The sequence below is a fragment of the Rhizobium leguminosarum genome (assembly GCF_002953715.1).
Lineage (GTDB): Bacteria > Pseudomonadota > Alphaproteobacteria > Rhizobiales > Rhizobiaceae > Rhizobium > Rhizobium leguminosarum_V.
Window position 1 is genome coordinate 3,670,172 of record NZ_CP025012.1, and the last position, 111,928, is coordinate 3,782,099.

At 61.8% G+C, this 111,928-nt stretch carries 110 protein-coding genes, 1 other RNA gene and 1 pseudogene (2 of these 112 cut by a window edge); 65 read left to right on the plus strand and 47 right to left on the minus strand.

What is annotated here, in order from left to right; translation table 11 throughout:
• The 10 genes from ftsH to ybgC all read right to left on the minus strand — a co-directional run.
• Positions 1–1,554, minus strand: the 5' portion of a protein-coding gene (gene ftsH / locus CUJ84_RS18375; protein ID WP_041935570.1) for an ATP-dependent zinc metalloprotease FtsH. It extends 378 nt beyond the left edge of the window; 1,554 of the gene's 1,932 nt are visible here — the first part of the coding sequence; it begins with the start codon at positions 1,552–1,554; its stop codon lies beyond the left edge, outside the window.
• A 96-nt stretch (positions 1,555–1,650) separates the two neighbouring features.
• A complete protein-coding gene (tilS, locus tag CUJ84_RS18380) occupies positions 1,651–3,054 on the minus strand; it encodes a tRNA lysidine(34) synthetase TilS (RefSeq protein WP_105007268.1) in 1,404 nt (467 codons plus the stop codon).
• 11 nt (positions 3,055–3,065) lie between these two features.
• Positions 3,066–4,052 carry a tol-pal system protein YbgF gene (gene ybgF / locus CUJ84_RS18385; protein ID WP_105007269.1) on the minus strand — a complete coding sequence of 329 codons (987 nt, stop codon included), beginning with the start codon at positions 4,050–4,052 and terminating at the stop codon, positions 3,066–3,068.
• A gap of 163 nt (positions 4,053–4,215) precedes the next feature.
• Positions 4,216–4,749, minus strand: coding sequence for a peptidoglycan-associated lipoprotein Pal (gene pal / locus CUJ84_RS18390; RefSeq protein ID WP_024323075.1), 534 nt, complete (start codon positions 4,747–4,749; stop codon positions 4,216–4,218).
• Between the two features lie 152 nt (positions 4,750–4,901).
• Complete coding sequence (gene tolB, locus CUJ84_RS18395) at positions 4,902–6,212, minus strand: Tol-Pal system beta propeller repeat protein TolB (RefSeq protein ID WP_105008234.1); 1,311 nt, start codon at positions 6,210–6,212, stop codon at positions 4,902–4,904.
• Between the two features lie 22 nt (positions 6,213–6,234).
• Positions 6,235–6,681 (minus strand): cell envelope integrity protein TolA, encoded by a 447-nt coding sequence (locus CUJ84_RS18400; protein ID WP_105007270.1) that lies wholly within the window; start codon positions 6,679–6,681, stop codon positions 6,235–6,237.
• The gene (locus CUJ84_RS18405) at positions 6,682–7,827 is read right to left on the minus strand and encodes a hypothetical protein (RefSeq protein WP_105007271.1); all 1,146 of its coding nucleotides are present in this window, start codon (positions 7,825–7,827) and stop codon (positions 6,682–6,684) included.
• Positions 7,828–7,835: 8 nt separating this feature from the next.
• Positions 7,836–8,291 (minus strand): protein TolR, encoded by a 456-nt coding sequence (gene tolR / locus CUJ84_RS18410; protein ID WP_003542730.1) that lies wholly within the window; start codon positions 8,289–8,291, stop codon positions 7,836–7,838.
• Between the two features lie 18 nt (positions 8,292–8,309).
• Entirely contained in the window at positions 8,310–9,029 is a 720-nt protein-coding gene (gene tolQ, locus CUJ84_RS18415; protein ID WP_003552507.1) for a protein TolQ, read from the minus strand.
• A gap of 376 nt (positions 9,030–9,405) precedes the next feature.
• Positions 9,406–9,861, minus strand: a complete 456-nt coding sequence (gene ybgC / locus CUJ84_RS18420; protein ID WP_105007272.1) for a tol-pal system-associated acyl-CoA thioesterase — start codon at positions 9,859–9,861, stop codon at positions 9,406–9,408.
• Positions 9,862–9,980: 119 nt separating this feature from the next.
• Here ybgC and CUJ84_RS18425 point away from each other — a divergent pair, with 119 nt between their 5' ends.
• The 7 genes from CUJ84_RS18425 (at position 9,981) to CUJ84_RS18455 (ending at position 16,252) form a co-directional block, all read left to right on the plus strand.
• Complete coding sequence (locus CUJ84_RS18425) at positions 9,981–11,201, plus strand: NAD-dependent epimerase/dehydratase family protein (RefSeq protein WP_105007273.1); 1,221 nt, start codon at positions 9,981–9,983, stop codon at positions 11,199–11,201.
• Between the two features lie 10 nt (positions 11,202–11,211).
• On the plus strand, positions 11,212–12,048 hold the full coding sequence (locus CUJ84_RS18430; protein WP_105007274.1) for a glycosyltransferase: 837 nt from the start codon (positions 11,212–11,214) through the stop codon (positions 12,046–12,048).
• Positions 12,045–12,962 carry an NAD-dependent epimerase/dehydratase family protein gene (locus CUJ84_RS18435; protein ID WP_105007275.1) on the plus strand — a complete coding sequence of 306 codons (918 nt, stop codon included), beginning with the start codon at positions 12,045–12,047 and terminating at the stop codon, positions 12,960–12,962. The genes CUJ84_RS18430 and CUJ84_RS18435 overlap by 4 nt, the downstream gene beginning before the upstream one ends.
• Positions 12,963–13,001: 39 nt before the next feature.
• The gene (locus tag CUJ84_RS18440; protein WP_105008235.1) at positions 13,002–13,709 is read left to right on the plus strand and encodes a hypothetical protein; all 708 of its coding nucleotides are present in this window, start codon (positions 13,002–13,004) and stop codon (positions 13,707–13,709) included.
• Positions 13,710–13,826: 117 nt separating this feature from the next.
• Positions 13,827–14,414 carry a 5-formyltetrahydrofolate cyclo-ligase gene (locus CUJ84_RS18445; protein ID WP_105007276.1) on the plus strand — a complete coding sequence of 196 codons (588 nt, stop codon included), beginning with the start codon at positions 13,827–13,829 and terminating at the stop codon, positions 14,412–14,414.
• Positions 14,415–14,417: 3 nt separating this feature from the next.
• Complete coding sequence (locus CUJ84_RS18450) at positions 14,418–15,242, plus strand: TIGR00282 family metallophosphoesterase (protein WP_105007277.1); 825 nt, start codon at positions 14,418–14,420, stop codon at positions 15,240–15,242.
• 164 nt (positions 15,243–15,406) lie between these two features.
• Complete coding sequence (locus CUJ84_RS18455; RefSeq protein ID WP_105007278.1) at positions 15,407–16,252, plus strand: MBL fold metallo-hydrolase; 846 nt, start codon at positions 15,407–15,409, stop codon at positions 16,250–16,252.
• Between the two features lie 137 nt (positions 16,253–16,389).
• Here the strand turns inward: CUJ84_RS18455 and CUJ84_RS18460 are convergent, their stop codons facing one another.
• The gene (locus tag CUJ84_RS18460; protein ID WP_012758860.1) at positions 16,390–16,893 is read right to left on the minus strand and encodes a pyridoxamine 5'-phosphate oxidase family protein; all 504 of its coding nucleotides are present in this window, start codon (positions 16,891–16,893) and stop codon (positions 16,390–16,392) included.
• Positions 16,894–17,034: 141 nt separating this feature from the next.
• On the opposite strand from CUJ84_RS18460, the gene CUJ84_RS18465 reads away from it, so the two are divergent.
• Complete coding sequence (locus CUJ84_RS18465) at positions 17,035–17,781, plus strand: YebC/PmpR family DNA-binding transcriptional regulator (protein ID WP_017968114.1); 747 nt, start codon at positions 17,035–17,037, stop codon at positions 17,779–17,781.
• 96 nt (positions 17,782–17,877) lie between these two features.
• Here the strand turns inward: CUJ84_RS18465 and CUJ84_RS18470 are convergent, their stop codons facing one another.
• Positions 17,878–18,879 (minus strand): LLM class flavin-dependent oxidoreductase, encoded by a 1,002-nt coding sequence (locus CUJ84_RS18470; RefSeq protein WP_105007279.1) that lies wholly within the window; start codon positions 18,877–18,879, stop codon positions 17,878–17,880.
• Between the two features lie 126 nt (positions 18,880–19,005).
• The gene (locus CUJ84_RS18475) at positions 19,006–21,321 is read right to left on the minus strand and encodes a methyl-accepting chemotaxis protein (RefSeq protein WP_105007280.1); all 2,316 of its coding nucleotides are present in this window, start codon (positions 21,319–21,321) and stop codon (positions 19,006–19,008) included.
• A 244-nt stretch (positions 21,322–21,565) separates the two neighbouring features.
• Here CUJ84_RS18475 and ruvC point away from each other — a divergent pair, with 244 nt between their 5' ends.
• The 6 genes and pseudogenes from ruvC to CUJ84_RS18505 all read left to right on the plus strand — a co-directional run bounded on the left by ruvC (position 21,566) and on the right by CUJ84_RS18505 (position 25,931).
• Positions 21,566–22,075 carry a crossover junction endodeoxyribonuclease RuvC gene (gene ruvC, locus CUJ84_RS18480; protein WP_018069006.1) on the plus strand — a complete coding sequence of 170 codons (510 nt, stop codon included), beginning with the start codon at positions 21,566–21,568 and terminating at the stop codon, positions 22,073–22,075.
• 42 nt (positions 22,076–22,117) lie between these two features.
• Positions 22,118–22,732 (plus strand): Holliday junction branch migration protein RuvA, encoded by a 615-nt coding sequence (ruvA, locus tag CUJ84_RS18485; RefSeq protein WP_027683208.1) that lies wholly within the window; start codon positions 22,118–22,120, stop codon positions 22,730–22,732.
• Between the two features lie 83 nt (positions 22,733–22,815).
• A complete protein-coding gene (gene ruvB, locus CUJ84_RS18490; protein ID WP_003552548.1) occupies positions 22,816–23,856 on the plus strand; it encodes a Holliday junction branch migration DNA helicase RuvB in 1,041 nt (346 codons plus the stop codon).
• Positions 23,857–24,759 (plus strand): annotated as a pseudogene (locus CUJ84_RS18495) (metallophosphoesterase).
• 6 nt (positions 24,760–24,765) lie between these two features.
• Positions 24,766–25,278, plus strand: coding sequence for an NUDIX hydrolase (locus tag CUJ84_RS18500; protein ID WP_105007281.1), 513 nt, complete (start codon positions 24,766–24,768; stop codon positions 25,276–25,278).
• A gap of 89 nt (positions 25,279–25,367) precedes the next feature.
• Positions 25,368–25,931: a DinB family protein gene (locus CUJ84_RS18505; protein WP_105007282.1), complete on the plus strand. Its 564-nt coding sequence runs from the start codon at positions 25,368–25,370 to the stop codon at positions 25,929–25,931.
• Between the two features lie 89 nt (positions 25,932–26,020).
• Here the strand turns inward: CUJ84_RS18505 and CUJ84_RS18510 are convergent, their stop codons facing one another.
• Positions 26,021–27,403: a virulence factor family protein gene (locus CUJ84_RS18510; RefSeq protein ID WP_105007283.1), complete on the minus strand. Its 1,383-nt coding sequence runs from the start codon at positions 27,401–27,403 to the stop codon at positions 26,021–26,023.
• The gene (gene mprF, locus CUJ84_RS18515; RefSeq protein ID WP_105007284.1) at positions 27,400–30,003 is read right to left on the minus strand and encodes a bifunctional lysylphosphatidylglycerol flippase/synthetase MprF; all 2,604 of its coding nucleotides are present in this window, start codon (positions 30,001–30,003) and stop codon (positions 27,400–27,402) included. The genes CUJ84_RS18510 and mprF overlap by 4 nt, the downstream gene beginning before the upstream one ends.
• A gap of 237 nt (positions 30,004–30,240) precedes the next feature.
• Here mprF and CUJ84_RS18520 point away from each other — a divergent pair, with 237 nt between their 5' ends.
• A complete protein-coding gene (locus tag CUJ84_RS18520; protein WP_105007285.1) occupies positions 30,241–30,618 on the plus strand; it encodes a DoxX family protein in 378 nt (125 codons plus the stop codon).
• 6 nt (positions 30,619–30,624) lie between these two features.
• Here the strand turns inward: CUJ84_RS18520 and CUJ84_RS18525 are convergent, their stop codons facing one another.
• From CUJ84_RS18525 to CUJ84_RS18535, 3 genes are all read right to left on the minus strand, one after another.
• Entirely contained in the window at positions 30,625–32,736 is a 2,112-nt protein-coding gene (locus tag CUJ84_RS18525) for a mechanosensitive ion channel family protein (protein ID WP_105007286.1), read from the minus strand.
• A gap of 202 nt (positions 32,737–32,938) precedes the next feature.
• On the minus strand, positions 32,939–33,970 hold the full coding sequence (gnd, locus tag CUJ84_RS18530) for a phosphogluconate dehydrogenase (NAD(+)-dependent, decarboxylating) (RefSeq protein WP_105007287.1): 1,032 nt from the start codon (positions 33,968–33,970) through the stop codon (positions 32,939–32,941).
• A 137-nt stretch (positions 33,971–34,107) separates the two neighbouring features.
• A complete protein-coding gene (locus CUJ84_RS18535; RefSeq protein WP_105007288.1) occupies positions 34,108–34,590 on the minus strand; it encodes an SRPBCC domain-containing protein in 483 nt (160 codons plus the stop codon).
• 69 nt (positions 34,591–34,659) lie between these two features.
• Here CUJ84_RS18535 and CUJ84_RS18540 point away from each other — a divergent pair, with 69 nt between their 5' ends.
• The 4 genes from CUJ84_RS18540 (at position 34,660) to CUJ84_RS18555 (ending at position 38,424) form a co-directional block, all read left to right on the plus strand.
• Positions 34,660–34,995: an ArsR/SmtB family transcription factor gene (locus tag CUJ84_RS18540; protein ID WP_105007289.1), complete on the plus strand. Its 336-nt coding sequence runs from the start codon at positions 34,660–34,662 to the stop codon at positions 34,993–34,995.
• Positions 34,996–35,069: 74 nt separating this feature from the next.
• Positions 35,070–35,606 (plus strand): helix-turn-helix domain-containing protein, encoded by a 537-nt coding sequence (locus CUJ84_RS18545; RefSeq protein WP_105008236.1) that lies wholly within the window; start codon positions 35,070–35,072, stop codon positions 35,604–35,606.
• 97 nt (positions 35,607–35,703) lie between these two features.
• The gene (locus CUJ84_RS18550) at positions 35,704–36,675 is read left to right on the plus strand and encodes an NAD-dependent epimerase/dehydratase family protein (protein ID WP_105007290.1); all 972 of its coding nucleotides are present in this window, start codon (positions 35,704–35,706) and stop codon (positions 36,673–36,675) included.
• A 261-nt stretch (positions 36,676–36,936) separates the two neighbouring features.
• Entirely contained in the window at positions 36,937–38,424 is a 1,488-nt protein-coding gene (locus CUJ84_RS18555) for an esterase-like activity of phytase family protein (protein ID WP_105007291.1), read from the plus strand.
• A 183-nt stretch (positions 38,425–38,607) separates the two neighbouring features.
• Here the strand turns inward: CUJ84_RS18555 and ssrS are convergent.
• From ssrS to CUJ84_RS18570, 3 genes are all read right to left on the minus strand, one after another.
• Positions 38,608–38,766: non-coding RNA, 6S RNA (ssrS, locus tag CUJ84_RS18560), on the minus strand.
• Positions 38,767–38,835: 69 nt separating this feature from the next.
• Positions 38,836–39,213, minus strand: coding sequence for a cell division protein ZapA (locus tag CUJ84_RS18565; protein ID WP_018243466.1), 378 nt, complete (start codon positions 39,211–39,213; stop codon positions 38,836–38,838).
• Between the two features lie 15 nt (positions 39,214–39,228).
• On the minus strand, positions 39,229–39,504 hold the full coding sequence (locus CUJ84_RS18570) for a DUF4164 domain-containing protein (RefSeq protein ID WP_012758879.1): 276 nt from the start codon (positions 39,502–39,504) through the stop codon (positions 39,229–39,231).
• Positions 39,505–39,837: 333 nt separating this feature from the next.
• Between CUJ84_RS18570 and tkt the strand changes: the two genes are divergently transcribed.
• The 8 genes from tkt (at position 39,838) to CUJ84_RS18610 (ending at position 49,977) form a co-directional block, all read left to right on the plus strand.
• Complete coding sequence (gene tkt, locus CUJ84_RS18575) at positions 39,838–41,811, plus strand: transketolase (RefSeq protein ID WP_105007292.1); 1,974 nt, start codon at positions 39,838–39,840, stop codon at positions 41,809–41,811.
• 82 nt (positions 41,812–41,893) lie between these two features.
• Positions 41,894–42,904 carry a type I glyceraldehyde-3-phosphate dehydrogenase gene (gap, locus tag CUJ84_RS18580; RefSeq protein WP_026188518.1) on the plus strand — a complete coding sequence of 337 codons (1,011 nt, stop codon included), beginning with the start codon at positions 41,894–41,896 and terminating at the stop codon, positions 42,902–42,904.
• Positions 42,905–43,151: 247 nt separating this feature from the next.
• Complete coding sequence (locus CUJ84_RS18585; protein WP_105007293.1) at positions 43,152–43,466, plus strand: hypothetical protein; 315 nt, start codon at positions 43,152–43,154, stop codon at positions 43,464–43,466.
• A gap of 265 nt (positions 43,467–43,731) precedes the next feature.
• A complete protein-coding gene (locus tag CUJ84_RS18590) occupies positions 43,732–43,911 on the plus strand; it encodes a hypothetical protein (RefSeq protein ID WP_105007294.1) in 180 nt (59 codons plus the stop codon).
• A 493-nt stretch (positions 43,912–44,404) separates the two neighbouring features.
• On the plus strand, positions 44,405–46,279 hold the full coding sequence (locus CUJ84_RS18595; RefSeq protein ID WP_105007295.1) for a potassium/proton antiporter: 1,875 nt from the start codon (positions 44,405–44,407) through the stop codon (positions 46,277–46,279).
• A 70-nt stretch (positions 46,280–46,349) separates the two neighbouring features.
• Positions 46,350–47,555 carry a phosphoglycerate kinase gene (locus CUJ84_RS18600; protein ID WP_199788729.1) on the plus strand — a complete coding sequence of 402 codons (1,206 nt, stop codon included), beginning with the start codon at positions 46,350–46,352 and terminating at the stop codon, positions 47,553–47,555.
• 319 nt (positions 47,556–47,874) lie between these two features.
• The gene (locus CUJ84_RS18605) at positions 47,875–48,900 is read left to right on the plus strand and encodes a class I fructose-bisphosphate aldolase (RefSeq protein ID WP_105007297.1); all 1,026 of its coding nucleotides are present in this window, start codon (positions 47,875–47,877) and stop codon (positions 48,898–48,900) included.
• A 153-nt stretch (positions 48,901–49,053) separates the two neighbouring features.
• Positions 49,054–49,977 (plus strand): PhzF family phenazine biosynthesis protein, encoded by a 924-nt coding sequence (locus CUJ84_RS18610; RefSeq protein ID WP_105007298.1) that lies wholly within the window; start codon positions 49,054–49,056, stop codon positions 49,975–49,977.
• A 44-nt stretch (positions 49,978–50,021) separates the two neighbouring features.
• Here CUJ84_RS18610 and CUJ84_RS38370 read toward each other — a convergent pair whose 3' ends face one another.
• Positions 50,022–50,186: a hypothetical protein gene (locus CUJ84_RS38370; protein ID WP_196237509.1), complete on the minus strand. Its 165-nt coding sequence runs from the start codon at positions 50,184–50,186 to the stop codon at positions 50,022–50,024.
• Positions 50,187–50,359: 173 nt separating this feature from the next.
• Here CUJ84_RS38370 and CUJ84_RS18615 point away from each other — a divergent pair, with 173 nt between their 5' ends.
• From CUJ84_RS18615 to CUJ84_RS18625, 3 genes are all read left to right on the plus strand, one after another.
• Complete coding sequence (locus CUJ84_RS18615; RefSeq protein ID WP_105007299.1) at positions 50,360–51,658, plus strand: MFS transporter; 1,299 nt, start codon at positions 50,360–50,362, stop codon at positions 51,656–51,658.
• Positions 51,659–51,801: 143 nt separating this feature from the next.
• A complete protein-coding gene (locus tag CUJ84_RS18620) occupies positions 51,802–51,993 on the plus strand; it encodes a DUF1192 domain-containing protein (protein ID WP_018243477.1) in 192 nt (63 codons plus the stop codon).
• A gap of 391 nt (positions 51,994–52,384) precedes the next feature.
• On the plus strand, positions 52,385–52,900 hold the full coding sequence (locus tag CUJ84_RS18625) for a DUF1465 family protein (protein ID WP_105007300.1): 516 nt from the start codon (positions 52,385–52,387) through the stop codon (positions 52,898–52,900).
• A gap of 151 nt (positions 52,901–53,051) precedes the next feature.
• On the opposite strand, the gene rpmE is transcribed toward CUJ84_RS18625, so the two are convergent.
• Positions 53,052–53,273: a 50S ribosomal protein L31 gene (gene rpmE / locus CUJ84_RS18630; RefSeq protein WP_003542805.1), complete on the minus strand. Its 222-nt coding sequence runs from the start codon at positions 53,271–53,273 to the stop codon at positions 53,052–53,054.
• A 193-nt stretch (positions 53,274–53,466) separates the two neighbouring features.
• Here rpmE and CUJ84_RS18635 point away from each other — a divergent pair, with 193 nt between their 5' ends.
• From CUJ84_RS18635 to CUJ84_RS18660, 5 genes are all read left to right on the plus strand, one after another.
• On the plus strand, positions 53,467–55,269 hold the full coding sequence (locus CUJ84_RS18635) for an ABC transporter transmembrane domain-containing protein (RefSeq protein ID WP_105007301.1): 1,803 nt from the start codon (positions 53,467–53,469) through the stop codon (positions 55,267–55,269).
• 143 nt (positions 55,270–55,412) lie between these two features.
• Entirely contained in the window at positions 55,413–56,405 is a 993-nt protein-coding gene (locus tag CUJ84_RS18640; RefSeq protein WP_105007302.1) for a Bug family tripartite tricarboxylate transporter substrate binding protein, read from the plus strand.
• A gap of 284 nt (positions 56,406–56,689) precedes the next feature.
• A complete protein-coding gene (locus CUJ84_RS18650; protein ID WP_027683183.1) occupies positions 56,690–56,878 on the plus strand; it encodes a YegP family protein in 189 nt (62 codons plus the stop codon).
• 268 nt (positions 56,879–57,146) lie between these two features.
• Positions 57,147–57,485 carry a YciI family protein gene (locus tag CUJ84_RS18655; protein WP_105007303.1) on the plus strand — a complete coding sequence of 113 codons (339 nt, stop codon included), beginning with the start codon at positions 57,147–57,149 and terminating at the stop codon, positions 57,483–57,485.
• A gap of 7 nt (positions 57,486–57,492) precedes the next feature.
• Positions 57,493–58,731, plus strand: coding sequence for an RNA polymerase sigma factor (locus tag CUJ84_RS18660; protein WP_105007304.1), 1,239 nt, complete (start codon positions 57,493–57,495; stop codon positions 58,729–58,731).
• Between the two features lie 110 nt (positions 58,732–58,841).
• Here the strand turns inward: CUJ84_RS18660 and CUJ84_RS18665 are convergent, their stop codons facing one another.
• The 3 genes from CUJ84_RS18665 to CUJ84_RS18675 form a co-directional block, all read right to left on the minus strand.
• Positions 58,842–59,873 (minus strand): peptidoglycan -binding protein, encoded by a 1,032-nt coding sequence (locus tag CUJ84_RS18665; protein WP_105007305.1) that lies wholly within the window; start codon positions 59,871–59,873, stop codon positions 58,842–58,844.
• Between the two features lie 3 nt (positions 59,874–59,876).
• Positions 59,877–60,983: a MotA/TolQ/ExbB proton channel family protein gene (locus CUJ84_RS18670; protein ID WP_105007306.1), complete on the minus strand. Its 1,107-nt coding sequence runs from the start codon at positions 60,981–60,983 to the stop codon at positions 59,877–59,879.
• 111 nt (positions 60,984–61,094) lie between these two features.
• The gene (locus CUJ84_RS18675; RefSeq protein WP_105007307.1) at positions 61,095–61,895 is read right to left on the minus strand and encodes an inositol monophosphatase family protein; all 801 of its coding nucleotides are present in this window, start codon (positions 61,893–61,895) and stop codon (positions 61,095–61,097) included.
• Between the two features lie 218 nt (positions 61,896–62,113).
• Between CUJ84_RS18675 and CUJ84_RS18680 the strand changes: the two genes are divergently transcribed.
• Positions 62,114–62,692, plus strand: coding sequence for a TetR/AcrR family transcriptional regulator (locus tag CUJ84_RS18680; protein WP_105008237.1), 579 nt, complete (start codon positions 62,114–62,116; stop codon positions 62,690–62,692).
• Between the two features lie 74 nt (positions 62,693–62,766).
• Positions 62,767–63,507: a 3-oxoacyl-ACP reductase family protein gene (locus CUJ84_RS18685; protein ID WP_105007308.1), complete on the plus strand. Its 741-nt coding sequence runs from the start codon at positions 62,767–62,769 to the stop codon at positions 63,505–63,507.
• Positions 63,508–63,589: 82 nt separating this feature from the next.
• On the opposite strand, the gene CUJ84_RS18690 is transcribed toward CUJ84_RS18685, so the two are convergent.
• The 10 genes from CUJ84_RS18690 to CUJ84_RS18735 form a co-directional block, all read right to left on the minus strand.
• Positions 63,590–64,687, minus strand: a complete 1,098-nt coding sequence (locus CUJ84_RS18690) for a protein-glutamate methylesterase/protein-glutamine glutaminase (protein WP_105007309.1) — start codon at positions 64,685–64,687, stop codon at positions 63,590–63,592.
• Positions 64,688–64,747: 60 nt separating this feature from the next.
• A complete protein-coding gene (locus tag CUJ84_RS18695) occupies positions 64,748–65,605 on the minus strand; it encodes a CheR family methyltransferase (protein ID WP_105007310.1) in 858 nt (285 codons plus the stop codon).
• 29 nt (positions 65,606–65,634) lie between these two features.
• Positions 65,635–66,117 carry a chemotaxis protein CheW gene (locus tag CUJ84_RS18700; RefSeq protein WP_018072866.1) on the minus strand — a complete coding sequence of 161 codons (483 nt, stop codon included), beginning with the start codon at positions 66,115–66,117 and terminating at the stop codon, positions 65,635–65,637.
• On the minus strand, positions 66,114–67,922 hold the full coding sequence (locus CUJ84_RS18705) for a methyl-accepting chemotaxis protein (protein WP_105007311.1): 1,809 nt from the start codon (positions 67,920–67,922) through the stop codon (positions 66,114–66,116). The genes CUJ84_RS18700 and CUJ84_RS18705 overlap by 4 nt, the downstream gene beginning before the upstream one ends.
• A gap of 163 nt (positions 67,923–68,085) precedes the next feature.
• Entirely contained in the window at positions 68,086–70,008 is a 1,923-nt protein-coding gene (locus CUJ84_RS18710; RefSeq protein ID WP_105007312.1) for a HAMP domain-containing methyl-accepting chemotaxis protein, read from the minus strand.
• Positions 70,009–70,273: 265 nt separating this feature from the next.
• Positions 70,274–71,980, minus strand: coding sequence for a methyl-accepting chemotaxis protein (locus CUJ84_RS18715; protein WP_105007313.1), 1,707 nt, complete (start codon positions 71,978–71,980; stop codon positions 70,274–70,276).
• A gap of 33 nt (positions 71,981–72,013) precedes the next feature.
• On the minus strand, positions 72,014–72,526 hold the full coding sequence (locus CUJ84_RS18720; protein ID WP_105007314.1) for a chemotaxis protein CheW: 513 nt from the start codon (positions 72,524–72,526) through the stop codon (positions 72,014–72,016).
• Positions 72,523–74,568, minus strand: coding sequence for a chemotaxis protein CheA (locus CUJ84_RS18725; RefSeq protein ID WP_105007315.1), 2,046 nt, complete (start codon positions 74,566–74,568; stop codon positions 72,523–72,525). The genes CUJ84_RS18720 and CUJ84_RS18725 overlap by 4 nt, the downstream gene beginning before the upstream one ends.
• Positions 74,565–74,933, minus strand: a complete 369-nt coding sequence (locus CUJ84_RS18730) for a response regulator (RefSeq protein ID WP_003552634.1) — start codon at positions 74,931–74,933, stop codon at positions 74,565–74,567. Before CUJ84_RS18730 ends, CUJ84_RS18725 begins: the two co-directional genes overlap by 4 nt.
• Positions 74,930–75,259: an STAS domain-containing protein gene (locus CUJ84_RS18735; RefSeq protein WP_105007316.1), complete on the minus strand. Its 330-nt coding sequence runs from the start codon at positions 75,257–75,259 to the stop codon at positions 74,930–74,932. Before CUJ84_RS18735 ends, CUJ84_RS18730 begins: the two co-directional genes overlap by 4 nt.
• A 339-nt stretch (positions 75,260–75,598) precedes the next feature.
• Between CUJ84_RS18735 and CUJ84_RS18740 the strand changes: the two genes are divergently transcribed.
• Complete coding sequence (locus tag CUJ84_RS18740; protein ID WP_105007317.1) at positions 75,599–77,338, plus strand: chemotaxis protein; 1,740 nt, start codon at positions 75,599–75,601, stop codon at positions 77,336–77,338.
• Between the two features lie 15 nt (positions 77,339–77,353).
• Here CUJ84_RS18740 and CUJ84_RS18745 read toward each other — a convergent pair whose 3' ends face one another.
• Positions 77,354–78,436: a tetratricopeptide repeat protein gene (locus CUJ84_RS18745; protein WP_105007318.1), complete on the minus strand. Its 1,083-nt coding sequence runs from the start codon at positions 78,434–78,436 to the stop codon at positions 77,354–77,356.
• 10 nt (positions 78,437–78,446) lie between these two features.
• Positions 78,447–79,100 carry a thiamine phosphate synthase gene (locus CUJ84_RS18750; RefSeq protein ID WP_105007319.1) on the minus strand — a complete coding sequence of 218 codons (654 nt, stop codon included), beginning with the start codon at positions 79,098–79,100 and terminating at the stop codon, positions 78,447–78,449.
• 107 nt (positions 79,101–79,207) lie between these two features.
• On the opposite strand from CUJ84_RS18750, the gene CUJ84_RS18755 reads away from it, so the two are divergent.
• The gene (locus tag CUJ84_RS18755; RefSeq protein WP_027683166.1) at positions 79,208–79,972 is read left to right on the plus strand and encodes a sulfite exporter TauE/SafE family protein; all 765 of its coding nucleotides are present in this window, start codon (positions 79,208–79,210) and stop codon (positions 79,970–79,972) included.
• Positions 79,973–80,153: 181 nt separating this feature from the next.
• On the plus strand, positions 80,154–80,414 hold the full coding sequence (locus CUJ84_RS18760) for an ArsR/SmtB family transcription factor (protein ID WP_003542830.1): 261 nt from the start codon (positions 80,154–80,156) through the stop codon (positions 80,412–80,414).
• Between the two features lie 206 nt (positions 80,415–80,620).
• On the opposite strand, the gene CUJ84_RS18765 is transcribed toward CUJ84_RS18760, so the two are convergent.
• The gene (locus CUJ84_RS18765; protein ID WP_003542831.1) at positions 80,621–80,794 is read right to left on the minus strand and encodes a YdcH family protein; all 174 of its coding nucleotides are present in this window, start codon (positions 80,792–80,794) and stop codon (positions 80,621–80,623) included.
• Between the two features lie 228 nt (positions 80,795–81,022).
• Here CUJ84_RS18765 and CUJ84_RS18770 point away from each other — a divergent pair, with 228 nt between their 5' ends.
• The 6 genes from CUJ84_RS18770 (at position 81,023) to CUJ84_RS18795 (ending at position 85,098) form a co-directional block, all read left to right on the plus strand.
• Complete coding sequence (locus CUJ84_RS18770) at positions 81,023–81,226, plus strand: YdcH family protein (RefSeq protein WP_017968168.1); 204 nt, start codon at positions 81,023–81,025, stop codon at positions 81,224–81,226.
• 18 nt (positions 81,227–81,244) lie between these two features.
• On the plus strand, positions 81,245–81,739 hold the full coding sequence (purE, locus tag CUJ84_RS18775; protein WP_011653459.1) for a 5-(carboxyamino)imidazole ribonucleotide mutase: 495 nt from the start codon (positions 81,245–81,247) through the stop codon (positions 81,737–81,739).
• Positions 81,736–82,812, plus strand: a complete 1,077-nt coding sequence (locus CUJ84_RS18780; protein WP_105007320.1) for a 5-(carboxyamino)imidazole ribonucleotide synthase — start codon at positions 81,736–81,738, stop codon at positions 82,810–82,812. Before purE ends, CUJ84_RS18780 begins: the two co-directional genes overlap by 4 nt.
• 163 nt (positions 82,813–82,975) lie before the next feature.
• Entirely contained in the window at positions 82,976–83,101 is a 126-nt protein-coding gene (gene ykgO / locus CUJ84_RS18785; RefSeq protein WP_003566454.1) for a type B 50S ribosomal protein L36, read from the plus strand.
• A gap of 111 nt (positions 83,102–83,212) precedes the next feature.
• Positions 83,213–83,848 (plus strand): hypothetical protein, encoded by a 636-nt coding sequence (locus CUJ84_RS18790; RefSeq protein WP_105007321.1) that lies wholly within the window; start codon positions 83,213–83,215, stop codon positions 83,846–83,848.
• A 191-nt stretch (positions 83,849–84,039) separates the two neighbouring features.
• A complete protein-coding gene (locus tag CUJ84_RS18795; protein ID WP_105007322.1) occupies positions 84,040–85,098 on the plus strand; it encodes an alpha/beta fold hydrolase in 1,059 nt (352 codons plus the stop codon).
• Positions 85,099–85,157: 59 nt separating this feature from the next.
• On the opposite strand, the gene CUJ84_RS18800 is transcribed toward CUJ84_RS18795, so the two are convergent.
• Entirely contained in the window at positions 85,158–85,874 is a 717-nt protein-coding gene (locus tag CUJ84_RS18800; protein WP_105007323.1) for an SDR family oxidoreductase, read from the minus strand.
• A 116-nt stretch (positions 85,875–85,990) separates the two neighbouring features.
• Here CUJ84_RS18800 and CUJ84_RS18805 point away from each other — a divergent pair, with 116 nt between their 5' ends.
• The 3 genes from CUJ84_RS18805 to CUJ84_RS18815 all read left to right on the plus strand — a co-directional run bounded on the left by CUJ84_RS18805 (position 85,991) and on the right by CUJ84_RS18815 (position 89,853).
• Positions 85,991–86,848, plus strand: a complete 858-nt coding sequence (locus tag CUJ84_RS18805; protein WP_105007324.1) for a helix-turn-helix transcriptional regulator — start codon at positions 85,991–85,993, stop codon at positions 86,846–86,848.
• Positions 86,849–86,985: 137 nt separating this feature from the next.
• Positions 86,986–88,722, plus strand: a complete 1,737-nt coding sequence (gene ggt / locus CUJ84_RS18810) for a gamma-glutamyltransferase (RefSeq protein WP_105007325.1) — start codon at positions 86,986–86,988, stop codon at positions 88,720–88,722.
• 156 nt (positions 88,723–88,878) lie between these two features.
• Positions 88,879–89,853: a threonine ammonia-lyase gene (locus tag CUJ84_RS18815; protein WP_105007326.1), complete on the plus strand. Its 975-nt coding sequence runs from the start codon at positions 88,879–88,881 to the stop codon at positions 89,851–89,853.
• A gap of 124 nt (positions 89,854–89,977) precedes the next feature.
• On the opposite strand, the gene CUJ84_RS18820 is transcribed toward CUJ84_RS18815, so the two are convergent.
• Together CUJ84_RS18820 and CUJ84_RS18825 are read right to left on the minus strand one after the other, a co-directional pair.
• Positions 89,978–90,790: a phytanoyl-CoA dioxygenase family protein gene (locus CUJ84_RS18820; RefSeq protein ID WP_105007327.1), complete on the minus strand. Its 813-nt coding sequence runs from the start codon at positions 90,788–90,790 to the stop codon at positions 89,978–89,980.
• A 230-nt stretch (positions 90,791–91,020) separates the two neighbouring features.
• Positions 91,021–91,917, minus strand: a complete 897-nt coding sequence (locus CUJ84_RS18825; RefSeq protein ID WP_105007328.1) for a LysR substrate-binding domain-containing protein — start codon at positions 91,915–91,917, stop codon at positions 91,021–91,023.
• A 117-nt stretch (positions 91,918–92,034) separates the two neighbouring features.
• Here CUJ84_RS18825 and CUJ84_RS18830 point away from each other — a divergent pair, with 117 nt between their 5' ends.
• From CUJ84_RS18830 to CUJ84_RS18840, 3 genes are read left to right on the plus strand one after another with little or no spacing between them, the layout of a single operon-like run.
• On the plus strand, positions 92,035–92,454 hold the full coding sequence (locus CUJ84_RS18830; protein WP_105007329.1) for a tautomerase family protein: 420 nt from the start codon (positions 92,035–92,037) through the stop codon (positions 92,452–92,454).
• Positions 92,451–92,855, plus strand: a complete 405-nt coding sequence (locus CUJ84_RS18835; RefSeq protein ID WP_105007330.1) for a cupin domain-containing protein — start codon at positions 92,451–92,453, stop codon at positions 92,853–92,855. The genes CUJ84_RS18830 and CUJ84_RS18835 overlap by 4 nt, the downstream gene beginning before the upstream one ends.
• Positions 92,852–93,409, plus strand: a complete 558-nt coding sequence (locus tag CUJ84_RS18840; protein WP_105007331.1) for a DUF4865 family protein — start codon at positions 92,852–92,854, stop codon at positions 93,407–93,409. The genes CUJ84_RS18835 and CUJ84_RS18840 overlap by 4 nt, the downstream gene beginning before the upstream one ends.
• Before the next feature lie 2 nt (positions 93,410–93,411).
• On the opposite strand, the gene CUJ84_RS18845 is transcribed toward CUJ84_RS18840, so the two are convergent.
• The 3 genes from CUJ84_RS18845 to CUJ84_RS18855 form a co-directional block, all read right to left on the minus strand.
• Positions 93,412–94,047, minus strand: coding sequence for a LysE family translocator (locus CUJ84_RS18845; RefSeq protein ID WP_105007332.1), 636 nt, complete (start codon positions 94,045–94,047; stop codon positions 93,412–93,414).
• A 138-nt stretch (positions 94,048–94,185) separates the two neighbouring features.
• Positions 94,186–95,625: a pyruvate kinase gene (pyk, locus tag CUJ84_RS18850; RefSeq protein WP_018243516.1), complete on the minus strand. Its 1,440-nt coding sequence runs from the start codon at positions 95,623–95,625 to the stop codon at positions 94,186–94,188.
• Positions 95,625–96,110 (minus strand): DUF1036 domain-containing protein, encoded by a 486-nt coding sequence (locus CUJ84_RS18855; protein WP_017967841.1) that lies wholly within the window; start codon positions 96,108–96,110, stop codon positions 95,625–95,627. The genes pyk and CUJ84_RS18855 overlap by 1 nt, the downstream gene beginning before the upstream one ends.
• 202 nt (positions 96,111–96,312) lie before the next feature.
• Between CUJ84_RS18855 and CUJ84_RS18860 the strand changes: the two genes are divergently transcribed.
• The 3 genes from CUJ84_RS18860 to CUJ84_RS18870 all read left to right on the plus strand — a co-directional run bounded on the left by CUJ84_RS18860 (position 96,313) and on the right by CUJ84_RS18870 (position 97,777).
• A complete protein-coding gene (locus CUJ84_RS18860) occupies positions 96,313–97,101 on the plus strand; it encodes an N-formylglutamate amidohydrolase (protein ID WP_105008238.1) in 789 nt (262 codons plus the stop codon).
• A 15-nt stretch (positions 97,102–97,116) separates the two neighbouring features.
• Complete coding sequence (locus CUJ84_RS18865; protein WP_003582233.1) at positions 97,117–97,422, plus strand: DUF1244 domain-containing protein; 306 nt, start codon at positions 97,117–97,119, stop codon at positions 97,420–97,422.
• 91 nt (positions 97,423–97,513) lie between these two features.
• The gene (locus tag CUJ84_RS18870; protein WP_008533181.1) at positions 97,514–97,777 is read left to right on the plus strand and encodes a DUF2312 domain-containing protein; all 264 of its coding nucleotides are present in this window, start codon (positions 97,514–97,516) and stop codon (positions 97,775–97,777) included.
• A 160-nt stretch (positions 97,778–97,937) separates the two neighbouring features.
• Here CUJ84_RS18870 and CUJ84_RS18875 read toward each other — a convergent pair whose 3' ends face one another.
• Together CUJ84_RS18875 and CUJ84_RS18880 are read right to left on the minus strand one after the other, a co-directional pair.
• The gene (locus CUJ84_RS18875; RefSeq protein WP_105007333.1) at positions 97,938–99,785 is read right to left on the minus strand and encodes a DUF882 domain-containing protein; all 1,848 of its coding nucleotides are present in this window, start codon (positions 99,783–99,785) and stop codon (positions 97,938–97,940) included.
• A gap of 178 nt (positions 99,786–99,963) precedes the next feature.
• Positions 99,964–101,508 (minus strand): sigma-54-dependent transcriptional regulator, encoded by a 1,545-nt coding sequence (locus tag CUJ84_RS18880; protein WP_105007334.1) that lies wholly within the window; start codon positions 101,506–101,508, stop codon positions 99,964–99,966.
• A gap of 310 nt (positions 101,509–101,818) precedes the next feature.
• Here CUJ84_RS18880 and CUJ84_RS18890 point away from each other — a divergent pair, with 310 nt between their 5' ends.
• The 10 genes from CUJ84_RS18890 to hemH all read left to right on the plus strand — a co-directional run.
• Complete coding sequence (locus tag CUJ84_RS18890) at positions 101,819–103,672, plus strand: M3 family oligoendopeptidase (RefSeq protein ID WP_105007335.1); 1,854 nt, start codon at positions 101,819–101,821, stop codon at positions 103,670–103,672.
• A 331-nt stretch (positions 103,673–104,003) separates the two neighbouring features.
• Positions 104,004–105,110, plus strand: coding sequence for an aminodeoxychorismate synthase component I (locus CUJ84_RS18895; RefSeq protein ID WP_245457561.1), 1,107 nt, complete (start codon positions 104,004–104,006; stop codon positions 105,108–105,110).
• Positions 105,107–105,736 carry an aminotransferase class IV family protein gene (locus CUJ84_RS18900; RefSeq protein WP_105007337.1) on the plus strand — a complete coding sequence of 210 codons (630 nt, stop codon included), beginning with the start codon at positions 105,107–105,109 and terminating at the stop codon, positions 105,734–105,736. The genes CUJ84_RS18895 and CUJ84_RS18900 overlap by 4 nt, the downstream gene beginning before the upstream one ends.
• Positions 105,737–105,738: 2 nt before the next feature.
• Entirely contained in the window at positions 105,739–106,023 is a 285-nt protein-coding gene (locus CUJ84_RS18905; protein ID WP_105007338.1) for a YciI family protein, read from the plus strand.
• A gap of 17 nt (positions 106,024–106,040) precedes the next feature.
• Positions 106,041–106,406 (plus strand): DUF4440 domain-containing protein, encoded by a 366-nt coding sequence (locus tag CUJ84_RS18910; RefSeq protein WP_105007339.1) that lies wholly within the window; start codon positions 106,041–106,043, stop codon positions 106,404–106,406.
• A gap of 195 nt (positions 106,407–106,601) precedes the next feature.
• Positions 106,602–108,053, plus strand: coding sequence for a homospermidine synthase (locus CUJ84_RS18915; protein WP_105007340.1), 1,452 nt, complete (start codon positions 106,602–106,604; stop codon positions 108,051–108,053).
• Positions 108,054–108,224: 171 nt separating this feature from the next.
• A complete protein-coding gene (gene omp10 / locus CUJ84_RS18920) occupies positions 108,225–108,593 on the plus strand; it encodes an outer membrane lipoprotein Omp10 (RefSeq protein WP_105007341.1) in 369 nt (122 codons plus the stop codon).
• Between the two features lie 27 nt (positions 108,594–108,620).
• Positions 108,621–108,941: a hypothetical protein gene (locus CUJ84_RS18925; protein ID WP_105007342.1), complete on the plus strand. Its 321-nt coding sequence runs from the start codon at positions 108,621–108,623 to the stop codon at positions 108,939–108,941.
• Positions 108,942–109,115: 174 nt separating this feature from the next.
• The gene (locus CUJ84_RS18930) at positions 109,116–111,053 is read left to right on the plus strand and encodes a bifunctional metallophosphatase/5'-nucleotidase (protein ID WP_105007343.1); all 1,938 of its coding nucleotides are present in this window, start codon (positions 109,116–109,118) and stop codon (positions 111,051–111,053) included.
• Positions 111,054–111,178: 125 nt separating this feature from the next.
• A protein-coding gene (gene hemH / locus CUJ84_RS18935; protein WP_105007344.1) for a ferrochelatase crosses the window boundary here: on the plus strand, positions 111,179–111,928 show its 5' portion. 285 nt of this gene lie beyond the right edge of the window; 750 of the gene's 1,035 nt are visible here — the first part of the coding sequence; the start codon lies at positions 111,179–111,181; the stop codon falls past the right edge of the window.

Genomic DNA, 111,928 nt, shown 5'->3' on the forward strand with positions numbered 1-111,928 from the left:
CTGATCGGAAAAGCCCCACTGCGTGACCATGGCGCGGGCAAGCTTCGTGGCCTGCTCGATGTCGGAGGAGGCACCCGAGGTAATGTTCTCCTTGCCGAAGGTGAGCTCTTCGGCAACGCGGCCGCCCATCATGATGCAAAGACGCGAGACCATCCACTTGTAGCTCATCGAGTAGCGGTCGCCCTCGGGAAGCTGCATGACCATGCCGAGCGCACGGCCGCGCGGAATGATCGTCGCCTTGTGCAGCGGATCGGCGACGGCGACATTGAGCGCGGTCATGGCGTGTCCGGCCTCATGGTAAGCAGTGAGCTTCTTTTCCGCCTCGGTCATCGCCGAGGAACGGCGCTCGGCGCCCATCATAATCTTGTCCTTGGCGTCCTCGAATTCCTGCATGGTGACGACGCGCTTGTTGCGGCGTGCGGCCATCAGCGCGGCTTCGTTGACGAGGTTCATCAGGTCGGCGCCGGAGAAACCGGGCGTGCCGCGGGCGAGGATCTTGAGATCGACATTCGGCGCCAGCGGGACGTTGCGGGCATGCACCTTGAGAATGCGCTCGCGGCCGACGATGTCGGGGTTCGGCACCACGACCTGACGGTCGAAACGGCCGGGACGCAGCAGCGCCGGATCGAGAACGTCGGGACGGTTGGTAGCGGCGATGAGGATCACGCCTTCATTCGCCTCGAAGCCGTCCATTTCGACCAGCAGCTGGTTCAACGTCTGCTCGCGTTCGTCATTGCCGCCGCCGAGGCCGGCGCCGCGATGGCGGCCGACGGCGTCGATTTCGTCGATGAAGATGATGCAGGGCGCATTCTTCTTCGCCTGCTCGAACATATCGCGCACGCGGCTTGCGCCGACGCCGACGAACATTTCGACAAAGTCGGAGCCCGAAATGGTGAAGAAGGGCACGTTGGCTTCGCCGGCGACCGAGCGGGCGAGCAGCGTCTTGCCGGTGCCCGGAGGACCGACGAGCAACACGCCGCGCGGGATCTTGCCACCGAGACGCTGGAACTTCTGCGGATCACGCAGGAATTCGACGATTTCCTCGAGATCCTGCTTGGCCTCGTCGACACCGGCAACGTCTTCGAAAGTCACGCGGCCATGCGCTTCGGTGAGCAGCTTGGCCTTGGACTTGCCGAAGCCCATCGCCCCGCGTGAGCCGCCCTGCATCTGCCGCATGAAGAACAGCCAGACGCCGAGAATCAGAAGCATCGGCAAAAGCGTGCCGAGATAGCTGAGGAAACCCGAAGAGCCGTCCGTTTCAGGACGGGCGGAAACCAGGACGTTCTTCGACTGCAGGCGATCGAGCAGACTGTCGTCGATCACAGGCGAATAGGTCTGAAAGGTGGTGCCATTTTCAACATAGCTTCCGGAGAGACGGTTGCCCGTGACCACGACATCCTTCACGCGGCCCGCATCGACCTCACGCAGAAACTGCGAATAAGGGATTTCGCGGGAGCCCGTCTGCGCCGGCGCCGTCTGAAACATACTGAAAAGGGCGATCAGCAGAAGCGCTATGATCGCCCACAAGGCGAAATTACGTAAGTTAGGGTTCATTGAACTCCCCAGCATGGAACGGCCGCCTCATGGCGACCGTCTTATTCGTATCTAACATAGGGTTGCGCCGTGCGATTGCCAAGGCGACACCCCAGGTCAGATGGTTTTTCCGTCAATACTTCTTAAAGGCAGCCTCGCATAGGGCGCCGTCGCGAAAACCGCCGAAAGCCTATTGGCAAAGATGAAATCAAATCGTGTCAAAAAGCGGTCGAAGGGTGCGAAATAGGGTGTTAGTTCGACCATGCGGGCGGATTCCTCAGATAAAAGGCTCTCTTCGGCGGATAACGCCGGCGCCGAAGCGATAGCGCGCTTCCATGCGCTCTTGGGAAGGCGCTGCATATACTCCCTTATTCCTGTGCTCGTCACAGGAATCCAGCCGCCGCGCGTCTGCGCGGTGATCGGCTCAATAAAGCGTGAAGTGTCTTGCGCGCGTGCAGCAGCGGCCTGGATTTCAATTGATGCCGCCGACCCATTGCGCGCATAAAACCTGCCATCCCAAACCCCGGCCTCGCCCCGCCGCAATACCAGAGGCGATATCCCCCGGTTCTCGCGCGCCAGATAAAGCCCGTCATGCCGCAGGTCGAAGACTACCCTGCCAGCGGTCATCCGTCCCGGCTTGCTGCCGGTGGCAAATGCAAGGATACGCTCCATATGCCCCCTCCCCGGCGCAAACGGCTGCCCACCGAAAACGGCTGTCAGACGGGCGAGCACATAGTCGAGGACTGCGCGATCCTGCCGCAACCCATCAGGCATCACCTGCCCGAGCAGGCCGCCGTGAAGCCGGAAATGACGATCCAGCCATTCGGCTCCTCTGGACGACAGTGCCAGCCGCTCCTCCCAGGCCGCGCTAATATCCTTCTCCATGCCTGCATCGGCCGAAAGCTGCCGGCGCATCCGCACACGCTCGTACTTCGTATCCTCGTTGCTGGGATCGTCGATCCACGGCACGCCCCGCTCTTTCAGGAAAGCGCGGATACCCGCCCGGGTGGAGAAAAGAAGCGGCCGTAAAATCCAGAAACGCCGGTCGAAGAGCAGCGCATCTGCAATACCGGTCGAAACCTGCTCTGTTCGCATCCCACGCATCTGCAGTGTTTCGCGCTGATCGTCGAACGTATGGCCAGTGACGATGAGATCGGCTTCGAAACTTTCGGCGATGGTTGTCAGCAGGCCATAACGTGCCTCGCGGGCCGCCGCCATGATGCCGGTTTTCGGCTTGTCGCCCTCCCAGATCATGGTGGTCTGGGGAATGCCGAGCGATGCGCAAAGGGCTGCGACGTCGCGCGCCTCGTCTGCCGAGCCGGCGCGCAGAGCGTGATCGACGGTCGCAGCGCAAAGCGAAATCTTGAGATGGGGTGCGACCTTCACGGCTTCATCGAGAAGAAGGAGCAGGCCGGTGGAATCGCTGCCGCCTGATATCGCGACGAGAATGCGCGCGGGGCTTTGAAGCGACAAAAGAAACTGGAGGATCGCCTGTTGAGGCGATGAGGTTTCCGGAGACATTCCGGAAGACCTTAGCAGGCGAGGCGCTTCTGTTCGCTCGCAACCTTGCTTATGACGGCGCGCGAGGCCTTCGGATAACGCTTCGAGACTTCGCGCAGCGTCGCGCAGGCCGTCTCGGTATTGTCGAGGGCGGCAAGCGACATGCCGAGCTTCAGCAACATTTCCGGCGCCTTTTCCGATGTACCGTATTTCTGGTGCGCATTGAGAAAGGTCTTGGCCGCCTCATTGTACTTGCCCTGCGAATAGAGTGCTTCGCCGAGCCAGAAATTGGCGTCCGCCGCCCGCGCGCTGCTCGGGTAGTGGGTGATGTACTGCGTGAACTCCTGTTCGGCCGTGCTGTAATCACCGGATAGCACGTGGCCGTAGGCGGCCTTGTACTGGTCGGCCTCGCTGCCGAGCGAGGCGGTCTGCTGCGGCGTTTTGGTATTGGCATCGGGAATCGGACCGGAACCGATGGTGGCATTTTCGTCGACGCTTCCGCCGATCGGATTGCCATTCTGATCGAAATCGATCGAGCCAAGTTCCTTCGGTGGTTGGCCGAGACCGCTATTCTCCGGCACGCTGGCGGAGGGAGCCGTTTCGGCTCCCTGTGGTGCTTGAATCACCTTGGCAATGTCATCGCCGCCGGAGGCGGCCGGAGCGGCATCGGTCTCGCTTTTCTTGACTGGCGCCTTCGTGGTACCGCCGGCACCCGTCTTTTCGAGCTGCTGGAAGCGGAATTCATTGTCTTCCTGCTGCTTGCGGATCGTCTCCTGCATCTGCAGAAGCTGAAAGCTCATCTCCTCGATCCGGCCATTCAACTGCCGCAGTTGCTCTTCGAGCTGCTGCACGCGGACCTCCGCGTCGCCGCTCTGCACTTTGACAACAGGCGGCGCCGCCTGGTTTTCCGCGGATCGGCCGCCGAGGTGTAGCCCGAAGAACGAGGCGGAATAGGCCGCTCGTTCGCTTCCGGTCACAGCCGCGAGGCACAGCATGCCTGCCACGACAAGTTTCTTCATATGTATCGTCCTGTCCCAGTGATTCTTCGCACCTCGATGGCACGAACAGGAGATTTTTCCAATTGCTTTCAAAAAGCAACGGAGTCTGGCCAAAGTGTGGTCAAAAAGAAAAGGCGGCCCCTGATGGGACCGCCCGTCGAAAAAGCAAATTGTTGCTCGGCAATTACATGCCGGCACCGCCGAGCACGGTAACCGCGCGGCGGTTCTGCGACCAGCAGGAAATATCGTCGCAGACGGCGACCGGACGTTCCTTGCCGTAGGAGATCGTCTTCAGGCGCTGCGCCGGGACGCCGCGCGAAGCGAGATAGTCCTTGGCGGCGGCAGCACGGCGGGCGCCGAGCGCGAGGTTGTATTCGCGCGTGCCGCGTTCGTCGGCATGGCCTTCGACGGTGATCTGGTAATTCGGGTAGCGGCCGAGCCACTGGGCCTGACGGTCGAGCGTCTGCGAGGCATCGGCGCGGATCGACGAGGAGTCGGTATCGAAGAAGATGCGGTCGCCGACATTGACCGTGAAATCCTGGGCCGAGCCCGGCGTTGCAGCGCCGCCAGCGCCGGTGCCGAGGCCGAGATCGCCGGCGCTGTTCGGCGGCTTCTTGGCACAGCTTGCGAGCGCGAGACCGGCGAGAAGCGCGATCATGACGGGGTTGCGGGCGAAATTCTGCATGCGGCTCATTGCCGGGGTATGAATTCGGCTCATGGCCGGTCTCCTTGCGATTTCATCAGGGTTTCCGGACAGTAACCGCACTCGGTTAACCGCCCCTCAAAGATTATGGTTAACAATCTGCTACTTTGTCCCTTGGCCGCTCGGTTCCATGACTTTGGGGCGACAAGAAGGCAGCAGTGCATCGCCTACTCCATAAGCGGCGACCAGGCCGGGTCGGAGCCGTAGGTCGGCGTCTTCACGAGCTGCTCGTTGTAACCGGTCAGATCGATCGAATAGAGCTGCGGACCGCCCGACCCCGCCGCCTGGCGGAAGAACATCAGCACGCGGCCGTTCGGCGCCCAGGTCGGGCCCTCATTGTGGAAGCCGGTCGTCAGGATGCGCTCGCCGGAACCATCCGGCTTCATCACGCCGATCGAGAACTTGCCGCCGGCCTGTTTGGTGAAGGCGATGAGATCGCCGCGCGGCGACCAGACCGGCGTCGAATAGGAGCCGTCGCCGAAGGAAATGCGGGTCTGGCCCGAGCCATCGGCGTTCATCACGTAGATCTGCGGCTTTCCGCCGCGGTCGCTTTCGAAGCTGACGCGTGCGCCGTCAGGCGAATAGGAGGGCGACGTGTCGATCGCCGCCGTCGAGGTCAACCGGGTCGTCGTGCGCGAGCGCAGGTCCATCGTATAGATATTGGAATTGGCATCCTGCTGCAGGCTCATGATCACCTTCTGACCATCAGGCGAAAAGCGCGGCGAGAATGTCATGCCGGGGAAATTGCCGACGACCTCGCGCTGCCCGGTTTCCAGCTGAAGCAGATAGACCCGCGGCTGCTGGTTGGCAAAGGACATGTAGGTGACTTCCTGCCTGCTCGGCGAGAAGCGCGGCGTCAGCACGAGATCACTGCCATCCGTCAGCATCCGCACGTTGAAGCCATCCTGATCCATGATCGCCAGCTGGCGCTTGCGCTGCTGCTTGGTGCCGGATTCAGAGACGAAGACGACGCGGGTGTCGAAGTAGCCTTCCTCACCGGTGATCTGCTTGTAGATCGCATCGGCAATGATGTGGGCAACACGCCGCCAGTTCTCCGGCTGCGTATAAAACTGCTGGCCGGTCATTTGCTGGCCGGCGAAGGGGTCCCAAAGGCGAAACTCAGCGCGAAGGCGGCCATCGGCTTCCTGAGTGACGCGACCGGTCACCAGCGCCTGGGCATTGATGACCTTCCAGTCTTCGAAACGCGGCGCGGCATCGGGATTGGAGATCTTCTCGATGAAGGCCGTTTTGCTGATCGGAGCGAAGAGACCGGAACGCTGCAAGTCGGCGGCGATCACCTGCGAGACCTGCGCGCCCATATCGCCCTGCAGGAAGTCCGTCACCGCAATCGGCAGCGGCTGGACATTACCTTTTCGAAGATCGAGAGTGAGCACCGCGTTCGCCGGCGTCGTAAAGGCTGCGACCCCAATCAGGCCTGCAATGACCATCAGAGCGCGGATGAGGGAACACTTGACCATATCAAACAAGCCTTTCAGCATCTTATTGGGTAAGAGCGCTGGTGTCGAAGTTCAAAATGACTTCCTTCCAGGCATCGTATTTATCTTTTGGAAGCATCGTAAAAGGAGCTGCGCGACGAATTGCGCGAATGCCAGCATCAGCAATGCTTTTACGCGTGCGCTCACTTCCACCCCTGACCTTAACGTCAGGGACGCCGACAATCTGGCCATCTCTATCCAGCTTCACATGGATCGTCGCATATACACTGCCGGCGTCGTTCATTCTGCCATCGACAATGAAGCTATTCTCGATCGCATGCCGCATTGCATCGATCTCTGCGCCAGCGAGATGTGTCGCAGTGGCACTTCCATTCGCTCGACCGGCCGTTTCAGCACCCGCATTGAGTGGAAAGATGGAGCAGCCGACGATCCCTGTCAGCGCAACGTATAGTCCGAAAGATTTCGCGAAATGGAGCGGATTCCTCGGCATTTAAATCCCCATATCGCTGGGATTAAAGTTAAGGACGACCTCGTTCCACACATCATACTTGTCCATCGGAAGCGTCGAGCGGAAGGAGGGAGCAGATTTCATCACGGCACGGTAAGCGCCACTTTCCAGCGCACGACGCGCTGAATCGGTGGTGCTTCCGCCGGACGACTCGATCTCAGGCTGGCCGATAATGTTTCCATCTTTGTCGAGCTTGAAATGCACCGTGATGACCATGCCGGAAAGGCCTTCCATTCCGGGAGTGATAAGCCAGTTACCCTCAATCAAACCCTTTATCGCATCTTCTTCGCTCTGGCTGAGCTTCGAGCCGCCGTTGCTTTTCTTCGCACCCAGCGATGCCTCTTGTATCGAGCGCTTGGCGCCACCGGCGGAAGGATCCGTCTTGTTCAGCAACGCCGCAACGTCGTCGGCATTGAAATCACTCTTCATCGATGAGGCGGATTTCGCCATTTCCTGCTTCTGGTCCGCCTTCTTCTTATCGGTCGGTTTTTCGGCAGCCTTCGGCTGGTCCGGGGTCTTTTCCGGCGGCTTCTCAGCGGGCTTCTGTGGTTCCGGCGGCTTCACCTGCGGCTTGGCAACAGGGGTCGGCACGTTGTCCGGCAGCGCCTCCGCATCGGGCTTCGGCGGTTCCTCGGGCTTGGCCTGCTCTTCCGGCGGTTTTTCCTCAGGCTTCGGCGGCGTCACCTCGACAGGCTTCGGCGGCGGAATGGAGGCGACCTGTTTCGGCTGCTCGACTTCCGTTTCCTCCTTGACGATGTCCTTGACATCGTTCGGGACGGGATCGGTCTTCGGCATCGGCTTTTCGCTCGAATTCGCCGCGGCCGCTTCGCTATTGCTGGGCTTGGCGTTCGGCACCGGAGGCGTTTTCAGGTCGACATTGTTGTCGCCGGCATTCTCCGCCGGCTGCGGGATCGGCGGCCGTGTCGTCGGCACGGGCGCGGAAGTCTCCTTCTTCGGAGCCTTCTTGTCGCCTTGCTGCATCTGGGTAATTGACTCCACCGGCACGAGATCGACCGGCATCGCCTCGAAATCCTCCACCTTGAAGGATTCCGGGGCGCCGAGCGACACCATCGCCCAGGTGAGCACCAGGCCGTGCAAAACAGCAGATGTGATGACACTGGCCTTCATTTTGTGCGCTATTGGTCCTTCTTCTGCTGCGTCACGAGGCCGATATTCTTGAAGCCCGCGCCCTGAATACGGGCCATGACATCGGCGATGACGCCATAAGGAGCGGTCGCGTCGCCGCGCACGAAGATGCGTTCATTATAGCCGGTGGTGGCGATCGCCTCGAGCTTGGCGGCGATCTCCGCAGCCGGGATCGGTGTTTCCTGCAGGAACACCTCGCCGTCATTCTTGACGGAGATGGTGATCGGCTGCGTCTCGGAATTCAGCGCCTTGGCCTGCGTTTCCGGCAGGTCGATCGGCACGCCGACGGTCATCATCGGTGCCGCGACCATGAAGATGATCAAAAGCACCAGCATGACGTCGACGAGCGGCGTCACGTTGATTTCGGAAATCACGGCCCTGTTCCGACCGCCGCGACGGCGGCGTCCGCCGCCCCCGCCGCCATTGCCTCCAACAGCCATACCCATGTCAGAATACTCCGTTGGTTACTGAGCGGCAGCGCGCGGCTGCAGTTTCTCGTCGATCTGGCGCGAAAGTATGGCGGAGAATTCATCCGCAAAACCTTCCATTCGGCCCGAGAGCTTGCCGGCATCGGCAGAGAACTTGTTGTAGGCGATAACCGCCGGGATAGCGGCGACGAGGCCGATCGCGGTGGCAAGCAGCGCTTCGGCGATACCGGGCGCGACGACCGCAAGGTTGGTCGACTTCGAGCCGGCGATCGCCTGAAACGAGGTCATGATGCCGACGACCGTGCCGAACAGACCGATGAACGGACCGGCCGAACCGATGGTCGCGAGCGATCCAAGGCGGGCGCCGAGAAATTCGGTCTCACGGGCGAGCGTCACGTCCATCGCCCGGTCGATCCGCATCTGCAGGCCGATCGGCGAACGGGCGCCGCGTTCGAAAGATTTCTTCCACTCCCGCATGGCAGCCACGAAGATCGCCGCCAGCCCGGTATTGCTGCGTTCCGACAGCGAGCGGTAGAGTTCTTCCAGCGACTGGCCCGACCAGAACACCTGTTCGAACTTGTCGAACTGGCGCCGTGCGCGGCCATAGGCCAGGTATTTGTCGATGACGATCGCCCACGTCCACACAGAGGCGGCGATAAGCCCGAGCATTACGAGCTTGACGACGATGCCGGCCTGCATGAAAAGCGACCAAAGGCTGACGTCCGTCGTTGCTGCTGCCAATCCTACTTGTTCCATTGATCCAAAATCCCCGAATCCAAACGCCCGGTGCTGGACCGGGCGGCACAAACTGATCTCGCAAGAAGTGTCCGGCGGCCGCCGCCCAAAGCCCTGATCAAACTTCCAAGCTCATCTTCCGCCTTCTTGCCGTCAAATTTGGTCAAAGGAAGGCGTGCACCGCACAAACTCCGACTTTCCCAGTAAGACACCATTATGGTTAATAGATCGTTAGTGCCGAACTGTGACAGTAAGCCTGTATTTGGAAGATTTCGTTCCATGGATTACTTGACCGGAGCAAGGTCCGGCTGCCGAAAGAGCGCTCATCCTGCGGCGCGGGAATTCCTTCACATAAAGTTCAAGTTTTGACAAGGTCCGAATTTCAAGCGATGGCGGACTATAGCGGCGTGCTGCCTTCCAGGAATTTCACCGCCAATGTTTCCGGCAGCCGCCTCGGCCGCCCCCGAGCGTTGATGACGGCGATGATCACCTTGGCGGCGATCAGCAGCGTCTCGCCCGAGCGGATCTGCTGATTGAGCACCATCTTGGCGCCGCCGGCTTTTTCCGTGTGCGTCAGGATCGTCAGCACATCGTCCATGCGCGCCGGGCTCTTGAAGTCGATCTCCATACGGTGGACGACGAAAATGAGCCCTTCCTCGTCGGCGCTGACGAGTTCGCGCTGCTCAACGCCGAGGCAGCGCAGATAATCGGTACGGCCACGCTCCAGGAAATGCAGGTAGCGGGCGTGATAGACCAGGCCGGAAAAGTCCGTATCTTCATAGTAGACCCGCTGCACGAGCCGGTGTCCGGCCTCCGTCAGCTCTCCCGAAATGGAAAAAGGGCGTTCCGTCATAATTTTCTCCAAACTCAGGTGCCCTGTTTGGCGCAACGCTTCCGGACAGGCAAGCATTGAATGATTGTCATAATTCCTAACTATTCCCGATAATGAGCGACCAATCAGGAGACGATGCGATGAAGATTGCGGTTATGGGCGGAGACGGTTTCATTGGTTGGCCAACGTCGCTGCATCTCTCCGATGCCGGGCACGACATCCATATCCTCGACAATCTCTCGCGCCGCTGGATCGACACCGAACTCGGCGTTCAGTCGCTGACCCCGATGGATTCGATCCAGGAGCGCACCCGCATCTGGCATGCCGAGACCGGACGCCGCATCCACTTCAATCTGATCGATCTCGCCAAGGATTACGAACTCCTGAAGAACTGGCTTTCCGAACACCGCCCGGATGCCGTCATCCATTTCGCCGAACAGCGGGCCGCGCCCTATTCGATGAAGAGCGACCGCCACAAGAACTACACCGTCAACAACAATGTCAGCGCCACGCACAACCTGCTGAACGCGCTGACAGAACTCAATCTCGATGCCCATCTCATCCATCTCGGCACCATGGGCGTCTACGGCTATTCGACGGTCGGCGCGGCGATCCCCGAGGGATACCTGCCGGTCGGCATCGAAACCGCCGGCGGCGAGACGGTCAGCCAGGAGATCCTCTATCCCTCCAATCCCGGCTCGATCTATCACATGACCAAGTGCCTGGATCAGCTTCTCTTCCAGTTCTATGCTAGGAATGACGGCCTGAGGGTCACCGATCTGCACCAGGGCATCGTCTGGGGCACGCATACCGAGCAGACGCGCCGCCATGCGCAGCTGATCAACCGTTTCGACTATGACGGCGATTACGGCACGGTGCTGAACCGCTTCCTCATCCAGGCGGCGATCGGCTATCCGCTGACAGTGCACGGCACCGGCGGCCAGACCCGCGCCTTCATCCATATCCAGGATTCGGTGCGCTGCATCGAGCTGGCGCTGAAAAATCCGCCGGCGCGCGGCGCCCGCGTCGAGATCTTCAACCAGATGACGGAAACCCACCGGGTGCGTGACCTCGCCGAGATGATCGCCAGGATGAGCGGCGCCAAGATTGCCTGGCTGCCCAACCCGCGCAAGGAAGCCGCAGAGAACGAGCTGATCGTCCGGAACGAAAAATTCCGCGATCTCGGCCTCGACCCCATCACGCTGGAAGCGGGCCTCCTCGGCGAAATCGTCGACGTCGCGAAGAAATTCGCCTATCGCGTCGACCGCGCGCGTGTTCCGGCCGTCTCCGCCTGGACCAAGGACATCGCTGCGACGATCAATCACGATCCGGAAGGCAAGCGGCTGAAATCCGTCTCGTGAGCGCCGCAATATGACGAGCGCCAGCGGCATACCCACCCGTTTCGCTTATGTCACACTCGTCACCAATGCCGATTACGCCATGGGTGCGACCGCACTTGCCCGCTCCCTGAGCCGAACCGGCACCGGGGCTGACATCATCATTCTCCACACCGGCGGCGTCGATGCAGCCGCACTCGTGCCCCTGAAGGCGCTCGACTGCCGCCTGATCGAGGTCGAGCACCTGCCGCTGTCCGCGGCCTTCAACGAACGCCATGCGCGTGGCCAGCTCCATTCGGCAGCCCCTTTCACCAAGGGCCGCAAGCCGGATTTCCATTCGCCGCTCGACAATTTCTGCAAACTCAGGCTCTGGCAGCTGACCGAATACCAGCGCTGCGTCTTCATCGATGCCGACGCCCTCGTGCTGAAGAACGTCGACAGGCTCTTCCTCTATCCGGAATTGTCAGCCGCCCCCAATGTCTACGAAAGCCTCGCCGACTTCCGCCGCATGAATTCCGGCGTCTTCGTCGCCACGCCCTCGCATGACACATTCCGGCACATGCTCGAAAGGCTCGACAGGCCGGACGCCTTCTGGCGGCGCACCGATCAGACCTTTCTCGAGACGTTCTTCCCGGATTGGCACGGCCTGCCGGTTTATTTCAACATGCTGCAATATGTATGGTTCACCATGCCGGACCTTTGGGACTGGAAGAGCATTTCGATCCTGCATTACCAGTATGAAAAACCGTGGGAAAAGGATCATCCCAAGGCAGCGCGACTACAACCTTTGATCGATCTGTGGCACCGTTTCCACGATGGCGGCGATGTGCCTGAGATCACGGCGCTGGACAATCCGGAAGGGACAGCATGAAGGTACTGGTATCGGGTGGAACGGGTCTCGTCGGCCGGTATGTCGTCGAGGAACTGCTGGCCGCCGGATATCAGGTGATCGTCGGCGGGCGCCGCGCGCCGCCGCCGCGCCTCTTCTCCCGCCCGGTCGAGTTCGCAGCGCTTTCGCTCGACCCCGACAAGGATCAGATCGACGTCTTCGACGATGCCTATTTCTTCGTCCACGCCGCCTTCAGCCATGTTCCGGGCAAATATCGTGGCGGCGAGGGCGACGATCCGAAGACCTTCCACAGGTTGAACCTCGACGGCACCGTCCGGCTTTTCGAAGCTGCCAAACGCGCCGGCACACGCCGCTGCGTCTTCCTGTCCAGCCGCGCCGCCTATGGCGAACATCCCGAGGGAACCGAACTGAGGGAGACGATGCTGGCCAAGCCCGAAACACTTTACGGCCAGGTCAAGCTCGATGCCGAACGCGCGCTTGCCCATCTCTCCACGCCGGGTTTTGCCGGCGTAAGCCTGAGGGCGACCGGCGTCTATGGCGATCTCTCGCCGAACAAATGGGATGGCCTCATCGCCGATTACCTCGCCGGCCGGCCGGTTGTTGCCCGTCGGGGAACGGAAGTTCATGGCCGCGACCTCGGTCGGGCGGTGAGGCTGATGCTGGAGACGGAAAGCACTCGCATCTCCGGCGAGGTCTTCAACGTCTCGGACATGTCAGTCGATACGCGCGATATCCTTTCATCCATCCGCCGCGAGACGGGCTGTCGGCACGCGCTGCCGGCCCCTGCCGACAGCGCCGCGCTCAATCCCATGAACACTGCGAAAATCCGCGCACTCGGCTGGGCACCCGGCGGAGCCCCTCTGTTCGACGAGACGATGCAGCGGCTGGCCGCTGCGCTTCCCGAATCCCAGAGACACAGGTCCACGCAAGTCTGACGTTGCAGAATGCGCCCGAATCGCAATCGGGGATTGTTCATGCAGGTTGCAACCACGTCTGCCTCCATCATCTTGCGCGGCGCGTCTTCGACGGCAGCCATTACGGCCGCCGGAAGCGAGACCGATCAAGGCGTGCTGAAGCTGCAGCGCGCCACCCAGGCGCTGCAGCAGATGCGCCAGACCTTGGCGAACTCGGGAGACGAGGCCAAGGCGGAGGCGCAACGCAAGCTCGAAGAGGCAAAGCAGCAGTTGGAGATGCTGCGCAGCTCCAACATGGCTCCTGAGGTGGTCGCCCGTCTGGCCGCCGAACTGGCGCGCAAGGTCGGCACCGCCGCCTCCGAATTCGCATCATCAGTCGCGACCGGCAGCCCGGCAACAAAGGTTTCGATGGATGCAACCACGGGTGCAGCGGCCGTCGCAATCAGCGGGGCCGATGCGGCGCTGACGGATACCGCAGGAGAAACTGGGGCCGGCGAGACCGGCTCGCAGGAACCGGACGCCGCCGCCAACGCCCGCAACGCCTATGCGAGCGTCGCCGAGGATGCCCCGAAATTCTCGGGCATTTCGGCCGATGATCGCGAAACGATGGAAGAGTTCAAGGCGGTGGTGCGCGAACTCAAGCAAGTGCTCGACAAGGCGATGCGCGAGTTGCGGCAGCAAGACCGGCAGGCCGGAGCCAATGCCATTCCTGATATGGCAGGCTTCTCCATCGGCGCCGCGACAATACCGACAAGCATCGTCATCTGACGATCCGCAGCCGCCGCGGGCGAGGCGTCAAACGCGCGTGATATCGTCGCGTCCGGCATTTGCATCGGACATCGAGCCGTCTATGCTCGGTCAAATCTCTCAGAACCGGCAGATCGAATGACCGCGAAAGAATTGAAAGCGCAGCTGCGCAACGAACGGCTGTCCGCACGCGACGCCATCCCCGCCGAGAAACGCGCCTCCAAAAGCCTCGCAATGGCCGAACATGCCGGCGAGGCCGTCGGTTTTGCGCTGGGTACGATCGTCTCCGGCTTCCTGCCGATCCGTTCGGAAGCCGATCTCAGGCCGCTGATGGCGCGCTTTGCCGTGCGCGGTGCGCGGCTCTGCGTGCCGGCGATCCTTGACCGGCAGACAATCGTCTTTCGCGAGCTGGCGGAAGGTGCGCCCCTCGTCGATACCGGTTTCGGCACGGTCGGCCCCGGCGCCGATGCCGCCATTCTTGATCCCGAGATCATGCTGGTGCCGCTTTCTGCCTTCGATGCCCGCGGCCACCGCATCGGCTACGGCGCCGGCCACTACGACCGCGCCATCAGCCGGCTAAGGCAAAAAGGCCTGCATCCGAAGCTGATCGGCATTGCATTCGACTGCCAGGAAGTGGCACATGTGCCCGCTGAGCCGCACGACATAAGCCTGGATGCCATCCTGACAGAAAGCGGCCTTCGCTTTTTTGCCTCTTGGATTGGATAGGGAATGCGGCTGCTTTTTCTGGGTGACATGGTCGGCAAGACGGGACGCACGGCGGTCTGGGACCGTCTTCCCGGCCTGGTTTCCGACCTCAAGCTCGATTTCGTCATCGTCAACGGCGAGAACGCCGCCGGCGGCTTCGGCATCACCGAGGACATCTTTCTGGAAACGATCAATGCCGGCGCCGATGTGGTGACGACAGGCAACCACGTCTGGGACCAGAAGGAAGCCGTCGCTTTTGCCGGCCGGCACGATCAGTTCCTGCGTCCCGCCAACTATCCGCAAGGCACGCCTGGCCGTGGCTCCGGCCTATTTTATGCGAGGAACGGCGCGCGCGTGCTCGTAGCCAACGTCATGGGCCGGGTCTTCATGCATCCCGAACTCGACGACCCCTTCAAATCGGCGGAGGTCATCCTCGACGCCTGCCCGCTGAAGGAGCAGGCCGATGCGATCATCTTCGATTTCCATGCCGAGGCGACCAGCGAGAAGCAGTGTTTCGGCCATTTCGTCGACGGCCGCGCCAGCTTCGTCGTCGGCACCCACACACATGTACCGACGGCCGATGCACAGATCCTGAACGGCGGCACCGCCTATATGTCGGATGCCGGCATGTGCGGCGACTACGACTCCTCTCTCGGCATGGACAAGGAGGAGCCGCTCAATCGCTTCATCTCCAAGATGCCGAAGGGCCGCATGGAAGCCGCGAACGGCCCCGCGACGATCTGCGGCGTCGGTGTGGAAATCTCCGATAGCACGGGATTGGCCGAAAAAATCGCGCCACTCCGGCTCGGGCCACGATTGGCAGAGACGGTGCCAGACTTCTGGCGGTAACAGGCGACGGGCGGCCATCCAACACGCAATTGTGAGAACCCGCCGGCTGGACCCCTGCGGCCTCATGCCGCATCCTCCCCGCCACTCGCGCATAACCCCGAAAATCAGAATCGATTTTCGGGGTTATGCGCCGGTTGAAGGTGATAGAGCGCCGGAGGGGTGGCATGAAGCCGCGATATCTTATCCTCGCTATCGCATGCCTTGCGGCCTTCGCCGCGCCTAATCTTGCCGGGGCACAAGAGCAGCGGCCACCGGTCAGCCAGTGCCAGGCGATCGCGCAAACCATTCCCAAGGTGACCTTCGCAAGCTTTTCCGGCGCCCCACCGCTGATGCCTGCTATCTTCGAGGGCGAGGACGTCAAACTGACCTTCCTCGGCCATTCCACCTTCGAGATCGAGAGCCCGGGCGGCATCGTCATCGCGACCGACTATAATGGATGGTACAGGCCGGCCACGATGCCCGATGTCGTGACCATGAACAAAGCGCACACGACCCACTATACCCTGACCCCCGATCCCGGCATCAAGCATGTGCTGCATGGGTGGAGCGACATTCCGGGCGAAAAGGCCAACATCAATCTCGTCGTCGGCGATGCCTATATCCGCAACGTTACGACGGATATCCGCTTCAGCTACGGCCTCGGCGGCGCGCATGAGAACGGCAACTCCATCTTCATCTTCGAGATCGCCGGCCTGTGCATCGGCCATCTCGGCCACCTGCATTACGAGCTGACGGACGCCCACTATACCGAGATCGGCCGCCTCGACGTCGTCATGGTCCCCGTCGACGGTGGCCTGACGATGGGCGCCGACAGCATGAGCCGCGTCATCAAGCGGCTACGCTCGTCGTTGATCCTGCCGATGCACCGACGCGGCCCGCCGGTCGAAGCCTTCGTCTCGATGTTCGGCAAGGATTTCGACGTCGCCAATGCGCCCGATGCCAGCATCACCGTCTCCATGCGCACTCTGCCGAAAAAGCCGCTGATCTATGTGCTGAAGGGCGTGCAGTAAAAAGGCCCGGCGGCTTTCCTTCTACAGCGCCGCGCGTCTTTTCAGACGCGCAAAGGACGCTGTAGCACTTTGAATTGCTGCATAATTTTATCCTTAAATCGCTTCTGATTTAAGGAATTATGCAGGAGCCTCACGCATCAAGCGAACTGCAGATGGCGCTTGATGCCGACATCAGGCATCTTGTCATCGTCGAGATTGGCCTTGGCGATCTCCCAGCCGAATTTCAGCTTGTTGCCTGTGGAAACCCAGATCTCGGCATCGTCGACATGGAGGGACAGCATGGTGAGCTTGGGGTCCTTCTTGCCGCCGTCATACCAGGCCGCGACGATCGAGCTCCAATATTCCTCGATCTTGGAAGGGTCAGGATGCACCTCGATCACACCGGCAAGGCAGGCGTGATAGTCGTGATCCTTGCCGATAACGCAGAAATGCGCGCGGCTGCCGGGCTTGATGGCGCGCACGATGTCGGCATCGGTCTTGGTGTAGAACCAGATGGTGTTGGTGGTGGGATCGGCATGTGGCGCCATCGGCTGCATGTGCATATCCAGTCCGGAAATTCCGAGCATGCCGGCATGAACATCGTTGACCTGATCCCAGAGCTGACGTGCTGGATGTTCCTGCGCCTCGCTGAGACTTGCCATGACCGTTCCTTTCCGTTGGATGGAGTTCGGTTGAAACGTCATCCCCTCGCCTTTGTTCCGAACTGCTTTTTCCTTGAACGGGTGCCGTTTCGCTCTTATAAGGCGGCCCATTCCGAACAATGAGACGTGAACAGGGGTGCCATGGCTGGCCATTCACAGTTTAAAAACATCATGCACCGCAAAGGCCGTCAGGATGCCGTGCGGTCGAAAATGTTCTCGAAGCTTGCGCGCGAAATCACCGTTGCCGCCAAGGCCGGCCTGCCCGACCCGACGATGAACGCCCGCCTTCGCCTGGCGATCCAGAACGCCAAGGCCCAGTCCATGCCGAAGGACAATATCGACCGCGCCATCAAGAAGGCAGCCGGTGCGGACGGCGAAAATTATGACGAAGTCCGCTATGAAGGTTATGGCCCCGGCGGCACGGCGATCATCGTCGAGGCGCTGACCGACAACCGCAACCGCACCGCCTCCAACGTCCGCTCGAGCTTCACCAAGGCCGGCGGCGCTCTCGGTGAAACCGGTTCCGTTTCCTTCTCCTTCGACCATGTCGGCGAAATCACCTACAAGCTTTCCGTCGGCGATGGCGACAAGGTGATGGAAGCCGCGATCGAAGCCGGCGCCGATGACGTCGAGACCGACGAAGACGGCCACTACATCACCTGCGCCTTCGAAGCCCTCGGCGAAGTGGCAAAAGCGCTGGAATCGAGCCTCGGCGAAGCCGAAACCGTCAAGGCCGTCTGGCGCGCCCAGAACAACGTGCCGGTGGACGAGGAAAAAGCCCAGTCGCTGCTGAAGCTCATCGACAGCCTGGAAGACGATGACGACGTGCAGAACGTCTATTCCAACTTCGAAGTCTCGGAAGAAGTGCTGGCGAAGCTCTCGGCCTGATCTCCTCAGGCAGTGTCAAATATAAAAACCCGGCTGCAACGCCGGGTTTTTTCTTGCCGGAAAGGTGGCGCCGTCAGAATGCGCCTCGCGCAAGTCCTAAGCGGCCGCCCGCATGAAATTTCCGAGTCCTGCGAATAGTTCCACCGATGTCAGCCGCGCCTCGATGTCGTGGATCGGCATCGAGATGATCACCTCGTCGGCCTGCGTTTCCCGCAGAAACTCAGTCAGTTTCGCCTCCGCCGTCTTCGGTGATCCCACCACGGCATAACGGAGCGTGTGTTCGACATTCATCTTTTCCATCGGCGACCAGAAATCCCCCATATCGGCCACCGGACGCGGGAACGGGCCGCGGACATTGCGGCGCAGATTGACGAACTGCTGCTGGGCGGAGCTGAAATGGTAGCGCGCCTCCTCGTCCGTCGCCGCCACCGCGCCCATGACACCGACCATCACATGCGGCTTGTCGAGCGTCGCCGAGGGCTGGAAGCGGTCACGGTAGATCGCGATTGCATCGAGCAGCATGTCAGGCGCGAAATGCGAGGCGAAGGCATAGGGAAGCCCCAGCATGCCGGCGAGCTGGGCGCTGTAGAGACTGGAGCCGAGCAGCCAGATCGGGATATGTGAACCGTTGCCGGGAACTGCGAGGATCGCCCGGTTCTCGACTGGTGTATCAAGGAGTTGCTGCAGTTCCACAACATCGTTCGGGAAGCTGTTTGCACCGGCCTCGAGGTTGCGCCGCAGCGCCTGTGCTGTGCGCATGTCCGTTCCCGGCGCGCGCCCGAGGCCGAGATCGACGCGGCCGGGAAAGAGCGCCTCCAGCGTACCGAACTGCTCGGCGATGACGAGCGGCGAATGATTGGGCAGCATGATGCCGCCGGAGCCGATGCGGATGCGTTTTGTCGCAGCTCCGACATGGCCGATGACGACGGCGGTGGCGGCGCTGGCGATCCCCGGCATGCCATGATGTTCGGCGAGCCAGAAGCGCTTGTAACCGAACTCCTCGGCCTTCACAGCCATCCGCGCCGAGCCCTCGAGGGACTGGCGCACGGTGCTGCCTTCGGCAACGGGGGAAAGGTCGAGTATGGAGAAGGGAACCATGGGAAACCTGCCGGGCAGTTGGACGATGCCGTCTATGTAGGTTCGCGCCCGCGCCATTCCAAACCATGGACGCAAACAAAAAAGGCCGCGCGAGCGCGACCCTTATGCAATGTGGAAAGGTGTGGCTTACCGCTGACGGCGCAGCACATGCACCTCGGCGCTCGGCTGGTGATGGCCATGCGGTAGCGTGAAATTGCCGAGCTGGCGGTCCATTTCCAGGGCTTCCGTCGCCAGCCGGTGGATCGCCGCCGTCGTCTCCTCGACCATCGAGGCGTTCTGCTGCGTCATCGTGTCGAGTTCTGCGACGGCGCTATTGATCTCACGCAGCGTATTGGCCTCCTCGCGGGTCGCACCCATGATCTCGTTGATCTGCCCGTTGATCGCCTCGACATGAGCGCCGATGCCCGTCAGGGCAACGCCCGCTTTTTCCACAAGCGTAACGCCGCTTTCGACCTCATGCGTCGATTTCTGCAGCAGGCTGGAAATCTCCTTGGCCGCACTCGATGAGCGCTGGGCAAGCTCGCGCACTTCCATGGCGACGACGGCGAAGCCCTTGCCGGATTCACCGGCGCGCGCCGCCTCAACACCGGCATTGAGCGCCAGGAGGTTGGTCTGGAAGGCGATGTCGTCGATGACTGAGATGATCGTGTTGATCTGGCGCGAGGAGGCCTGGATTGCCTCCATCGCCGCGATCGTCTCGCGCATGATCTGGCCGGAGCCGGTCGTCTCCTTCTTGGCGTCGCGGGCGATGCGCTCGGCCTGTTCGGCTCGCTCGATCTGCCGGCGGACCGACTGGGTGATGGCGCTGATCGCATTCGCCGTCTCGGTGATCGAGCCGGCCTGGCGCTCGGTGCGACCGGCAAGTTCGTCAGCGCCGGTGCGCATCTCCTCAGAGCCGGCGCGCACCGCCATCGAGTTGCCTCCGATTGCCGTCATGGTTTCGCTGAGCGTCGCCAGTGCCTCGTTGAAGTTGACACGCAGACTTTCGAGTTCGTTCGGGAAACGGGTATCGATCTGGTAGGCGAGATTGCCATTCGCTAGATGATGCAGCCCCTCGTCGAGCGCCTCGACCACCTGCTGCAGCGTCTTGGCCTCGGCCTCGCGCTCGACCAGATTCTGCTGGCGGTCGTGTTCGGCCTGCAGGCGGGTCTCTTCGCTGGCGGCCTCGAGCTCGCGGCTTTCGATCAGCGAGTGGCGGAAGCGGTCGAGCGCGTTGGCCATCGTGCCGATCTCATCCTTGCGGTTCAGGCTGTCGATCTCGCTGTCGAGCTTGCCGTCGGCGACATCGCGGGTGACGCCAGCAAGCCGCGCAAGCGGCGAAAACAGGAAATTGGTGACGAGCCCGGTCGCGATCGCCATGACGACGAGCACGCCGATGCCGATCATCGTCAGCAGGGTGGCGATCTCGATCGAGCCGGCATTGAGCTCGCTCAGAAGCACGCTCTCGACCACGAGGAAGCGGTCGCCGCGATAGTCGATGCCGCGGACATAGGCGCGGGCCGCGCCATCCGCCCGGCTGAAATCGGCAACCGTCATCGCCGAACTGGCAAGCGCGCTCTTGATGAAGGTGAAGGGTGTCGCATCGAGCGTCGCAAGCTTGCCGCTCGCGTCGAGACCGACGGCGGAGCCATCGCCGGAGACGATCGCCGCCCGCGCCGTGCTACCCTGGACGATGCCCTTGGCAAGGATGCCGGTGACGATCTCGTCCCGCACCTTGAAGAGAATGATGCCCTTGGCCGCTCCAAGCTTGACGATCGGCACGGCATAGAAGATCGCAGACTTGCCGCTGCCGGCATCGACACGAAGGCCGGAAAAGCCTGTCGGCGCAGCATCATCGGTCGCCTTGGCGGTATTCTCGATCGCCTTGGCGAAAGCGATGCCGGCGCCGGTCGCCTTCCAGGCGTCCGACTTCAGATTCTCGGCGAAGTCGTCTTCCTTCTTATAGGAATAGAGAACGGTACCCTCGAGATCGACAATCAGCAGATCGCTGAAGGCGGTATCTTCAAGGTCGCGGGCGACTTCGCCCTGCGTCTTCTCGTGGCTCGAATAATAAAAGCCGCTCGGCCCTTCCGGCTTGATGAGCTTCTCGCGCTGGTCGGCGGGGTTGGGGTTGCCTGCTATGAAAACCTTCTTCAGTTCGGCGCGGGCATCGCCCGCAGTCTTCTCGATGGTCTTCCAGCCGCTCTTCAGATTGGTGATCGACATCTGCAGCGCCTCGATGCGCGCGATGGAATTGGCTTGGTTTTCAAGCTGCGTCAGCTGATCCTGCAGCATGTCGCCGCGAAAAATCAGCACACTTTCCTTGGCCTTCAGCGCCTGCTCGTCGGAAATGCGGCTGCTGGCGAAATAGGCCAGCACATCGATGACCGCAATCGACAGCACGGTCATCAGAATGAATGTGACGATGACCTTGAAGGACAGGGACTGAAATCTCTGAGCCATGTACGACGAACCCCTTCTGAACGCGCCTGCCAGCGCGGGCACGCAGCGCATGCCTGATCAACTGACCTGTAAACAGAACATCGGAGGCTTAACTCTTTGCCAAAAGAAGCCCCTCTCGTATTTGATGACTAGAATTCAGGCATCTGTTTTAATTCGCGGTAAATGGCGGGGCCGAAATCCGGGAACGTTTTTGTTTTGTTCACATATCGATGGCAGTTATTTCGCAATCGCTATAGGTTGAACCATGCAAAATACGATTCGCATCGTCGGCATCGATCCCGGGCTTCGCCGCACCGGCTGGGGAATCATCGAGACATTAGGCAATTCCCTGCGGTTTGTGGCATCTGGCACCGTGACCTCTGATGGAGACATGGACCTTGCATCCCGTCTCTGCCAGTTGCACGACGGCCTGGCGGAGATCGTCCACAGCTACAAGCCGGATGAAGCCGCCGTCGAACAGACCTTCGTCAACAAGGATGCGGTGGCAACCCTGAAGCTTGGCCAGGCCCGTGGCATCGCCATGCTGGTGCCGGCACGTGCCGGGCTGCCGGTCTCTGAATATGCCCCGAACGCCGTCAAGAAGGCCGTCATCGGTGTCGGCCATGGCGAAAAGCAGCAGATCCACATGATGTTGAAGATCCTGATGCCGAAAGTCGAATTCAAGGGCAACGACGCCGCCGACGCCCTGGCGATCGCCATCTGCCATGCGCATAATCGCGGCAGCAACCGGATGCGCCAGGCACTGGCCGGTTAATCTATACTTGACTTGTTCCCATCTGCTGAGAGATCCCGACCCATGATCGGCAAGCTGAAAGGCACCATAGACGAGATCGGCGAAGACTATGTGCTCGTCGATGTGCACGGCGTCTGCTACGTCGCCCATTGCTCGGCCCGCACCCTGTCCAAGCTCGGCTCGGCCGGCGAGGCCTGCGTGCTGTTTATCGAAACCTATGTGCGCGAGGACCAACTGCGGCTCTTCGGCTTCATGACTGCGCTGGAGCGGGAATGGTTCAACCTGCTCCAGAGCGTCCAGGGCGTCGGCGCCAAGGTGGCGCTCGCCGTGCTCTCGACGCTGACGCCAGGCGAACTTGCCAATGCGATCGCCCTGCAGGACCGCGCCGCCGTCTCGCGTGCGCCGGGCGTCGGTCCGAAAGTGGCGATGCGTCTTGTCACCGAGCTCAAGAACCGGGCGCCGGCCTTTGCCGGCGAAGCGATCAATATCGCTCTCAAGCAGGAACTCGGCGAAGGCGTCGCGGCCGCGCCGGTCGCCGACGCGGTGTCCGCACTGACCAACCTCGGCTATTCCCGCGACCAGGCCGCCAATGCGGTTGCCGCTGCAATGAAGACGGCAGGCGATGGCGCCGACAGCGCCAAGCTGATCCGGCTGGGATTGAAGGAATTGGCGCGGTGAAAAGCCGGAAAACCGATGATGGGATGTCGAGGCAGCCGTTTTTTGGTGTATTGGTGTGACAGGTTTCAAAACGGAATGAGAGCATGAGCGAACCCGCCCGCCTGATATCGCCGGAAAAGCGGGGCGAAGACCTTGATATCACGTTGCGCCCGCAATCGCTGGACGAGTTCACCGGCCAGGCGGAAGCGCGCGCCAATCTCAAGGTCTTTATCGAGGCGGCGAAAAACCGCGGCGAAGCGCTGGACCATGTGCTCTTCGTCGGTCCGCCCGGCCTCGGCAAGACGACACTGGCGCAGATCATGGCCAAAGAGCTCGGCGTCAACTTTCGCTCGACGTCAGGCCCGGTGATCGCCAAGGCCGGCGATCTCGCCGCCCTGCTCACCAATCTCGAGGAGCGCGACGTGCTCTTCATCGACGAGATCCATCGCCTTAACCCCGCCGTCGAGGAAATCCTCTATCCGGCCATGGAGGATTTCCAGCTCGACCTCATCATCGGGGAAGGCCCTGCCGCTCGCTCGGTGAAGATCGACCTGTCGAAATTCACGCTGGTGGCGGCCACCACCCGCCTCGGCCTGTTGACGACGCCGCTGCGCGACCGCTTCGGCATTCCGGTGCGCCTGAGCTTCTACACCGTCGAGGAGCTGGAACTGATCGTGCGCCGTGGCGCGCGGCTGATGAACCTGCCGATCACCGAGGAGGGCGCCCGCGAGATCGCAAGACGCGCCCGTGGCACTCCGCGCATCGCCGGCCGGCTGTTGCGGCGCGTGCGCGACTTTGCCGAGGTGGCAAGGGCAGAAGCCGTCACCCGCGAGATCGCCGACGAGGCGCTGACCCGCCTGCTGGTCGACAATGTCGGCTTCGACCAGCTCGACAAACGTTACCTCAACATGATCGCGGTCAATTTCGGCGGCGGCCCGGTCGGCATCGAAACCATTGCCGCCGGCCTTTCCGAGCCGCGCGACGCGATCGAGGACATCATCGAGCCCTACATGATCCAGCAGGGTTTCATTCAGCGCACGCCACGCGGCCGTGTTCTGACCGCAATCGCGTGGAAACATCTGGGAATGCAACCACCCAAGGATATGGAGGCTGCGCAGTTCCGGCTGTTCCAGGAGGACAACTGAGTGATCACCCGCCGCGGATTTTTCAAGGTTCTCGGCGGCAGTGTCGCAGGCGTCATGTCGCTCGGTGGTTATGCCTTCGCTTATGAACCGCTCGCGCGTCTCGCCATCACCCGCTACCAGCTGACGCCGCCGGGCTGGACGCCAGGGCTCAAACTGCGCGTCGTTGCGCTCGCCGATGTCCATGCCTGTGAACCCTGGATGTCGGCAAGCCGCATTGCCGCGATATGCCACAGGGCGAATGAACTCGACGGCGACGTCACCGTCTTGCTCGGCGATTACGCCGCCGGCATGAACATGGTGACGCAGTACGTGCATTCGAGCCAATGGTCGAAGGCGCTCTCTACCTTGCAGGCCCCTCTCGGCGTCCATGCGATCATGGGCAACCACGATTGGTGGGAGGACAGGACCGCCCAGAAGAACGGCGGGATGGAAACATTCGGACACTGAGCCCTCGCCGACGTCGGCATCCCGGTCTATGGCAACCACGCTGTTCGGCTCGAAAAGGATGGCCGCGGCTTTTGGCTGGCAGGCCTCGAAGATCAGTTGGCGCTGCTGCCGGGCCGGAAGTGGGGCCGCACGCAGATGCTTGGCCTCGACGATCTCGATGGAACGTTGGCTCAGGTTACGGACGATGCGCCCGTCATCCTGCTTGCCCATGAACCCGATATCTTTCCGCGCGTGCCTGAGCGCGTGTCGCTGACGCTATCGGGCCACACCCATGGCGGACAGATCCGTTTCCTCGGCCGTTCACCGATCGTGCCCTCGCGCTACGGTAACCGCTACGCCTATGGCCATATGATCGAGCAGGGGCGTAATATCATCGTTTCCGGCGGCCTCGGCTGCTCCATCGCACCGGTGCGCTTCGGCGTACCGCCGGAAATTGTCGTGATCGATCTTGGATAGAATGGCATGACCAAGCGCACTCTCATTCGCCTGAATGCGGGCGCTGAGCGTTTCAACTATCGCATCGCCGGCCTCGGCTTTCGCGATGGCCACGTGCTCGTCCATCGCGCCGTGCATGAGCCCTTCTGGACCTTTCCGGGCGGCAGGGCAGAAATCGGCGAGACGTCGGAGGAAACGCTGAAGCGGGAGATGGTGGAGGAACTGGGCGTCGAAGTCACTGTCTTCCGCCTGCTGTGGATCGTCGAGAACTTCTTCCACTACGAACAGCGCGACTGGCATGAACTCGGTCTCTATTATCTGATGGAGATCCCGCCGGAATTCCCCTTCCGGCCGGGCGAAATCATCTATCGGATCGAGGACGGCGACAACCATCTCGAATTCAAATGGGTGCCCGCAACGCGTGATGCCCTGACCGCACTCGACATCCCGCCCTATTTCATCGCCGATGAAATAGAGAGCCTGCCCGTCGCGCCACGTCATCTCGTCTGGCGGGACGGCGATCTGGATGACAAGAACTGACGCAAGCAATTCAAAGTGTTACAGCGTCCTTTGCGCGCCTCAAAAGGCGCGGCGCCGTAGCCAAAAGCACTTGAAGAGGAGATGCGCCGATGCCGACCTTCGATCCTGTCAGGCCATTCCGCAAACTTGCCTATAACAACGCCCTTGCCAACCGCCGTCTGCTTCAGGCCTGCGCGACATTGAAGCCCGGCGAATTCGAAGCGCCACGCACCAGCTTCTTCCCCTCGATCAGGGAAACCTTGAACCACATCATCACGGTCGACTGGTTCTATGTCGACGCCCTGGAAGGCGGCACGCTCGGGCTCAAGGCCTTCGAGGTCGACGAACCCTTCGATGACGTTTCCTCGCTGGCAGACGCGCAGGCGAAGGTCGATCAGCGCCTGACGGCACTTTGCGAGGCCCTGACGCCGGAGAAGCTCACCTCGACCATCAGCCTCCATCGCGGCGCCCGCATCCAGGAAGAGCGGATGGAAGACGTGCTCGGCCACCTCTTCCAGCATCAGACCCACCATCGCGGACAGGTGCATGCGATGCTCTCCGGCACCAGCGTCGCTCCGCCGCAACTCGACGAATTCATTGTTGCCGACGATGCCAGGTTCCGCGGTAGGGAACTCGCCGCGCTCGGCTGGAACGAAGAAACGCTGATGCGCTAGCGCGTCCTGCGGGACGCGCTAGCGCTTTAAGTCTTTATTTGATGCCTGTCGTGGTCCCAAAACCGCTGTACACTTTTGGGCGACATGCATTAATCCTGCAGCCGCCTCTTCAGGCCGTCGATGATCGTCTTCGTGAGAAGGTCGTAATTCTCGTCGAAGTGATGATCGCCCGGCAGTTCGATGACCTCGGCGCCGCTATCCTTCAGCGCCGGACAGGCGACATCGTCATCGTCGTCCTTGCCATAGATGCATTGCACGAGCTTCGGATCGATGTTCTTCAGATCGCCGACGGGATCGCCTCCCGCCCCTTCCGTCTTCTGGCCGAGCCAGCCGAGAACGGAGATGACGTAGTCGACTTCGTGCGAAAGCGACAGCAGCGACAATTGCGCCACCGCCGACTTTTCGGCTGGCTTGAGGAGCTGGTAAGTGGCGGGCACGACATCGGCGCCGAAGGAATAACCGACGAGCAGCACATGCTTCACCTTCCACTGCTTGCGGTAGAAATCGATGATCTTCGAAAGATCGGCGGCTGTCTCCTCCGGCTTGCGCTCCTTCCAGAAATAGTGGAGCGAATCGACGCCGACGACCGGAATACCTTCCTTCTGCAGCGTGCCGCCGACCTCCTTGTCAATGTCGCGCCAGCCGCCGTCGCCGGAATAGATCACCGCCATCGTATCGAGGGCCGGCGTTGCCTCGAGCACCGCCAGCGGCAGGCCAAGCGGGTTGCCGAAGGCGCCGGAGGCGGTGACGAGATCGTCGAGCGTATCGGCAAACGCCGTCTGCGCATCGTCGGTGGATTCGCGGATCTCGATCGCGTCATGGGCCTTCTTCAGCGCCTCGGCATGCGCCCGGCCATCCTTGTTGGCATCAGGCGTGAAGACGGTAACGATCGGGTCCGGCAGGACGCCGTCGCTGAGGCCATAGACCGTGCGTTCGCCGACCACCTGCTTGGACGCCGGCGTGCAAAGCTCCTTGGCAAGCGGAATGCCGGCGACCGGATTAACGGCAAGTGTCTGGCCGATCGTCGCATCCGGCGTCTGCGCGGCGATTGCCAGCGCTAGGGCCCCGCCCTCGCCGATGCCGGCGACGATCGGCAGGTGATAGGCGTTGTTGCCGGTCGCGCGCTGCACCTGCTGGCTCAGCGATTCGATGTCGGACACCATGTAGACGCAGCCGTCGTTGAGGCTGACATCATACTGGCTGAGCGCCTGGATATAGGATGGAAAGTCGACGCCGATGACGACGGCGCCTTCGGCGACCAACCTGTCGGCTTCGGCCTTCTCATAGTCGCCCCAGCCGGCGGCATCCGAGATCAGCATCACCGTGCCCTTCACCTCCCCTTCCGGCAGGAAGATGTGCGGCGACGGGATGAGCCCGGTTTCGAAGCTCTGGGTGGTCTCCTCGGCGGCATCAGCCGGTGCGGCCGCGAGCATGCAGGCGCATGCCGTGGCAAGAAGGATTGTCCTGATCATTTTCTCACTACCCCTTTCAATCCGCCCCCAATCAGAAATGTCGCGTCCATCAACGCAATCATCGGATTGCCCCCTCCGGAGACCGCAAGATAGCGCGGTTGCCAGTGCGGATGAAACTTGGATTTGAATGCCCGAAGGCCTTTGAAGTTATAGAAGCGCTCGCCATGTTCGAAGACGGTGCTGCCGATGCGGTCCCACACGGGCGCCGCCTCGCGTTTCGACATGCCGGAGAGAGGCGCCATGCCGAGATTGAAATGGGTGAAGCCCTGCCCTCGCAGATATTCCATGATCTGCACGAAGAGAAAGTCCATCGAGCCCTTCGGCGCGTCCGGCGAGAAGCGCATGAGATCGATCGTGCCCTCCTGTCTGGATTCGGTCACGAGGATATTGGCGAAGGCGACGATCCTGCCGTCTTTTTTCAGGATGCCGACCGGCTGCGACGAGACATAATCGGAATCGAAGGCGCCGAGCGAGAAGCCCTTTTCCTTGGCATTGTGATGCTCGAGCCAGGCCGTGGAAACGGCGGCTAGATCATCGATGACCGAAGACACGTCCTGCGGTTCGACGACGGCGAATTCCAGCCCGTCGCGCTGGGCGCGGCTTGCCGTCTGGCGAAGGTTCGCCCATTTGCCGCCCTTCATCTCGAAGGTCCTGAGATCGGCCACCGCCAGTTCGCCGAGCTTGAAGGCGCGAAGGCCGGCATCAGCGCAATGGGACAGCAGCGCCGGCGATATCTGGTAGAACACGGCCCGGCAGCCGGCGGCGCGCGCCGCTTCGACGAAACGCCAGACGAGTTCCTGCACGGCGCGATGGTCGCCGACCGGATCGAACAGCGCGATCCAGGAGCGGCCCTGCCGGCCATACATGATGAAGGCGTCGCCGCTTTCCGAGAACATGATGCTCTTGTCGCCCATGCGCACCAGATTGGCGTCGGCATTGCCCTGCTTCATGACGATCTCGACGGCACGCACCAGCGCCTCGTCCGTCGCCTGCTCCGGCCGGAAGCTCGCCGGCCGGAGCAGGCTGAAGACGGCAATCGCCGACGAGATGATGGTGATGCCGAGTACGGCGCGCAGCCCGCGTGGCGCCTCGGCCGTGAATTCGAACTGCCACCAGAGCTGGTTGCTGTATTCGACGTCACGATAGACGAAGAGCAGGATGACGACTGCGCCGACGACGATCACGGCGATCGCCATCAGCCAGGACGCCGTCAACGCCTGGTTCAGCAGCGAGGCCTGGCGGGTAAAGAGCCGGCGGCTGACGAAAAGCCCGAAGATGAGGAAGGCGAGAAATGCGGCTTCGACGAGCGCGATCGCCTTCAGCAGCGACAAAGTCAGCGCGGCAAGCGCCGAGAACACGGCAACCCACCAGGCGCCGTCGAGCCGCTGGCCGAGGCCGCGCGCGGCGACGACGAGTGCTAGCCCCAGCAGGCTGGAGAGGAAATGCGCGCCCTCAACCATCGGCAGCGGCAGATAGTTGGAGAGGAATTCGAGGTTCTGGTCCGGCGTCGGCGTGACGCTCGAAAACACCAGCATGACGCCGAGCAGCAGCGCGAGAGCCGACAGCAACTGCGGCATCAGCCGTCCGCCGATACGCCGCATGCTGGAGGCGGCCGGATGGTCGACGAAACGACGCAATTCCGCCGCCGAGACCGCGAGCACGGCGATCAGCAGCGGCAGCACATGGTAGACCAGCCGGTAGAGCACCAGCGATCCGAGCACGGCATCGATGTTCACCGCGCTGCCGAGCGAGGCGATGATCACGGTCTCGAACACGCCGAGCCCGGCCGGAACATGGCTGAGCACGCCGAGACCGACGGCGATCGCATAGACGGCGAGGAAGACCGGCCAGCCGATGGCCGTCTGCGGCAGCAGCACATAGAGCACGGAGGCCGAGGCGGCGATATCGAAGGCGGTGACCAGGAACTGCCGCGACCAGGTACGCGAATCCGGCAGGCGGATTGCCACAGGGCCAAGATCGAGCACGCGCCCGTCACGGCCGATGATCATCACCGCGCCCAGAATGGCGACGATCGAACCGGCGATCAGCCGCAGAAGGAAGGGGCTCACGCCGACGAGCGGGCCGATCTCGTCGGCGATGACGATGAGAGCGATTGCCGCGACGCCCGCAAGCCCCAATCCGAAGGACAGCGTGACGAAGGCGATGATGCGGCCGATATCCTCCGGCGAGAGCCCGAGGCGCGTATAGGCGCGGTAGCGAATCGCCCCCCCAGAAAGGGCGCCGAAACCGGCGGTATTGCCGACGGCATAGGCGCTGAACGCCGTCAGCGCGACATGCGGAAAGGGCAGCTTCTTGCCGATATATTCGATGGCGTTGAGATCGTAGAAGATCAGTGCGAGGAAACTGAGCGCCGTGAAGAACAACGCAAGCAGGATCGCGCTCGGCCTGGTGGCGGCGAGCGCACCGACGACGTCGTCATAGCGCACCTCGTTGGTGAGCTGCATAATCGCGTAACCGACGAGGCAGAAGACCACCAGTGATGCGGCTGCCAGCAGCGGCGTTCTGTACCGTCTGAATAGACCGCCAAAAGAAAACCCGTCCGTTTCTTCAATCTCTTCCAAATTGCCGTGCCCCGACATTCTCGTACCCTGCTGCAACTGCCAGCTTGGCGGGAATCATTTCAGATGACGTAACATGAAAGGCATATAAGCTCTATGAAGCCATGCCGCCGCTACCCCAGCCCCGCCGCCTGCGCCTCAATCATCCTCAATTGGGGCGAATTTGCGCAGGCGAGCGGCGCAGCACATTGCATTTTCGTAAGCTTCGGCAGAGCCTTGCGCTCGATGGAGAGTTGAGACGCGGGAGAATGGTTCGATATGCAGGATGGTCCGGCCTTCGTGATGCTTGCCCTCGGGCGTCTGCTGCTGGGTGGCCTCTATGTCGCTGGCGGCATTCAACATTTTTTCGTCATCGTGCCGCTGACCGAGGCGATCGAAACCCGCGGCGTCCCTTTTGCGAAATGGGTGCTGGTCTTGGGCAGCATGTTCCAGATCGTCGCCGGCATCCTGCTGATGCTCGGCCTTTTTGTCGCGGCAGCGGCATTCGGTCTCATCGTCTTCACGCTGGCGGCCACCGTCATGTTGCTGAATTTCTGGGAGATGCAGGGAACGGCGCGCGACAGCGCGATCAATACCTGGAAAACCAACATGGCGATCATCGGTGGCCTGCTGATCGCGGCCGCCGGCGCGATGTGAGGCGGTTCATGCCGCCGGCTCGCCGCCCGCCCGCGCATGTGCGGCGTAGCGCGCGACGGCAGCATCCACCTCCGCGTCGCGATCGCCTGCCACCTGCACCGTCGGCACGGCGAATTCGATACCGTTTTCCTGGAAGGCATTGCGGATCATCGCCAGCGCATTGCGGCGGATGACGAATTGCTCGCCGGGCTTCGTCATCATCGACAGCCGGATTTCGATCGCGAATTCGCCGAACTGCTCGACACCCTTCATCTTCAACGTCTCGATGATATGAGGACCGAATTCCGGATTTTCGAGCAGCGTCTGGCCGATCTGCTTGATCACCTTCTTCGCCTTGACGAGATCGGTGTCGTATTTGACGTTGAGGCTGATCTTGTCGATCGTCCAATCGCGATTGAGGTTCTTCACCGCGCCGAGTTCACCGAACGGCACCGTCGTCAGCGGTCCGCGATGATGCCTGAGCTTCACCGAGCGTAGGCTGAAGGCCTCGACCACGCCCTTGTGGCTGCCGCTTTCGATATATTCGCCGATGCGGAAGGCATCGTCCCAGAGATAGAACATACCGCTGATGACGTCTTTGACGATCGTCTGCGCGCCGAAACCGACTGCGACGCCGACGACACCGGCGCCGGCGATCAGCGGCCCGATCTCGATACCGAGGCCGGAGAGCACCATCAGAACGGCAATGACGGCGATCACGACGGCGAGAATATTGCGGAAGATTGGCAGCAGCGTCTGTATCCGCGCGCGTTTGGCCTTTTCCTCATCCGTTGCTCCGCCATCCACGGATGAATCGAGCAGCTTGCCGTCGATATAGGCCTTGATGACATGCCAGAGCAGATCGGCGGCAAGCAGGATGACGATGCCGCCGATCACGCCGCGCGCGATCTTGTCGATCATCGTTTCGCCCGCGGCCATGGTATCGGCACCGACGCCGAGCATATGCCCAAGCCAGATGGCGGCAACGGCAATGATCAGCGCCCGCACGCCACGGTCGAGCAGCACGGCTGCAATGCGGCGCGTGGCAAGGAAGCTCGCTTCGGTCTGCTGCAGCGACTTTACCGCAATCGTCGAGACGGCAAGCACGCGCGGCAGCAGCAGCACGTAAATGCCGAGCCAGAGCAGCCAGTTGAAGCCTGCGACCCAGAGGCTCCAGAGCAACAGGAAATAGACGGTGAGCGCCCAAGAGGTCCCGTGACCACGCTTCTCGTCCTTGTGCGGCCGCGACCAGACTGCCTCGATGGCGATCAACAACAGGCCGATGCCCAGGATATAGCCGACGAGGAGCCGCACACTCGCGGAATAACCGAGTGGCTCCATCGACTGGATCACCGCCCAGCCGAAAATGAAATAGATGACGAAAGTCGCACAGCGCCGATACCAGAAGAATGCAACTGCGCGCGCCGGCATGATCGGAGCGGGGTTACCCTGCCTTTCCTCCTCCACCCGCGCCAGCCCGATGAGATCGACCAGTACGCCGCCGAGACAAATCGTGAAGCGCTGGACCACAAGCGCGACAACGCAAACGATCGCTATGCTCTGGCTGACCGGCGGCCAACTGACGCTGAGAAGAGCAAGTGCCGTCGCCATCGCGAAGATCAGCGCCGGTATGACGCGCGGGGCGAGATGCATGCCCGCCATCTGCGCCGCCTGACGGCGGCGGCGGAAGGCATAGCGGGCAATGCGCTCGACGATGGTGCCGAGCAGGAAAATCGCCAGAAACTGCGCCACCATGCGCGACCAGCCGGTGGCGGCGATTTCACCGAAGAACAGCGAAGAAGCATGGCCGACCTGCGAGGGCAGCGTCATCGCCGCATCGGAGACCATCGAGACGTGCCGGCGGGCGTGCTGGAGCAGACCTGACAGCACCGACATCTGGTCGCTGGCCGCCGAATCGCTCGCGGGCGCCGTCGCCATTTGCGTCGACATCCATTGTTTGACCTGAGGAGTCTGCATGAGCTCCATCATCTGACGCACCTCGGCCGGCGGGGCGGCCGCGGCCGGCACTTGCGCTGGCGGCGTCTGGGAAAAGGCAGGCGAAACCGCCGAAAAAAGCGCAAGCAATGCCAGTATGCCGAATATGACGGCCTTCAAGCCCCCTGCCATGCCACGCTCCATGACCGCCTCCAATGAAATGTCGGTCGCTTGTGCAAAGCAGCGCCGACATTTTGCAATGGATACTCGCGACCGTTGCCACCAGCAAGCAGTAGGAAAACCATACTGATGGCTAGGAAAGGTCACCGCCGCCTCGAAACGAAACGCCGCGCGCACTATTTCAGAACGACGGCTTTGTCGGAACGGTGAGTGAAGTCGCTTGCCTTCAGGATTTCGCGGCCGGTTTTTCCACGTGGCCGCCGAAGCCCGCGCGCATCGCCGACAGCACCTTGTTGGCGAATTCGTCATTGTCGCGCGAGGAGAAGCGACCATAGAGCGCAGCGCTCAGCACCGGCGTCGGCACGCTTTCGTCGATTGCCGCCATGATCGTCCAGCGGCCTTCGCCGCTGTCCGAGACGCGACCGGCATATTTCGAAAGTGCGGGATCGGCATGCAGTGCATCGGCCGTAAGATCGAGCAGCCACGAGGTGATGACGCTGCCGCGGCGCCAGACTTCAGCGACATCCTGCAGGTTGAAATCATATTGGAAATGTTCCGGATGGGCGAGCGGTGCGGTTTCCGCATCGGTCTCGTGCGAGGCGGCGCCGATATTGGCGTGCTTCAGAATATTGATGCCTTCGGCATAGGCGGCCATCAGGCCATATTCGATGCCGTTGTGCACCATCTTGACGAAATGACCGGCGCCATGCGGGCCGCAATGCAGGTAACCCTGCTCCGCGGTGCTGGCCGCAGCCGCTTCGGCGCTCCGGTTCGGCGAGGCTTCCGTCTTGCCGACGCCAGGCGCCAGCGTCGCGAAGATCGGGGAAAGGTGTTCGACGATACCCTTCTCGCCGCCGATCATCAGGCAATAGCCGCGCTCGAGGCCGAAGACGCCGCCGCTTGTGCCGACATCGACATAGTGGATGCCCTTGGTGATGAGGTCGGCGCCGCGGCGGATGTCGTCATGGTAATAAGAGTTTCCGCCGTCGATGACGATATCGCCATTCTCAAGCAGCGGCACCAGGCTCGCCAGCACCTTGTCAACGATCGCCGCCGGCAGCATCAGCCAGATGGCGCGTGGATGGGCGAGCTTCGAGACGAATTCCTGGAGCGAAGCACTGCCGGTCGCACCGAGGCCTGCGAGCTCGGCAACGCTTTCCGGCCTAGCGTCGTAGACGACGCATTCGTGACCGCCTCGCATCAAGCGCTGGACCATATAATTGCCCATGCGGCCCAAACCAACCATGCCAAGCTGCATAATGAATCTCCTGGAAACCGAAATGAAGTATCGAATCCGGAAATTAGCACCCGCAGTGTGACAGGCAAGCGAAGTCTCGGTGATATTGGCGAATGCGACGATTGCGCAGCCGATCTGCCTGAGACCGGCGCACTCGTTCAAACATCGGGCGCGCTGGCCGGCTCACCCTTCATTTCGCTGAGGAACATGCCCTCGCGCAGATTGATGCCGTATTCGACGAAAGCCTTCATGCAGCAGAGCATCTGCGTCCAGCCTTCGCAGTTGAGATAGGTGCCGCGCCGGCCGGCATCGTCTTCGCGCCAGCCCGTCTCGGCGATGGTTACCAAGGTGCCGCCATCCTCCAACGGCTTGAAGTTCATCTCGACCAGCGTCTTGTACCTCGCCTCGTCCTCGCCGGTGCCACCATCCCAGCGCAGCACGATGCGGCTCTCCGGCACCAGTTCGACGACCTCGACCGGCGCATCCTTCCACCAGGTCACCGTCGTGCCCTTCACGAGCGGCGCACTCGCTCCGCCGATCGTGGTGAAGTAACTGCTGAGCTTCTTTGGGTTGACGACGGCATCGAACACCTCTGCAACGGGGCGGCCGACACGGCCGGAAATGCGGATTCCGAGAGACATGACACTTCTCCTCTTCTCCAGTGTGTCTGTTCCATTGTCCTTGGCGCCATTATGTTATAAAAACATAACATGTCAAGCGAATCAACCGACGACCCTGTCTTCAAGGCGCTGGCGCATCATCGCCGCCGCGAAATCCTCGATCTGCTCAAGGATGGCCCCCGAACCACAGGGACCCTTTGCGAGATGTTTCCGCAGATGGATCGCTGCACGGTGATGCAGCATCTGAAGGTGCTGGAGGAGGCCGATCTGGTCATCGCCAGGAAGGAGGGCCGCGAGCGCTGGAACCACCTGAACAGCCTGCCGATCAAGCACATCTATGACCGCTGGATCAGCGCCTATGCCGGCCATGCGCTCTCTATCCTCGACCGGCTGAAAGGCGACCTGGAAGGTCAGCCCGAACAATGACCCGGCGTCAAACCGCCTTGCCGCCCGGTCCGCCGAAGCCTTATGCTGCCAAAAACGGCACGGGATCAGACGGGATGACGATATCGGGAGCCGGCATACGCCGCATGCGGCTGCTGCGCAGCATGAAGCAGGAACATCTCGCCGAGCTCCTCGGCGTCAACCAGGCGACGATCTCACGCTGGGAGCGCGATCAGCTCGCCCTATCACCCGAACAAGTCGTCAAGCTGGAACGGATTTTCGCCTCGCCGCGACATGCAGCAGTCGATGCGGCGCTGAAGCGGCTGGTCGAGGATTCCGTCCGGCCGTTGCATCTGATCTGCGACCGCACCCACCGGCTGCTCTCCGCCTCCCGCCCGCGGCAGGCGGAATGGCGGGCGCCGCTCGGCGCCTTTCTCGGCCGCTCTCTGTTCTCCTACGCTTCCGCCGAGATCGCCGTCGCCGAGCAGTCGCTGCAGGAGCGCGGCTGGCATGCGGGCAGGCTCTCGTCGCTGACGCTTGATACCGGCGCCAACGGCAATACGCTGCTGCCGATCGCCGCCGGCCGCGTGACCTGGGAAAGGATCATGCTTTCCGATGGCAGCGCCGGCCGCCTCGTCACGACCATCGGCTGAGCCTGCAGCTTTCCTGCATTCCCATGCATAATTTATGCGTTGTCTGGAAACCTTAGTCTTTATAGCGTCCGCCGCCGAACGGTCAGGAGACGATGTGATGACGATACTGGTGACGGGAAGTGCCGGCCATCTCGGCGAGGCGCTGATGCGAACATTGAGGGCGGAAAGCCGGTGGGTGCGCGGCATCGATATCAAGCCCTCGGCTTTCACCGACATGGTCGGCTCGATCAGTGATCGCGCCCTCGTCCGGCAGGCGATGTCGGGCATCAGCCACGTCATCCATGCCGCGACGCTGCACAAGCCGCATGTAGCGACCCACGGCAATTACGATTTCCTCGACACCAATATCGCCGGCACTCTGCACCTGCTCGAAGAGGCGACCACCGCAGGCGTCGCAAGCTTTGTCTTCACCAGCACCACCAGCACCTTCGGCGCCGCATTGACGCCGGCTGCCGGCGAACCGGCGGCATGGGTGACCGAGGACGTACTTCCCGTCGCGAAAAACATCTACGGCGTATCGAAACTCGCCGCCGAAGGCCTGTGCGAACTCTTCGCCCGCAAATCCGGTCTGCCGGTGGTGATTCTCAGGACGTCGCGTTTCTTTCCTGAAAACGACGACGATCCTCACATTCGCAACGGCTATTCGGCAGAGAATGCCCAGGCCAACGAGCTTCTTCACCGCCGCGTCGACATCAGCGATGTGGTCGGCGCCCATCTGCTGGCGCTGGAAAAGGCGCCGGCAATCGGCTTTGGCCGCTACATCGTCTCCGCCACGACGCCGTTTTCGGCAAGTGATCTTGCCGCGATCAGGCACGACGCGCCTTATGTCGTCGAACGACTGTTCCCGGGTGCAGGCGCCCTCTACGCATCACGCGGCTGGAAGATGTTTCCGGCGCTCGACCGCGTCTATGTCAATGAACGCGCAAGACGGGAACTCGGCTGGCAGCCGCGATATGATTTCCGTTTCGTGCTCGATTGCCTGCGCGACAACGGGGAGTGGCGAAGCCCCATGGCGTTGGATGTCGGCTCCAAGGGCTACCACGACGAGGTCTTTGCCGAAGGGCCTTAGCCGGTCGGATAGAGCAGCGAGCTGGAATGCGGACACCCGAAAGCTGACATCCTCTCCAGCGCGACGCTCTCACTGAGAAGTAAGTGTCATCCAGATATCATGATCCCGTCATAGACCGTCTGCCGGGGATATGGGGCGACGAAATCCAGGGCGTGTTGTGCCATCGGGATATCGAATCCAGGCCGGGGTGTCATTTGAAGCGGTGTCCAGCCTGCGGGCGGAAGCCGTTTCGAGAGCGCTTTTGACCGAGAGGGTATTTCCATGAAGAATCTCAGACCTTACGCATCGCGGCTGTTCGCCGCGGTTCTCGCCGCATCCGCCGCCATTCCAGGCGTCGCGAGTGCCGAGAATTCCGCCACCGTCGGTGGCCTCACCTTCGTCAACAAGGGCCTGGTGGGCATCGGCCGTATCCCGGCCAACCAGCGTGACAAATTCGGCGAGACCTTCGGTTCCGGCTCGGGCATGGCAGTCGATCCCGCCGCCTGGAGCCGCGACGGCGCCAGCTACAAGGGCACACTCTACCTGCTGCCCGACCGCGGTTACAACGCCGTCGGCACCGTCGACTATCGGCCGCGCCTGAACACCATCTCGATCGGCCTGACGCCGACCGCTCCGAGTGCGGCACCCGAGGCCGGCAAGGAACAGTCGGGCATCGACGCAAAGCTCGTCGATTCCACACTCTTCGTCGACGACAAGGGTGGCGACATGACGGGTCTCGACCCGGAATCCGGCGTCCGCCCCGCTGCCGGCGATTTTCCGCCGCTGCCGCAGGCGACGAACGGCAAGATCGCGCTCGACAATGAAGCCATCATCCGCATGGCCGACGGCACCATGTTCGTCAGTGATGAATATGGCCCTTATATTTATCACTTCTCGGCCGACGGCCACCTGCTGTCTGCCACCCAGCCGCCGAAAGCGCTTTTGCCGACGCGCAAGGGCGCGTTGAGCTTCGCCTCCAACAATCCTGGCCCCGGCGCATCCGCTCCGGACCCGAAGGACCCGGAGACCGGCCGCCAGAACAACCAGGGTGTCGAAGGCATGGCGATGACGCCGGACGGCAAGTTCATCATCGCTGTGCTGCAATCGGCCGCCCGCCAGGACGGCGGAGATTCCGGCTCGACCCGGCAGAACACCCGCGCCATGATCTATGACGCCGCCGATCCCGATCATCTGAAACTGGTGCACGAGTATGTCGTGCCGCTGCCGGTCTTCAAGGACGCCAAGGACAAGACGACGATCGCCGCTGAGAGCGAAATAGTCGCCCTGTCCGACAAGACCTTCCTGATGCTCGCCCGCGACAGCGGCAACGGTCAGGGCCTGAAAGGCGACACCTCGCTCTACCGCAAGGTCGGTATTGTCGACGTTTCCGCCGCGACCGACATTGCCGGCAGCGATTTCGATAACGGCAAGCCGATCGCGCCGAAGGGCGTCGTCGATCCCTCGCTGACGCCGGCGATGCTGACGCCGTTCATCGACCTCAACGACAAGGCCGACCTCGCCCGCTTCGGCCTGCACAACGGCGCGCCGAACGACAAGAACAATCTGTCGGAAAAATGGGAAGCCATGGGCCTTGCGAGCGTTCTCGACCCGAACCTGCCGGACGACTACTTCCTCTTCGTCGCCAATGACAACGACTTCTTGACACAGGATGGTTTCCAGGTGGGTGCAGCCTACAAGGGAGACGGCGGCGCCGACGTCGACACCATGTTCCAGGTCTTCCAGGTCACCCTTCCAGGCCTGAAGAAGTAGTCGCGCAGTGAAAAGGGCGGACGCGTTCTGCATAATTCCTTAAATCGGAATCGATTTAAGGATAAAATTATGCAGCAATTTAGAGTGCTACAGCGTCCTTTGCGCGTCTGAAAAGACGCGCGGCGCTGTAGCCGCGCGTTCGCCCGCCACATCCGGGATCCCTGCCGACGATAAAAGGGAAGGGTGCGATCCACGACCACCGGTGGATGTTTACGATCCTGGGTGCCTACAAACGTAGGTGGGCGCCGTGTGTCCAGGCCCACGGGCCTGGCCAGGGACAGCTCCCTTTGGATCGAGTATGGCCCCAGGGATTGTGGTTCCTGTCGAGAGGCGCAGACCGCATGGCGATATATAAGGTTGTTTGCGCTGGCGCGCCAGTGGCGACGGAAGGCCGCCCCTATTTAATTGAGATCAATTCAGTTCGGGAGCGGATCGGCCGTTCAATTTGTCGGTGATGCCGCGGATGCGGCTCGACACCTCACTCAGCGCTGCCGCAAGATTTTCTTCGGTCCGGGCGGTCGCGGCAAGCACCGTATCGCGATTGCCGCGCAGCGACTCGAGTTCGGATTCCAATCCGGCGACGCGGCGCGTCAGCTCGGCAATCTCGTCCACGATCATGATGCCGGCCATGACGGTGATCCTGAGATCGCCGATTTCGCCGAACTGGTCCTTGAGATGGCCGACATAGCGGTCGAAACGGGTGGCAAGATCGGTCAGGTGATCCTCCTGCCCTTCCTCGCAGGCCATGCGATAGGCCTTGCCGTCGATCGTTACCGTCACCTGCGCCATGCCAAACTCTTTCTATCAGCGATCCAGAACTGCGCGGATCGTTTCCATCGCCGTCACCAGTCGCCGCGATACCTCGCGATTGACCTCTTCCAGCCGGTTGGCGCGGAATTCGGCCTGGTCGAGCTCCTGCGCCAGCCGCGAACGGTCTGCGTGCACGCGTCGCACCTCGCCCTCGATCTCGCCCTGCTCGCGCTGCCGCTCGACACGCATGTCGACGGCGTTTTCGAGGCTCGAAATCGCCTGTCTCAATTCGTTGAGCGCTGCTTCCATGGTTTTGCCTGTGGGCATCATGTCTTTCCGATTCCCGCGCAGGATCCGCGAATCGGCACGCCGCGCCGATCCTGCGATTTCAAAAGGATATGCAGCTCGCCGACGGCCCGTCAATAAATCCTGTCACTTGTCTGCCAGCCTATCCTGTGGATGAGCGTTTTACACATGCTCGTCACATCAGATTCGTCATTTGTACAATCGCGCGATCAAATGTCAAAAATCGCCGCTGTTCGCCCGGATTTGGCCCGCCATTTATTGACTTGCCCGTCCCAACTGCTATGTCTCTGCCGCTTTCACTCGATGGTCTTGGAGGCTCGAGGCCATCCCCCGACACCCGGAACTTGCGGAAAAGCCATGACCTCTCCCGAACAACACGACCGGATGGCGAATGCGATCCGTTTTCTCGCCATGGACGCCGTTGAAAAGGCGAACTCCGGCCACCCCGGCATGCCGATGGGCATGGCTGACGTGGCAACGGTCCTGTTCACCAAATATCTGAAGTTCGATCCGAAGAAGCCGCACTGGCCGAACCGCGATCGCTTCGTGCTGTCGGCCGGCCATGGCTCGATGCTGCTCTATTCGGTGCTGTATCTGACCGGCTATCCTGACATGACGATCGAAGATCTGAAGCAGTTCCGCCAGCTCGGCTCGAAGACCGCCGGCCATCCGGAATACGGTCACGCGACCGGCATCGAAACGACGACCGGTCCGCTCGGCCAGGGTATTGCCAATTCCGTCGGCATGGCGATTGCCGAACGCAAGCTGCGCGAGGAGTTCGGTTCCGATCTCCAGGATCACTATACCTATGCGATCTGCGGCGACGGCTGCCTGATGGAGGGTATCAGCCATGAAGCCATCGCGCTCGCCGGCCACCTGAAGCTCAACAAGCTCGTTCTGTTCTGGGACAACAACTCGATCACCATCGACGGCGCCGTCTCGCTGTCGGATTCCACCGATCAGATCGCCCGCTTCAAGGCCGTTCACTGGAACACGATCGAGATCGACGGTCACGATCAGGCCGCCATCGCAGCCGCGATCGAAGCTGCCCACAATTCCGACCGCCCGACCTTCATCGCCTGCAAGACGATCATCGGCTTTGGCGCCCCGAACAAGCAAGGCACCCACAAGGTCCACGGCAACCCGCTCGGCGCCGAAGAAATCGCAGCCACCCGCAAGGCGCTGAACTGGGAAGCCGAAGCCTTCGTCATCCCGTCGGATGTCCTCGACAGCTGGCGTGCAGCCGGCGCCCGCTCCGTCGAGCTCGTCAAGTCTTGGGAAGACGGCCTCGCCAAGGCTCCGGCCAAGGCCGAGTTCACCCGCCGCATGGCAGGCGAGCTGCCGGAAGGCTTCGACGCCGCGATCAGCGCATACAAGAAGAAGCTCGCCGAGACCAAGCCGACGGTTGCGACCCGCAAGGCTTCGGAAGACGCGCTCGAGGTCATCAACGGCTTCCTGCCGGAAACGCTCGGCGGCTCCGCCGACCTGACGCCGTCGAACAACACCAAGACCAGCCAGATGCATTCGATCACCCCGACGGATTTCGCCGGTCGTTACATGCATTGGGGCATCCGCGAGCATGGCATGGCGTCTGCCATGAACGGCATTGCGCTGCATGGCGGCCTCATCCCCTACAGCGGCGGCTTCCTGATCTTCTCGGATTATTGCCGCCCGCCGATCCGCCTTGCTTCGCTGATGGGCATCCGCGTCATTCACGTCCTGACGCATGACTCGATCGGCGTCGGCGAAGACGGCCCGACGCACCAGCCGGTCGAACAGCTCGCCGGTCTGCGTGCCATCCCGAATCTGATGGTCTTCCGTCCGGCCGATGCCACGGAAACGGCGGAATGCTGGCAGATCGCCATCAAGACGCACAACCGTCCTTCGGGCCTTGCTCTGACGCGTCAGAACCTGCTCGCAGCCCGCACCGAATACAGCGAAAAGAACCTTTGCGAACAGGGCGCCTATGTGCTCGCCGGCAATGCCGACGCCAAGGTGACGATCTTCGCCTCCGGTTCCGAAGTCGAAATCGCGGTTGCGGCTCGTACGGCGCTCGAAGCCAAGGGCGTCACCGTCCGCGTCGTATCGGTTCCCTGCACGGAACTGTTCTTCGAGCAGCCGGAAGCCTACCGCAAGGAAATCCTCGGCAACTCGCCGGTCAAGATCGCCGTCGAAGCCGCCGTTCGCGAAGGCTGGGATGCGTTCATCGGACCGGAGGGCACCTTCATCGGCATGAAGAGCTTCGGCGCTTCCGGCCCGGTCAAGGAAGTCTACAAGCATTTCGGCATCACCGCCGACGCCGTCGTTGCGGCCGCGGAAGCAAAGCTTTAATGAGGGCGCCTTGAGGCGCTCTCCATCTCCTCAATTCCAGGCCCTCACCTATCGGGCCCTACTCTATCGGGAGTGAATGAACATGACAGTCAAGGTTGCCATCAACGGTTTCGGCCGCATCGGCCGCAACGTCCTTCGCGCCATCGTCGAATCCGGCCGCACCGACATCGAAGTCGTCGCCATCAACGATCTCGGCCCGGTTGAAACCAACGCCCACCTGCTGCGCTACGACTCGATCCACGGCCGCTTCCCGGCAACGGTGAAGGTCGAGGGCGACTCGATCATCGTCGGCAACGGCAAGCCGATCAAGGTCACGGCGATCAAGGATCCGGCAACGCTTCCGCACCGCGAACTTGGCGTCGACATCGCGATGGAATGCACCGGCATCTTCACCGCCCGCGACAAGGCTGCGGCTCACCTGACGGCCGGCGCCAAGCGCGTCATCGTCTCGGCGCCCGCCGATGGTGCTGACCTGACGGTCGTCTTCGGCGTCAACCATGACCAGCTCACCAAGGAGCACTTGGTCATCTCCAACGCGTCCTGCACCACCAACTGCCTGGTGCCGGTCGTGAAGGTTCTCGACGACGCCGTCGGCATTGACCACGGCTTCATGACGACCATCCACTCCTACACCGGCGACCAGCCGACGCTCGACACGATGCACAAGGACCTGTATCGCGCCCGTGCGGCCGCCCTTTCGATGATCCCGACCTCGACGGGCGCTGCCAAGGCTGTCGGCCTCGTTCTGCCGCATCTGAAGGGCAAGCTCGACGGCACCTCGATCCGCGTTCCAACCCCGAACGTTTCCGTCGTCGACTTCAAGTTCGTCGCCAAGAAGGCGACCAGCGTTGGCGAAATCAACGAAGCCATCCAGGCTGCTGCAAACGGCAAGCTGAAGGGCATCCTCGGCTACACCGACGAGCCGCTCGTCTCCCGTGACTTCAACCACGACAGCCACTCCTCGATCTTCGCAACCGATCAGACCAAGGTCATGGAAGGCAGCTTCGTGCGCGTCCTGTCCTGGTACGACAACGAGTGGGGCTTCTCCAGCCGCATGTCCGACACGGCAGTCGCTTTCGCCAAGCTCATCTGAGCGCTCTTCAGGCATCGACATGCGAGCGGCCCGGGAAACCGGGCCGCTTTTTGTTGCCGTGCCTCCGAACAAAACCGACCTCCCCGCACTGGCATCTTTTCGACCTTTGCCCGGATGAGATCTGCTAGAATACGTCACCCTGGACATTCGAAATGCCCAGTTTCCTCGCGCATTGGCCATCGGCCAGGCGTAGCCACGCCAATGTCGTGCGGCAGCACTGTCGCCCGCATGAAAATGAGAGAGATGGATGGATTACTTTACCGTTGAAATCGCCGGCCGCGCCGTTGCCAGTTTTCGCTCGGAAAATCACGAGGAAGCGACGCATTTCTTCGAGGCGGAAGACTTTCGGGACGACCTGACCATCCTGGAATCCGAAGGCAAGCCCCTGTGGGACCGCAAAGCAGCCGTGAGCTTGCGCAAGGCGACCACCGAGGAAGCAAGCGAAGTCGAGCACGCCTATGAATTCGACGACGATCCCGAACGGACCATCGAGGACGAGTTCGTCGTTTTCCTGGTCCCGGTCGCGGATCTGACCGACGAGGGCGAGGACACAGAAGACTGACCGACGATCCGGATCTTTTCCGGTTTCGAAGTCATATCGAAGCGACGGGTACGATATGGCGCCGCCGTTCGCAGGCGAGGATGGCGGTGCAGTTGTGGCTGCCTCGGGTTCGAATTCGATAGGCGTCCCTGCGAGAGACCAGCGTCGAGGAATTCCCTGGCCGCAAGGATGGATCACGGGTTGGCAATCCGCTGGCCAAGCGTGCTAGATTGAGGAAATGCACAGCGCTGCACAATGGCTAAAATGAGCCAAGTGGAGGTGATAAATGGTAGAGGCACAAAAACGCTTGTCCCACACCACCCTCAAACGGCGGCAGCGGTTTCACCCCAAGCGGGACGTCAGACCTGCCGTGCTGGCAAAGGCTAATCGTCTGGTCATCTGGGTTGCCGCGTTCATTGGCCTCTCGTTTCTCGCCATCGTCATGCTTCAGGCAGTGTGGGGATAGCAGAGCAAGGGCCGGCCGCTTCCGGCACAAAACGACAGCCGGCTGCTCTCGCTGGGCGGCCGGCATTTCCTACCCGATATCGAAATATCTCCGCGTTCATTTTCCCTGCTCTTCGCATCCGCGCCTGCAATCCATTCTTCCCGTCATTGGACAAGGCAAACGGGCCGCGTGAAGGAGGAGCGTGTCTTATCCTGTTGCCATTCGCAGATACCGGCAGGAAAAATCCGTGCCGGTCTCTTTTGCCCTGCTCTCGCCTGATTTTCCTATACATTCTTTATAGAGAGTTTCTCCCGTAGCATTCCGTGTCGGTTGGCCGTCCGGCAGCCGTTCAGCAGCATGATGCAGCATCGCGACGAGGTTAAGCCGCAAGGCCTACCCTTCTCTGGCGTTTTGCCGTTTACTGATGGATCGCCGCGGGTGTGGAGGGGTTAAAACGAGACGGATCGGCCGGGGGTGGCCGTGTTCGCGAAGCAGTCGATGGAAAGGGGTGGGCATGGAAGCGTTCTACATCGTAGTGCTGGTTTCGACGGCGCTCGTGCTTCTTGCCGCTTTTTCGAGCTTGCTCGCCTTCCGCTTCGGCGCCCCCCTGCTGCTGCTCTTCCTGATGATCGGCCTTGCCGCCGGCGTCGATGGGCTCGGCATCGAGTTCAGCAACAATTATCTCGCCTATATTCTCGGTTCCATCGCGCTGGCCGTCATCCTCTTCGATTCCGGCTTCGGCACGCCGATGCAGGCCTTTCGGCTGGCGGCCGTGCCCTCTCTGGCGCTGGCCTCGGTCGGTGTGCTGATCACTGCCTCGCTCTTTGCCTTCGCCGCCATGTGGCTTTTGAATTTCACCTGGCTGGAAGGTCTGCTGCTCGGCTCGATCGTCGCGTCGACGGATGCTGCAGCCGTATTCTTCCTGCTGCGCATCGGCGGCATCAACATCCGCGACAAGGTGCGCTCGACGCTGGAAGTCGAATCCGGCACCAATGATCCGATGGCCATCTTCCTCACCATCGCCCTTGTCGAGGTGCTGGCGAGCGGCGAGCGTTACGCCGGCATCAATATCGGCATGCTCGCCATGTTCGTGCAGCAGATGGGCCTCGGCGTCATTCTCGGCCTGCTCGGCGGCATGATGATCGTGCTGATTGTCAGCAGGCTCGATACCGATCGCGGCCTGACGCCGATCTTCGTGCTGGCGCTCGCTCTTCTCGTCTTCTCCTTCACCGGCGCGGTCGGCGGCAGTGGCTTCCTCGCCGTCTATGTCGCCGGCATCTACGCCGGAAACCGCAAGATGCAGGCGATCGGCACCATCAAACGCTTCCAGGACGGCATGACCTGGCTGGCGCAGATCATCATGTTCCTGGTGCTCGGCCTGCTCGCCACGCCGTCGCAATTTCCTGTCATCATCGTGCCCGCCATCCTGCTCGCCCTCTTCCTGATCTTCGTCGCCCGACCATTGGCAGTCTGGCTGTCGCTGCTTCCCTTCGATTATACGCAGCAGGAAATCGGCTTTGTCGCCTGGGTCGGCCTGCGCGGCGCCGTCTCCATCCTGCTTGCCATCATGCCGATCCTCGGCGGGCTTGAGAACGGCCAGATCTATTTCAACACCGCCTTCATCATCGTGCTGGTCTCGCTGCTCCTCCAGGGCTGGACGATCAAGCCCGTCGCCAAGAAGCTCGGGCTGATCATTCCGCCGCGCATCGGCGCTGTCGACAAGGTCGAGGTTGACCTGCCTGGGGCGGCCAACCACGAACTGCTCTCCTACCGCGTCATCAAGGATAGCCCGGTGCTGCGCGGCGAGCGTATTCCGCGCTGGGCGACACCCTCGCTCGTCATCCGCGACGGCAAGTCGATGCGCTACCAATATGCCGGGCGGCTGCGCGAGCACGATCTCGTCTACCTCTTCATCGTGCCGAGCTATTCCCGCCTGCTCGACCGGCTCTTCGCCAGCCGGGCGCCGGTGGATGACGACGATGCCGAATTCTTCGGAGCCTTCGCGCTCTCCCCCGCCCGCCCCGCCGCCGATCTCGACGCCGCCTATGGCCCGGGCCTGCTCAACGAATCCGAAAAGGGGCTGACGATCGCCGAATTGATGCGGCAGCGCCTCGGCGGCAAGGCCGATTATGCCGACCGCGTCCGCCTCGGCTCAATCATCCTCATCGTCCGCGATCTCGACGAGCACGACCACATCACCTCCGTTGGCATGTCGCTCGAAGCAGTCGAACCGGCGATCACGCTGCCGATCTTCATCAATCTCAAGGACATCACCCAGCGCATCCGCGACCGACTGAACGGACGCCGGAACCGGGAAACCAAGGCCTCCGAAAGCACGCCGAAAGCGCCGGCCGGACACGACGAAGGCACACGCGAAAACGGCCGTTGAACGCCTTGCGTCTCGAATGATCCTTGCTATGTTCGGCGCAACTTTCGCCAACCACGACAGGATCCTCCCCATGCCTTCTTTCAAGACCCTCGACGATCTTTCCGACATCCGCGGCAAGCGCATTCTCGTCCGCGTCGACCTCAACGTCCCGGTGAAAGACGGCAAGGTCACCGATGCGACACGCATCGAGCGTGTGGCGCCGACGATCCTGGAATTGTCCGAAAAGGGTGCCAAGGTGATCCTGCTGGCCCATTTTGGCCGGCCGAAGGATGGCCCTTCGCCGGAGCTGTCGTTGTCGCTGATTGCCCCTTCCGTCGAGGAAGTGCTTGATCATGCCGTGCTGACGGCCTCCGATTGCATCGGCGAGGCCGCCGCCTCCGCCGTTGCCGCGATGAATGACGGCGATATCCTGCTTCTGGAAAACACCCGCTTCCACAAAGGCGAGGAAAAGAACGACCCCGACTTCACCAAGGCGCTTGCCGCCAATGGCGACATCTATGTCAACGACGCCTTCTCGGCCGCCCATCGCGCCCATGCCTCGACCGAGGGTCTTGCCCACCACCTGCCGGCCTATGCCGGCCGCACCATGCAGGCTGAGTTGGAGGCGCTGGAAAAGGGTCTCGGCGATCCGGCTCGCCCTGTCGTCGCGATCGTCGGTGGCGCCAAGGTCTCCACCAAGATCGACCTCTTGATGAACCTCGTGAAGAAGGTCGATGCGCTCGTCATCGGCGGTGGCATGGCCAATACCTTCATCGCCGCCCGCGGCACCAATGTCGGCAAGTCGCTCTGCGAGCATGATCTCGCCGAAACCGCCAAGCAGATCATGATCGAGGCCGCCACCGCCGGCTGCGCCATCATCCTGCCGGAGGATGGCGTGATCGCCCGGGAGTTCAAGGCGGGCGCCGCCAACGAGACGGTCGATATCAACGCCATTCCCGCCGATGCCATGGTGCTCGATGTCGGCCCGAAATCCATCGAGGCCATCAACGCCTGGATCGAGCGCGCTGCAACCCTGGTCTGGAACGGCCCGCTCGGTGCCTTCGAGATCGAACCCTTCGATGCCGCAACCGTCGCTGCCGCGAAATACGCCGCTGGGCGCACGGTAGCCGGCAAGCTCACCTCCGTTGCCGGCGGCGGCGATACGGTCTCGGCGCTCAACCATGCCGGCGTTGCCGACGATTTCACCTATGTTTCGACCGCCGGCGGCGCCTTCCTCGAATGGATGGAGGGCAAAGAGCTTCCCGGCGTCGCCGTCCTTAATGCTGCCACTGCATAATTCCTTAAATCGGAACCGATTTAAGGACAAAATTATGCAGCCATTCAAAGTGCTACAGCGTCCTTTGCGCGTCTGAAAAGACGCGCGGGAGATAATCGGCAAGACTGATTTCGCAGATTTTACATGTGGATAGACCGCGGAAGAAAAGAAGCTTCCGCGGTCTTTTGCTCAGAGGACGAAAAAAATCCCAACTTTCAAACGATTGAATTGAATTCAATCGTTTCAATGGCTTAGCCTTCCATTTTCCTCCCTATAAACTTCTGTTATCCGCGTTCTATATTCCTGAAGTGCCGATGTTTATTGTTGTGGAGAGAACGAAATGAGCGAACGACTGGAAGACATTGCAGTGCAGATGGTTAAGGGCGGCCGGGGGCTGCTCGCCGCCGATGAATCGACCTCCACCATCAAGAAGCGTTTCGACGCGATCAATCTCGAATCGACCGAAACCAGCCGGCGCGACTATCGCGAAATGCTCTTCCGCTCCGACGAAGCGATGAAGAAATATATCTCCGGCGTCATCCTCTTCGAAGAGACGCTCTTCCAGAAGGCCGCGGACGGCACGCCTTTCGTCGATATCATCCGCGCTGCCGGCGCCATTCCCGGCATCAAGGTCGATACCGGCGCCAAGCCGATGGCCAAATATCCCGCTGAAACCATCACCGAAGGCCTCGATGGCCTCGGTGAGCGACTTGCCAGATATTATGAAGCCGGCGCCCGCTTCGCCAAGTGGCGCGGCGTCATCGCCATCTCGTCGACCTTGCCGACCCGCGGTTCCGTCCGCGCCAACGCTCAGGCGCTTGCTCGTTATGCCGCACTTTGCCAGGAGGCCGGGATCGTTCCGATCGTCGAGCCGGAATGCCTGATGGACGGCAAACCGGGCGACCACAATATCGACCGCTGCGCCGAAGTAACCGAGTTCACGTTGCGCATCGTCTTCGAGGAACTCGCCGATGCCCGCGTCAACCTCGAAGGCATGATCCTGAAGCCGAACATGGTGATCGACGGCAAGAACGCCCGCAAGGCCTCGGTCGCCGAAGTTGCCGAGCACACCGTCAAGGTGCTGAAGGCGACCGTTCCATCAGCCGTTCCCGGCATCGCCTTCCTCTCCGGCGGCCAGACGACCGAAGAAGCGACAGCCCACCTTTCGGCGATCAATGCCACCGGCGACCTGCCCTGGTTCGTCACCTTCTCCTACGGCCGCGCCCTGCAGGACAGCGCGCTCAAGGCCTGGAACGGCAAGCAGGAAAACGTCGCTGCCGGCCAACGCGAATTCACCCACCGCGCCGAGATGAACAGCCTCGCCGCCAAGGGCAACTGGAAGAAGGACCTGGAAAAGGCCGCTTGATCATTAATGCTTAGGACTGGGCAGGGAGCGGCGAACGCAGCTTCCTGCCCTCTCTGCCATTTCCTTCCCTCTGATTGTCACGGCGACAAGAAACCGCTTCGTTCCGCGAAAAACCGTGATTACTCATAGCGCCCTGTCACAACAGGAGCAGCCATGAACACCCTCTCCTACATCACCGTCGATGTCTTCACCTCCACGCGCTTCGAGGGCAATCCGCTTGCCGTCATTTCCGATGCGCGCGGTCTGAGCGATGTGGCGATGCAAAAGATCGCCACCGAGTTCAATTATTCCGAAGTCACCTTCGTCCTGCCGCCGGAAGACCCGCAAAATTCCGCCCAGGTGCGCATCTTCACCCCGACGATGGAAATACCCTTTGCCGGCCATCCAAACGTCGGCACCGCCTATGTGCTCGGCCAGCAAGCGGAGATTTTCGGCAAGCCGGTCGGCGATACGCTGCGTTTCGAGGAAAAGGCCGGCATCGTCGAAGTCAGCCTGAAACGCAGCGGCGGAAAGGTTGCTGCAGCCGCCATCCGCGCGCCGCAGCCGCTGACGATCGGCGACACCATCGCCGCCGAAACCATCGCCGGCTGCGTCTCGCTCGACCCCGGCGTCATCGTCAACACCACCCATGCCCCGCTCTTTGCCTCGGTCGGCCTGAACTTTGCTGTCGCGGAGTTGAACGGGCTCGAAGCGCTGGCCGCCGCCCGCCCGAACCTTGCCGGGTTCCAGGCAGCTGCCGGCCGCCAGACGACGAGCGGCCACGACTTCTCGCTCTTCCTCTATGTGAGGACAGCCGAAAATCCATGGAATATTCGCGCCCGTATGTTCGCGCCCCTCGACAATGTGCCCGAGGATCCGGCAACGGGCAGCGCTTCAGCTGCGCTTGGCGCCTATCTCGTCTCGCTTGCGCCGGAGGCCGATATGAACGCCCGCATCACCATTGAACAGGGCGTCGAAATGGGCCGCCGCAGCGTCATCACCCTTGATGTCGTGAAATCGGGCGGCATCGTCACCGATGTCGTCATCTCGGGAGGCTGCGTTTCCGTCATGCGCGGAGAAATTAGCTTGCAAGACTGACGGTCGCAGCTCGGACCCTACCCCTGCGTTACACGTATCTGGCGCTACATCAGGAAATCGCGCGAAAGCAGAGCCACTGCCCAGACGGCGAAAGCGATTAGCGCGATTTTCCAGAAATCCATCCGCTGCCTGAGGCCGGGAAGCCCGAGCGGCTTGATCACCTGTATCGCCATGGCAAGGATGAGCAGCAAGGCTATCAGCTTTGTCATGCTTTATTTTTTCCGTTTTTCGGAATGTCACAGGACGGACATTTTTCCGCGCGAACAAGAGGATCTCGACACGCCGTAAAGATATTCCGGGGCACAATCAATCATCTTGAGGCTGGGCTGAGGCAGGTCCTGCCTTATGTCCATTGCAAATCGCTAAGACCGAGTCTGGGGAAATGAAGAGAAATCTGCTGTCCGTCGCCGCGCTGCTCTTTGGCACGCTCTTTCTTTTCATGGGCAACGGCCTGCAGGGGATCCTGCTTCCCGTGCGCGGCAATCTCGAAGGCTACGCAACGACGACGCTCGGCCTGCTCGGCACCTCATGGGCGGGGGGCTTCGTCATCGGCTGCCTGATTGCGCCGAAGATCGTGCGCCGCGTCGGCCATGTGCGTGCCTTTTCAGGCTTCATCTCGATCATCGCCATCATTGCGCTGGTCAGCGGTATCATCATTGATCCGGTCTGGTGGGTGGTCCTGCGCGCCGTCACCGGCTTCTCCACCGCCGGCACGTCGATGATCATCGAAAGCTGGCTGAACGAGCGCGCCAGCAACGAGAGCCGCGGCATGATCTTCTCGCTCTATATCGGGATCACACTCATCGGCGTCGTCGGCGGCCAGATGATGATCCCGCTCGAGGATGTGCGCACACCGGTGCTGTTCATGATCTGCGGCATCTTCTATTGCATCGCCATGCTGCCGACGACGCTGTCGACCGCCGCTTCGCCGCAGCCGCTGAAGGCGGTGCGCCTTGATCTGCCGGCGCTCTATCGCAACTCGCCGGTCTCCTGCCTCGGCATCCTGCTCGTCGGCATCGCCAATGGGGCCTACGGCACGCTCGGCGCCGTCTTCGGCGCCGGCGCCGGCCTGTCCGACACCAGCATCGCCGTCATGATGAGCGCCACCATCTTCGCCGGGGCGGTGATGCAGCTGCCGGCCGGCCGGCTTTCCGATCGCATCGACCGGCGTTACGTGCTCGCCGCCATGTCGGGGATCGCCGCCCTTGCCGGCCTGCTGATCTTTCTGCTCCACCCGACGTCGCCCGCCTTGCTGATCGGGCTCGTTGTCCTTTACGGCGCCGTGGCGAATACGCTCTATCCGATCGCCGTCGCCCACGCGAACGACTTCGCGGCGTCGGAGGACTTCGTCAAGGTCTCCGGCGGCCTGCTGCTGCTCTACGGCATCGGCACGGTGATCGGCCCGACGATCAGCGGTCCCGTCATGTCGGCGATCACCCCGCATGCGCTTTTCCTCGTCACCGCCATCGCCCATGTGCTGATCACCGTTTACGCCATCATCAGGAGCCGCATCCGCGCCGCCGTGCCTGCAAGCGACCGCGACGCCTACACGACGATCCCGACCGGCACCTCGCCGATGCTGACACCGCAAAGCATGTCGCTTGCCGATCGCGGCGCCGGCAAACCTCCCGAAACCGGAAAGTCTCCCGAAAGCGGCGATCCTGCTGTAAAGTTCGGCTAGAACGGGATGATTTTAGGCCGGGTCGGCCTAAAATCTGAATCCTGTTCTCAATATAGCTAGAGCAATTCCAGCAAAAGTGCGCAGCGGTTTTGCGTTCCGCAATTGCGTGAGGAAAGCTATAGGCAGCGAACGGAGGACGAACCATGAGCTTCATCGATGATGACCGGCCGCAGAAGAAAGTCGCCCACGAGATCGGCGCCGATCTCTCCATGCTTTCGGTCGACGAGTTGAAGGCGCGGGTGGAATTGCTGAAGACGGAGATCGCCCGTCTCGAGGCCGAGGCCGGTCGCAAGGCCTCCGGGCGGCAGGCGGCGGAAAGCTTCTTCCGCTCGTAATCCGCTAAAAACCCCGAAAAACAAGGCTATAGGCGGATAAAATAGCCCGCCTCAAGTCTTAATTCGGCACAATGTTAATAAAATATTAAGCTTTATAAGATATTACTATATTCATCCGGATTTTCTCTGGATCTCAGACAGTTTTCCAAGCGGTGAATTGGTCTGATTTTTCTCCCTGTTTTACCTTGAGAGCCGCGATTGCGGCTCTTCTTTTTCCTATGGCCGGCGCACTTCCACGAAACTGTGGAGATTAACCCTTTCTTAAGAAACGGCTTGCGCATTTGGGCTAATGATACCATCTTAAAGTCATAAAAACCCGGCCTGGAAACTTTTTCGTCGGTGCCGGCGTTACCTGAATATATGTAGCTGCGTGCAAACAGGGACTATTGCGATGTCGGAAGTTGGGTTGAACACGATCAGTTTTGCAGGCCGCGCCGCTGCATCCTCGCAGTTCAAGGCACTTTACGCGGAAGGCATGTCGCTGGTCGAAGAGACTGCCGCCTACCTCGACGGCCAGGGCCGCGCCGCCTCCAAGGTTTTGCCGCGGATGGCCTCAGTTCTCTACGCCGCGGAATCGATGCGTTTGACCACCCGCCTGATGCAGATGGCCTCTTGGCTGCTGTTGCAGCGCGCCGTCAACAATGGCGAAATGTCCCGTGACCAGGTACTCGCCGAGAAGAACAAGGTTCGCCTCGACGGCTTCAACGTCGACCGCGCCGCACCCGGCTGGGGTGACCTGCCGGAATCCTTCCGCGACCTCGTCGAACGCTCGCTACGTCTACAGAACCGCATCGCCCTGCTCGACCGCGAGATCTACCGCCCGTCCGAAGCGGTGATCATTCATGATAATCAGAACAGCGTCCAGGCCCAGCTTTCCCTGCTGCAGACCGCCTTCGGCAACAGCTGACCGATCCGCAAGAATTCGATACGAACCGGCTGCGTCTTACGCGGCCGGTTTTTTGTTTGCCGCTGAACACCACCATTCCTACAGCGCCATTGCAAACGCAAAAAAGCCCGGCGAAACCGGGCTCTCTTCGAATTCCATCAAGCAAAAGCGATTAGAGGCCGAGACCGCCGAAACGCTTGTTGAACTTGGAGACGCGGCCGCCGCGGTCCATGAGCTGCTGGTTGCCGCCGGTCCAGGCCGGATGCGACTTGGAATCGATCTCGAGGTTCATGACAGCGCCCTCCGAACCCCAGGTCGAGCGGGTTTCGTATTCGGTGCCATCGGTCATGACTACCTTGATCATGTGATATTCGGGATGGATGCCTGCCTTCATAACAATCTTCCTGCGATACCGGAGTTCAATTTGCCGCATGCAGTTGCGGCCAACGAACCGATTGAATAAATGAAGCCGCAGTCGTGATGGCTACGGCTTCCCATTAGGATGCGGTGCCTATACATGAAGGACGCCTAGATAACAAGAGCCTACAGGCCGCATTGCGCGGGTCCTGCGGGCGATCGGAGACGATTTGGCAGAGCAGGCACGGGCTGAGGAAAACAAACGGCGGTCGCTACAGCCGCTCGGCAGGCTGACGCCCTACGTCATGCGTTATCGCGGCATGGTGGCCGGGGCGCTGATGTCGCTGGCGCTTGCCGCCATCACTTCGCTGGCGCTGCCGCTCGCCGTGCGTCGCATGATCGATCACGGCTTCACCCAGTCGGACGGCCGCTTCATAAACAGCTACTTCGCCATGCTGATGGTCATGGCCGTCGTGCTCGCGGTCGCAAGCGCGCTGCGCTATTATTTCGTCATCACCATCGGCGAGCGCATCGTCGCCGATCTTCGCCGCGATGTCTTTGCCCATGTGACGAGGCTGTCGCCCTCCTTCTTCGACGTCAACCAGTCCGGCGAGATCGTCTCGCGCCTGACCGCCGATACGACGCAGATCAAGTCCGCCGTTGGTGCCACCGCCTCGGTGGCACTCAGGAACCTCATCCTCTGTATCGGCGCCATGGGCATGATGATCGTCACCTCGCCGAAGCTTTCGAGCCTCGTCATCGGAGCGATCCCGCTGATTGTTTTCCCGCTCGTCGCCTTCGGCCGCTCGGTGCGCAAACGTTCGCGCGCCGCCCAGGATACGCTCGCCGATGCCTCCGCCTTCGCCAACGAGACGATCGCCGCGACCCGCACCGTCCAGGCCTTCAACGGCGAGGATGCCGCAGCAACGCGTTACGGTACCGCTGTCGAATCCGCCTACGAGGCCGCCCGCGCCGCCATCCGCTCGCGCGCGCTGCTGACGGGGATCGCCATCACGCTGATCTTCGGCAGCGTCGTTGCCGTGCTCTGGGTCGGCGCCCATAGCGTGCTTGCCGGCACGCTCTCGGCCGGCACGCTCGGTCAGTTCCTGCTCTATGCCGTCATCTCCGCCGGGTCGCTGGGCGCGCTGTCGGAGGTCTGGGGCGAACTTTCGCAGGCAGCCGGCGCTGCCGACCGGTTGACCGAATTGCTTGACGAAGTCTCGCCGATCACAGCCCCCGCCAGCCCGCAGGCCCTCCCTTCGCCCGGCCACGGCCGCGTCGAATTTTCCGGTGTGCATTTCGCCTATCCCTCGCGCCCCGGGAAATCTGCACTGCATGGCTTAAGCTTCGCCGTCACGCCAGGTGAGACGGTCGCCATCGTCGGCCCTTCCGGTGCCGGCAAGAGCACCGTCTTTTCGCTATTGCTGCGCTTCTACGATCCGCAACAGGGCAGCGTGAAGATCGACGGTGTCGACGCGCAGCTGACGACGCCCGACGAGCTGCGCCAGCGTATCGCCATCGTGCCGCAGGATGTCACCATCTTTGCCGCCTCGATCCATGACAACATCGCCTTCGGCCGTCCCGGCGCCTCGCGTGACGAGGTCCGTGCCGCAGCCCTTGCCGCGCAGGCCGACGAATTCATCGCCCGGCTGGACCAGGGCTACGAGACCGAGGTCGGCGAACGCGGCATCACGCTCTCCGGCGGCCAGCGCCAGCGCATCGCCATTGCCCGCGCCATCCTGAAGAACGCCTCCGTATTGCTGCTCGACGAGGCGACCTCGGCGCTTGACGCCGAAAGCGAGACACTGGTGCAGAAGGCGCTCGACGGTCTGGTGGACGGCCGCACGACGCTCGTCATCGCCCATCGCCTGGCCACCGTGTTGAAAGCCGACCGCATTCTCGTCATGGATCAGGGCCGCGTCGTCGAAGAGGGCACGCATCAGAGCCTGATCCGCCATGGCGGCATCTATGCGCGACTGGCGCGGCTGCAATTCGACGCCGCCAACGAGGATGTACTCGCTGCGGCGAAATAGCCGGCGCGCACTTCTTCCGCCAATAGCGACTAAAGTCTGAACCCGCTGCGCCTCCCCGCGGTTGTCTTTCGCGCGTCCCGCCCTAACCTCTTCATTCCCCGGGGTGGGGATATTGCTGCTCAAATCCTTGGGAGGAGATAGGAATGGCGCTTTCCGATATAACGCGACGTACGGGCCTTGCGCTCGGTTTCGGTGTGCTTGCGGCCTTTGCCGTCGGTGCGTCTGCCGCTGCTGCGGATTTTCCCGATCGCGCGATCACCATGGTCGTGCCCTTCGCGGCCGGCGGCTCGACCGACGTCGTCGCCCGCATCGTCGCGCAGAAGATGTCGGAGGATCTCGGCCAGCAGGTGATCGTCCAGAACGTCGCCGGCGCCGGCGGCAATCTCGGCGCCGGTAACGTCGCCCGCGCCGAACCGGACGGTTACACCATCCTGATGGGTACGGTCGCGACCCACGCCCTCAATCCGCTGATCCTGAAATCGACACCCTACGATCCCGAAAAGGATTTCGCGCCGATCTCGCTGCTCGTCGTCGTGCCGAACGTGCTGGTCGTCAATCCAGAATTGCCGGCAAAGACCGTGCAGGAGCTGATCGCCCTGCTAAAGGCCGAGCCCGACAAATACAGCTACGCCTCATCGGGCAACGGCACGCCGCTGCATCTTTCCGGAGAGCTCTTCAAGTCCATGGCCGGCGTCAGCATGCAGCACATTCCCTATAAGGGCGCCGGCCCGGCATTGAACGACGTCATCGGCAACCAGGTGCCGATCATGTTCGACAACCTGCCCTCCTCGTCGAGCCATATCAAGGCCGGCACCCTGCGGGCGCTGGCCGTGACCACGGCCGTGCGCGCGCCCTCCTTCCCCGATGTGCCCACGATCGCCGAGTCAGGCATTCCAGGTTACGAGACCTATACCTGGAACGCGCTTTTCGCCCCTGCCAAGACGCCGAACGAGGCAGTGATGCGCCTCAACGCCTCGGCTAAAAAGGCGCTCGCCGACCCAGCCGTCGCTGAACGCATGAAGGAATTCAGCGCCACCATCGTCGGCTCGACGCCGGAGGAACTCGCCACCCATGTGAAGGCCGAGCTCGCCAAATGGGGACCGGTCGTCAAGGGTGCGAACATCCAGATGGAGTGATGCCGGCATGATGCCGAAAAGTGTGAGCAGTTTTCGGATGACATCATGCTCGACGCTTTAATGAGAACAGGATTCTGATTTTAGGCCGACCCGGCCTGAAATCATCCTGTTCTCGAGGCATAGCCGCTGGTGTCCTCATTCACTTGCGTCCAATGGAAACGGTGACAATTGGACGCTAAGCAACCCATTCCTGATTAAGGTAGTGGAAAAGCTCGCCATTTTGATCTAGCCTCCGCTAAGCTGATGGTTGCAATTCAGCGTTTTTGGGATTTCGGGAGACATCTATGTATAAATTCGAAGTCTATAAGGATAAGGCCGGCGAGTTCCGCTTCCGCTTCAAGGCATCGAACGGGGAAGCTATGTTCTCGTCTGAGGGCTACAAGGCGAAGGCGTCCGCCATGAGTGCCATCGAATCCATCAAGAAGAACACGCCAGGCGCCGAGGTCGTCGACCAGACGAAGGCCGAGTCCTGAGCAGACCGGCAGCGGTGGCGTGATTGCCGCCCTGCCCTTTCGCGCCCTTGAGCAGCGCCGGCGCCCTTGAGCCCGGCCCGCTTGCGATTTTCGGCGCCATTTTTCTTTTTCGCATATTTTTTTTGAAAACCATGTCGAAACGACCGGTGGCCGCGTCTCATTGTTTCGGAACGGCCGCGCCGCTCCGCCGGGCTTTACGGTTTTCGGGATATCGATCCCCGCTCTTGGCATGCCCGGATCAACGCAACAACGAGATCAGGAGTTTTCCATGCAATATGCTCTCATCATTCGCGAAGCCGCCGAAGATTTCGCCCGCCGCGACGATCCCGCCTATCGCGACGGCTGGGTCGCCTACAGCAAGGCGCTTGCTCAGGCAGGGATCATGACTGGCGGCGCCGGGCTGACAGGCCCGGAGACCGGCACGATCGTGCGCCGCAAAGGCGAGGAACACGATGTTCAGGACGGGCCTTATCCGGAGGGCAAGGAACAGCTCGGCGGCTTCTATCTGATCGACGTCCCCGACATCGACACTGCGCTCGAATGGGCGACCCGCGTCCCGATCTCCGACAAGGGTTCGGTCGAGGTGCGCCCGCGCCTGCAGATGTGAGGCGGCAATGCCGCCCGATGCCGGACGCGCTGCCGAAAAGGTGGCGCGTCAGTCCTACGGCAAGCTGATCGCCTTCCTCGCCGCCCGCTCGCGCGACGTGCCGGCGGCAGAGGATGCATTGTCGGAAGCACTGGCGTCGGCGCTTCGCGTCTGGCCGGAGCGCGGCGTTCCCGGCAATCCGGAAGCCTGGCTGCTGGTGGCCGCGCGCCGCAATCTCATGCAGGCGGCCCGCCACCGCACCGTCGAGGCCAACGCGCAAACGACGATATCGGTCGCCTTCGAGGAGGCGGAGGAACGCATGAACGAAGCCGGCAACGCCGTCTTTCCCGATGAGCGGCTGAAGCTGCTCTTCGCCTGCACCCATCCCGCCATCGACAGCTCCGTGCATACGGCGCTGATGCTGCAGACCGTTCTCGGCATCGAGGCGAGAACCATCGCCCGATCCTTCGTCGTCTCACCGGAGGCGATGAGCCAGCGGCTGGTGCGGGCCAAGATGAAGATCCGCGATGCCGGCATTCCCTTCGCCGTCCCGCCTCGCCCCGCCTTGCCGGAGCGTCTTGCGGCGGTGCTCTCGGCGATCTACGCGGCTTACGGTCTCGGCTGGGACGGTCTCGACGGAGAGAACGAACGCCCTTCGCTTGCCGGCGAGGCGATCTGGCTCGGCCGCGCGCTTCTGGCGGTGCTGCCGGACGAACCGGAAGCGGTCGGGCTGCTCTCCTTGATGCTTCACTGCGAAGCCCGCCGCAGCGCCCGGCGCGACGGTAGCGGCCGATATGTGCCGCTGGACGAGCAGGATACGGCCGCTTGGAACGCGATCATGATTGCCGAGGCGGATGCACTGCTGCGCAAGGCCGGCGGCTTCGACCGTTTCGGCCCCTTCCAGTGTCAGGCGGCGATCCAGTCCGTGCATGCGGCGCGCCGGCTGTCGGGAACGACCGACTGGCAGGCGCTGACGACACTCTACGCGGCGCTGGTAATGATGAAGCCGACGCTGGGTGCACGCGTCAGCCAGGCTGCGGTGATCGGCCGGGCCTTGAGCGCCGCTGCCGGCCTGGAGGGGCTCGACAAGCTCGATCCGCGCGACATAGCAAGCTACCAGCCCTACTGGGCGGTGCGTGCCTTTCTGCTGACCCAGGCCGGCGATGATACCGCCGCAGCCGACGCCTATATGACGGCAATCGGCCTCAGCGACAGCCCCGCCGTGCGCGACTTTCTCGCCAACCGGTTAAAGGTTGTGCAGCGGTAATGTCAGCCCGCTGCATAACTCCTAAAATCGGAATCGATTTAAGGAGTTATGCAGCCATTCAAAGTGTTTCGGCGTCCTTTGCGCGTCTTCAAAGAGGCGCGGCGCTGTAATCACTTCTCGGTCAGCTTCAGCTCGATGCGGCGGTTGGTAGAGCGCGCATCCGGCGTTTCGCCCGGCGCGATTGGCTGGAACTCGCCGAAGCCGGCGGCAACCAGCCGGTCGGCCGGCACGCCTTGTGCGATCAGGAACTTGACGACCGAAATCGCGCGCGCCGAGGAGAGCTCCCAATTGTCGCGATAGCGGCCCGTTCCGGCAAGCGGCACATTATCCGTATGGCCGTCGACGCGCAGCACCCAATTGATCTCCGGCGGAATTTCCTTGGCGAGATCGAGAAGGGCGGCGGCAAGCTTTGCCATCTCGGTCTGCCCCTCCGGGTTGAGATCGGCACCGCCCGAGGGAAACAGCACTTCCGACTGGAAGACGAACCGGTCGCCGACGATGCGGATATTCTCGCGGTCCGAGAGGATCTCGCGCAGGCGTCCGAAGAAGTCGGAACGGTAGCGGTTCAACTCCTGCACGCGTGCGGCGAGCGCCACGTTGAGGCGGCTGCCGAGGTCGGCGATCTTGGTCTGCGAGACCCGGTCTTTCTGCTCCGACGCCTGAAGGGCTGCTTCGACGGCGGCAATCTGGCTGCGAAGCGCTGATATCTGCTGGTTCAGCAGTTCGACCTGGCTAAGCGCCCGTTCGCTCACCTGCTTCTGCTCGTCGAGCTCCTGCGTCATCGAGCCGATCCGCTTCTGCGCCGCATCCTGACCGCCCGAACCGGTACTCAGCAGCGCCTGCAGCCGCGAACGGTCGCCTTCGGCACTGGCAAGCGAGGCCTGCAGGTTGGCGACCGAATCCTGGAGATCCTGGTTGCTGCCCTTTTCGAGCGCAAGAAGCTGCGTCAGCTCGTTGATCTGGCTGTTCAGCCGATTGAGCACCTCATCGCGTCCGGTGATCTCGCGGCTGAGGATGAACTGCCCGACGACGAAGACCGTCAGCAGGAACATGATGGAGATGAGCAGCGTCGACAGCGCATCGACGAAGCCCGGCCAATAATCCACCGTGCGTTCGCGGCGCCGGTTACGGGCAAGAGCCATGGCTTACTTGCCCTCGCTCTTTTCTGCGTGGCTGACGCGGTCGCGCACGCGCTCGCCCCTCTCGCCTGGGCGCTCCTGCACGCCGATGCGTTCGGCAAGCCGGTCGAGCGTGCGGCGCATCGCCTTCGCCTCGTCCTGCTGTGCCTCGATCCAGTCGCGCAGCATCTGCTGCTCGTTGCGCATGTTCTTGACGAGGCCCTGAATACCTTCGGCAAGGCTGGCCATGGCGGCGACGGAGCGCTGGCTGCCGGCACCACCCTCTTCCGAGACCTTGCGCAGATAATCGGAGAGCGCGCGCATGTCATCCGACGAAGCGCCGGAAACGGCGTCGAGAGCCGGGGCAAGATGATCGGAGCCGACATCCGTCACCGAGGAGAGCCAGTTTTCCAGCTCCATATAGAAGCGGTTTTGCGCGCGGCCGGCCTGCAGGTCGAGGAAGCCGAGAATGAGCGAACCGGAAAGGCCGAGTAGCGAGGAGGAGAAGGCTTGGCCCATGCCCGAAAGCGGCGTGGAAAGGCCTTCCTTCAGCGCCGAGAGCACGTCCCCGGTGCCGTTCGAACCGGCATCAAGGGACTGGATGACAATGCTGATCGAACCAATCGTGCCGATGAGGCCCCAGAAGGTGCCGAGCAGGCCGAGGAAGACCAAGAGGCCGATCAGGTAGCGTGAAACGTCGCGCGATTCGTCGAGGCGGCTGGCAATCGAATCGAGGATCGAGCGCAGCGCCGTCGTCGACAGCGACACTGCGGACTTGCGGCTGCCGAGCAGCGCCCGCATTGGCGCAAGCAGCCGCGGATTGCGGTTGACCTTGTCGACGCTGCCGGCGGCGCGGAAGGAATTAAACCAACGCACCTCGGGGCGAAGCGCCAGTACATGGTTGAAAACAAGGATAATTCCGACCGCGAGAACGCCGACGATCAGGCCGTTGAGGCCCGGATTGTGCATGAAGGCGGTCTGCGTCTGCCGGAAGAGGATGGCGGCGATAAAGCCGACGATGACGAGGAAAAGCAGCATCGTCCAGAGGAAGGGCATGGGACTCGAAAGCCTGTTGGCATAACCGCCAGCCGTCTTTTCGGTGGAGCCGATCTCCGCCACATTCACATTTTCCATAGGGTCGCTGCCTCCGGAGTCATTGCTGGCGGAGACTAGAGCAACATTGTGCCGAATTGAAGTATGCCGGGGCGAAAACCGTGACTTTACAACAGCCAGATTTTCGTTCGGTCACTTGGCGGGAATAGGCCGCTTGACGACTTCGATCAGCGCCTTGTGGATGATCTCGTTGCCGGCGACGATCGCGCCGCTCTCCAGCATCGTTGCACCACCGTCCCAGTCGGTGGCGAAACCGCCGGCTTCACGGATGAGCAGGATGCCGGCCGCCATGTCCCAGGGCGCCAACTCCGCTTCCCAGAAACCGTCGAACCGCCCGGCCGCGACATAGGCGAGATCGAGCGTCGGCGAGCCCAGGCGGCGGATGCCCGCCACTTCGCCCATCACATGGCGAAGCTCGACCAGGAACTTGCCGTGATTGCGCTTGCCGAGCGCCGGAACGCCGCAGCCGATGACGCAATCCGACAGCGCGCGGCGCGCGGCGACGCGCAGGCGTCGGTCATTAAGGAAGGCGCCGCCGCCGCGCTCGGCGGTATAGAGTTCGTCGGTCGCCGGATTGAAGACGACGGCGGCAACGATCTCGCCATTGCGCTCGAGCGCGATCGAGACAGCGAAGGCCGGGATGCCGTGCAAAAAGTTCGTCGTGCCGTCGAGCGGGTCGACGATCCAGCGATGCGCGCCGTCGGTGCCCTTGATTTCCTCGCTTTCCTCGCCGAGGAAGCCATAGGTCGGACGCGCCTTGAGCAGCTCTTCCCTGACGATCTTTTCGGCCTTGCGGTCGGCGGTGGAAACGAAGTCGCCCGGTCCTTTCACGGAAACCTGCAGGTTCTGCACTTCGCCGAAATCACGCCCCAGCGACTTTCCTGCCTTGAGGGCAGCCTGAACCATGACATTGAGAAGAGCTGAACGGGCCATCGGCGCATTTTTCCTTGGGACTGATACGGGGCGCGCGCGCTGCCAGGGGCGGGAAGTGTCCCTGAACATGCATGACAGGCAGCGCTGCGAAGATTGGCGGCCTCAAGACCACAAAATCAGGGAAATTTCAAGGGCAGGCGCGCATGGCTGCCCTGCGGCGGCGGAAACCATTCACTTTATTCTGGACAGATCAGTCCAATAAGAGTAGAAGCATGGTCATGGCACGTCACAAGGAATTCGATCGCGACACCGCCCTTCATGCCGCCATCGGCGTATTTTCCGAGCATGGCTATGAAGGCACCTCAACCGAGGAATTGCTGACGGCGATGAAGATCAGCCGGCAAAGCATGTACGACACCTTCGGCGACAAGCGCAGTCTCTATCTGGAAGCGCTGAAGCGCTACAATGTGGAGAGCATCGACAAGATCATCACCGATCTTCGCCGCGAAGGCCGGCCGATCGAGGCGCTGGAAGGTGCTCTCGTCGCCTTCGCCTCGCGTCCCGCTGCCGAGGCCCGGCGCGGCTGCCTCGGTGTCAGCGCCATCTGTGAATTCGGCCGCTCCGATGCCGAGGTCGCAGCTCTTACCGACAGCGCCGGCCGCGCGCTTCACGCGGCGATCGAAAGCCTTCTCGCTGAGGCTCGCAGGACCGGAGAACTCGCAACAGAGATCGATATCGCCGACGCCATTCCGTTTCTCGGCGCTGCGCTGTCGGGCATGAAAGTCAGCGCCCGAAACGGCGCCCAACCCGAGACGCTCCGCGGTATCGCACACATGGCAATCAGAAGCCTCCGCTGACGAACGGACAACTCCGAACCGGCCTTTCCATGGGCAATTCTAGACTGATCAATCCAGAAACAAAGGAAACCTGCATGTCTCAACCCCTTTCCACCAAGATCGCCCTCGTCACCGGCGGCTCGCGCGGCATCGGTGCCGCTATCGTCCGAAGGCTCGCCGCTGATGGCGCCGCCATCGCCTTCACCTATTCCAGCTCGGAGCACAAGGCGAAGGCGATCGTCGCCGAGCTGGAGGCTGCTGGCGGCAGGGCGCTGGCGATCCGGGCCGACAGCGCCGATGCGAAGGCCGTACAGGATGCCGTCGCGTTGACAGCCGGGCATTTTGGCGGTCTCGACATTCTCGTCAACAATGCCGGCATTCTCATCCTCAACCCACTCGACGACTATTCGCTCGAAGATTTCGACCGGATGTTCGCCGTCAACGTCCGCGCCGCCTTCGTCGGCATCCAGGCAGCGGCAAGACACATGAAGGAAGGCGGCCGCATCATCACCATCGGCAGCGTCACCGCCGATCGCAGCGGATTTCCAACCTCCGCGGTCTACAGCATGACGAAGGGCGCAATCGCCTCGATGACCCGCGGCCTCGCCCGCGATCTCGGCCCACGCGGCATCACCGTCAACAACATCCAGCCCGGCCCGACGGCGACCGACATGAACCCCAATGAGGACGATCATGAGCGCCTCAAGCCGCTGATGGCGCTTGGCCGCCTGGGTGAGGACCGCGAGATTGCCGGCCTCGCCGCCTATCTCGCCAGTGCCGAGGCCGCTTTCGTCACCGGCGCCAGCCTGACGATCGACGGCGGTTATCTCGCCTGAATAGGGAATCTGCAGGGCCATAACCAAAAACCGGCGGCATCCTACGATACCACCGGCTTCGGTCTGGCTGTTTAAACAGGTCCTAGAACTTCTGTTGCGTCATCAGCACTTCACGAGCGATCTGATCGAGCGGCAGGATCCGGTCGACGCCGCCTTTGGCGATCGCCTCCTTCGGCATGCCGAAAACAACGGAACTCGCCTCGTCCTGCGCCACCGTGTAGGCGCCGGCCTCGTGCATTTCCAGCATGCCGCGCGCACCGTCGTCGCCCATGCCGGTCATGATGATGCCCATGGCGTTCGAGCCGGCCGAGCGCGCCGCCGAACGGAAGAGCACGTCGACGGAAGGCCGGTGTCGTGACACCAGCGGCCCGGTCTTCACGCTCACATAATAGCGCGCACCCTGGCGCTCGAGCAGCATGTGCCTGTCACCTGGCGCGATCAAGACATGGCCGCGCAGCACCGGATCGCCATCGACGGCTTCCTTTACCTCGACCTCGCAGAGCCCGTTCAGCCGCCTGGCGAAGGCGGCGGTGAATTTCTCCGGCATATGCTGGACGATCACCGTGCCAGGCGCATTGGCCGGCAGTTCCTCGAGGAACTCGCGCAGTGCTTCGGTGCCGCCGGTGGAGGCGCCAACGCAGACGACCATCTCCGTCGTCTTCGCCATGGCGCGCCCCGTCGGTGGCGGCAGCATCACATCCGCCGTCAGTTTCTTGGCCGGCCCCTCAGCCGAAGCGGAACGGATGGTTCCGGCGGCGCGGCGGACATTGGAAAGCCGTGCATGCGAAGCGCTCTTGACGACTTCGCGAATACGCATCGCATCATCGGCAAGACTGTCGGCGGCCCCGATCTTCGATTTCAGAATGACGTCGACGGCACCGGCCTCCAGCGCCTGGATCAAGGTCTCCGAACCCGCTTCCGTCAGCGACGAACACATCACGACAGGGATCGGCCGCTGCGCCATCAGCTTGCGCAGGAAGGTAATGCCATCCATGCGCGGCATCTCCACATCGAGCGTGATGACATCTGGGATCTCCTCCTGCAGCTTCCGCGCCGCCATGAAGGGGTCGGATGCGACCGCCATGATCTCGATATCGGGATCCTGCTCCAGCACATGGGTCAGCGTCTGGCGGACGCTGGCGGAATCGTCGATGATGAGAACGCGGATTTTCTTAGCCATGAATGCCCCTAATGCATGCCGTCCGGAAGTGCGCAGCGGTTTTGGGATGACGCGATGCGCTTAGATACGCTGAAACACCGTATTCGAGACCTGCTTCAACGGCAGATCGAAGCCGGTGATCGATTCAGAATGGCCGATGAACATGTAGCCGCCCTTCGCCAGGCAATCACAGAGGCGGTTGAGGACGCCGGCCTGAGTCTGCTTGTCGAAGTAGATTAGCACGTTGCGGCAGAAGATAACGTTCATCGCCTCGCCGATCTGGTATTTTTCGTCCATCAGGTTCATACGGGCAAAACCAATCTTGCTGCGCAGTTTCGGCGTGATGCGCACCTCCCGCCGATCCGGCTGCTTGGCCGTCAGCACGTATTTACGCTGTAAATCGCGCGGCACGGGCGCGATCAGGTCTTCCGGGTAGATGCCGCGCCGCGCCGTCTGCAGCACGTCGGTGGAAAGGTCGGTGGCCAGAACGCTGTAGGAGACGTCGTTGCGGCCTTCGGTGAATTCAGCCAGTACCATCGCCATCGTGTAGGGTTCCGCCCCCGTCGAGCAGGCCGAACTCCAGGTGCGGATCGTCCGCACGCCGCTGCTGGCGATCGCCGGCAGCGCTACCGTCTGTAGATAGTCGAAATGCTTGGCTTCGCGGAAGAAGTCGGTCTTGTTCGTCGTCACCACGTCGATCAGGTAGACGGTTTCCTGGTCGAGCCCGTCGTGATTGAACAGGAAGTCGCAATAATCGTCGAAGGTCGCATGGTTGGTTGCGCGAAGGCGGCGCCTCAGCCGCCCTTCGAGCATCGTCAGCTTGGTCGGCGGCATCTTGATGCCGCTGTAATCGTAGATGAACCGGGCAAGCTTGTCGAAATTGCGCTTGCTGATCCTGTCGCCCGGCAATTGGGTTTCCACCGCTGCTGCCATACTCATAGAACGCAGTACTCCGAGTTGATTCGCGGTCAGGCTGCCGATTGCAGTGCCGAGGCGTCCTCGCGCGACAGCAATCGTGCAAGATCGATGATGACGACGAAGCCGTTTTCACGGCGAACGACGCCGGCGATATAGTCCGAGCGCCAGCGCACGCCGATGTCAGGCGCCGCCTCGATCTGCTCGCGCCGGAACGGCGTGACCTCGAAGACGCGGTCGGCGACGAGGCCAAGCGTCAGCAGCCGGCTTTCCATCGGCACGTCGAGGACGAGCACGCGTGTATGCGGCGTCGGCACAGTCTTCGTCATGCCGAGCTTCAATCGAAGATCGATCGTCGGCACGCCCTGCCCGCGCACGTCGCGCAGGCCGAGCAGATAGTCGGGACCATTCGGAATCTTGAAAGCTTCCGCATAGTCGAGAATTTCCCGTACCACTTCAACCGGCACGGCGAAAATCTCCTCGCCGAGGCTGAAGGTCACGAATTGCGCTTCCAGAGATGTCGTGGCCATGATCATGCGCTTTCCTTGAATTCGGCGTCCCCATCGTCGGGACCGCCCATGGAGAGATCGAGAGCGAAGCCTTTTACCCGCGCCTGCTGGCCGGCAACACTGTTGGCAGCCGGCTTCCTGGTGCTGGGCTTGCGACCGGCAGCCGGCGCCGGGCTGCGGACCGTGACCTTGGCGGCCGGCGTGCGGGACTGGCGATTGCTTGCTGTATCGACCTTGAAGAAGGCAATCGAAGCCTGCAGCTCTTCCGCTTGGGTCGCGAGCTCTTCCGAGGTTGCCGACATCTGCTCGGAGGCACCGGCATTCTGCTGCGTTACCTTGTCGAGCTGCTGGATCGCTTCGTTGATCTGCGAAGCACCGACATCCTGTTCGCGGCATGCGGCGCTGATCTCGGAGACCAGTTCCGCCGTCTTGCGGATATCGGGCACCAGCCGGCCGAGCATGTCGCCGGCATCCTGAGCGGCCTTGACCGTATCGCCCGACATAGAGCTGATTTCGGCAGCGGCCGACTGGCTGCGTTCGGCAAGCTTGCGCACTTCCGAGGCGACGACCGCAAATCCCTTGCCGTGTTCCCCTGCACGCGCCGCTTCGACGGCAGCGTTGAGCGCCAAGAGATCGGTCTGGCGGGCGATTTCCTGGACGATGCCGATCTTCTCGGCGATGGTCCGCATCGCCTGTACGGCGCGCGTCACCGCTTCGCCGCTCATCTCCGCGTCCTTCGCCGATTGGCGGGCGATCTTTTCGGTCTGCGCGGCGTTATCGGCGTTCTGTTTGATGTTAGCGGCCATCTCTTCCATCGAGGCGGAAGCCTCTTCGGCCGAAGCCGCCTGTTCGGTGGCACCCTGCGACACCTGCTCGGAACTCGAGGACAGCTCCTGGCTGCCGGCCGAGACATTTTCTGCGGCAGCAGCCGCATCGGAGACGACGCCACGCAGGCGCTCGACCATCTGTTCGAGGGCAATGCCGAGCGTGTCCTTCTCCGAAAGCGGCTTCGGAGACACCGTCAGGTCGCCGTTCGCGATCTGGTTGGCGATACCAGCGGTGCTGCGAAGATTGCCCGTCATGACGTTGATCGTGTTGACCAGATCCTTGATCTCGTCATTGCTGTTGATCTCGACCTTCTGGTTCAGGTCACCGATGGCAACGGCGCTGGCAACGTTCATGATCTTGCGCAGGCCGCTGTTGACGCCGAGCGCGATCCACAGTGCAGCGGCGAACGCGATGACGGAAGCCCCGATAGCGATACCGATCAGCATGTTCTTCGTCGAACTATAAAGAACGTCTGTGTCGTTATCGGCTTGCGTCATCGACTTCTGCTGAAGCGTGACGAGCGTCTCGAAAACATCTTCGAGTTCCATGACGAGAGCGCGAACCTCTCCCGACGAAAGCGCCGCTGCCGCTGCCCTGTCGCCGCTTTCCTGGATGGAAGCGACTTTGTTGGAGCCCTCACTGAAACGTTTGGCCAACTCGACCAGCCTGTCCCAGGTGGGCTTGCCCTCGGCAGTTGCGAGCTGTTGGCCGCCTCTGGCGAAGACCACCATTTCATCCAGGCTCTTCGCCGAGTTCTGGTAGTCCTTCCTGGCCACTTCGGGATCCATTTCCAGAAGGGCGTTCTTCTGCCAGCGAACGGCATTGAGCTCCGCAGTCTTTGCCTCCAGAGCCAGTTCCAGCCTCTTTGCCGGACCCGAAATAAGGTTGCCGACAGCATCGTTCAGGGAACTGAGACTGATGATTCCATAGACCGCGCTGCCCACCAGCAACAATATGACAAAGCCGAATGCGGCTGCGAGCTTAAGTTTAATCGTAATACGCATCTCAATATACCTCTCCGAGAGCGAAGCAATAAATGTGGACTAGGGGGCGCGGCATCATGCAGCAAAGACATTCCGGTAGGCGAAGCGTGCGTCGCGGGCCATGCTGGCTGGCCCACGACAATTGCGAACGGGGGAGCGGTTAGGCGCTTCCCCCAGGGGCGCGCTATGCGCTCTCCCTAAACTCGTCATCGGCCGTGTCGGGACCGCCCATCGACAGGTCCAGGGCAAACCCTTTGACGCGGGCCTGCTGACCGGCGATCGTATTGGCGGCCGCCTTGCTGACCGGTTTGCGCGGGGCCGCAGGGACCCGGCTGCGGGCGGTGAGTTTTGCAGCCGGCGCGCGCTCGCGGCGCCCACCCGCCATATCGACCTTGAAGAAGGCGATCGACGTCTGCAGCTCTTCGGCCTGGGAGGCGAGTTCCTCGGAGGTCGCCGACATCTGCTCGGAGGCGCCGGCATTCTGCTGCGTCACCTTGTCGAGTTGCTGGATCGCTTCGTTGATCTGCGAAGCGCCGATATCCTGTTCGCGGCAGGCCGCGCTGATCTCGGAGACCAGTTCCGCCGTCTTGCGGATATCGGGCACCAGCCGTCCGAGCATTTCCCCCGCTTCCTGGGCCGCCGTCACCGTATCGCTCGACATCGAGCTGATCTCGGCGGCAGCCGACTGGCTGCGTTCAGCAAGCTTGCGCACTTCGGATGCAACGACTGCGAAACCCTTGCCGTGCTCACCCGCACGAGCCGCTTCCACGGCAGCGTTGAGGGCGAGAAGATCGGTCTGGCGGGCGATTTCCTGGACGATGCCGATCTTCTGGGCAATCGTGCGCATCGCGTCGACAGCGCGGGAGACAGCCTCGCCGCTGGCTTCCGCATCCTTCGCCGACTGACGGGCGATCTTTTCGGTCTGGGCGGCATTGTCGGCGTTCTGCTTGATGTTGGAGGCCATCTCTTCCATCGAGGCGGAAGCCTCTTCGGCGGAAGCCGCCTGCTCCGTGGCGCCCTGCGACACCTGCTCGGAGCTTGCCGAAAGTTCCTGGCTGCCGGAAGAGACGTTCTCGGCGGCCGATATCGCGTCAGCGACGACGCCGCGCAGGCGCTCGACCATCTGTTCGAGCGCAAGGCCCAGCGCATCCTTGTCGGAGAGTGGCTTCGGAGACACCGTCAGGTCGCCGTTTGCGATCTGATCGGCGATCCCGGCGGTGGTCCGCAGGTTGGAGATCATGCTCTGCATCGCGATGCCGAGCACATCCTTATCCGAAAGCGGCTTGGCATCGGTGCTGAGGTCGCCCATGGCAATCTGATCGGCAAGGGCTGCCGTGGCACGCAGATTGGCAGTCATCCTATTGACCGTGTTGATGAGATCCTTGATCTCGTCATTGGTCTTCACGTCGACCGTTTGGTTGAGGTCACCGATTGCGACGGCATTTGCGACGGTCGTGATCTTCCGCAGGCCGTTGTTGATTCCGAGCGTGATCCACAACGCCGCGATGAGCGCAACGAGCACGGCGATGCCGGAAGTGGTAGTGAGGATCAGCTTGGTCGAGTTATAAAGATCGGTGTTCGACTGATCGGTCGTCTTCATGCCCTTGCGCTGGATCTCGATGAGTGCAGCAATCGCGTCACCCATGTCGTTGGTCATCGTGCGCAGGTCGCCGAGCGACAGCGCCAGTGCGCCGGCTTGATCGCCCCTGGCGTCAAGCTGCTGCAGCTCGGCGGATCTGTCGCGGAATTTCGCGCCGATCGTCTGCAGCTTTTCCCAATAGGGTTTGCCTTCCGGCGAAGCGATGGCATGGCCGGCATCGACGGCGTCAAACATGGCCTGCAAGTTCTGGTCGGCCTCCTTGTAGAAACCGGCAGCGCTGTCGGGATCCGTGGAAAGCAGTGCGTTCTTCTGAGCGCGGATGGCGTTGACTTCGGCGACATTGGCGGTCAGTGCCAATTCCAGACGGCGCATCGGCCCGTCGATCATCTTGCCGCTGGCGTCGTTCAAGGTGCCGAGGCTCATGCTTCCGTAGATGGCGATGCCGATCAGCAGCAACGTCATGATGCCGAAGGCAAGCCCCAGCTTGAGTTTAATGGTGAAACGCATGTGGTATCCCCTCTATGCGGTCAAAACGAATGGATAGAAACGCGTCCCATCGGCGGGACGTCGAGCTTGAAAGTGATGTGTCTGAAAAGGGGGAAAGCGACTACATTCACTTCCCGGCAGCCGGACATCTATCGATCGCAGCGCCAACGCCTACATGCGTTGGGGGATATTCCCGTCTCGGGCCACCGGAGCAGCCCGAGGGATCAGTTTGAGGCGAAGGCGAATAAGCGCTTTCCCCGGGAGAGCTAGCCTCTCCCAGGAGCGCTTATGCGCTCTCCCTGAAATCGTCATCGCTGGCGTCCGGACCGCCCATCGACATATCGAGAGCAAAGCCCTTGAGACGTTGCTGCTGAGCCGAAATCGTCTGGCCGCGGCCTTGGCTGTGGGCCTGCGGGGCAGCCTTGCGGACAGCGGCCGGGGCCCTCACCTTGGCCGAAGCTTTTGGCTGCGCTTTGTGGGCGCCGGGCCGTGCGCTGCCTGCCGTATCGACTTTGAAGAAGGCGATCGACGTCTGCAGTTCCTCCGCCTGGGAAGCGAGTTCCTCGGAGGTTGCCGACATCTGCTCGGAAGCACCGGCATTTTGCTGCGTTACCTTGTCGAGTTGCTGGATCGCTTCGTTGATCTGCGAAGCACCGATATCCTGTTCGCGGCAGGCGGCACTGATTTCGGAAACCAGCTCGGCCGTCTTGCGAATGTCGGGCACCAGCCGGCCGAGCATGTCGCCGGCATCGGCGGCAGCCTTGACAGTGTCGCTCGACATCGAGCTGATTTCGGCAGCCGCCGACTGGCTGCGTTCGGCAAGCTTGCGCACCTCCGAGGCGACGACTGCAAAACCCTTGCCGTGTTCGCCAGCGCGTGCGGCTTCCACAGCCGCGTTCAAAGCCAGCAGATCGGTCTGGCGGGCGATTTCCTGGACGATGCCGATCTTCTGGGCGATCGTGCGCATGGCGTCGACGGCGCGCGTCACCGCTTCACCGCTGGCTTCCGCGTCCTTCGCCGATTGGCGGGCGATCTTTTCGGTCTGCGCGGCGTTATCGGCGTTCTGTTTGATGTTAGCGGCCATCTCTTCCATCGAGGCGGAAGCCTCTTCGGCCGAAGCCGCCTGTTCAGTGGCGCCCTGCGACACCTGCTCGGAGCTCGCCGAAAGTTGCTGGCTGCCGGAAGAGACGTTTTCGGCGGCCGACAATGCGTCGGCGACGACGCCGCGCAGGCGTTCGATCATCGTGTTGACGTTGCCCAGAAGTTCGCCGATTTCATCATGGCTGGTGATATCGGCCATCTTTGTCAGATCGCCTTCCGACACTTCGCGAACCACGGTGTTGGCACGGCTGAGGCCCTTGCTGATCGTGCTGGCGATCCAGAAGGCGGTGAAGGCAGCAATCAGCAGGGCTACCGCGGCGACCGCAACCATCATTGTCCGCGTCGTCGTGTACTGCGCTTCGGCGCCGTCGTCAGCAGCCTTCATGCGCTGCTTTTCAAGTGCCAGGATCTCGCTGAGCGTCGAGTCGATGTCGTTGGCAGCGGCCCGCGCCGTCGTGACGGAGATGGTATTTGCGCCTTCGGCATTGCCGGCCTTCACATATTCGCGGATCTGATCGTCGGCTCCATTGAAGGTTTTGGAAAGTTCGGCGATGCGCGCCCAGCGCGCCTTGCCTTCTTCCGTTGCCAGCGCCAGCACCTGGCTGAAGGCGTCGGCGAATTCCTTGCGGGCCTGATTGCCCTTGGCGATTGCCCCGGCCGTCTCGTCTGCGCTGCGGGCGGTGAGCAGGTTCTTCTGCTGGCGGATCGCCTCGAGCTGAGCGATGTTGATCTGCTGCGCGAAATCCAGGCGGGCTGCCGGGCCGGCGAGAAGCTTATCGATCGTGTCGTTCAGCGATCCAAGGCTGAAGACACCGTAAGCGGCGGTGCCCACGAGCATTATGATGATGAAGGTGAACGCGGTCACCAGTTTCGTCTTGATTGTCAGTCGCATGGTCCCCAAACCCCTCGTTGAATTCATCCAGCGTCAATTAGCGGCTCCCGCCGCGTCGTGCCTCGATGAAAAAATCGCCTGCAGATTAGGAAGAATGATGAATTCTCCGCCCCTCTTCACCAGGCAGTTGATGTAGTCGGCGCGCCAGCGCATGCCGATGCTCGGCGGCGCCTCGCTCGCGGACTTTGCGAGTGTCGTCACCTCGTTCACCTTGTCGGTTCTGAGGCCGACGAGCGTCTGCTCGCCCTGCAGATCGATCTCGATGACGATGATGCGGCTGTCGATCGTCGCCTCTGCTGCTTCCATCCCGAAGGCGAGACGCAGGTCGGCGAGCGGAATGACCTTGCCGCGGAAGTTGATGACACTGGCGACGAAGGGCTGGCTGCCCGGCACCGCGGTCTCCGGAAGCAGGTCCAGGATTTCCCGGACGATGACCGCTTCCAGCGCGAAGGTTTCGCCATTGAGATCAAAGGTCAGGACCTCGACTTCCTCGGCATAGCTCCAGTGATTGTCGAATCGTTCGGCTGTTGCTGCTGTTGCACTCATCCTGCTACACGCAATTGCGCCTCCTGTTGCTGACCCGCGGCAACCAGGTGCCCGACGTCGAGAATGAGAGCGACGCTGCCGTCGCCGAGAATGGTGGCGCCCGAGAAGGTCGCAACGTTATTGTGCAATTTAGACATCGACTTGATGACCGTCTGGTGATCGCCGATGATCTGGTCGACGACGAGGCCGACGCGCTCCGTGCCGGTCGAGATGACGACGACCTTCTGATGCACGTCGGGCTTGGTGCCGGTACGGAAGAGGTCGCGCAGGCGCAGGAAAGGCACCAGGCTGTCGCGCAGCGAGATGAAGCTGCGGCCGCGCGAGCGGAGATCTTCCTCGAGTGACAGTTCGAGGCATTCCTCGACCGCCGAGAGCGGGATGACGTAACGGCCGGAACCGACGCGCACCAGCAGGCCGTCGATGATGGCGAGCGTCAGCGGGATGCGCAGCGACACTTCCGAACCCTGTCCAGGCACGCTGACGATGTCGATCGCGCCGCGGAGCGCTTCGACCGTCTTCTTGACCACGTCCATGCCGACGCCGCGGCCGGACAGATTGGTGATCGCCGCTGCCGTCGAGAAGCCGGGGGCAAAGATCAGCTGCAGCAGTTCGGAGTCGGAAAGCGGCTGGCCGGGCTGGATAAGGCCGGAGGATTCGGCCTTGGCGCGAACCCGTTCGCGATTGATGCCGCGACCGTCGTCCTTGATCGAAATGATCACCTCGCCGCCGGCCTGACGGGCCGAAAGCGTCACCGTCCCGGCTTCGGTCTTGCCGGAGGCAAGGCGATCGGCGGGCGTTTCGAGGCCATGGTCGATCGAATTGCGCACAAGATGCACCAGCGGATCGGCGAGGCGCTCGATGACCGTCTTGTCGACTTCGGTGCTTTCACCTTCCGTCACCAGCTCGATCACCTTGCCGGTCTCGCGGGCGAGATCGTGAACGAGGCGGCGGAAGCGGGAGAAGAGCGTGGCGACCGGCACCATGCGCAGCACCATCATCGTGTCGCGCAATTCGCCGGAGAGGCGTTCGATTTCTTCCGAAACGGAGCGCAGCGCGATATCGGTGCTGGCGCTGGCGAGCTGGCTGAGGCGCGATTGCGCGATGACGAGCTCGCCGACGCGGTCCATCAGCTCGTCCAGGCGTTCGGCCGGAACACGGACATTCTCGGCCGCCTTCGCCTGGCTGACGGCGGCAGGCGCCTCGCGCTTGGCCGGAACCGCCTCGACAGGACGGAATTCCGGGACGGCGGCGGCCGATGTTGCGACGACAGGGGCAGGTGCAGCCTTTTCCTCGACCGGATCGGCGGTTGCCGCTGCCGTACCGCTGATCTCCTCGACGCTGAGTTCCATATCATCGAGCACGAAGATGAAGACGTCGTCGATCGCCGAACGGTCCTGCTCGCTGGTCAGCGTCACGTCCCAGGAAATGTGGAGCTCCGTCGGAGCCAGTTCGTCGAGGGGCGGAATGGCCGAGGTGTTGGCGCGCACGCTGCATTCGCCGAGATCGCGCAACTCGTCCAGCAGGCCGAGCGGGTTGGTGCCGTTGGCCATCGAATTGGCGGGCAGGCTGAAGCGGATGCGCCAGCTGTTCTTCTTCTTCTTCGCCGGCGCCTCGCGCCCGGCCGCAGTCGTAGGAACAGCGGCGGGCGCTGCTACAGCCGCCGCTTGCTTGCCGCCGACGGCAGCCTGCAGCTGCGCCAGAAGCTTATGCCCGGTATCGCCGTGATCGGCGTCCGGCTGGTCGACGAGGGCACGCATATGGTCCTGGGCGGCGAGAACGGCGGCGACGAGTTCACTGGTCGCCGCGACCTCGCCCTTGCGGACGCGGTCGAAGGCTGTTTCGCAATGATGGGTGAAGGCGGCGAGCGCTTCGAAACCGAACATCGCGCCGGAGCCCTTGAGCGTGTGGAGCCCGCGGAACACGGCGTCGACGAGATCCCTGTTGTCGAGCTGGTGGGTCAGGTCGAGAAGACCGGCCTCGATCGCTTCGAGGCATTCGGCAGCTTCCGTACGGAATACGGCGACCGGATCGAGCGTACTCATCGTCCGAGAACCTTCTTCACGATCTTCACCAGACTTTCCGGGTCGAACGGCTTGGTCAGCCAGCCCGTCGCGCCGGCAGCCTTGGCGCGCGCCTTGAGGTCGGCGTCCGATTCCGTCGTCAGGAAGATGATCGGAACGCCGGCCTGCGCCGGCAGCTTGCGCAGTTCCTCGATCATCGTCAGCCCGTCCATCACAGGCATGTTCAGATCGGTCACGATCAGATCGAAGCTGCTGCCCTTGGCGGTCGCGAGGCCCTCTGCCCCATTGACCGCCTCGGTGACGCTATAGCCGGCATTGGTCAGCGTGACCTTGGTGGTCAGACGAATGCTGGCGGAATCGTCGACAGTCAGGATATTTGCACTCATAACGTCACCTCTTTATGCAACCAGAAATTTGCGTCTTCTTGATCGAAGGATTCGATGAAACCTGCGCGTTCAAGTACCTTCAAGACCGAGCCATTGGCCGGAGAAGAAAGCTTGAATGTCTTTCCCTTGGTCTTTGCTTGACGGCGCGAGGATTCGATGAGTTGAATGAAACTCAGATCCGCTTCCGCACCTTCTGGAATGCTAACGATGATTGTATCATGGCTATGAAATCCATCATTAAACTTGGAATATAGTTCGGTCACGTTACGGATGCTGAGCACGTCTGGCAAATTTATAGATTCGTAATATTGTTTCTGAGTATCCAATGCAGCCTCCTGGGCCAGTAAATACTTGACGACCCTAAAAGGACTCTCACGGCAGCGTTAATGCGGGGTAAACAGCGGTTGTAGGAAACTGCCGTCTAGCGCGTTCCGCGACTCCCAATTCTCATCCGGGATAAGTTGTATTTTTTTCTCAAAATTTAGAAATAAATAAAATAAAAACAATATGTTGAATCATCAAGTCAAGCGTTGGGCTTTCACCGACACGCCATCAACATCTTTCGTTAATCACAACGCTGGCGAGTCCGGCGCGTTTACCGGACGTTTCCATCCTGCCCGTAAAAATAGAGTCGAATTGCCTGGATTTTAAGAAAAGGTATAAAAGTGGCACACGCTCTGGTATCGCCGAACGCTGCAGCCTACACATCAGGACGGGACATCAGCCAGACCCTGGAATCCGCCCGCGGCCAGGTCGAGGAACGTTTCCTCGAAGGCGGCACCGTGCTGCTGTCGGTGATGGATGTCCTCAACCGTCTGTTGAACTCGCTCGAGAGTGTTACCACGACGCTCGACAACAAGGATGCGAGCGACACCAGCGCCGATCTCCGCGCCACGGTGGAGAGCTTGACGGCGCTGCCGGTCACCGAGGAAAACCGCCAGCAGGCACTCGTCTCGCTGGCGCATACCGGCAGGGAGCTGCGCAAGCACGTCTCCGACATGCAGGAGACGATGCGTTATCTCAGAACCTTTGCCGTGACCGTGAAGATCACCGGTGCCGGCCTTGCCGAATTCGCCGGCTTCGCCCAGGAGATCCTGGAGCGCATCTATTCCGGCACCGATGAGGTCAACCGTTTCGCCACGCATCTCGACAGTCTCGATAAGGAGGTCAAGCTCGCCACCTCCTTTGGCGCCAGCGTTTCCAAAGGTTATGCCGATACAGTTCCGGCCGTCGCCGGAGCCCTGCGCGATGATGCCGCCAAGATCGCCCAACATCGCAAGGATCTCGGCGTCATCGCCCGCGAAGTCGGCGCGATTGCCCGCGCCGTCCAGGGCAAGGTCGCCTCGACGCTGTCTGCCTTGCAGATCGGCGATATCACCCGCCAGCGCATCGAACATGTACAGGCTACCTTTTCGCTCCTTGAGGATTTCTTTGCCGGCGAGGATGGCGCCAGACTCGACGCCGGCGCGCGCCAGCGCCTCCAGAACGTCATTCACCATCTGACCGCAGCGCAGATGAACGACATGTGCGCAAATTTCCAGCGGGATTCTGAGAACGTCGTCAAGACGATCGCGAGTTTCGACCACGATATGCGAGAGATCCTCAAGCTGCGTGATCAGATGAGCGGTCAGAGCGGCGAGGCCGGCGGCAACTTCATGCGCGCGCTGGAATCCAGCGTTTCGGCCGCCCACGAAATCGTCAAGCAGGTCGACACGGCAAGCCGCCAGGCCGATCAGGTGAGCCAGTCGACGATCGGCACGGCCGCCAAGCTCTCCGAAGCGATCGGCAACATCCGCGCCGTCAAGACCGACATTCACTATATGGCTTTGAATACCAACCTGCGCTGCAGCCGCCTCGGCGAGGAAGGCAAGTCGATCAACGTCGTCACCGCCGAGCTGCGCATCTTCGCCGGCAAGCTCGACGATTCCGCCGACGCCATCGTCACCGGCTTACCCGCGCTCGAAGCCGCAGCCGGGCGCGTTGCTCCCGCCACGGATGCCGGAGCCGGCAGCCTGGGAGAAAGCCTGACGTCGGCCGTCGGCAACATCCGCTCTGCAGCCAACGTGATGGAAAACGAGTTGAAGGTGCTCGCCGAGAACGGTCGCGAGGTCGCCACCAAGATCAGCCTGCTGATCGGCAAACTCGATTTCCAGCATGATCTCGGCGAAGTCCTTGCCGGCTGCGCCGATCTGCTCGAAGGCGTCGCCGGCACTGAGGTCGCCGATATCTCCGATCTCGCAGAAACGATCGCGCCGCTCGACCGCAAGATCTTCAAGCACTACACGATGGTCCAGGAACGCAACATTCATCGCGGCATCATTCCGGCGAGCGAAGAGGCTCCCGCTCCCGCCGAGCCCGCCAAAGCCGAAAACGACGAGGATCTTTTCGCCGACGCGCTTTTCTAGGTTAGGATATGGTCGCTATCGCCGCCGGAACTTGTTGGCGGCCTCGATCGCCGCCTTCTGCTGATCGTCCTCGATGCCGAGATAGAAATCCTCGAGTGCCGGATCGGCAAGCCCGGCCCGGCGCGACAGCACGTACCACTTCGCCGCCTCGATCGGATTGGGCGCCGTGCCGATCGCATTGATATAGAGATGGGCGAGCTTGTTCTGCGCGGCGACATTACCGCCATTGGCTGCAAGTTTCAGCCATTCGAAACCCTTGACATAATCCTTCGGCCCGCCGACGCCGTTGACCAGCCAGATGCCGAGATCGAGCTGGGCCGTGTCGAAGCCGGCGCGCGCCGCACGTGCCATCCATTCGCGCGCGAGCTGCTTCTTTTCCTCCGGCAGGTCCTTCAGCGTCGCATAGATCTGCGCCACGGCATATTGCGAATCGGCAATGCCCTGCTCGGCCGATTTCTCGTAGAACGGCAGCGCGAGCTTCAGTCCCTTCTCGCCGGGATTGTCGGCGACGAGAAGCTGCGCCCAGTTGAATTCCGCCGAAGGATTACCGGCCTCGGCCGCCTTGTGCATGTAGTCGTCGGCCTTGACCTTGTCACGCGGCACGCCCTCGCCTTCCATCAGGATCAACGCATATTTGAACATTGCCGCCGCATCGCCGCCTTCGGCCGCCTTGCCGTACCAGAAGGCAGCATTCTTCACATCCTTCTTGACGCCGAGACCCTGCGAGAGGATTTCGCCGATCAGCGTCTGCGCCGCCGGATCGCCGAGCTGGGCGCGCGGCAGCGCCTTGTCCATTGCCGTCAGATAATAACCGCGCTGGAAGGCGCCGTAGGCTTCGTCGATCGGCCCCTTGTAGTCCTTCTCCGGCGGAAGATCCGGCAGCTTCGCACCCATGCGGTCGAACACGCCGACGCCATCGGAGGGCCCGACGCCCGAGGCGGAGGGCCGGTCGGTGCGGAAGGTCGAAGCCGGCGCCGTGCCCGGCTGGCTGATGACGCTGTCCGACGCCTGCGCAAAGGCGACATTCGGCCCGGCCGCAAGGAGGGCGGCCATGCTGGCAACGATATATTTCAAAAGGCGGGCGGGCGGGATCGGCATGAGCGCGATTTCAATCCTCAAACCGTGGCGCTTTTTCGTCAAGCAACGCATTGATTTCGGCGACGACTGATGGCGCCCGGGCGGGCTCGCCGAAGACCGCCAGCCGCAGCGCCACGAACTCCGCTCCAGTTTCGGCGACGGCCAGCGCCGAGGCCGGATCAGTGCCGCCCATGACGATGCAGGGGATCTCGATCATCGAGGCCCACCATTCGCCGAGCGCAAGGTTCTTCGGATGCGCCTCCGGCTTGATGTCGCCGTCGAGCTTGCCGAAGAAGATATAGTCCGGCCTGACTTCGCCGATTTCCAGCGCATGGTGCCGGTCGGCCGCGTTGCCGCCGCCGACGATCAGCTTCGGCGCATGTTTGTCGATCGCTTCCGAAAGCGCCTCGGCATTGCTGGAAAGGTGCAGACCATCGGCCTTTGCCCGGCCTGCGACACGGCTGTCACCTGCAATCAACGCGGCTGCGCCAGCATTCTGGATCAGCGGCACCAGCTTTTCGGCATGTTTCTGGAAGGTGCCGTCGTCGAGCCCGTATTGCGGCACGATCACCGAGGCGACATCGCCGCCCTTCAGCGCATCGGCGACGATCTTTGCCTGTTCATCGGCATCGGCGATATCAGGCACGATGAGCACAAGGCGGCAGCGATTTTCCGGTTCGGTCATGAGGTCTTTCCGTTTCCGGCGAATTCCCCTTCGAAATGAGAGATCCGCACTCGTTTTGTGTGAGTAGTTCCGTTAGACGAGGCTTGCAAGAGGAGGACGTCGAAAGCATGCCGCAGGATTTGTCATTCTACTACGCCGCCGTGCCCGCCGTTCTGCTGGTGGGCCTCGCAAAGGGTGGCATGGGCGACGCTTTGTCGCTGATCGGCCTGCCCTTCCTCGCCCTCGTCGTCTCACCGGTCGAGGCGGCGGCCATCCTGCTGCCGATCCTGGTCTTCATGGACATGATCTCGCTCGTCATCTGGCGCAAACATGGCGACTGGGCGACGTTGAAGATCATGCTGCCGGGCGCCATCTTCGGCATCGCGCTGGGCTGGGCGACCTCGGCCCTGGTTCCGGGCAACATGCTGCGCATCGTCATCGGCGCGGTGACCATCCTCTTCTGCCTGCGCTATTTCTGGAACAATTTCGGCCCGGGCGCCGGCAAGGTGATCCCGCCGCGCGGCCAGCGGCCGGTAGCAGCCAGCCTCTGGGGGACATTTTCCGGTTACGGCAGCTTCGTCGCCCATGCCGGCGGTGCGCCCTTCCAGATCTATGCCCTGCCGCTCAAATTGCAGCCGCGCGAATATACCGGCACCAGCGTACGCTTCTTCGCGATCCTCAACGCCATCAAGCTGATCCCCTATTTCGCGCTCGGCCAGCTCGACACCCAGAATCTTGCGACCTCCGCGACGCTTCTGCCCTTTGCCCCGCTCGCCACCATCGCCGGCGCCTGGTGCGTGCGCCGCATGAGGCCACAGATCTTCTATCCCTTCATGTATGCGATGGCGCTGATCGCCGCCTTCCTGATCGTGCGCGAGGGCCTTGGCTGGTAGAAACCACTAAAGCATGTCGCACAAAACTGTGCGGCGGTTTTGCGATAACGACATGCGTAAAAACAAAGACCTAAAGCGCAAGGCGCGAATCTGAAAGATCGCGACGCGCTTTAGAAACCACGGCACGCTGCAATGCACAATTTCCTTGCTGGCGCGGCCGGTTTGACGTAGCGTTCCCGCCATGTCGAACACGGACCCTTTCTCTGCGATTGCCGATCCGAACCGGCGGTTTCTGCTGGAGGAATTGCGTCGCGCGCCACGGACGGTCAATGAGCTCGCCGAGGGCCTGCCGATCAGCCGCCCTGCTGTTTCGCAGCATCTGAAGGCGCTACTCGACAGCAATCTCGTCTCCGTGACCTCGGAAGGCACCAAACGTATCTATACGGTCAACAACCGCGGCTTCGACAAGCTCAATTTGTGGCTGGATCAGTTCTGGGCCTGATGCATGTTCCCATAAGATCTGGGGACATGATGCGAATCATAAGAACGCGATGTGAGACGTGGCGGACCCAAAAGCGCCAGCCACGATGCCGGATGCATCGGACTGGCGCAAATCTGGTGTCAAATCACCGGTTCTTGCTAATTTTTGGCGGAGTGGATGGATTTACCTTGTTGCGCAAGATGATCGCCCGGCGACCCTTGGGAAGATTAGTGGACGGATGATTTAAGACGCTGAATCTCGTCCTTGATGCGCAGCTTGCGGCGCTTGCATTCGGCAAGTTCCGTATCGGAAATAGAGGGAGATGTTCTGAGCGCGTGCAACTCCTCCTCGAGAGCAACGTGCTTTTTCTGGAGTGACTCAAGATGAGCTTGAACAGTCATATGACCCTTCCTTCCTCTTTACCCTCCCCGGCCATCATCGTCGGGGATCAAGGTGTCAACGGCCGGACTGTGACATATTTTTGAAGGCTTGTCGAAGGCCAAAAGATGGAGACTGGATGGCAATTTCATGATCAAGACTAACTAGCCGTTACCTGTATTTGGTGATAGGAGCTTGCGGAAATCATCGGCAGATCGGACAAGGTCCAGGGACGGTAACGGGGAATGCATATGGCCGATCAGGAACAGGCGGAAATCAGGCTCACGGTGGCGCGTCTGCGTCAGGAGCACGAGGATTTCGACGCCGCGATCAACGCCATGATCCAGACCGGATGCGATGCTCTGCGGATCCAGCGTATGAAAAAGAAAAAGCTCGTCATCAAGGACAGGCTCTCCAAGCTGGAAGATCAGATCATCCCTGACATCATAGCCTGAGAGGGAATAGCAGCAACGATGACAGACAGACCACCCGTCGCCATCATCATGGGCAGTCAGTCCGACTGGGAGACCATGAAAAACGCCGCCGACACGCTGGAGGCGCTGGAAATCCCTTATGATGCGCGCATCATTTCGGCGCACCGCACAGTGGATCGGTTGGTCAATTTCGCCAAGGGCGCACGCGCGGAGGGCTTCAAGGTCATCATCGCCGGCGCCGGCGGCGCCGCCCACCTGCCGGGCATGACCGCCGCGATGACACCGCTGCCGGTTTTCGGCGTGCCGGTCCAGTCGAAAGCCCTGTCCGGCCAGGACAGCCTCCTTTCCATCGTGCAGATGCCGGCCGGTATTCCTGTGGGCACGCTTGCCATCGGCAAGGCCGGCGCGGTCAACGCCGCCCTTCTCGCCGCCGCCGTGCTTGCCCTTTCCGACGAAGAAATCGCCGACCGGCTCGACGAATGGCGCGAGCGCCAGAGTGCTGCCGTCGCCGAATACCCGATGGACGACCTATGACGGCAAGAACGATCGGCATTATCGGCGGCGGCCAGCTCGGCCGCATGCTGGCGATTGCCGCCGCCCGGTTGAATTTTCGCACGGTCGTCCTCGAGCCGCAGGCGGACTGCCCGGCCGCCCAGCTCGCCAACCGGCAGATTACCGCCGCCTACGACGATCCGGCAGCACTGGCCGAACTCGCCGATATCTGTGATGTCGTCACCTACGAATTCGAAAACGTGCCCGTCGCAGCCGCCGAAAGGCTCTCGGCAAGCGTCTCGGTCTATCCGCCGCCGAAGGCGCTGGAAGCCGCCCAGGACCGCCTCGTCGAAAAGCGTTTTCTCAATGACTGCGGCATATCGACCGCCCGCTTCCACGCGATCGACAGCCAGGCCGATCTCGAGACGGCACTGAAGGATTTCGGCGGCCAGGGCGTGCTGAAGACCCGCCGTCTCGGTTATGACGGAAAGGGCCAGAAGGTTTTCCGCTCGGCCGCCGACAGCCCGGATGGCGCCTATGCCGCGCTCGGCGGCGTGCCGCTCATCCTCGAAAGTTTCGTCGCTTTCGAGCGCGAGGTCTCGATCATCGCCGCGCGCGCCACCGACGGTACGGTCGTCTGCTTCGATCCCGCCGAGAATGTGCACCGCAACGGTATCCTCCACACCTCGACGGTTCCCGCCGCGATCTCTGCTGCGACGGCGGACGCCGCGCGCCAATCGGCCGAAAAGATTCTTGCCGCGTTGAACTATGTCGGCGTCATCGGCATCGAATTCTTCGTGCTTGCCGATGGCGGCCTGATCGCCAACGAGATGGCGCCGCGTGTCCACAACTCCGGTCACTGGACGGAAGCCGCCTGTGTCGTCAGCCAGTTCGAGCAGCATATCCGGGCCGTCGCCGGCCTGCCGCTCGGCAGTGGCGAGCGCCATTCCGACTGCATTCTGCAGAACCTGATCGGCGACGATATCCTTGCCGTTCCCGACTGGTTGCGGCGCCCCGACACGCTGGTTCATCTCTATGGCAAGACCGAGTGGCGCCCCGGCCGCAAGATGGGTCATGTCACCACCTTGACGCCGAAATCGCCGGTTTTGGCCTGAGAAAACACCCTTGTGCCTTGGGAAAAACACCTTCATGTGGTTGACACGGAAAAGGTGACGAGGTATCTGCTCCCCACCTAAACAGCGCGCCCGATGGCGCGCTTTTGATTGTTAAAGATACGGGCGAATGTGAATTCCCCCATAGAGATCGCGGATCAGAAAAATGAAGATCAAGAATTCGCTCAAGTCGCTCAAGGCTCGTCACCGTGACAACCGTCTGGTTCGCCGCAAGGGCCGCATCTACATCATCAACAAGCTGAACCCGCGCTTCAAGGCTCGTCAGGGCTGATTTCGCGCGTCCGGATCGCCTGCCGCGCGAGCTTGCGCCGGCAGATATATCCGGTGGGTCGCTGCGGCGATCACGTCAATTTTGTTTGATCTTCGGCGTTGGCGGGCTAATATGTCCGCCATGCGCTTTTTTGCTTTGACGTCAGCGGCACTGCCGCTCGCCCTCATCCTGCTCACCTCCCCCTTTCCGGCGGCCGCCGCGGAAAACCCGGCTGCCGCCACGAAAAAGGATGTCATCGTCGAGCAGACGGATGTCAACAGTTCGCCCAAGCAGCACCTCGACCAGCTCTTCAGCCAGTTGAAGCGTGAACGCGACCCCGACAAGGCCAGCGGCATCGCCAATGAAATCCGCACGGAATGGAACGATTCCGGCAGTGCCACCGTCAATCTGCTGATGCAGTGGGCCGACAAGGCAATCGAGGAAAAGCGCAATCCCGCTGCCCTCGATTTCCTCGATGAGGCGATCGCGCTGAAACCCGACTATGCCGAAAGCTGGAACCGCCGCGCCACGCTGAATTTCGTCATGGGCAATTACCGCAAGTCGATGTCCGACATCGAACGTGTGCTCGATCTCGAGCCGCGCCATTTCGGCGCGCTCTCCGGCATGGCGGCGATCCTCAGTAATTCCGGCAACGACCAGCTGACCTTGAAGGCGTGGGAGCGTTTCCTCGATGTCTATCCCGCCGAACGCACCGCGCAAGAGCAGGTCAACACACTGGCGGAAAAACTCGCCGGCAATCGCACCTGATTCCCGGGCTGATATCTTGACGTCGGATCGTGCCGCGCAATTTAAAGCATCTCGCGCAAAAGTGTGCAGCGGTTTTGCGCGAGATGCGTAAAATCAAAGACCTAAAGCGCGACGCGCTTTAGAATCCAGAGGGAGCGATGTAGCGGTTTGTCCGCCCGCAGGTCATCCCGCAATTGTCGTTCGTTGAGATCATGCTTGCAGAAGTTTCCGCTCTTCTTGCTCCGCTCGCCGCCGCCATCGGTTACTCCACTTATAAGGCGCGGCAATTCGAACAGGCTTATCCGAATATCGGCGAACTGACGGATGTCGGCGGCTACCGTATGAATGCTGTCCACATCGCGCGTCCGGAAAATGCGGATCTGCCGGCGCTCGTCTTCATTCATGGCGCCAGCGGCAATCTGCTCGATCAGGTCGTCGCCTTCCGTGCCGCACTCGAAGGCCGGGCGGAAATGCTGTTCGTCGATCGCCCCGGTCATGGCTATTCCGAACGTGGCGGCCCTGAGAATGCCGTCCCCTCCGGCCAGGCCGATGCGATCGCCAGACTGATGGAGAAGCGCGGCATCGAAAAGGCGATCATCGTCGGCCATTCCTTCGGCGGCGCGATCACCGCCGCCTTCGGCCTGCGCCATCCTGACAAGACCGCCGGCCTGCTCTTCCTTGCGCCGGCCACCCATCCTTGGCCGGGCGGCATCGACTGGTATTATCATGTGGCGACCGTGCCGGTCCTCGGCTGGCTCTTCAACCATGCGATCGTCGTGCCGCTCGGGCTGAGCCGTCTGGAGCGCGGCACGCTGAACGTCTTCCGTCCCAATCCGCGCCCGGCCGACTACATCGAAAAAACCGGTCCGTCGCTCGTATTGCGCCCCAGCGCCTTCCAAAACAACGCCGCCGATTTCAAACGGCTGCTCGCCTATGTGAAGGAGCAGTCGCTGCTCTATTCGCAGATCACCGCGCCGACCGTCATCATAACAGGCGACAGCGACGAGATCGTCTGGGAACACCTGCACTCGCGCGGCCTTGCCCGCGATATATCGGGCTCAGAACTCATCACCGTCAGCGGCGTCGGCCACAAGCCGGATTATCTCGCGACCGATGTCGCCATCGCCGCCATGGAGAAGATTGCCGGCAAGCCGCGCAACCTGCAAGCGATCGCCCGCAGGGCCGAAGAAAGGCTTGCCACCTCTTCACGCGATCAGACGGTCGGAACCGTACCGCCGTCGTTGGGGCCAGGCGCCCTGCACGGCGCATGACCTCTCCGGCTTGGATTTCCCCGCCGGCGAGACCGTCGGCGGACCGCCTGAAGCCTGCTTCAAGCGCTGAGACGCACACCGCCGTCGCAGGTGATGACATGGCCGCTCATGAAGCCGTTTCCGATCAGGAAGCCGATCGCCTCCGCAATATCCTCCGGCCTGCCGACACGGCCGACCGGCGTGCGGCCGGCGAAATCCGCAAAGACGCTGCCCCGCTGCTCGGGCGGCAGGAAATTCCACCACGGCGTATCGACGACCCCAGGTGAAACGCCGTTGACACGCAGCGGCTTCAGCTCGGCGGCAAGCACCGGCACCATCGCCTCGATGCCGGCATTGACGGCCGCAAGTCCGGCTGTGCCAGACATCGCTGCCTGCGCGCTGACCGCCGAAACGAAGGTGATGCTGCCGCCCGGCTGCAGCAACGGCAGTGCCGCCTGGGCTGCCGCGGCATGCGGGATGAGCTTGGTCTGAAACCCGGCAAGCAGATCCGCCATGTCGAGCGTCGCAAAAGGTCCGGCGCCATGACCGCTGCCCATCGCCAGCACGAGATGACCGAATGCGCCGATCCCGGCAAAAGCCTCCCCGAGGCTGGAAAGCTTGGCCGCATCGAGCACCAGGCTGCGTAGCTCGCCCTCGAGCGATGCCTTCGCCGCGGCAAGCTTTTCGCCGTCGCGGCCCGCAATGGTGACCGTATATCCCTGTTTCAAAAGTAATTTCGCCGTGGCAAGGCCGATGCCGGAAGAACCGCCGATGACGACCACATGCTGCAAAGACATGATGCTGCTCCTTGAATTGATCGAGCCGCAGATGCTTCAACCACCTGCGACACCGGCATCATGCGCGGCCCGGAAACGGCAAACAGTTCCGGTTTTATCCTGGTATCGATACTGATATGATCGCCGCCATGGACCAGAGATCGGACACATTCGAAGCCCGCCGCCGTGAATTCGCAGCCTTCCTGCGCTCCCGTCGCGAGCGGCTGACGCCCTCCGAGGTTGGCCTGCCGGAGGGGTTTCGCCGGCGCACGCCGGGTCTCCGACGCGAGGAGCTCGCCATGCTCGCCGGCGTCGGCACCACCTGGTACACCTGGCTGGAACAGGGCCGTGACATCAGGCCCTCCATTCAGGTGCTCAACGCCCTTGCCGATGCGCTGCGCCTCGACGAGGCTGAACGCCGGCATCTCTTCATCCTCAACAATCGGCAAGTGCCTCAGGCAGTCTCGTCCGCACCCGAATGTGTCGACGAGCCGCTGCAACGCATGCTCGCCAACCTGACACACCAGCCGGCCTATGTGCTCGGCCGCCGGTGGGACGTGCTCGCCTGGAACCGTGCCGCCGAGGTGCTGTTCGGCGGTTACGACACGCTCGATCGCGACGAGCGCAATACCATGCATCGCCTCTTTGCCGACCCCGCGCATCGCAAGCTGCTCGTCGATTGGGAGGCGGTTGCGCGCGTCTCGCTGGCGATGTTTCGCGCCGACAGCGCGCGTTATGCGGGCGATCCGGATTTCGAGCGGCTGATCGCGCTGCTGAAACAGGCAAGCGCTGAATTTCGTGTTTGGTGGCAGCGCCATGAGGTGATAAGCCCGCTGTCCGGCATCAAGCGCATCGACCATCCCGTCAAGGGCCGCATGTCCTTCGAACATACCGGCCTGACACTGACCAGCCGGCCGGAGATGAAGCTCATCGTCTATACGCCCCTCGATGACGACGACACCAACCGGAAACTCGCCGAACTGCTGACGCTCTAGATTTTGTTTTTACGTAAGTCGTCGCCGCAAACTCGCGACATAGTTCGCGCCACATGTTTTAAAGCCAACCCCTTGCATTGCCTCGGGCTGTCGCAGCCCCATATGTTTTTCCATCATTGTCCATAGGAGGGGAAATCATGGGCCGCCTGCATATCGGGACGATCTCCGTCATATCAGCATTGTCGCTGAGCCTGACCTCGGCTTTCGCCGCCTCGCCTGCGCCCGTCGAAGCCGAGCACGGCATGGTCGTCACCGCCCAGCATCTGGCGACCGATGTCGGCGTCGAGGTGCTGAAAAGCGGCGGCAACGCCGTCGATGCGGCAGTTGCCGTCGGTTATGCATTGGCAGTCGTCTATCCCGCGGCCGGCAATCTCGGCGGTGGCGGCTTCATGACCATCCGCCTGAAGGACGGCACGAAGACTTTCCTGGATTTTCGCGAACGCGCACCGCTTGCCGCAACGAAGACCATGTATCTCGATGCCAAGGGCGATATCGTGCCACGCGCCAGCCTCGACGGTTATCTTGCCGTCGGCGTGCCGGGCTCCGTCATGGGCTTCGAGACCGCGCGCGAGAAATACGGCACCAAATCGCGCCAGGATCTGATCGCGCCGGCACTTCGCTTCGCCAAGGAGGGTTTCACGCTGGAACAGGGCGACGCCGCAAGTTTCGCCGGCAATGCCAAGCGCCTCGCCAAGGATGAGGCGGCGGCAAAGATATTCCTGAAACCGGACGGCAAACCCTATGCATCCGGCGAAAAACTCCAGCAGCCAGACCTTGCTTCGGTCCTCTCAGGCATCTCCGAAAAAGGCCCCGATGCCTTCTACAAGGCCGCGCCCGCTGAGGCGATCGTCAAGGCGAGCGAGGCCAAGGGCGGCATCCTCGCCAAGGAGGATTTCGAGCAATATGCCGTGCGCGAGTTGAAGCCGATCGAGTGCAATTATCGCGGCTACGACATCATCTCCTCGCCGCCGCCCTCCTCCGGGGGCGTGATCATCTGCGAGATCCTCAATGTTCTCGAAGGCTATCCGCTCTCCTATCTCGGCTATAACTCGGCCGAAACCGTGCACCTCATGGTCGAGGCGATGCGCTATGCCTATGTCGACCGCAATGCCGCACTCGGTGATCCCGACTTCGTCGAGAACCCGGTCACAAAGCTTCTCGACAAGAAGTATGCATTGGAAATTGCTGCCAAGATCGATCCCTACAAGGCCGGCACCTCGGCGAACCTCAAACCGCTCGGCGGCAAGGAAAGCACCGAGACGACGCATTATTCAATCATCGACGACGCGGGCAACGCGGTCGCCGTCACCTATACGCTGAACGGCTCCTTCGGCGCCGGCGTCGTGGCGCCGGGTACCGGCGTCCTGCTCAACAACGAGATGGACGATTTCACCTCCAAGCCCGGCGTGCCGAACCTCTACGGGCTGGTGCAGGGCGAAGCCAATGCCATTGCGCCAAAGAAGACGCCGCTCTCCTCGATGAGCCCGACGATCGTCACCCGGGACGGCAAGCCCTTCATGGTGATCGGCAGCCCCGGCGGCTCGCGCATCATCACCATCACACTGGAAGCGATCCTCAACGTCGTCGATTTCGGCATGGATATCAGCCAGGCGGTCAACGCCCCGCGTCTCCACCACCAATGGCAGCCCGACAAGGTCTATCTCGAACCCTATGCGCTTTCGCCCGATACCGAAAAGACGCTCGCCGCCATGGGCTACAGCTTCGACGGCGGCAACGACGCACCGCTCTGGGGCCAGGCCGCCGGCATCCTCGTCGGCGGCAAAAGCCTTGCCGCCATCGAAAAGGGCGGCGGCGCCCGCTACAACGGCGCCATGGATAGCCGCGCAGCGGAAGGGTCGGCAAGCGGCTACTGACCCTTCAGGGATCGCCTGATCAAACAGTCAGCGGAAGCGCAACGCGGCTCGAGAAGCAGCGGTGGCACCATTCATGTCACCGTGACAAAGTCGACGTTCACAATTGGCTTGCCGCGCCCTATGCATGGGCGAACCCGCAAGCAGAAAGATTCCCGAATGGCCAGCATTGAAATGATTGTCGCAGCTCGCGCCCGTCTGCGCGGTCATGCAAGGCGCACGCCGCTTCTCTCCTCCCCTTTCCTCGATGAGATCGCCGGCCGGCGTCTGTTCGTGAAGGCGGAATGTTTGCAGCATTCCGGCTCGTTCAAGTTTCGCGGCGGCTGGTCGGCCGTCTCCGGCCTCGATGCTGCGGTACGCTCGAAGGGCGTTATCGCCTTCTCCTCCGGCAACCACGCCCAAGGCGTTGCGCTTGCCGCCAAGCTGCACAATATCCCCTCCGTCATCATCATGCCGAGCGATGCGCCGAAGCTGAAGATCGCCAACACCCGCGCCTTCGGCGCTGAAGTGGTGCTCTACGACCGCGTCAACGAGGATCGCGACGAGATCGGCGCGAGACTTTCGGCCGAGCGCGGCCTGACGCTGATCAAGCCCTTCGACGAACCGCTTGTCATCGCCGGCCAGGGCACGACCGGTCTCGAAATTTCCGAGCAGGCTGGGGAGGAAGGTGTGACATCAGCCGAAGTCCTCGTTCCCTGCGGCGGCGGCGGATTGACCTCCGGCATCGCGCTGGCCCTTGAAGCCAGTTCCCCCGGCTTTCGTGTCCGCCCCTGCGAGCCCAGGGATTTCGACGATACCACCCGCTCGCTCGCCTCCGGCAAGATCGAACGCAACGCGGCGGTGTCAGGCTCGATCTGCGATGCGATCGTCACGCCGCAGCCGGGCAACATCACCTTCCCGATCCTCAAGCGCCTCGCCGGCGCCGGCATCGTCGTCACCGACGAGGAGGCGTTGCGCGCCATGGCGCTCGCCTTCACGCGGCTGAAGATCGTCGTCGAGCCTGGCGGCGCCGTGGCGCTCGCCGCCGCCCTTTTCCACGGCGACGCGCTGGAAAGCGATACCGTCGTTGTCGTCACGTCGGGCGGCAACGTCGATGCCGATATCTTCGCCATGGCACTCGAACGTTTCGGCTGAGACGACGTGCCGGCACACTACAGCCCCGCGCGTCTTTTCAGACGCGAAAAGGACACTGTAGCACTTTGAATTATGAAGTAGCCGTGAGGCATCCGGCCTCCCGAGCCGGATGCCAGATCACCGATCAGATAGAGTGATCGTGAAGCGCGCGCCGGATCGCGATCTCGACCGGAGAATAGGCGCCGTCTTCCCGTTCAAGCCGAAGGGGTTCGGAAGGTGCAAGGCCGGGCTGCGCCATGAAACGCGGCTCCTTGCCGCGATGCATCTGCGCTGCATGGATGAGGAACGGATGGCACAGATAGACCGTGCCCGCAGGACCTGTCGCCAACGCCAGCGGCCGGTCCTCCCCCACATGCTCCAGCCAGAGATGCGCCATTCCCGCCTCGCCCGCTGGTGCCAAAAGACGGGCGATATCCTTGTGCGAACCGACGCGGATACGGGTCGGCGCATCCTCTTCCCCGACATCCGAGAACAGGAAGAGCATCAGCAACGCCCGCCCGCGCGAGGTAATGTTCACCCGCCAGGCGGAAAAGTCCCGTTGCTCGTTCGGATCGGAACCCTCGCCGGGAAAGCTGAGGTCGACATGCCAGCCGGCATCACCGGGATCATCGGGATGCGGGAAGCGCACCGGAAGACTGCCAAGCCCATCGCGCGGCTCCCAGCGACCGGTGCCGACGAGCTGATCGAAGGCCGAATGCAATACCTGCGTGTTGACGGCTTTCTCGAAAGGTCCGCCGCCATAACCGGCAAGCCGCACGACGGGCTGCGTCCACGTGCTTGGATCATCCGCATCGAAGGGAATATCGTGCCACATGATGGCTCGAGCTTCCTTGGCCAATGCGCGGGGAAAAGCGTCGTCGATCCTGACGAAGCCGTCCTCGATGAATTGCTCGATCTGCGCAGCACTCAGTGCCGCCGGATAAACATCTGATGTCATGACATATCTCTCTATCGCCAAACCTGCCGGCTCTTTCCTTGGCCAGATGCAGGGTGGTTACATCCACGGCAACGCACCAGCCACGAAGGGCTGGTCAGCGGCCGCATCTTCTGATGCCCGAAGGCAGAGCCTTAGAGGCTCAAGAAGAAGACCGAAGCGATATTGAGGGTGAACATCTTCATAGCGGTTCGAGGCTACAGGCTTGCGCCCGAGGGGTCAATGCGGAGATGTCAAGCCAACACCTCGCGCACCGCGCCATGCACCGACTGCAGCACGAGCTCGGCAAGCCGGGCCGCAGCCGGTTGCGGTTCGGCTTCCGCCCGATGCAGGACCAGACCGAGCTTCGGCAAATCCGGCAGGCCGATTGTCTCCGGCGCGAGCGGCCGGACCTTCGCCGGCAGGCCGATCGGCGTGCGGATGGTGAGACCGAGGCCTGCCGCGGTCGCGGCCCAGAGACCGCCGAGACTGGGACTGACGAAGGCGAGCCGCCAGGAGATGCCCGCCTCATCAAGTGCCTTGGTCGCTGCACTGCGCAGCAGGCACGGCGCCTCCAGCGAAGCGAGCGGCATCGGCTCGCCGCTTGCGGCTTGCCAGCCCGGCTGCCCCTCGGCAGGTCCGATCCAGCGCATCGGCACTTCGCCGATCCGCTCGCAATGCGCCGTCAGCGTGCCGTCACTCCAGGCAAGCGCGAGATCGAGCTTGCCCGATGTGACGCGCTCGAGCAGCTCGGCATTACGCACCACCCGCGCCTCGATCCGGACCTTCGGATGAGCGCGCGCGAAGCGGCCGAGCACATCAGGCAGCAGGGTCTCGCCGAAATCCTCCTGCAGGCCGAGCCGCACCCAGCCTTCCAGCTCGACGCTGTGCACGGCCGCAGCCGCCTCGTCGTTGAGCTCCAGCAGCCGCCTGGCATAACCGAGCATCGTCTCGCCGGCATCGGTCAGCGTCAGTCCGCGCCCCACCTTGCGGAATATCGGCGTGCCCGCCTGTTCCTCCAGCTTCTTCAGCTGCGCACTCACTGCCGAGGTCGAACGACCGAGCCGCTCGGCCGCCTTGGCGAAATTGCCAAGCTCCATGCCGGTCGAAAAGGTCCGAAGCACGTCGAGATCGAAGATCGTCCGCCGCATTACATAATCCCATTTTTCAGGATCATTAATCCATAAAATTCTGATTTTCGGCATCATTGTGCCGTGCGATGGTTCCGCTGTCAAGGCCGACGGACGGCCTGAACCATGGAGATCCCGATGCCCTTCGTTCGCATTTCCCTTCGCAAAGGCAAGTCGCCGGACTACCTCATGGCGCTAGCCGACAACATCCAGCGCGCTCTGGTCGAGACCTTCGACGTGCCCGAAAACGACCGCTTCCAGACCATTCACCAGCATGACGAGAACGAGTTGATCTTCGACCGCAGCTATCTCGCCGGCCCGCGCTCGGACGACTTCGTCTATATCTCGATCACGATCGGCAGGCCTCGCACCGGCGAGATGAAAGCGGCGCTCTATCGGCGGCTCGCCGATCTCCTGGCGCAATCGCCGGGCCTCCGGCCTGAGGATGTGATGATCGTCATCAGCACCAGCGCACCGGAAGACTGGTCCTTCGGCGACGGCATTGCCCAGATGACCGACCCAGACTGGCGGCTTCGTGTGGCTGGAGGCCGGCAATGAGTGCTTCGAACCCGAAGACCATGACCATCAGACGCCCCGGCAAGGCAATCCGCTCGCCGGAGGGCGTCGCGACGGCGCCCTTCTGGGTCGAGATGCTGCTTGAAGGCAGCGCCGATGGCGAGAACACCGCAATGCGCGCCGCGCTCGATCCCGGCACCATCACCCGCTGGCACACGCATCCCAGAGGCCAGTTGCTCTATGTGCTTTCGGGCCATGGACTGGCGCAGAACGAGGGTGGCCCGGTCGAAACATTGCGGGCCGGCGATGCCGTCTGGTTTGCACCCGGCGAGTGCCACTGGCATGGCGCCGCCGATGACAGCCCCTTCAGCTACATCAGTATCCAGCCGATGGAAAACGGCAGCATCGTCGAATGGCTGCAACCGGTGGAGGGACAGTCATGATCACCATGCAGTACAGCTTCCCCCTGCCCGCCGATTACGACATGTCGATCATCGACCGCCGCATCCGCGACAAGGGTCCGCTGCTCGACGGCTTTCCCAATCTCGGTTTCAAAGCCTATCTCAGCGCCCGCAAGGGAGAGTTCGGCAGCCACGACAATCTCTATGCGCCCTTCTATCTCTGGCAGAGACCGGAAGGAGCAAGCGACTTCCTCTGCGGCCCAGGTTTCGAGGCTCTCACCAGCGCCTTCGGCTGGCCACAGGTGAGGACCTGGATCGTCTGGCAGGCAGAAATCTCGGCTGATATCGCCTCGGCCAGGTTCGCCACACGCGATGTCCTGCAGACAGAGCCTTATGCGCCGCTCGCCGATATTCGCCGCGCCGAAGTCGCGCAGGCTGGCGCCGACGTCGCGACGGGCGACGCACTCGCCTCTATCTCCGGCTTCGAACCGACGACCTGGACGCGGGTGCGCTTCAGACTGTGGCGAGAAATTCCCGAGATTGGCGAGCAGACGCAGGCCTATCGCGTCGGCCACTTATCCCTGCCTCAACCCTGACCTCAAACGGTTGCCCGGCGATAGAAGGCCAGCGAGCCGGCAAGCGCCAGCAGCGCACCACCGCAGGCCCGCTCCAGCCACATGGCGCCTGAGGTCTTGAGGAAACGTACCGCCTGCGAACCGAAGAAGGCGTAGCCGAACATGATGAGAAAATCGAGCACGGCAAAGACCAGCGCGAGAAGCGCATATTGCGTTGCCTGCGGCAGGGTCGGGTCGATGAACTGCGGCAGGAAGGCCGAGAAGAACAGGTAGCCCTTCGGATTGGTCGCCGCGACCATGAAACTCTTCAGTCCGATCGAGAAGGGCGAAGTCGCGCCCGCAGGCGCTCCGGACTTCAACGCCGCATCGATCGTGCCCTTCGAACGCAGCAGCATGATGCCGAGAAAGGCGAGATAGGCGGCACCCGCCCATTTCAGCATGGAGAACCAGAATTCCGATGCAGCGAGCAGTGCACCGAGCCCGATCGCGACGGCGCCGATCAGCACGAAATCGGACAGCACCGCGCCGATCATGCCGGCAACTGCGCGGCGCAGGCCATGCCTCGAACCGTTGGTCAGCGCAAGCAGCACCGTTGGCCCCGGCGTCGCGATGCCGACAAAGGAAACGGCTGCAAAAGCCAGAAGCGTGACGGTATCCATATGCTCCTCCGAACCCAGAGCATGTCCTGCTCTGGGGACCGAAACTTGCACGCGCCGCCAAGCTTGGCAATGCCGCTCCGTCAACGAAAAAACCCGCCGCCTCTTCAGGCAGCGGGCCTTCGAAGGGATGCGATTGGATCAGACGCCGCTCTGGCCGTCGGAGCCGATATAGGCAATGCGGATCATGTTGGTGGCACCGGGCGTGCCGAGCGGCACGCCGGCCGAGATGATGATGCGATCGCCCGGCTTGCCGAAGCCTTCGTCCGCGACGATGCGGCAGGCGCGGTTGACCATGTCGTCGAGATCGGTCGCGTCATGGGTGACGACGCAATGCAGGCCCCAGACGACGGCAAGGCGGCGTGCCGTCTTGATGATCGGCGACAGCGCCAGGATTGGCACCTGCGGACGCTCACGCGAGGCACGAAGGCCTGTCGTACCCGACGAGGTGTAACAGACGATCGCCGACAGCTTCAGAGTCTCGGCGATCTGACGGGCAGCAAGCGAGATTGCATCGGCACCGGTCGCTTCCGGCTGGGCACGCTGGGCATAGATGATGCCGGGATAATGCGGCTCGCGCTCGATGGCAGTGGCAATCGACGCCATCGTCGCGACAGCTTCGACGGGATAGTCGCCCGAGGCAGACTCGGCCGAGAGCATGACGGCATCCGCACCTTCGAAGACGGCGGTCGCGACGTCGGAAACTTCGGCACGTGTCGGCACCGGCGCTGAGATCATCGATTCCAGCATCTGCGTGGCGACGACCACCGGCTTGCCCGAACGGCGGCAGGCGCGGATCAACTGCTTCTGGATGCCGGGAACCGATTCGAGCGGCATTTCGACGCCGAGATCGCCGCGGGCGACCATCAAGGCGTCGGAAAGCTCGATGATTTCCTCGATGCGCTCGAGAGCCTGCGGCTTTTCGATCTTCGACATCAGGCCGACACGGCCACGGGCGATCTTGCGCACTTCGGCAAGGTCGTCGGGACGCTGGACGAAGGAAAGCGCCACCCAGTCGACATCGTCGGTGGCGAGCACCGCGTCGAGGTCGGCGCGGTCCTTATCCGTCAATGCGCCGACGCCGAGCAGCGTGTCGGGAAGGCTGACGCCCTTGCGGTCGGAGATGCGCGTGCCCGAAATAACAGTGGTGACGATGCTCTTGCCGTCGCATTTTTCTGCGCGCAGGGCGAGCTTGCCGTCATCGATCAGCAGACGGTGGCCGGGCTGCACCGACTCCAGGATCTCGGGGTGCGGCAGATAGACGCGGTTCTGATCGCCAAGCGCTTCGTTGTTGTCGAGCGTGAAAGTCTGGCCAGGCTTCAGGTCCACCTTGCTGTCGACGAACTTGCCGACACGCAGTTTCGGTCCCTGCAGGTCGGCGAGAATGCCGATCGGCCGGCCGGAGCGCGCCTCGACCGAGCGGATACGCTGGATAAGCGTACGCATCAGGTCGTGGCTCGCATGGCTCATATTGATGCGGAAGACATCGGCACCGGCCTGGTGCAGCTTCTCGATCATCGATTCCTCGGAGGAGGCTGGCCCGAGGGTGGCGAGGATTTTAACTTTGCGATTACGCTTCATCAATTCTGGCTTTCTTGCGTCCCTGGGGTGTCGGAGAGCTGAACCATCCAGCTACCCTGGCGGCCCGTATCATATTCCTTGAATCCCATCTTCTGGTAACCGCGGGCGTAACAATCCTGCACACCCGTGATCTTGAATTCGTTTTCCGCCACGCACATCTGCACGTCACCCGTCCATCGTCCTCCCCGGGCGGCGTCCTCTGCGTAGAGGTAGTAATAGCGCGACTGCAATTCTCCCTCGATCAGCGTGGCGCAGGTCGTTGCCGGCACCTGCCACCAGCCCTCAGTCACCCAGCCATCCTTGGCCCGGTATCCGATCGCGACGCCGACGAGATTCTGTGTTCCGTTGCAGACGCGAAAATCGGCGCGTGCGGCATCTGCGATGAAAAACGGCATGGCGGCTGCAAGAGCGAACAGAGCGAGACGGACCAGCGGTCCGGACCGCGTGAGGAAACTTGGCGCGGCTTGGATCAACACGGCTCCCAAATAGCTCCACGGTTATTCGTATCCGTGTCTTCTTGCGCCGCCGTCAAGCGAAAGTCAACGCAATGCTAATCGATTATATTTCCTTTCATAAACCTCCCGTCGAGGGTCCGGCTCAACCTCTCTCTCCCTGCCGCGCTTGAACCCGCCGCAGGCGCATGCGATCACTGCGCCCGACGGCGCAATGACGAACGGCAATTCCCTGATGGACGACTTCCAATCCTTCGAAATCCTATCCGGCAAACATGACAAAGGCATGGTGATCCTCGCGGATCACGCGATGAACCGCCTTCCCGCGCGATATGGCCGGCTCGGACTGCCCGACGCGGCCTTCGCCCGCCACATTGCCTATGACATCGGTATCGAGGGTCTGACGCGGCAGCTCTCGGCAAAACTCGGAGTTCCCGCCGTGCTCGGCGGCTTTTCGCGCCTGCTGATCGACCCGAACCGCGGCGAAGACGATCCGACGCTGATCATGAAAATATCAGACGGCGCCGTCATATCAGGCAATCATCCGATCACGCCGCAGGAATGGGACTACCGCATCGAAACCTTCCATCGCCCCTATCACGACGCCGTGGCCGCAACGATCGACAATGTGGCGAATGCCACCGGCCGGGCGCCGCTGGTGTTGTCGCTGCATTCCTTCACGCCGGCCTGGAAAGGCATTCCCCGTCCCTGGCACGCTGCCGTCCTCTGGGACAGCGACCATCGCGCCGTTAGCCCGCTGCTCGACCTGCTGCGCGCCGATCCCGATCTCGCTGTCGGCGACAACGAACCCTATGACGGCGCGCTGAAGGGCGATACCATGTACCGCCATTGCATGATCACAGGCATTCCGCATGCGCTGCTGGAGGTGCGCCAGGATCTGATCGGAGACGAGACCGGCATATCGGCGTGGGCCGAACGCCTGGCGCCGATCTTTGCGGCGATGAATGCCGATCCCGCCTTGCACGAATACGACGTCCACCTGTCGCGCACCGGCCCCTATTGAAAGAAAGGAAGCGAGATGACCGCGCTCAGCAAGGAACAACAGACCGAATTCGAAGCTGCCGCCTTCCGCCGCCTCGTCGCACATCTCCGCGAACGCAGCGACGTTCAGAACATCGACCTGATGAATCTGGCCGGCTTCTGCCGCAACTGCCTGTCGAACTGGTATCGCGAAGCCGCCGAGGCCGAAGGTGTCCCGGTGACCAGGGACGAATCGCGCGAGATGGTCTATGGCATGCCCTATGAGGACTGGAAGAATCTTCACCAGAACGAGGCCTCGCCTGTGCAAAAGGCTGCTTTTGAACTGAACAATCCACACAAATAGCTTGGCTGGCCGCGAACAGGCTTGACCATGACGCCGCTTCGCGGCAGTCACTGGCATCCAAAATTGATCACCGAAAAATCAGGAGAACACGATGTCTGATGCTCATGGCGTCGCCCGCGATCAGCTTCGCGCTTTCATCGAGCGCATTGAACGGCTGGAAGAAGAAAAGAAGACCATCGCCGACGACATCAAGGACGTCTATGGCGAAGCCAAGGGAATGGGCTTCGACACCAAGATCCTGAAGAAGGTCGTGGCGCTGCGCAAGAAGGACGAGCAGGAGCGCATGGAAGAGGAAGCAATCCTCGACACCTACCTGCACGCGCTAGGCATGATCGAGGCGCCGCCGGAAGGCTGATCCGCCGACATCGCCGATATGGACAAGCCGCCGAGCCTTTCGGCGGCTTTTCTTTTGCGTAAGACACGCTTGGCAAAACGGCCACCTTGCGGGATCGAAACAGCAAAAAGAAAAACCGCCGGATCGCTCCGGCGGTTTCGATATTCCGTAATCGGCAGGCTCAGTTCGTGTTGAACTTGCGCACTTCCATGAAGTTCACAGCCGTGCCGCTGAAGCGGGCCGGGTCGACCGAAGCGGTCTTGATGTTGAAGCCCTCGGCATAGACGGCGGTCGGCTGGGCGCGCATCGTCTGGCTGACGAACCGCGGCGCCTTGACCTGTTTGGAGGCCATTTCCAAGCGGGCATTGGTAAGCGCCCACTGCGAGATCATCTTTTCCGTCAGCTTCGGCTCGGTGCGTACCGTCGTGCGGCTGGCATCCGCTGCCGCCGCTTCCTTCTGCGTCGGGCGACCACCCTTGGCGGGAAGCCCCTGCGCCACCGCACTTTCGGCCGCCGGTTCGTCGAAGCTGTCGCCAAAGCTTGCCGATTTGGTCATCGGTGCCAATGCTGCGAGCTCAAGCGGCGGCTTTGCGGCAGGCGTCTTTTGCGTCATCGCGGCGTTGATCGCCTGCTCCACCGTGACCGGCGGCGCCTTCGACGCGATCTGGCTTTCCCCTTCGTTCCGCTGCTGGTCGAGCGCGTCGGCCACGGCAGGAGACAGTGCGTCCTGTTCGGCTTCGTCAGCCTCTGCTTCCGCATCAGCATCGGCCGCGGCAAGAAGGTTCTCGGCAACGGAAGGGCGTTCGATCGGCGTCGGAACCGGCAGTCCATTCGCGCCCGTCAGCACGGGATCGGTCGACGCGACCTCGGCGTCGCCAGGCGCGCGGCGCTGGCCGAGAAGCGAGGGAACCGGAATGCTGTAGGCGCTGAGATCGGCGAACTGCTGCGGCTGAGCCTGATCGGCCGGAAGGGCCGCCGCGAGAGCCTGCTGTGCAGCGTTACCCGAAGGCGGCGCTACAAGCGCACTCGCCACTTCGCTGCCCACCGGCTGGTTGCTGAATGCCGGGCGAACCTGCGGCACCGGTGCATTCAGATCGGCGACTTCGGTCTGCTGCGGCTCGGCAGGAGCAGGCTCGGCCTTCGGCGGCGTCGCCTTGGCGACGGCAACAGGCGTAGAATCGTCCGACTCGTCTTCCTGCTCGTCCGCTCCGCCGCCAAAGAGCACGGCAAACAGCGTTTTGTGCTTCGGCGCCTCCGATTCGGAAGCGCTGGCGATCTGGATCTGCGTGCCGCCGGCGCGGCGCTTATAGTCGGCCATCGCTTGCTGGTAACCCGGCAGCGGCTTGCCGTCGGCCGGAATATGGATGGTATTGCCGTTCGGGAAGAGCCGGACAAGCTCGTCGCGGCTCATGCGCGGCCAGGCGCGAACGCCGCCGACATCCATATGCACGAAGGGCGAGCCCGATTTCGGATAGAAGCCGACGCCGCCGACCTGCATCTTCATGCCGATGCCGCGCAGCGTCGCCAGCTTGACGTCGGGAATGAAGAAGTCCATCGCCTTGCCGAGCATATGCTGGCTCTTCTCGGCGACACCGGAATTGCGCGAGCGGCCGCGCAGCATCTCGTTGGTTCCCGGCGAACGGAAACCGCAGACGACGTTGATGTAGTCCCTCGAACCGCTCTGGCGATAGACTTCCCAGATCAGGTCGAACAGGCGCGGATCCATCTTCGTCGGCTGGTTCTTGCGCCAGTCGCGCAGGAAGCGGTTCAGCTGCTCCAGACCCTTGGGGTCGAACTTGCCATTACGCTTGTAAGTGATGACGGCTTTTTCGCCGGTATGAATGAAATAGAGCTTGAGGCTGCGGGTGTCGCCCGCTGCCTGCGAAGGCGTACCAACGAATACCGGTGAGGAAACCGCGAGCGCAAGAAGGGCGGCCGCTACCGTCCTTATTGCCTTTCCGCAAATGTCGGCGCACAACAAACGCCAGCTCAAGCGCGAAGGCTTGGAATTCCCATTCAGATTCGGCAACTCGATCCCCGTCAGACAGACAATGTCCCGTACTGTCTCAGATGACTGTCAAATGCGGTCACACGATGGCAAAAATGCCACACATGATCAACCTTTTCTTTACATAGTGAACGCGCCACTAACAAGTGGTTTATGACTAGTAACAAAACGTGGTTGCCTTAATCTTAACGAAAAGCGCTTAAGCCGCATCTTTCTGGGGATTGTCAGGGTCTATGCCGTAATCCTTGAGCTTGCGATAAAGTGTGGATCGGCCGATGCCGAGCTTGCGCGCTACTTGACTCATCTGTCCGCGATAGAATTTGAGTGCGAATCGGATAAGCTCCTCCTCGACATCGGCAAGCCTACGCACGTCTCCGGCAGGATTGACGCTGGCGATGGCGTTTTCCGATATTTCGGACAGGCGGTGGTGAACCTCTCCCGACATCGACGCCCTGAAGTCCTCGCCATAGCCATTGTCGGGATCGAGGCCGGTATTGTCGGCAACGAGCGCCAGATGATCCACCACGTCATATTCCGGAAGCTGGGCGGCGATCTGCGGGAAATCAGCCTCTGTCAGCTCCGGCCCTTCGGCCAGAACGACCGCGCGGAAGATCGCGTTTTCGAGCTGGCGGATATTGCCCGGCCAGTCATAGGCGGTCAGCAAAGCCAGCGTGCCGGCATTCACCGTCATGCGGCGGCCACTTTTCTGCTCGCTGGAGAAGCGGTCGGCAAAGACGCGCACCAGATGCGGAATGTCTTCCTTGCGTTTGCGCAGTGCCGGAATGGTGATCGGGAAGACGTTGAGGCGATAATAGAGATCCTCGCGGAAATGGCCGTTCTTGACCTCTTCGATCAGATCCTTGTTGGTCGCCGAGATCAGTCGGACGTTGACCTTGTGCGCGGTGCGCGCACCGACGGTCTCGATCTCGCCCTGTTGCACGGCGCGCAAGAGTTTCACCTGCACCTCGAGCGGCAGGTCGCCGATCTCGTCGAGGAAGATGGTGCCACCGTCGGCTTCCATGAATTTGCCGATGTGGCGCTCGGTCGCGCCGGTAAACGCACCCTTCTCGTGACCGAAGAGAATGCTCTCGACCAGATTATGCGGGATCGCCCCGCAATTGACGGTGACGAAGGGCTTGTTCGAGCGGTCACCGCCGGACTGGATGGCGCGCGCCACCAGCTCCTTGCCGACGCCGGATTCGCCTTCGAGCACGACGGGGATGTTGGACTGAGCCGCTCGCTGAGCAAGATCAATGACGCGGAGCATCGCCGGGCTTGCCGAGACGATATCGTCGAAGCCGACGGAGCCTGAGCGCGACCGGCGTCCGGCCCGCGCCTTCACCTCGCGCTGGTCGAGCTTCATCGCGTTCGATATAGAAGTGGCGATACGTTCGGGCGAGACCGGCTTGACGACGAAATCGAAGGCGCCGGCGCGCATCGCCTGCACCACAGTCTCGATGCCACCCTGCCCCGTCTGCACGATGACGGGGATCTGCGTGCCGAATTCGTGAAGCGCGTCGAGGAATTCGAGGCCGGTCATCTCCGGCATCATCAGGTCGAGTACGATGACATTGAAAAGGCCGCTGTCGCGTTTGACCATTTCAAGGCCGATGCGGCCGTTTTCCGCTTGGTGCACGACATGGCCGTGACGCTCGATTGCGTTCTTGAGCAGGCGGCGCTGCACGGGGTCGTCCTCGACCACGAGAATTTGCCCTGCTCCCTTGAGCTCATTGTAACCGGTCATTGTCGCCTCACTTCATGCGAAACCATAAAGCGCACTCTGACAGGAAGGCTTGAACATCCAGTTTTGAGAAACAATTGCATTTTAACAATTGCAACGGGTCGTTTTCGTGCCGAAGCGAGCCTTTTCATGCGCGGAAAGCCCCTCAATGCCGGGCCTTGGCACGCCGACCGCGCCGCGCGTCTTTCAGACGCGCAAAGCTCGCTGTAACACTTTCAATCAACGCATCATGCTTTCCGAAAAGCGATTCCGATTTTCGGGCCGATGCGCTAGACACTCAGACCTGTTATGAAAGTGGAGAGGAATTGCGCCCATGAAAATCACGCTCCCGCATGCCGGGCTTCATTTGTCGGCAGCAGCACCGGCTGGGGCCGCCGACCCGGCGCTCGGCGATCTGCCGATCTGGAAGCTGCAGGATCTTTATCCCTCCGCTACCTCCACCGCCTTCGTCGCCGATATGGAAAAGGCCGGCAAGGCCGCTATCGCCTTTGAAGAAAAGTGGAAGGGCAAACTCACTGAGGCGGCGACGAAAACCGGCGCTGAGGGCATCGGCGCGGCCCTGAAGGAATATGAGGCGCTGGACGACATCATCGGCCGCCTCGGCTCCTTTGCCGGCCTCACCTATTTCTCCGACACCACCAGCCCGATAAACGGCAAGCTTTATGGCGACGTACAGGCCAAGATCACCGAATTTTCCGGCCATCTCCTGTTCTTCGCACTGGAACTGAACCGCATCGACGATGCGGTGATCGACGCCTGCATGGCGAATGATCCCGCCGCCGGGCACTATCGTCCTTGGCTGCTCGACCTCAGGAAGGACAAGCCCTACCAGCTCGACGACAGGCTGGAACAGCTCTTCCTCGAGAAGTCGATGACATCGGCCGCCGCCTTCAACCGTCTCTTCGACGAAACCATGGCGGAACTTCGCTACGAAATCGATGGCGAGAAAGTGCCGCTCGAAGTGGCGCTGAACAGGCTGCAGGAAAAGGATCCTGAGGCGCGACGCAAGGCAGCCATGGCGCTCGCCGAAACCTTCAAGGCGAACATCCGCACCTTCACGCTGATCACCAACACGCTTGCCAAGGACAAGGAGATCGCCGACCGCTGGCGCGGCTTCGAGGACATCGCCGACAGCCGCCACCTGGCAAACCGCGTCGAGCGCGAGGTCGTCGATGCGCTGGCCGCGGCCGTCCGCGAAGCCTATCCCCGTCTTTCGCATCGCTATTACAAGATGAAGGCGAAATGGCTCGGCATGGAGCAGATGAATTTCTGGGACCGAAACGCGCCCCTTCCGGAAACCTCCAGCGCCATCATCTCCTGGCCGGAGGCGAAGGACACGGTGCTTTCGGCCTATGGCAACTTCGCTCCCGAGATGGCTGATATCGCCAGGCGCTTCTTCGACGAACACTGGATCGATGCCCCGGTCCGTCCCGGCAAGGCGCCTGGCGCCTTCGCTCATCCGACGGTTCCCTCGGCCCATCCCTATGTGCTCGTCAATTATATGGGCAAGCCGCGCGATGTGATGACGCTCGCCCACGAACTCGGACACGGCGTGCATCAGGTTCTCGCCGGTGCGCAAGGGGCGCTGATGTGCCAGACGCCGCTGACGCTTGCCGAAACCGCTTCCGTCTTCGGCGAGATGCTGACCTTCCGCGCGCTTCTGCAAAAGACCACCGATACGCGCGAGCGCAAGGCGATGCTCGCCCAGAAGGTCGAGGACATGATCAACACGGTCGTGCGCCAGATCGCCTTCTACGAATTCGAGCGCAAGCTCCACACCGCCCGCAAATCAGGTGAACTCACAGCTGACGACATCGGCGAACTCTGGCTCTCCGTCCAGTCGGAAAGCCTTGGGCCGGCGATCAGCATTTCCGAGGGATATGAGACCTATTGGGCCTATATCCCCCACTTCATCCACTCGCCCTTCTATGTCTACGCCTATGCCTTCGGCGATTGCCTGGTGAATTCGCTCTATGCCGTCTACCAGAAGGCCGAGAAGGGCTTCCAGGAGAAGTATTTCGAACTGCTGAGGGCCGGCGGCACCAAACATCACTCGGAACTGCTGAAGCCTTTCGGCCTCGACGCCACCGATCCGTCGTTCTGGAGCCAGGGCCTGTCGATGATCGAAGGGCTGATCGACGAGTTGGAAGCGTTGGATAGGGGCTGAGAGCCTCTTCTCCAAAGGCGGAAGGACCGCAACGGGTCTCTTCTCCCCTCGGGGGTCCGAAGGATGGGTCGAGACGAGTGGCTCGACCCTGGGTGCCGGCAGGCGGATGAGGGGGCGACACGGCAGAACCTGTCCTTCGCATGTGCTCAGGACGTCACTCCGCTTCGCGCCCCCATCTGCCCTTCGGGCATCTTCTCCCCCGTGGGGAGAAGCGGGAAAATGCCTCACGCTCCCAATCAGATTTTGAGCAATGAGGGGCAGAACAAATTGAAAGCGGCGCGTGGCTGACCAACCCTACATTCTCTTCCGCGACGACACGACCGGACAGGTGATGCTTTTCGCCGAGCCGGCGGAGATCATCCTTGCCAGGACACGCGCCGAGTTCTTTGCAGGCCTTGCCCGGATGGAGCGTGCCAAGACCGCAGGCAAATGGCTTGCCGGCTACATGGCCTATGAGGCCGGATACCTCTTCGAAGAAAAACTCGCTCCCTTCGCCGGGGAGCATCGCGAAACCCCGCTGCTCTGTTTCGGTGTCTTCAACGCTCCGCAGCCGGCTGCGCATCCGCTTGCCCAGCCAAAACAGCGCCCCGAAAACGAGGAGTTCCTCACCGCTCCGAAAGCCGCCTGGGATTTCCCTATATATAAGGAGCGCTTCGACCGCCTCCATGAGCACCTGCGGCTTGGCGACGCCTATCAGGCGAATCTCACCATGCCGGTCGAGGCCCGCTGGAACGGTGATCCCCGTGCCGCCTTCTGGTCGCTGATCGAACGCCAGCCGGTCAAATACGGCGCGCTGGTCGATCTCGGCGGTCCGGTCATCCTTTCACGGTCGCCCGAACTTTTCTTCCGCACCGATGAAGAGGGCTGGATCGAGACCCATCCGATGAAAGGCACGGCAAAACGCGGCACGACTGCCGCCGAGGATGCCGAAATTATCGAGGCGATGCGCCGCGATATCAAGACGCAAGCAGAAAACCGCATGATCGTCGATCTCCTGCGCAACGATATCTCCCGCATCACCGAGGTCGGCACGCTTGACGTCCCGAAGCTCTTCGACATCGAGACCTATCCGACCGTCCACCAGATGGTGAGCCATGTCCAGGCAAGGCTCCGCCCCGATCTTTCGATCGGCGACATCTTCTCCGCGCTCTTCCCCTGCGGTTCGATCACCGGCGCGCCGAAGATGCGGGCAATGGAAATTCTCCATGCGCTCGAGGATGTCCCGCGCGACGCCTATTGCGGCGCGATCGGCATGATCTCGCCCACCGGCGCCATGCGTTTTTCCGTCGCCATCCGCACCATCACGCTTTTTGAGGGCGGCAGGGCCGTCTTCAATGTCGGCGGCGGCATCGTCTTCGATTCGACTGCCGAGGCCGAATATGAGGAATGCCTGCTCAAGGCCCGCTTCGCCGTCGGCGACCAGTGGATTGCGCGATGAGCGATTTTTCGCTGATCGAGACGCTGCGCTGGCAGCCCGGCGAGGGCTTCATCCGCCTGCGGCTGCATCTCGCCCGGCTTTCCCGCTCCGCCCGTCGCCTTGGCTTCCCACAGCCGGTCGAGGCGGCGGCCAAGCTCGACGAGGCCGTTGCAGGTGCTGCCGGTCCGCTGCGCATTCGCCTGACCTTCAATGCACAAGGCCGGATCGAGGTGACGAGCGCCGCCTTCGTGCCGCTGGCGCCCGATACTAGCTGGATCGCCCGCCTCGCCGAAACCCGTCTGAATTCCGCCGACAAACTGTTGCGCGTCAAGACCACGCGCCGCGCCGTCTACGAGGCCGCGCGCGCCGAATATAGGCCTGATGAGGCCGATGAAGTCATCCTTTTGAACGAACACGGCGAAGTCTGCGAGGGCACCATCACCTCGATCTTCCTGGACGACGGAACCGGTATCCTGCGCACCCCGCCCATCTCCTGCGGCCTGCTTGCCGGTGTGCTGCGCACTGAGCTCATCTGCCGGCGCCAGGCCCGCGTCGGCCGCCTCACGCTTGCCGATCTCGATGCCGGCACGCTTTATATTGGCAACTCGCTGCGCGGCCTGATCCGCGCAAATCTCGTCAGGAGCTGACCATGTTCATTCTCTCCCTCACCTATGTAAAACCCAACGATGAAGCCGACAGGCACATGGAGCCGCACATGGCCTGGGTGAAGGAGGGTTATGCGAAAGGCTGGTTTCTCGCTTCCGGCCGCAAGGTACCGCGCACCGGCGGCGTCATCCTCGCAATCGGCGATCGCGCTGCGATCGAGGCCTATGTCACCGCCGATCCCTTCACCATCCACGGCGTCGCCGAATATGAAATCACCGAGCTTGCCGTAACGACGGCGGTCGAAGGACTGGAAATCCTGAGGCGCTGAATTGACAGGAGCCGACCGTGAATGATCTCGCAGACCATCTCAAAGAGCTCGAGGAAAAACTCTTCGACCCGTCGGTTCGCGCTTCGCGGGAGATGCTGACTGCACTGCTCTCTCACGATTTCCGGGAAATCGGCAGTTCCGGACGGCTCTATACCTTCGACATGATCTTGCCTGCTCTTTTGGCCGAGCATCGGACGGGAACGTCACGCGGCGAGCATTTCGAAACCCAACGACTTGCCGAGCACATCGCGCTCGTCACCTATCGCGCCATTTACACGGAGGCCGACGGAAGCGAAAGACGAACGCTGCGTAGCTCCATCTGGCAGCTGGAAGAGGATGGGCACTGGCGCATGCTCTTCCACCAGGGCACCGTCATCAGTTAAACCAAGCCATGCTCGCTGCCTATCCCCGGACGGCTTGGCCGGCCTCTGTCGCCGCTCGATATTTGGCCTTTCCCCCTCAATGCTCTTTATTGTGACGTCGTTTTATGGTTAGAGCCGGTCACCTCGCACTCTCTGCGGCAATTTCAAAACAATTCTCGGGCTGAACGCCTTCGTCCCCTTCCAAAGGAGAAAAGAATGACGGAACAGAATTATCCGGTATATGCCGAAATTACCGGTCCGATCGTGATGATCGGCTTTGGCTCCATCGGCCGCGGCACACTGCCCCTGATCGAGCGCCATTTCAAATTCGACAAGAGCCGGATGGTCGTCATCGACCCGCGCGAAGAGCCTTCCGACATGGAGATCCTGAAGAAGCACGGCGTTCGCCACATCAAGGAATATGTCACCAAGGACAACTATAAGGAACTGCTGAAGCCGCTGCTGACGGAAGGCGAAGGCCAGGGCTTCTGTGTCAACCTCTCGGTCGACACGTCCTCGCTCGACATCATCAAGCTCTGCCGCAAACTCGACGTTCCCTATGTCGACACCGTCGTCGAACCCTGGCTCGGCTTCTATTTCGACAAGGGCATGAGCAATGCCGACCGCACCAACTATGCGCTGCGCGAAACTATGCGCAAGGAAAAGGCGAAGAATCCGGGCGGCGCCACCGCCGTCTCCACCTGCGGCGCCAATCCGGGCATGGTCTCCTGGTTCGTCAAGCAGGCGCTCGTCAACCTTGCCAACGATACCGGCCTCAAATTCGAGGAACCGGACCAGCATGATCGCGAAGGCTGGGCAAAGCTGATGAAGAAGCTCGGTGTCAAGGGCGTCCACATCGCCGAGCGCGACACCCAGCGCACCAAGCATCCGAAGCCGCTCAACGTCTTCTGGAACACCTGGTCCGTCGAAGGCTTCATTTCTGAGGGCCTGCAGCCGGCCGAACTCGGCTGGGGCACGCATGAACAATGGATGCCGAAGAACGCCAAGAAGCACAAGAAGGGCAACAAGGCAGCAATCTACCTGGAACAGCCGGGCGCCAACACCCGCGTGCGGACCTGGTGCCCGACGCCCGGCCCGCAATATGGCTTCCTCGTCACCCACAATGAGTCGATCTCGATCGCCGACTTTTTCACGGTCCGCGACAAGGACGGCGAAGTGACCTTCCGCCCGACCTGCCACTATGCCTACCATCCGGCCAACGACGCCGTGCTCTCGCTGCATGAGATGTTCGGCAATGGCGGCACGCCGCAACCGGTCCACCACGTTCTCGATGAGGACGAGCTGGAGGACGGCATCGACGAACTCGGCGTCCTGCTCTACGGCCATGAGAAGAATGCCTACTGGTATGGCTCGCGCCTGTCGCTGGAAGAAACCCGCCGCATCGCGCCCTACCAGAACGCCACCGGCCTGCAGGTCACATCAGCCGTCCTCGCCGGCATGGTCTGGGCGCTGGAAAACCCGAATGCCGGCATCGTCGAAGCCGACGAGATCGATTACAAGCGCTGCCTCGAAGTGCAGATGCCGTATCTCGGCCCGGTCGAGGGCCACTACACCGACTGGACCCCGCTCGACGGCCGTCCGGGCCTCTTCCCCGAGGATATCGACACCAAGGATCCGTGGCAGTTCAGGAACATTCTCGTTCGCTGAGATCGCCTGTACAACTTCGACAATGCCCGCCGCAAGGCGGGCATTTTTGTAACGCCGGCTGTCTAAATGCCGCCCACTGCCCTTCCAAGGCTTGCCTTCATGCCGGGCGCGCGCCATGTTTTGCCCGAACTTGGCGGGTGTCCGCCGCGCCGATTCGCCGGGAGAAGACTTATGAAAATCAGAACTGGTCTCGTTCTTGTCGGTGCAGCGGCCGCTCTTGCCGCCTGCGTTTCATCAGAGCCGCGCCGCCTGCCGGTTGCAGCCGCGCCCACTGCCACCGGCGTCGAAGGCAACTGGAGCGATCCGAACGGCATCGTTTCCACCTTCCAGGGCGGTACTTTCACCACCCGCACGACCGACAGCAACCAGCTTCTTGCCTCGGGCACCTATATCAATACCTCACCGACCCTGGTGGAGATCAACATGACCTCGCTGGTGCGCAAGACCCAGTCCAAGGTCAATTGCGCCCTCGTCAACCCGAGCCAGCTCAATTGCACCTCCGATTCCGGCGCACAGTTCACGCTTTCACGCCGCGGCTGAAAGATGAGGCGATAGGCTAGGCACACCATGCGAGCCTTCGCCCCTTATCTCATTTTGCTGCTCGCAATGCCGCTTGCGGCAGTTGCGGTCGTTTTGCCGGTCAACGTCTATCGTGCCCAGGGCATCGCCGCCCCCGATTGCGACGGGCCGCTGCAGGTGCTGATCTTCGCCGTGCCGGCAATTCTGATCTATGGTGCAGGCGCGCTCCTTGCCTATCGGGCCGGCCGGCGCTTTCATCGCCTCGCTTCCCTTCTCTGCTTGATCATCGCGCTCGCCATGGTCCCGAATATTGCAGAGGCCGTGCACGAACTCTATCGATACGCCGCCGACGGCGAATGCCAGGGATAAGCAACCCGGCTTTTTTGCCCTGCCCCCTTGGAAAGCGCCCCGCCCGGCCCAGCTTTCTCTTGCGGTCGTGCATCGTCTGATGGAACATCCGCAGGCCGGGAAACCGCCCCGGCATACGATGAAAAAGATCGGCGAGGATCAGGGGGATCTTTCGCCTCAATCAGGAGAACAGGGATGACGAAGTCTTTCAGCTTCGGTCTTTTGACCGCGTCCATGCTGGCGCTGAGCGCGGGCGCCGCCTTTGCGGATTACGAACTCAATATTCTTCATATCAACGATTTCCATTCACGCATCGAATCGATCAATAAGTTCGACTCCACCTGCTCGGCAGAGGAGGAAGGCAAGAAGGAATGCTTCGGCGGTGCCGCCCGTCTGAAGACCGCGATCGACCAGCGCCGTCAGGCGCTATCGGGCAAGAACGTCCTCCTCCTCAATGCCGGCGACAATTTCCAGGGCTCGCTCTTCTACACGACCTACAAGGGAGCAGCCGAAGCCGAATTCCTGAACCTGATGAAGTTCGACGCCATGACCGTCGGCAACCATGAATTCGACGACAGCGAAGACGGGCTTGCGACCTTCCTCGACAAGGTGCAGTTCCCTGTCGTGACGGCGAATGTCAAGGCGACAGCCGCCTCCAAGCTCGGCGACCGCATCAAGCCCTCGCTGGTGCTCGATGTCGGCGGCCAGAAGATCGGCATCGTCGGCGCCGTCACCAATGATACGGCAGAGCTTTCCTCCCCCGGCCCGAACGTCACGATCGCCGATGACGTCCAGAGCATTACTTCAGCCGTTCAGGATCTGAAGGGTCAGGGCGTCAACAAGATCATCGCGCTGACCCATGTCGGTTATCCCCGCGATCTTGCCCTGATCGCCAAGATCCCGGATGTCGATATCGTCGTCGGCGGCCATTCCCACAGCCTGCTCTCCAACACTGACTCGAAGGCTGAAGGTCCATACCCGACGATGGTCGACAATCCCGGCGGCTACAAGGTGCCGGTCGTCCAGGCTGCCTCCTACAGCAAGTATCTCGGCGACCTCGTCGTCAATTTCGACGATAGTGGCGTCGTCAAGGATGCCAAGGGCGATCCGATCCTGATCGATTCCACCTTTGCGCCCGATCCTGCCGTCGTCGCCCGCATTGCCGAACTGGCAAAGCCGATCGAGGAACTGCGCAAGAAGGTGATCGGCTCTTCCGAAAGCCCGATTGAAGGCGATCGCAAGGTCTGCCGCGTCAAGGAATGCTCGATGGGCAATCTGGTGGCCGACGCCATGCTCGATCGTACCAAGAATCAGGGCGTCACCATCGCCGTTCAGAACGGCGGCGGCCTACGCGCTTCGATCGATGGCGGCGAGATCACCCAGGGCGAGGTCATCACCGTCCTGCCGTTCCAGAACACGCTCGCCACGTTTGAGCTGACCGGCGCAAATGTCGTCAAGGCGCTCGAAAACGGCGTCAGCCAGATCGACCAGGGCGCCGGCCGTTTCCCCCAGGTCGCCGGCCTGAAATTCTCCTTCGACCAGTCGAAGCCCGTCGGCAGCCGTGTCAGCGATGTTCAGGTGAAGGACGGCGACAATTTCGCTCCGATCGATCCGGCCAAGACCTACAAGGTCGCCACCAACAACTTCATGCGGGCCGGCGGCGACGGCTATGCGATCTTCAAGGAAGGCCAGAACGCCTATGATTTCGGCCCGGATCTTGCCGATGTGACCGCCGAATACGTCGCTGCGCATTCGCCTTACAAGCCATACACGGATGGCCGCGTCACGGAATTTGCGCAGGCAGCGCCCGCTCCCTCCGCTTCCGAGCCGGCGCCTGCCGCACCGGCTGCTCCGGCCCCCGCTACCGAACCCGCACCGGCTGCACCCGCACCTGCTGCCCCGGCGCCAGCAGCACCGGCTCCAGCACCCGCGCCCACCGCGGAACCGGCAGCCTCCGCACCTGCCGCAACGACGCCTTCCACCCACGTCATCGCCGCGGGCGACACCTTCTGGGATCTCGCCGTCACCTTCTATGGCGACGGCACGCTGTGGCGGAAGCTTTCGGATGCCAATGGCAAGCCGAACCCGCGGCACCTGACGGTCGGCAAGGAGATCGAGGTACCCGCCAAGTAAGACGATTTGTCCCGATGCCACTGGCCGGTCCGGGGTTTCCCGGGCCGGCTTTTGTTTCTATAGGGTGAACCACGATCTCGAGGCTGCGTATGAGCCGAAGAGACAGAAAGAGCTTTGGGGCCAGAATGACAGCAGATATTTCACTCCGCCCGGCGGACCATCCGGCCGTCAAGTCAGGCAAGGTAGGTGTCCTGCTGGTCAATCTCGGCACGCCTGATGGCACCGACTATACCTCGATGCGCCGCTATCTCAGGGAATTCCTCACCGATCGACGGGTTATCGAATGGTCGCCCTGGAAATGGTATCCGATCCTGTTCGGCATCGTCCTCAACACCCGCCCGCAGAAGGTCGGCAAGGCCTATGAGCTGATCTGGAACAAGGAGAAGAACGAAAGTTATCTGCGCACCTACACCCGCAATCAGTCGGAGCTGATGGCCGAGCGCCTGAAGGATCTTGCTGACGTCAAGGTCGACTGGGCGATGCGCTATGGTACGCCGTCGATCGCCTCGCGCATTGACGCGCTGAAGGAAGAGGGCTGCGACCGTATCGTGCTCTTCCCGCTCTATCCGCAATATGCGGCGGCGACGACCGCCACCGTCAACGACAAGGCCTTCCACAAGCTGCTCTCGATGCGCTGGCAGCCGGCGCTACGCACCGTTCCCGCCTATCATGACGACGAGACCTATATCGAAGCGCTCGCCGCGTCGGTCGAAAGGCATCTTTCGACCCTCGACTGGAAGCCCGAGATGCTGCTCGCCTCTTTCCACGGCATTCCGATGTCCTATTTCAAGCAAGGCGATCCCTACTACTGTCAATGCCAGAAGACCGGCCGGCTGCTGCGCGAGCGGCTCGGGCTGAACAAGGAAAACTTCATG

What these genes read in the sequence shown, in the direction of transcription:
- gnd (WP_105007287.1), bottom strand. Translation starts at nt 33,970, where the DNA reads ATGCAGCTTGGCATGGTTGGTTTGGGCCGCATGGGCAATTATATGGTC.
- CUJ84_RS18760 (WP_003542830.1), top strand. Translation starts at nt 80,154, where the DNA reads ATGTCGAACACGGACCCTTTCTCTGCGATTGCCGATCCGAACCGGCGG.
- CUJ84_RS18475 (WP_105007280.1), bottom strand. Translation starts at nt 21,321, where the DNA reads ATGGCTCAGAGATTTCAGTCCCTGTCCTTCAAGGTCATCGTCACATTC.
- purE (WP_011653459.1), top strand. Translation starts at nt 81,245, where the DNA reads ATGACAGACAGACCACCCGTCGCCATCATCATGGGCAGTCAGTCCGAC.
- tilS (WP_105007268.1), bottom strand. Translation starts at nt 3,054, where the DNA reads ATGTCTCCGGAAACCTCATCGCCTCAACAGGCGATCCTCCAGTTTCTT.
- tolB (WP_105008234.1), bottom strand. Translation starts at nt 6,212, where the DNA reads ATGGTCAAGTGTTCCCTCATCCGCGCTCTGATGGTCATTGCAGGCCTG.
- gap (WP_026188518.1), top strand. Translation starts at nt 41,894, where the DNA reads ATGACAGTCAAGGTTGCCATCAACGGTTTCGGCCGCATCGGCCGCAAC.
- CUJ84_RS18900 (WP_105007337.1), top strand. Translation starts at nt 105,107, where the DNA reads ATGAGCGATTTTTCGCTGATCGAGACGCTGCGCTGGCAGCCCGGCGAG.
- CUJ84_RS18540 (WP_105007289.1), top strand. Translation starts at nt 34,660, where the DNA reads ATGTCAAGCGAATCAACCGACGACCCTGTCTTCAAGGCGCTGGCGCAT.
- CUJ84_RS18925 (WP_105007342.1), top strand. Translation starts at nt 108,621, where the DNA reads ATGCGAGCCTTCGCCCCTTATCTCATTTTGCTGCTCGCAATGCCGCTT.
- CUJ84_RS18535 (WP_105007288.1), bottom strand. Translation starts at nt 34,590, where the DNA reads ATGTCTCTCGGAATCCGCATTTCCGGCCGTGTCGGCCGCCCCGTTGCA.
- tolR (WP_003542730.1), bottom strand. Translation starts at nt 8,291, where the DNA reads ATGGGTATGGCTGTTGGAGGCAATGGCGGCGGGGGCGGCGGACGCCGC.
- CUJ84_RS18890 (WP_105007335.1), top strand. Translation starts at nt 101,819, where the DNA reads ATGAAAATCACGCTCCCGCATGCCGGGCTTCATTTGTCGGCAGCAGCA.
- CUJ84_RS38370 (WP_196237509.1), bottom strand. Translation starts at nt 50,186, where the DNA reads ATGACAAAGCTGATAGCCTTGCTGCTCATCCTTGCCATGGCGATACAG.
- ybgF (WP_105007269.1), bottom strand. Translation starts at nt 4,052, where the DNA reads ATGAAGAAACTTGTCGTGGCAGGCATGCTGTGCCTCGCGGCTGTGACC.
- CUJ84_RS18825 (WP_105007328.1), bottom strand. Translation starts at nt 91,917, where the DNA reads ATGCGGCGGACGATCTTCGATCTCGACGTGCTTCGGACCTTTTCGACC.
- CUJ84_RS18595 (WP_105007295.1), top strand. Translation starts at nt 44,405, where the DNA reads ATGGAAGCGTTCTACATCGTAGTGCTGGTTTCGACGGCGCTCGTGCTT.
- CUJ84_RS18455 (WP_105007278.1), top strand. Translation starts at nt 15,407, where the DNA reads ATGAAGCCGCGATATCTTATCCTCGCTATCGCATGCCTTGCGGCCTTC.
- CUJ84_RS18705 (WP_105007311.1), bottom strand. Translation starts at nt 67,922, where the DNA reads ATGCGTATTACGATTAAACTTAAGCTCGCAGCCGCATTCGGCTTTGTC.
- CUJ84_RS18435 (WP_105007275.1), top strand. Translation starts at nt 12,045, where the DNA reads ATGAAGGTACTGGTATCGGGTGGAACGGGTCTCGTCGGCCGGTATGTC.
- CUJ84_RS18670 (WP_105007306.1), bottom strand. Translation starts at nt 60,983, where the DNA reads ATGGAAAATGTGAATGTGGCGGAGATCGGCTCCACCGAAAAGACGGCT.
- CUJ84_RS18555 (WP_105007291.1), top strand. Translation starts at nt 36,937, where the DNA reads ATGAAGAATCTCAGACCTTACGCATCGCGGCTGTTCGCCGCGGTTCTC.
- CUJ84_RS18610 (WP_105007298.1), top strand. Translation starts at nt 49,054, where the DNA reads ATGAACACCCTCTCCTACATCACCGTCGATGTCTTCACCTCCACGCGC.
- CUJ84_RS18615 (WP_105007299.1), top strand. Translation starts at nt 50,360, where the DNA reads ATGAAGAGAAATCTGCTGTCCGTCGCCGCGCTGCTCTTTGGCACGCTC.
- CUJ84_RS18800 (WP_105007323.1), bottom strand. Translation starts at nt 85,874, where the DNA reads ATGTCTTTGCAGCATGTGGTCGTCATCGGCGGTTCTTCCGGCATCGGC.
- pyk (WP_018243516.1), bottom strand. Translation starts at nt 95,625, where the DNA reads ATGAAGCGTAATCGCAAAGTTAAAATCCTCGCCACCCTCGGGCCAGCC.
- CUJ84_RS18795 (WP_105007322.1), top strand. Translation starts at nt 84,040, where the DNA reads ATGCTTGCAGAAGTTTCCGCTCTTCTTGCTCCGCTCGCCGCCGCCATC.
- CUJ84_RS18905 (WP_105007338.1), top strand. Translation starts at nt 105,739, where the DNA reads ATGTTCATTCTCTCCCTCACCTATGTAAAACCCAACGATGAAGCCGAC.
- CUJ84_RS18895 (WP_245457561.1), top strand. Translation starts at nt 104,004, where the DNA reads ATGCTTTTCGCCGAGCCGGCGGAGATCATCCTTGCCAGGACACGCGCC.
- CUJ84_RS18765 (WP_003542831.1), bottom strand. Translation starts at nt 80,794, where the DNA reads ATGACTGTTCAAGCTCATCTTGAGTCACTCCAGAAAAAGCACGTTGCT.
- CUJ84_RS18570 (WP_012758879.1), bottom strand. Translation starts at nt 39,504, where the DNA reads ATGATGCCCACAGGCAAAACCATGGAAGCAGCGCTCAACGAATTGAGA.
- mprF (WP_105007284.1), bottom strand. Translation starts at nt 30,003, where the DNA reads ATGTCGGGGCACGGCAATTTGGAAGAGATTGAAGAAACGGACGGGTTT.
- tkt (WP_105007292.1), top strand. Translation starts at nt 39,838, where the DNA reads ATGACCTCTCCCGAACAACACGACCGGATGGCGAATGCGATCCGTTTT.
- CUJ84_RS18655 (WP_105007303.1), top strand. Translation starts at nt 57,147, where the DNA reads ATGCAATATGCTCTCATCATTCGCGAAGCCGCCGAAGATTTCGCCCGC.
- CUJ84_RS18715 (WP_105007313.1), bottom strand. Translation starts at nt 71,980, where the DNA reads ATGCGACTGACAATCAAGACGAAACTGGTGACCGCGTTCACCTTCATC.
- CUJ84_RS18770 (WP_017968168.1), top strand. Translation starts at nt 81,023, where the DNA reads ATGGCCGATCAGGAACAGGCGGAAATCAGGCTCACGGTGGCGCGTCTG.
- CUJ84_RS18880 (WP_105007334.1), bottom strand. Translation starts at nt 101,508, where the DNA reads ATGACCGGTTACAATGAGCTCAAGGGAGCAGGGCAAATTCTCGTGGTC.
- CUJ84_RS18865 (WP_003582233.1), top strand. Translation starts at nt 97,117, where the DNA reads ATGACCGCGCTCAGCAAGGAACAACAGACCGAATTCGAAGCTGCCGCC.
- CUJ84_RS18470 (WP_105007279.1), bottom strand. Translation starts at nt 18,879, where the DNA reads ATGGTTCCCTTCTCCATACTCGACCTTTCCCCCGTTGCCGAAGGCAGC.
- CUJ84_RS18720 (WP_105007314.1), bottom strand. Translation starts at nt 72,526, where the DNA reads ATGAGTGCAACAGCAGCAACAGCCGAACGATTCGACAATCACTGGAGC.
- tolQ (WP_003552507.1), bottom strand. Translation starts at nt 9,029, where the DNA reads ATGGAACAAGTAGGATTGGCAGCAGCAACGACGGACGTCAGCCTTTGG.
- CUJ84_RS18675 (WP_105007307.1), bottom strand. Translation starts at nt 61,895, where the DNA reads ATGGCCCGTTCAGCTCTTCTCAATGTCATGGTTCAGGCTGCCCTCAAG.
- omp10 (WP_105007341.1), top strand. Translation starts at nt 108,225, where the DNA reads ATGAAAATCAGAACTGGTCTCGTTCTTGTCGGTGCAGCGGCCGCTCTT.
- CUJ84_RS18625 (WP_105007300.1), top strand. Translation starts at nt 52,385, where the DNA reads ATGTCGGAAGTTGGGTTGAACACGATCAGTTTTGCAGGCCGCGCCGCT.
- CUJ84_RS18695 (WP_105007310.1), bottom strand. Translation starts at nt 65,605, where the DNA reads ATGAGTATGGCAGCAGCGGTGGAAACCCAATTGCCGGGCGACAGGATC.
- CUJ84_RS18600 (WP_199788729.1), top strand. Translation starts at nt 46,350, where the DNA reads ATGCCTTCTTTCAAGACCCTCGACGATCTTTCCGACATCCGCGGCAAG.
- CUJ84_RS18835 (WP_105007330.1), top strand. Translation starts at nt 92,451, where the DNA reads ATGAGTGCTTCGAACCCGAAGACCATGACCATCAGACGCCCCGGCAAG.
- rpmE (WP_003542805.1), bottom strand. Translation starts at nt 53,273, where the DNA reads ATGAAGGCAGGCATCCATCCCGAATATCACATGATCAAGGTAGTCATG.
- CUJ84_RS18870 (WP_008533181.1), top strand. Translation starts at nt 97,514, where the DNA reads ATGTCTGATGCTCATGGCGTCGCCCGCGATCAGCTTCGCGCTTTCATC.
- ybgC (WP_105007272.1), bottom strand. Translation starts at nt 9,861, where the DNA reads ATGACGGAACGCCCTTTTTCCATTTCGGGAGAGCTGACGGAGGCCGGA.
- CUJ84_RS18710 (WP_105007312.1), bottom strand. Translation starts at nt 70,008, where the DNA reads ATGCGTTTCACCATTAAACTCAAGCTGGGGCTTGCCTTCGGCATCATG.
- CUJ84_RS18405 (WP_105007271.1), bottom strand. Translation starts at nt 7,827, where the DNA reads ATGAAGGCCAGTGTCATCACATCTGCTGTTTTGCACGGCCTGGTGCTC.
- CUJ84_RS18725 (WP_105007315.1), bottom strand. Translation starts at nt 74,568, where the DNA reads ATGAGTACGCTCGATCCGGTCGCCGTATTCCGTACGGAAGCTGCCGAA.
- CUJ84_RS18780 (WP_105007320.1), top strand. Translation starts at nt 81,736, where the DNA reads ATGACGGCAAGAACGATCGGCATTATCGGCGGCGGCCAGCTCGGCCGC.
- CUJ84_RS18660 (WP_105007304.1), top strand. Translation starts at nt 57,493, where the DNA reads ATGCCGCCCGATGCCGGACGCGCTGCCGAAAAGGTGGCGCGTCAGTCC.
- CUJ84_RS18860 (WP_105008238.1), top strand. Translation starts at nt 96,313, where the DNA reads ATGGACGACTTCCAATCCTTCGAAATCCTATCCGGCAAACATGACAAA.
- CUJ84_RS18815 (WP_105007326.1), top strand. Translation starts at nt 88,879, where the DNA reads ATGGCCAGCATTGAAATGATTGTCGCAGCTCGCGCCCGTCTGCGCGGT.
- CUJ84_RS18820 (WP_105007327.1), bottom strand. Translation starts at nt 90,790, where the DNA reads ATGACATCAGATGTTTATCCGGCGGCACTGAGTGCTGCGCAGATCGAG.
- CUJ84_RS18450 (WP_105007277.1), top strand. Translation starts at nt 14,418, where the DNA reads ATGCGGCTGCTTTTTCTGGGTGACATGGTCGGCAAGACGGGACGCACG.
- CUJ84_RS18830 (WP_105007329.1), top strand. Translation starts at nt 92,035, where the DNA reads ATGCCCTTCGTTCGCATTTCCCTTCGCAAAGGCAAGTCGCCGGACTAC.
- CUJ84_RS18445 (WP_105007276.1), top strand. Translation starts at nt 13,827, where the DNA reads ATGACCGCGAAAGAATTGAAAGCGCAGCTGCGCAACGAACGGCTGTCC.
- CUJ84_RS18565 (WP_018243466.1), bottom strand. Translation starts at nt 39,213, where the DNA reads ATGGCGCAGGTGACGGTAACGATCGACGGCAAGGCCTATCGCATGGCC.
- CUJ84_RS18425 (WP_105007273.1), top strand. Translation starts at nt 9,981, where the DNA reads ATGAAGATTGCGGTTATGGGCGGAGACGGTTTCATTGGTTGGCCAACG.
- CUJ84_RS18590 (WP_105007294.1), top strand. Translation starts at nt 43,732, where the DNA reads ATGGTAGAGGCACAAAAACGCTTGTCCCACACCACCCTCAAACGGCGG.
- CUJ84_RS18805 (WP_105007324.1), top strand. Translation starts at nt 85,991, where the DNA reads ATGATCGCCGCCATGGACCAGAGATCGGACACATTCGAAGCCCGCCGC.
- CUJ84_RS18430 (WP_105007274.1), top strand. Translation starts at nt 11,212, where the DNA reads ATGACGAGCGCCAGCGGCATACCCACCCGTTTCGCTTATGTCACACTC.
- CUJ84_RS18520 (WP_105007285.1), top strand. Translation starts at nt 30,241, where the DNA reads ATGCAGGATGGTCCGGCCTTCGTGATGCTTGCCCTCGGGCGTCTGCTG.
- CUJ84_RS18650 (WP_027683183.1), top strand. Translation starts at nt 56,690, where the DNA reads ATGTATAAATTCGAAGTCTATAAGGATAAGGCCGGCGAGTTCCGCTTC.
- CUJ84_RS18585 (WP_105007293.1), top strand. Translation starts at nt 43,152, where the DNA reads ATGGATTACTTTACCGTTGAAATCGCCGGCCGCGCCGTTGCCAGTTTT.
- CUJ84_RS18510 (WP_105007283.1), bottom strand. Translation starts at nt 27,403, where the DNA reads ATGATCAGGACAATCCTTCTTGCCACGGCATGCGCCTGCATGCTCGCG.
- CUJ84_RS18730 (WP_003552634.1), bottom strand. Translation starts at nt 74,933, where the DNA reads ATGAGTGCAAATATCCTGACTGTCGACGATTCCGCCAGCATTCGTCTG.
- CUJ84_RS18755 (WP_027683166.1), top strand. Translation starts at nt 79,208, where the DNA reads ATGCCGCAGGATTTGTCATTCTACTACGCCGCCGTGCCCGCCGTTCTG.
- pal (WP_024323075.1), bottom strand. Translation starts at nt 4,749, where the DNA reads ATGAGCCGAATTCATACCCCGGCAATGAGCCGCATGCAGAATTTCGCC.
- CUJ84_RS18790 (WP_105007321.1), top strand. Translation starts at nt 83,213, where the DNA reads ATGTCCGCCATGCGCTTTTTTGCTTTGACGTCAGCGGCACTGCCGCTC.
- CUJ84_RS18840 (WP_105007331.1), top strand. Translation starts at nt 92,852, where the DNA reads ATGATCACCATGCAGTACAGCTTCCCCCTGCCCGCCGATTACGACATG.
- CUJ84_RS18465 (WP_017968114.1), top strand. Translation starts at nt 17,035, where the DNA reads ATGGCTGGCCATTCACAGTTTAAAAACATCATGCACCGCAAAGGCCGT.
- CUJ84_RS18550 (WP_105007290.1), top strand. Translation starts at nt 35,704, where the DNA reads ATGACGATACTGGTGACGGGAAGTGCCGGCCATCTCGGCGAGGCGCTG.
- CUJ84_RS18440 (WP_105008235.1), top strand. Translation starts at nt 13,002, where the DNA reads ATGCAGGTTGCAACCACGTCTGCCTCCATCATCTTGCGCGGCGCGTCT.
- CUJ84_RS18605 (WP_105007297.1), top strand. Translation starts at nt 47,875, where the DNA reads ATGAGCGAACGACTGGAAGACATTGCAGTGCAGATGGTTAAGGGCGGC.
- CUJ84_RS18400 (WP_105007270.1), bottom strand. Translation starts at nt 6,681, where the DNA reads ATGCCGAGGAATCCGCTCCATTTCGCGAAATCTTTCGGACTATACGTT.
- ykgO (WP_003566454.1), top strand. Translation starts at nt 82,976, where the DNA reads ATGAAGATCAAGAATTCGCTCAAGTCGCTCAAGGCTCGTCACCGTGAC.
- ruvA (WP_027683208.1), top strand. Translation starts at nt 22,118, where the DNA reads ATGATCGGCAAGCTGAAAGGCACCATAGACGAGATCGGCGAAGACTAT.
- CUJ84_RS18620 (WP_018243477.1), top strand. Translation starts at nt 51,802, where the DNA reads ATGAGCTTCATCGATGATGACCGGCCGCAGAAGAAAGTCGCCCACGAG.
- CUJ84_RS18915 (WP_105007340.1), top strand. Translation starts at nt 106,602, where the DNA reads ATGACGGAACAGAATTATCCGGTATATGCCGAAATTACCGGTCCGATC.
- CUJ84_RS18930 (WP_105007343.1), top strand. Translation starts at nt 109,116, where the DNA reads ATGACGAAGTCTTTCAGCTTCGGTCTTTTGACCGCGTCCATGCTGGCG.
- CUJ84_RS18665 (WP_105007305.1), bottom strand. Translation starts at nt 59,873, where the DNA reads ATGGCTCTTGCCCGTAACCGGCGCCGCGAACGCACGGTGGATTATTGG.
- CUJ84_RS18505 (WP_105007282.1), top strand. Translation starts at nt 25,368, where the DNA reads ATGCCGACCTTCGATCCTGTCAGGCCATTCCGCAAACTTGCCTATAAC.
- CUJ84_RS18460 (WP_012758860.1), bottom strand. Translation starts at nt 16,893, where the DNA reads ATGGCAAGTCTCAGCGAGGCGCAGGAACATCCAGCACGTCAGCTCTGG.
- CUJ84_RS18500 (WP_105007281.1), top strand. Translation starts at nt 24,766, where the DNA reads ATGACCAAGCGCACTCTCATTCGCCTGAATGCGGGCGCTGAGCGTTTC.
- ggt (WP_105007325.1), top strand. Translation starts at nt 86,986, where the DNA reads ATGGGCCGCCTGCATATCGGGACGATCTCCGTCATATCAGCATTGTCG.
- CUJ84_RS18690 (WP_105007309.1), bottom strand. Translation starts at nt 64,687, where the DNA reads ATGGCTAAGAAAATCCGCGTTCTCATCATCGACGATTCCGCCAGCGTC.
- CUJ84_RS18545 (WP_105008236.1), top strand. Translation starts at nt 35,070, where the DNA reads ATGACGATATCGGGAGCCGGCATACGCCGCATGCGGCTGCTGCGCAGC.
- CUJ84_RS18845 (WP_105007332.1), bottom strand. Translation starts at nt 94,047, where the DNA reads ATGGATACCGTCACGCTTCTGGCTTTTGCAGCCGTTTCCTTTGTCGGC.
- CUJ84_RS18680 (WP_105008237.1), top strand. Translation starts at nt 62,114, where the DNA reads ATGGCACGTCACAAGGAATTCGATCGCGACACCGCCCTTCATGCCGCC.
- CUJ84_RS18685 (WP_105007308.1), top strand. Translation starts at nt 62,767, where the DNA reads ATGTCTCAACCCCTTTCCACCAAGATCGCCCTCGTCACCGGCGGCTCG.
- CUJ84_RS18745 (WP_105007318.1), bottom strand. Translation starts at nt 78,436, where the DNA reads ATGCCGATCCCGCCCGCCCGCCTTTTGAAATATATCGTTGCCAGCATG.
- CUJ84_RS18700 (WP_018072866.1), bottom strand. Translation starts at nt 66,117, where the DNA reads ATGATCATGGCCACGACATCTCTGGAAGCGCAATTCGTGACCTTCAGC.
- CUJ84_RS18750 (WP_105007319.1), bottom strand. Translation starts at nt 79,100, where the DNA reads ATGACCGAACCGGAAAATCGCTGCCGCCTTGTGCTCATCGTGCCTGAT.
- CUJ84_RS18525 (WP_105007286.1), bottom strand. Translation starts at nt 32,736, where the DNA reads ATGGAGCGTGGCATGGCAGGGGGCTTGAAGGCCGTCATATTCGGCATA.
- ruvC (WP_018069006.1), top strand. Translation starts at nt 21,566, where the DNA reads ATGCAAAATACGATTCGCATCGTCGGCATCGATCCCGGGCTTCGCCGC.
- CUJ84_RS18640 (WP_105007302.1), top strand. Translation starts at nt 55,413, where the DNA reads ATGGCGCTTTCCGATATAACGCGACGTACGGGCCTTGCGCTCGGTTTC.
- ruvB (WP_003552548.1), top strand. Translation starts at nt 22,816, where the DNA reads ATGAGCGAACCCGCCCGCCTGATATCGCCGGAAAAGCGGGGCGAAGAC.